This window comes from Pseudomonas sp. GV071 (assembly GCF_003050835.1).
In the GTDB taxonomy this organism is placed as follows: Bacteria; Pseudomonadota; Gammaproteobacteria; order Pseudomonadales; family Pseudomonadaceae; genus Aquipseudomonas.
In genome coordinates this window covers 1-113,209 of record NZ_QAOJ01000008.1, presented here as the reverse complement: position 1 = coordinate 113,209, position 113,209 = coordinate 1, and the positions used below count along the sequence as shown (strand labels likewise).

The window sequence follows — 113,209 nt, the reverse complement described above, 5'->3', positions numbered from 1 at the left end:
TGTCGACCACCAGCCGGCCGACGGTGGCGAGCCGTTGTCGATTTTCGAGTCGGGGGCGATTCTGTTGTACCTCGCCGAGAAGTACCAACAGTTCATCCCCCGCGATCTGCGCGGGCGTCAGGAATGCCTGCAGTGGGTGTTCTGGCAAATGGGTGGGCTGGGACCGATGGCCGGGCAGAATCACCACTTCAATCTGTTCGCGCCGGAAAAAATCCCCTACGCCATGAAGCGTTATGTGGATGAAACCGCGCGGCTGTATGGCGTGCTCGACAAGCAGTTGGAAGGCCGCCGTTTTATTTGCGGCGACGATTACACCATTGCCGACATGATCAGCTACCCGTGGATCGTGCCCCACGAGCGCCAGCAGCAGAACCTCGCCGACTTCCCCAACCTGCAGCGCTGGTTCAACGCCATCAAGGCGCGCCCGGCCACCGAACGGGCTTATGCCCTGGCCGAGCAGATCAATCCGCAGCCGAAAAAATAACCCGCGCCACACGCCCGTCCTCGCTTGCGCGGCGGCGGGCGCCTCACTAACGTAGCGCCTGCCGTTTTTAATCGATTTTTGCAGGAGCTTCAGACCATGGCGTCGCCATTCTTCACGCGTTTCACAGCTGCCGCTGCCCTGGTTGGCGCCGTGAGTCTCAGCGGGTGTCAGAGTTGGCTGGACAGCCACTACGCCGACAGCCTGCCGCCCACCACCGGCATTCAGCCGATCAAGGGCCTGGCACAAAGCGTGTCGATCCGCCGCAACGCCCTGGGCATGCCGCTGATTGAAACCACCACCTTCCATGACGCGCTGTTCGCCCTCGGTTATGTGCACGCCGGCGACCGCCTCAGCCAGATGGTCGGCATGCGCCTGATGGCCGAGGGTCGCTTGTCCGAGATGGTCGGCCCCGGCGCCTTGGAAATCGACCGTTTCATGCGCGCGGTGAACCTCAAACAAAGCGCCGAGGTGCTGTACAAGAGCAGCTCGCCGCGGATGAAGAAGTTCTTCGAAGTCTATGCCCGTGGCGTCAACGCCTACCTGTACCGCTACCAGGACAAGCTGCCAATGGACCTGGCCGAGTCTGGCTACAAGCCGGCCTACTGGAAGCCGGAAGATTCGGTGCTGATTTTCTGCCTGATGAACTTCGGCCTGTCGGTGAACCTGCAGGAAGAGATCGCTTCCTTGGCGCTCGCACAGAAAGTCGGTAGCGACAAGCTGGCCTGGCTGACTCCGACCTACCCCGACGAGCCCCTACCGTTCGATGAAGCAGACAAACTCAAAGGCCTGGTGCTGAGCGGGCAGATCCAGGGCCTCAGCGCCCTGGGCAAAGTCACCGAACAAATCGCCGGCCTCGACATGCTCGGCGTCGCCGCTTCCAACAACTGGGCCATTGCCCCGCAGCGCAGCCGCAGTGGCAAGAGCCTGCTGGCCAACGACACCCACCTGCCGCTGTCGATGCCCTCGGCGTGGAACTATGTGCAGATCCGCTCGCCAAAATTCCAGGCCGCGGGCGTGTCGATTGCCGGTGTGCCGGCAGTGGTGGCCGGTTTCAACGGCAAGCTGGCCTGGGGCATGACCATGGTCATGGGCGACAACCAGGACCTGTTCCTGGAGAAGATCAAACGCCAGGGCAGCCAGGTGCTGTATGAGGCCGACGGCAAGTGGGTGGCCGCCCGCGTGCGCCAGGAAACCTTCTTTATCAAAGGCCAGCGCCCGGTGCGCGAGGCGATTTACGAAACTCGCCATGGCCCGCTGCTGAACAGCGTGTTGGGCGAGCGCAAACACATGCTGCAACCGCTGCAGATCAGCAGCGGTTATGGCATCGCCCTGCAAAGCGCTGCGCTGGATGGCGACAAGACCCTGGACGCGTTCTTCAACCTGTCCCGCGCGCAATCGGTGGACCAGGCCTTCGAAGCCGCCCGTGATATCCGCGCCATTCCGCTGAACCTGGTGTTTGCTGATGCCGAACACATTGCCTGGCAAGTGACCGGCCGTTACCCCAACCGCAAAGCGGGTGTCGGCCTGCTGCCCTCCCCCGGCTGGAATGGCCAGTACGACTGGGACGGTTACGCCGACCCGATGCTGCACCCCTATGACCAGGATCCGGCGCAAGGCTGGCTGGGCACCGCCAACCAGCGCACCATTCCGCGCGGCTACGGCATGCAGCTGTCCAACTCCTGGTACTACCCGGAACGTGGCGAGCGCATCGCGCAGCTGGCTGGCGCCGGCAAGCACGACGCGAAAAGCATGATCGCCATGCAGTACGACCAGACTTCGCCGTTCGTGGCCAAGCTCAAAGGCATGTTCGAAGCGCCGGGCATGGCCCAGCCGCTGAAAAAAGCCATTGATGCCCTGCCCGCCGCCGACCGCGCCAAAGCACGCGAAGCCTACAGCCGCCTGATGGCGTTTGACGGCAACCTGCGCGCGACCTCGGCCGATGCCGCGTTGTACGAAGCCTTCCTGCAGGAAAGCATGCGCCAGACCTTCCTCGACGAACTGGGCCCGGACACCAGCGCCGCCTGGAAAGCCTTGGTGGACAGCACTGACCTGTCCTACTCCGCACCCGCCGACCACCTGCTCGGCCGCGAGGACAGCCCATTCTGGGACGACGTGAAAACCCCGCAGAAAGAAGACAAACCGGCGATCCTCGCCCGCAGCCTGGTGGCCGCAGTCAACCTTTGCGAGAGCAAACTGGGTGCCGACCGCGCTACCTGGCAATGGGGCAAGCTGCACAGCTACACCTTCGCCACCGACACCACCCAGATGGCCAAGTACCTGAGCAGCGGAGATGCCACCAGCATCAATGCGATCAAGGGTTACCTGGACCGTGGCCCGTATGCGGCCGGCGGCGACCACACCACCCTCAACGTGTCCGCCTACCATTGGGGCGAAGGCTTCGACACCTGGCTGGTGCCGGCGATGCGCATCGTCGTCGACTTCGGCCAACCGGAACCGATGTTGGGCCTGAACAGCACCGGCCAGTCCGGCAACCCGGCCAGCCCGCACTACGCCGACGGCATCGACGCCTGGTTGAAGGGCCAGTACATGACCTTCCCGTTCCAGTCGCAGAACCTCGACAAGGTCTACGGCACCAAGCGCCTGCTGCTGACCCCGGGCAAGTGACGACCGTTCGTCGAGCCTGGCTGAACTAAAGCCAGGCGTGGCGACTCAGAGACAGTGGACTTACTCCATAGATCTTTTTAGGGCACCTCTTGGTGCCCTTTCTTTTGCCTGGAGAAAAGCCGAGAGGACAGACAACTGCACATCGGGTTGAACTAAAGCCCGTCAGGCCGTTCAGACCCTATGCATCGTTTGATTCTCCGGGCGCCACCTTAGGCGCCTATTTTTTTGCCTGGCGTTTGGTGCTGATCTTCGTCACCCACGCAATTCTGGGTCCCAGCTTTCGCTGGGATGACGGTGCAAGGCTTCAGAGTTTTGTGTTCCCCAAAAGCATCGCGGCTAAAGCCCCTCCCACAAGAAACGAGATTTCCTGTGGGAGGGGCTTTAGCCGCGACGGGACAACACAAACCGGGCAGGTACCCACCCGGTGCATTAGAGGGAATCAGTCTTCGTCTTTATCCGGCATCCCATCCACGACGCCTGCGGTGTTATCCAGCAGGCTCTTGGTGGCAGTTTGCAGGAAGGCTTCCAACTGCTTTTTCAGCTCAGGATCGATGTCGCCCGGTACACGGGTGGCACTGGCCTTGGCGCCCAGTTGGTAGTCGTACAGACGCGGTTCGAACCCTTTAGGCTGGATCAGGATGCGCTCAGGGGTGACGATGGCAACGGTCTGCTCGCCGCCGGACGGCTTGATCACACCAATGCCATGGTCGCCTTCAGGCAGGGTCAGCAGGTCGCGACCCCAGCACTGGTGACGCACCTGGCCACCGAGACGGCCCATGATGGTCGGCACGATGTCGATCTGGGTGCCAACGGTGTGGCGCAGCGGGCCGAATTTTTCCTGGATGCCCGGGCCGATCAACAGCAGCGGCACGTTGAAGCGGAACAGGTCCATCTCGGTCAGTTGCTCGTCGCTGCCAAAACCATGGTCGCCGACGATCACGAACAGGGTGTTCTTGAAGTACGGCGCCTTACGCGCTTTCTCGAAGAACTGCCCCAGCGCCCAATCCGAATAACGCATAGCGGTCAGGTGCTCGTCTGAGCTGGTACCTGTGTTGGCGCGTTCCACTGGCAAGTCCGCCGGCAAGGCGTAAGGGGTGTGGTTCGACAGGGTCTGCAGCAAGGCATAGAACGGTTTCTTGCCGAAGTTGGTTTCCAACTCCTTGGCGCCGCGGTCGAACATGTCCTGGTCGGACACGCCCCAGGTCGGGTCCATGAACACCGGGTTAACGAAGTCTTCGCGGCCGATGAAGTTGGTCATGCCCTGGTTGCTGAAGAACCCGGACTGGTTGTCCCACTGGAAGTTGCCGTTGTAGACGTAGAGGTTGTCGAAGTCACGGGCATCGAGCAGTTGCGGCAGGCCGGAGAACTTGTGGTTGCCCTCGGGCATGCGCATCAGGTACTCGAAGCTTGGCAGGTTGGGGAAGCACGCCATGGTGGCGAACATGCCCTGGTGCGTGTGGGTGCCGTTGGAGAAGAAGCGGTCGAACAGCACGCCCTCTTTGGCCAACTTGTCGAACTCGGGGGTGATGTTCAGCGGGCTGCCGAGGGCGCCAACAAAGTGCCCGGCAAAGCTTTCCATCAGAATCACCACCACGTTCTTCACTTCCGGCAAGGTGCCATCGGCCGGCGGGGTGAAGTCACGACGAATCGCCGCTTTGTCAGCGTCCACCAGCACGTCGTGCGGGGTGAGGATCATCTTGCGCACGATCTCCTGGGCATCGGCATCGGCCATGGTGGATTTCCAGGCGTTCTTGCGATGGGAGGAGAAACTCGCTTGCGCCGCAGACACCAGGGTCAGCGTGCCATTGAGGCCCAGCTGGTTGGCGAACATCGACTCCGTGGTGTACGCATCGCCCCAACGCAGGGGTGGGCCCTGGGTCAGGGTGCCACGGGCGGCCAATACGGCCAGCACCAGGCACAGCACGAAGGCTACGCCGCGCACGGGCCAAGAGGTGCGCGCACGTGGGCTGGCGCTGAACATCGCCGCCTCGCCACGGGAGCGGCTGAGGCCATCGAGGCCCTTGAACAGTTTCCACAGCAGCCAGGTCGCTACTGCCCAGGCCAACAGGTAACGGCCCACCGGGAAGCCGTTCCAGAGCATGCTCAGAACGGTTTTCGGGTCTTCCTGGAAGTACTGGAATACCAGGCTGTTCAGGCGCTGGTGGAACTCGCGGTAGAAGTCCAGCTCGGTGAGGCCAAGGAACAAAGTGACGCTGGCGAAGAACGTCAGCCACACCCGCATCCAGCCACGGCGGGCCATGGCGGCAGGAATCAGGATGGAAATCAGCAACGGCGCACAGGCATACACCACCACCCGCAGATCGAAACGCATGCCGTTGAAAAAGGCTTCGGCGAAGGTCGCGAAGGTGTCTTCACCGATCAGCTCGCGGTTGTACACCAGCAACGCCACGCGCATAAGCGTGTACATCAGCAGGAAGGCACACGCGCTGAGGAAGGTGAAAATCAGATGGCTTTTAAGGGTGGGGGTACCGCGCGGCGATACGGAAGAACTCAGGGCGTCCGATTGGGCCATGTTGTCCAAAACTCACTGATTAGGCGTACGAAAAATGGGTGACGAAGAATACTCCTACATCAACCCAAGAGCGAAGCCGCAAATAGTCAGCGAGTGAATGTGAAAATTTCGTTGAGAAATGGTCGAGGGGCCTGTAGGAGCGGCTTTAGCCGCGATGCTTTCACCCATCTAGAGCATCGCGGCTAAAGCCGCTCCTACGAGGTCATCGAACAGGTAACTCAGTCATTACTGGGCTTGCCGATGGCTTGCAGCACGTACTGCGGCAGGGCGAAGGCGCCCAGGTGCACTTCAGGGTTGTAATAGCGGGTGACAATTCCACTGCCGGCAAAACGCTGGCGCAGGGTCTCCAGCGGGATGTTGCGCAGGCCCGCGTTGGTCGCGCCCCAGGCGAAGGTCATGGCACCGCCGATGTAGGTCGGCACCGCTGCCATATAGAAATGCCAGTCAGCAAACAGGCCGTTCATGCGCCCGGCAGTGTTCTGCACGCCGTCCAATTGCATGAACGGCGTGCCGTTCTGGGTCACCAGAATGCCGCCCTCGTTCAGGCAGCGGCGGCAGGCCTGGTAGAAATTCTCCGAGAACAGCACTTCGCCCGGGCCGATGGGGTCGGTGGAGTCGGAGATGATCACGTCGAATTTCTCTTCGGTGGTGGCGACAAACCGCATGCCGTCATCGATCACCAGGTTCAGGCGCGGGTCGTCGTAAGCGCCCTTGGAGTGCTCGGGGAGGAACTCCTTGCACATGTCGACCACCGTGCCGTCAATCTCGACCATGGTGATCTGCTCGACGCTGCGGTGCTTGCTCACTTCACGCAGCATGCCGCCGTCGCCGCCACCGATGATCAGCACTTTGCGCGCCGCGCCATGGGCCAGGATCGGCACGTGGGTGAGCATCTCGTGGTAGATGAACTCGTCGGCTTCGGTGGTCTGGATCACGCCGTCCAGGGCCATTACCCGGCCCATGCGAGGGTTCTCGAAAATTACCAGGTGCTGGTGCTCGGTGCGCACTTCGTGCAGCAGTTTGTCCATGCGAAAACGTTGGCCATAGCCTTCGTAGAGGGTTTCCTGATAGTCGCTCATGGCGTTGCTCCTCTGCGCCGCGCGGGAAAATGCGCGGAATAATCCGGTGACTGGGGCCCGTAGCCCCAGGCGAGGCGCGCATTCTACGTGGCGACTGGTGACAGGTCGAACCTTGTGGCTATCTGCGAAGCGCAAAAACATCGCGGCTAAAGCCCCTGCCACAAAGACCACGCTACCTGTGGGAGGGTAGGCGGCCATCCGATTTGGCCGCGACGCCTGAAAACGAATTCAACCGCAAGAACCGGCGAGACATGCCCACCATCTGGTCGTTATGGTAAGCGCCATGAGCACACACCCCACTCCCCTGCTTCTGCCCTATGTACCGCCGTGGAACTGGCAGCAGTTTCACGCCTACTTCGCCCTGCGTTGCCTACCGGATATGGAGCGGGTCGACGAGCACGGCTACCGGCGCACTTTTCGGATCAATGCGGTATGCGGCTGGTTCGCCTTGCGTCATGTGCCCGAGCACAGTGCGTTGGAACTGACCGTCAGCCCCTCGGCCGAAGCCTTGCTGCCCCTATTGGCGGCGCGGGTAGAACGCATGTTCGACCTCAACACCGACACCACCCTGATCGCCCAGCACCTCAGCCAGGACCCGCACCTTCGCGCCCTGGTCGCCCGCTACCCGGGCCTGCGCATTCCCACCGCCTTCGACCCATTCGAACAAGCCGTGCGCGCCATCGTTGGCCAGCAGGTGACGGTAAAAGCGGCGGTGACTATCGTGGGCCGCCTGGTCAAACGCCTCGGCGAAGAACTCGCAGATGCGCCCGAAGACGGCCCTAGCCGGCTGTTCCCTACCCCACAGGCGATTGCCGAGGCCAACCTCGATGGCATCGGCATGCCCGGCAAACGGGTGGCGACCTTGCAGGGTTTTGCCCGTGCTCTGGGCGACGGCAGCCTGGCGCTGCATGCCGATGACGGCGTGGAGGATCTGCTCGAACGCCTCTGCGCCCTGCCCGGCATCGGGCCATGGACGGCGCAGTACATTGCCCTGCGCGCCTTTGGCGTGGCCGACGCGTTTCCGGCCAGCGACCTCGGTTTGCTCAAGGCCAGACTCTGGGGCAGCGCCGGCATCAGCGCCCGCGCCCTCACCGCCCAGGCCGAAGCCTGGCGCCCCTGGCGTGCCTATGCCGCCATGTACCTGTGGCAAAGCTACGCCGAACCGGAGGAGTGAGACCATGCACTACCGCTACCACGACAGCCCCATTGGCCCGCTGCTATTGGCCGGCGACGAACAGGGCCTGCGCCTGTTGCACATGGACGGCGGGCAGCCTTGGCAATTGAACGAAAACTGGCAGGCGGCGGATGCCGAGCTGGACGAGGTGTGCCGGCAACTGGACGAGTATTTCGCCGGCCAGCGCCAGCAATTCCAGTTGCGTCTGGCGCCGCTGGGAACACCGTTTCAACAAGAGGTGTGGCAGGCGCTGCAACGGATTCCCTTCGGCCGCACCTGCAGCTATGCCGACTTGGCGCAGCGCATCGCGCGGCCCAGGGCGGTGCGCGCCGTGGGCACGGCCAATGGCGCCAATCCGATTGCGGTGGTGATTCCCTGCCATCGGGTGATCGGCAGCAACGGCACCCTCACCGGCTACGCCGGCGGCCTGGAGCGCAAGCAGCTGTTGCTGCAGTTGGAAGGTGCCTGGTTACTGTAGAAAGGCTCAGATACGCACGTTGCCGCGCGGCCCGGCGATGGCCCAGATGATCAACCCGAGCAGCGGCAGCAACACGATCAACAGTATCCACAGCACCTGCTTGCCGGTTTCCGCGCCGCTTTTCAGTACGTTGATGATCGCCCAGATATCCAGCGCCAGAATAATCAGGCCAATCAGACCGCCGTAACCGTTACCCATAGTCGTACTCCTGAGGATGAGATTGCTCCTCTAGGATAGTCGCCTAAGGCTAAGGTTCAGGGAGTTGTTGCCATCAGCGTGATTGCGCGCGCGGGCCCATCACGTACCAGTTGAAGAACCCCAATAGTGGGAACAGCACCAGCAGGCTCACCCAAAGGGTTTTCAAGCGTCGGGCCACCGGGCTTTGCACCACGTTATAAGCGGCCCACAGGTGCAACGCGAGCAGCACCGCCAGGGCCGCATAGGCCCAATAGCGGTAGCTGTAATAGTCGAAGTCCAGAAACATGGCCTTTCTCGTCGCGGCGGGTACTACTTAAAGAGCCCGGTTGCCGCCGCGAGGTTCCACTTTCCGCATCGGCCGCCGGTCAGTAGGCGTTGAGGTCGATCAGGGCGAAGCTGGCCAGGGTCTGATGGCCCGGCAGTTCGCCGCCCTCGCGGGCCAGGCCACAGGTCTGCAGACCGGCCTGTTGGGCAGCGTCCAGCTCTTCGACGATGTCCGAGAGAAACAGCACTTCATCCGCCGGCACACCGATGCTGGCAACGATGCTGCGATACGACTGCGCATCGCGCTTTGGGCCCGAAGTGGTGTCGAAGTAGCCCGAGAACAGCGGCGACAGATCACCGGCCACCGAGCAGCCGAAGATCAGTTGCTGCGCCTGGATCGAGCCCGAGGAATACACGTACAGCGCGTACCCCTCCTGCTTCCAACGTTGCAGCGCCTCCACCGCATCCGGGTAGACGTGCCCTTTGAGCAACCCCGCCTTGTACCCCTCGGCCCAGACCATGCCTTGCAAAGCCTTGAGCGGTGTGGCCTTGCGGTCTTCGGCGATCCAGGCGAGCAGAATCTCGACCACCCGCAACACATCGGCCTGCGGCTCGCCGCTCAATTCACGCACTGCCTGCAGCTGCTCGGCCACCGGCGGTTGGTGGGCATTGAGCAGGACGAACTCGGGCAAGTGCTCGGCGGCAAACGGAAACAGCACATCAAAGACAAAACTCACCGCGCTGGTGGTGCCTTCGATGTCGGTGAGGATGGCTTTGATGGGCATCGAAAATCCTGAAATCTGTCGGACAAAAGAGCTGTTGGTGGGAGGGGCTTCAGCCGCGAGCTTGTGATCTTAAAAGCTCGCGGCTGAAGCCCCTCCCACAGGGACCGAGTCAATCCTCTAAACGAGGAAACTGGCTGGCGATGCTGTCGCCGGTGAAATTCGCCACCCAACCCTCGGGGTTGTTGAACAGGCGAATGGCGATGAAGTGCGGGTGCTCGCCCATGTCGAACCAGTGGCGGGTGCCGGCGGGCACCGAGATCAGGTCGTTCTTTTCGCACAGCACGGCGTACACGTAGTCATCGATATGCAGGGTGAACAGGCCGCGACCCGCCACGAAGAAACGCACTTCGTCTTCGCCATGGCGATGCTCATCGAGGAATTTGGCGCGCAGTTCGGCTTTTTGCGGGTGGTCGTCATTGAGGCTGACTACGTCCACCGTCACGTAGCCGCGTTCGACCATCAGCTTATCGATCTGCGGCTTGTAGGCGGCAATCACTTCGTCCTGAGTAGCACCCGGTTTGATCGGCGCCACGGCCTGCCAGCGCTCGAACCGCACGCCGACGGCCGCCAGGGTGCTGGTGATGTCTTCCAGGTGGTTGAGCACCTTGTTGGGGATGTCCGGGGTGGAAACGGAAAAAACGCTAAGGCTGCTCATACAGTGGTCTTCCCTAGGGCAAGCATCTTCAGCTCGCACTCAAACAGAAATTCAAAGGCTTCGACCTGGCGTAGCGCATCGTTCATTTGCGCGCCCCAGGTGTACAGGCCGTGGCCGCGAATCAGGTAACCGACGCAGTCGGGGTGCTGTTCCAGCCAGGGCTGGACCTTGGCGGCCAGGCGGGCGATGTCCTGATCATTGTCGAAAATCGGCACGCGCACCTGCGACTCGTGGGTGGCGATGCCGCTGAAGGCTTTCTGCAATTCGTAGTCTTCGAACACCAGCTCGTTGGCGTGGGTCGCCCGCGACAGCACGGTGGCATTTACCGAGTGGGTGTGCAGCACCGCGCCAATGTCGGCGCGCCATTGGTACAGCTGGGTGTGCAGCAGGGTTTCGGCGGAAGGCTTTTTGCCCGGCTCCAGGCTGTTGCCCTGAAGGTCGGTGGCCAGCACATCGTCGCGGCCCAGTTGGCCTTTGTGTTTGCCCGACACCGTCAGCAGCGCTTCAGTGGCTGACAGCCGTGCCGAGTAGTTGCTGCTGGTGGCCGGCGACCAGCCGCGGCCATAAAGAAAACGTCCTGCCGCAATAATGTCGTCGGCCAATTGTTCGCGGCTCATGCCCGCTCCTCATTCAAATCCGAGTGTTGCAAAGGTGGCTGTGCGAGATTGCGGACGTTGTCGCTTGGCAAACGCATACCGATGATAACCGCTGCCGCCGTCGCCGCCACACTGGCGATGGCGAAGGTCCATGCCGGACCCAACGTGTTCCAGCTGTAGCCCGAATACAGGGCGCCGAATGCGCCACCAATGCCCGCCAGCGCGGCGTACAACGCCTGGCCCTGGCCTTGCTGGTTGGCGCCGAAACTGCGCTGAACGAAATGAATCGCCGCCGCATGAAAACTGCCGAAGGTGGCTGCGTGCATCACTTGGGCCAGCACCAGCACGGCCAGGTGCTCGGCAAAATTGCCCAGTAGCAGCCATCGCAGGGCGGCCAACAGGAAGCTGGCCATCAACACTTGGCGTAGGGAAAAGCGCTGAAGAATCCGCACCATCAGCAAGAACATCAGCACCTCGGCCACCACCCCCAACGCCCACAGCTGGCCAATGAAACCACGGGCATACCCCAGGGCTTCCAGGTGCAGGGTCAGAAAGGTGTAGTACGGCCCGTGGCTGAGCTGCATGAGCCCCACGCACAAGTAGAACGCCAGCACGCCGGGCTGGCGTAACTGGGCGAGAAAGCCGCCGGCACCCAGCTGGTTTTCGCGGACATAGGGCTGGGCATTGGGCACCCAGCAACTGCTGATGACGATGCCGGCCATGATCACGATCAGCGCCCAAGGGTAGATATCCAGGCTCAGCCATTCGAACAGCTTGCCCAGCGCCGCCACGCAGACGATAAAACCGATGCTGCCCCACAGACGGATCTGGCTGTAACGCGCCGCCTGCTCGCGCAAGTGGGCCAGGGTGATCACCTCGAACTGCGGCAACACCGCATGCCAGAAGAACGCATGCAGGGCCATGATCAACGCCAGCCAGGCGTAGCTCTTGCTGATGAAGATCAGGGTGAAACACAGCAGGGTCGAGGCCGCGCCAAAACGCACGATGGCCAGGCGCTTGCCACTGCGATCACCCAGCCAGCCCCACAGGTTGGGTGCCACGCAGCGCATCAACATGGGAATCGCCACCAGCTCGCCAATGCGCGCCGAGCTGAATCCCAGGTGATGGAAGTACAGGGCCAGAAACGGCGCGGTCGCGCCGAGCAGGGCGAAGTAGAAAAAGTAGAAGCTGGATAAGCGCCAGTATGGCAGCGGGCTGGCCATGCTCAGTTCAACCGGCCACGCCCATCGCACCCACTACGGGTGCAAGGGCGAGATAGGCGATCACAGCTGGCCCAGTACCGGAGTGCTGACCTGCACGTCGGCATTCTGTGCGCGGTTGCGCAGCAGGTGGTCGAGCAACACGATGGCCATCATGGCCTCGGCAATCGGCGTCGCGCGAATGCCCACACACGGGTCGTGACGACCTTTGGTGATGACGTCCTGCGACTGACCAGCGACATCAATGGAGCGCCCGGGGGTGGTGATGCTGGAAGTCGGCTTCAACGCCAGGTGAGCAATGATCGGCTGGCCAGACGAGATGCCACCCAGAATGCCGCCCGCATTGTTGCTGAGGAAGCCTTGCGGGGTCAGCTCGTCGCGGTGCTCAGTGCCACGCTGCGCCACGCAGGCGAAACCGGCGCCGATTTCCACGCCCTTGACCGCGTTGATGCTCATCAGCGCGTGGGCCAGTTCGGCGTCGAGGCGGTCGAAGATCGGCTCGCCCAGGCCGGGCATCACGCCATCGGCAACCACGGTGATTTTCGCGCCTACCGAATCCTGGTCGCGGCGCAGCTGGTCCATATAGGCTTCCAGCTCCGGCACTTTGCTCGGGTCGGGGCAGAAGAAGGCGTTGTCTTCGACGCTGTCCCAGGTCTTGAACGGGATTTCGATCGGGCCCAGCTGGCTCATGTAGCCGCGCACCTGAATGCCGAAGCCGGCCAGGACTTTCTTGGCAATGGCGCCGGCGGCAACACGCATGGCGGTCTCGCGCGCCGAGCTGCGGCCACCGCCACGGTAGTCGCGGACGCCGTATTTGTGGTGGTAGGTGTAATCGGCGTGGGCCGGGCGGAACAGGTCCTTGATCGCCGAGTAGTCCTTGGACTTCTGGTCGGTGTTGCGAATCAACAGACCAATCGGGGTGCCGGTGGTTTTGCCTTCGAACACGCCAGAGAGAATTTCGACTTCGTCGGCCTCCTGGCGCTGGGTGGTGTGGCGGCTTGTGCCGGGCTTGCGGCGGTCGAGATCGATCTGCAGGTCCGCTTCACTCAGCTCAAGGCCAGGTGGGCAACCGTCGACGATGGCGACCAGGGCCGGGCCATGGCTCTCGCCAGCGGTGGTGACAGTGAACAGCTTGCCGTAGGTATTGCCGGACATGCAGGGCGCTCCGCGAAAATCAGCCACGAACCATCAATGACAAACGACGGTTACAAAACAGGGCGTGGAGTATACCTGCGCCATCCGACCAGTTCATCCTCGAACCTTATTCCATCTCCTGCGTCCAAACGCCTACCTCCTTATAAGTAGCCACCTTGATGCCGCGCGCGCTTGCCCTGCTGCTGTTGCTGTTTTTGCCGGCCCTGGGCCAGGCGCAATCTTTCACCGTGCTGCAACGGCCAATGAGCCTGAACACCGGCAACGGCGAGCTGTTCGGCACCCTGCTGCTGCCGAAAACCGACGGGCAGGTGCCCGTGGTGCTACTGATTGCCGGCTCCGGGCCCACCGACCGCAATGGCAACAACCCCGAAGGCGGCAACAACGACAGCCTGAAACTGCTCGCGCAAAACCTGGCCCGTAACGGCATCGCCAGCCTGCGCTATGACAAACGCGGCATCGCCGCCAGCCGCCCCGCCACCCCGGATGAACGCGACCTGAGCGTGGAAAAGTACGTGGCCGACGCCGTGGCCTGGAGCGAGAAACTCCGGGCCGACGGGCGTTTTTCCAGCCTCACCCTGGTCGGCCACAGTGAAGGCGCGCTGATCGCCACCCTTGCTGCTCCTGCGGCCGGCGCCGATGCGTTGGTGTCGATTGCCGGCACCGGCCGCCCGATCGACCAGGTGTTAAAGGAACAACTGCGCGAGCGTCTGCCCGCTCCGCTGTTGCCGCAAAGCCTGTGGACCATCGACCAGCTCAAGGCCGGCCAGCCGGTGCCGCATGTGCCGGACGACTTGCAGGTGCTGTTTCGCCCCAGCGTGCAGCCCTATCTGATGTCGTTGTTTCGCCAGGACCCCACCGCTGCCTTCGCCCGCCTGCGCATGCCGGCGCTGATTCTCCAGGGCAGCCACGATATGCAGGTGGAAGTCGGTGACGCCGAAGCGCTCAAGGCCGCCAACGCCGCTGCCGAACTGGTGGTTATCCCCGGCATGAACCATGTGCTGCGCATTGTCGCCAATGAGCCCAAGCAGCAGTTGGCTTCGTACAACAACCCGCAGCTGCCGTTGGCGCGCGAGCTCACCAGTCGCTTGGTTACCTTTATTCAGAGCCACGCTAAGTAGTAGCACCACGCCAGCCTCAAGCGCAGCGCGCGGTAGCCGATAGAAGCCATGACTAGTACGCTCGTACGCACACGGCTTGTGGAACACGCCCATGGCAGACACCGATACCGAACAAACCGCGCCACCGCCCGAGGAGACCGCCGTCGCCGAGGTCAACGAGGCGCTGCCCCATCCCTGGAGCGCCCTGCCCGATGAGCAGTGGCGCCTGCTGCGCCTGGCGCCACTGCCGGCTGATCGCTACACCGGCCCACGGCCCCTGCGCTTTGTGCAGATGGGCCGCCTGGCCCGGCACAGCCCGGACCAGAGCTTTCTGCGCCTGACCATCAACCTGCACGGCATCCTCACGCGCAAAAACGATAACGTGCTGGAAGTGTGGATCGACCATCGCCGCAAGGAAGTGCGTTTCGGCCCGGACCGCGGACTGCACCTGGAACCGATCAACCGTGGCCTCGGCCGCTTTCTGCTGGCACAGGGCATCGCCTGGGCCCAGCAACGCTGCGCGCATTACACCGTCGAAGGCGGCGTGCTGGGGATCAAGGATGCGCTCAGCGAAGACGCCCGCCTGCGCCGCGACCACTTTCTCAAGGCCCAGGGTTTCGACCTCGACTACACCGACCCGCAGCAGGCCAAAGCCACCTATTCGGCGCCGCGGGTGAGTTCGCTGCGCGGTGACTGGAACAAGGAAAAAGTGCAAACCCTCGAGCTGCTCGACGCCGCCGCGATGCTCGAACACGCCGACCACAACTTGCGCGAGCAGGATGTACAGATCGTCAAACTGCAGCAACGCATCGATGCCCTGCGCCGCGAAGACGGCACCCAGCGCTTTACCATCGCGTGTCTGGTGGCGTTTTGCGTGTTTCAGGCGGGGTTGTTTATCTGGATGGCGTCGCGCTGATCAGGCTCGGTTTTTTGTGGGAGGGGCTTCAGCCGCGAGCTCTTGATTTTAAAAACATCGCGGCTAAAGCCCCTCCCACAAGGCATTCCGTACGCGGTTAAACCTTCGCGGCAAACAACGCCTGGTGCTGCCGGCACTGCTCAGCAGTTAGCAAGAACACCCCGTGCCCACCATTGACGAACTCCAGCCAGGTGAAGTCCACCTCCGGGTACAGCGCTTCCACGTGCACCTGGCTGTTGCCCACTTCCACCACCAGCACGCCCTGCTCGCTCAAATGGTCGGCGGCTTCGGCCAGCATGCGCCGCACCAGGTCCAGGCCATCGTCGCCGCAGGCCAGGCCCAACTCCGGTTCGTGGTGGTATTCGGCCGGCATGTCGGCGAAATCTTCCGCGTCGACGTAGGGCGGGTTGGAGACGATCAGGTCAAAACGCTGCCCCGGCAGCCCGGCAAAGCCGTCGCCCTGCACGGTGTACACGCGATCATCAAGGCTGTGCCGCTCGATGTTCTGGTTGGCCACTTCCAGCGCTTCAAAAGACAGGTCGGCAAGCACCACTTCCGCGCCTTCGAACTCGTAGGCGCAGGCGATACCAATGCAACCTGAGCCGGTGCAGAGGTCGAGGATGCGTGTCGGGGTACCCGGCAGCCAAGGACCGAAGCGTTGCTGGATCAGCTCGGCAATCGGTGAACGGGGAATCAGCACGCGCTCATCGACCATAAACGGCAGGCCGCAGAACCAGGCTTCGCCGAGCAGATAAGCAGTGGGAACGCGCTCTTCGATGCGCTGTTTGAGCAGGGTGTGCAGGTAGTCGCGCTCGTCGTCTTCGAGGCGGCAATCGAGGTAGGCGTCGGCAACTTCCCAAGGCAAGTGGACCGCGCCCAGCACCAGCTGCCGCGCTTCGTCCCAAGCGTTGTCGGTGCCATGACCGAAGAACAATTCCTCGGCATGAAAACGGCTGACAGCCCAGCGAATGTGGTCACGCAGGGTACGCAAACGGGAAGTCGAAACGGTCACAGCGGCATCTCCAAAGTCGAGGCCGGCAGTTTAGCCGAAGGCGCCTGAGCCTCGGTTGGTTTATTGCAGCAGGCGTGCAGCCAGCGCAATCCGTGGGGTAGCACACGCGTACAAGCAAAAAGATTCACAGCCACCGCTTGTGGGGTGACAATGGCGCCAATTCGCGTCTGTCAGGAGCCAAGACATGTCCCAACCGCAAACCTTACTCCAGCTCACCGGCCGCAGTTACGCGCCGGCCAGTTTGAGTAATGCCTGCCTGCTGATCATCGATGCGCAAGAGGAATACCGCAGTGGCGCCATGCCCCTGCCCGGCCTGGACGCCGCCATCGCCGAAATAGCCGCCCTGTTGGAAACCGCCCGCGCCAACGGCACGCCAATCGTTCACGTCAAACACCTCGGTGTACCCGGCGGTTTCCTCGACCCGCAGGGGCCACGTGGCCGTTTCATGCCCGAGCTGGCGCCGCTGCAGGGCGAAACCATCGTCGAAAAACGCCTGCCCAATGCCTTCTCCGGCACCGACCTGCATGCCCGTCTGGAAGCCATCGGCCGCCTTGACCTGATCATCTGCGGGTTCATGACCCACTCCAGCATCAGCACCACCGTGCGCGCCTGCAAAGACTATGGTTACCGGTGCACCCTGGTGGATGGTGCCTGCGCCACCCGCGATCTGCCCTATGGCGACGGCGTGATCAGCGCCGCTGAAGTGCATCGGACCGAAATGGCGATTCTGGCGGACAATTTCGCCGCCCTGGTCAGCCATTCCAAAGCCTTGATCTGAGGCAACCCCGGCGCGGCTCAGGGTGCGATCCTTGGGCCCCATTTGCGGGTCCAGGCGCTGTTTCTAACGCCGCCAGACTGAGCGCAGCAGTTTTCACAGGGTCTGGAGGGGCCCTGAGTGAACGTTGCTGACGTGTATCGGTCATACCGCCGACACCCTGAAAGGAAAGCGCAATGAAATTGTCTGATGGTTTCGACGCCCGTCGCCTGCGCCCACGCGGTCCTGGGAGCTGGCGCTGGCGCTTCGCCGCCGCGCTTTCGGCGCTGTTCGCCATGCTTGGCATTCTGCTGGCAATGGCCGGCGCTGCCACCTTGTTCGGCCACCCGCCGGCCCTTGGCGGGCTGAATGACACACCCGGCAACGCCACGGTGATTCTTGTCTTCGGTTTGTTTCTGCTGTGGTTGGGCGTGGTCGCCTGGCGCCGCTGCCGTCGCCGTCTGCGCCGCCCGAGTGATCTGGCCCTGGCGCCACACCTGATGAAGAAGCACGACTAATCCACCCGTGAACGGCCACCGCTGAATGGGTAAACTAGGCCCTATTCGCGGAGACCTCCCATGCAAGACGACGATTTTTCCCTATTCAAAGCCGAAACTCGCGGCATCAAGCCCATCCAGCACGACCGCGCTGAGACCGGCAAACCCAAGGCCGACCGCGCCCGTGTGCAGGTCCTGCGCCAGGCGGCGACCATCTCTGAAGGCGTCACCCGGGTCGACGGTCTGTCTGATCAGTTCGTTATCGACGTCGGCGCCGAAGACCCGCTGTACTGGGCTCGCGATGGCGTGCAAGAAGGCCAGATGCGCAAGCTCAAGCTGGGTCAGGTGAGCTTCGAAGGCAGCCTCGACCTGCACGGCATGAACGTGGAAAAAGCCCGCGACACCCTCTGGGAGTTTCTTGCCGAAGCCAACAAGCTGGAAATTCGCTGCGTGCGTGTCACCCACGGCAAAGCGGTGCGCATGGACGGCAAGCGGCCGATGATCAAAAGCCATGTGAACACCTGGCTGCGTCAGCACCAGGGCGTGCTCGGGTTCACCTCGTGTTTGGCCAAACACGGCGGTACCGGCGCTATTTATGTGCTGCTCAAACGCACCATGATGGATGGCCGCGACGAGTAAAAACCCACCGTTCCTTCGGAAAATGGCTGCATAACAGACTGCTGCTGGCGTGCTGTGCGCTTGCAAGGTTAAGCCCAGCGCCCTACCCTGCGTCTCTGCTTAATTACCAATGCCTTACAGGTAGATCCATGTCTCTGGAACAGAACTACACCGCGATCCTCAGCCAACTGGGTGAGGACGTTTCCCGCGAAGGCCTGCTCGACACGCCCAAACGTGCCGCCAAAGCCATGCAGTACCTTTGCCGCGGTTATGCACAGACCCTGGAAGAAGTCACCAACGGCGCGCTGTTCAGCTCCGACAGCAGCGAAATGGTGCTGGTCAAGAACATCGAGCTGTACTCGCTGTGCGAACACCACCTGCTGCCGTTCATTGGTAAAGCCCACGTGGCTTACATTCCGAGTGGCAAAGTGCTGGGCCTGTCGAAGGTCGCGCGTATCGTCGACATGTTTGCCCGCCGCCTGCAAATTCAGGAGAACCTCAGCCGCCAGATCGCCGAAGCCGTACAACAGGTGACCGGTGCCCTCGGCGTAGCCGTGGTGATCGAAGCGCAGCACATGTGCATGATGATGCGCGGTGTGGAGAAGCAGAACTCCTCGATGGTGACCTCGGTGATGCTCGGCGAATTCCGCGAGAACGCCGCCACCCGTAGTGAGTTCCTCAGCTTGATCAATTGATCGCTGCGAAATTGAAAAAACCGGCCGTGTGCCGGTTTTTTTGTGTTTGTCGGGGCACCTCCTGGTGCGCATAGAGCCCCCCTACAAAAGCACATACCTTCAATCACCAAATGGCGTGCGCCGGGATACTCCTGCCTTTCCCAGCGGAGCCTTCCCATGCGGCCTACCTTGCTATTTTGCGCGCCCTTGCTGGCGTCCACTTGGGTGACCGCGGTGCACGCCGACACCCCGGCGCTGTTCAGCGATGCCACGCTGAATGTGCTCAGCCGCAACTTCTTCCTCAACAACGACACCCGCACCGGCCATAACGGCGACAGCTACAACCGCGAATGGGCACAGGGTTTTATCGGGCGTTTCCAGTCGGGGTACACACCTGGCCTGCTCGGCGTGGGCGTCGATGCTCACGGCTTTGTCGGCCTGCGCCTGGACAGCGGCGGAGGCCGCGCCGGCACCGGGTTGCTGCCGGTAGGCGATTCCGGCAAGGCAGCGGGTGAGTATTCCAGCGCTGGTGGCGCGCTCAAACTGCGCCTAGGCGATACCCAGCTGAAGCTCGGCGAAATGGAAGTGGAAACCCCGGTGTTCGACACCGCCGACAAACGCCTGCAACCCGAATACGCCACCGGCGCCCTGCTGCAGGGCCTGGCCGGCAGCGACCTGAGCTGGACCGCCGGACACTTCAGCGCCTTCAAAAACCAGGACGAAAGCTCGTCGCGCAGCGACTTCGACGGCTATGGCGCCTCCACCCGCAACCAAAGCATCAGCCTGCTCGGCATCCAAAGCGCAGCCAACCACACCTGGGGCGGCGCCCTGTACGTGGGCGAGCTCAGCGACACCTGGCGCCAGTACTACGGCAACCTGCACCTGCAACAAACCCTGAGCGACAGCAGCCGGCTGAACTGGGACGCCAACCTGTACCGCACCCTCGGCTCAGGCGCCGAACGCGCCGGCGCCATCAACACCACCGCTGTCAGCCTGCTGGGCAAACTCAGCATCGGCAGTCAGGCCTTCAGCCTCGGTTACCAGAAAATCAGCGGCGACACGCCGTTCGACTTTGTCGGCGGCGACTCTGTTTACCTGGCCAACTCGATCAAGTACGCCGACTTCAACGGCGCCAATGAACAGTCCTGGCAACTGCGCTACGACCTCGACCTGAGCCAGGCCTTGCTCCCCGGCCTGACCTTTATGACCCGCTACGTGCGCGGCAGCGATATCGACGGCAGCCACGCGCCCAAAGGTGGCGCCTACAACCCCTACGATGCCGAACTGGGCAGCTACGTGCCCAACCAGGGCGATGGCGGCAAACACTGGGAGCGTGATATCGAAGGCAAATACCGGGTGCAATCGGGCGCTGCCAAAGACCTGGCGTTGAGCCTGTCGTACGTCACCCACCGCAGCAACGACGCCCAGGCCGGACGCGATATCGACCGTCTGTATGTGGTGGCCGAATATCCCCTGGATGTACTCGGCGGCCACTGAATGGGGGCTGGCAAAACACCCGGCTAATTTCGCAAAATAGCCGGGTGTTTTGCTCTTGAAACCTGCCCACAAGGACGTCCGTTTTGCGCCAGATCCTGCGCCCCCTGCTACTTCCTGTTCTGAGCCTGCTGTTCGGCAACGCCCACGCGGCCAGCGTCAGCAACGCCACGGAGCTGCGCGACGCCTTGCGTGGCAACGCGCAAGCCGTAGACCTGCAAGACATCCCCCTCGACCGTGGCTGCGGGCCGATGGGCTGCGTAATCGATATCGCCGAGCTGCGCATCCAGCTCGACCAAGGTCAACTGCAACGTGTCGATGGCAAGCCCCTGCACTGGCAGGAGCAGGGCAAGGATCTGCCCGAGCTCGATTGGTCACCCCTGAGCGCCTACCGCGTCAGCAGCGCCGGAAAAAACTGGGGCATCTGCCTGGAGTTCACCCACAGCGGGCTCGGCAAAAGCGGCGCCTTTCAACGCTGGGGCAGCCTGGTGCTGGTACCCTTCGACGGCGCCCAGCCTGGGCCGAACGCCTACCGCTTGCTGGGCTACTGGAGCGGCTGCGACAGCCTGCAGGTGGGCAGCGAACCCGGCCAGGTGCGCCTGCCCATCGTCAGCCAGAAGCCGGCCAGCGCGGAGCCGGCACTGCAACTGCGGCACTACCGCTGCGACGCCAACGGCTGCCAGGCCGACGCCACCGGCACGCCGATCCGCGAGCAAAATGGCGCGCTGCAACTGCCGCCCCTGTAGGCTGTGCTGATCCATCGTTTGGCCGGCACTCCCCCGCCGGCAGAGCGTTTTGCCTGAGCGTTTCCCCACGCCTGAGTGTCTGCTTCTAAACCGCCTCACCACTGTCAGGGCCAGCCATGTCCACCCGCTCCTTCCTCTACCGTCACCCCTCCGCCGGCCTGCTGCTCGTGCAACTGCTCGGCGTGTTGCTCTACCCCTGGATGGAAGACACCGCCCTGGGCCGCGCCGGGTTCGGCGCCTTTGGTTTGGTGGTATTGGGCATGGCCCTGCACGTGGTCAATCGCAGCTCGACCCACACCTGGATTGCCGTGCTCTTGGCCGCGCTGCTGCTGGGCCTTTCCGTGCTCGACCAACTGATGCCGACGCTCAGCCTGGAGGTAGTGATTTCCCTGCTCGAAGGGCTGTTCTACTTCTACGCCGCCGGCAGCCTGATCGCCTACATGAACGCCGACCAGCGCGCCACCGCCGATGAGATCTACGCCGTCGGCGCCACCTTCACCCTGCTGGCCTGGGCCTTCGCCCACCTCTACACCTTCTGCCAACTGCTGCTGCCCGGCAGCTTCGGCGCTCTGCTCAACCCCGACGCCGCACGCACCTGGATGGAACTGCTGTTCCTCAGCTTCACCACCCTGTCCGGTGTGGGCCTGGGCGACATCATTCCGCTGACGCCAATGGCGCGCTCGCTGGTGATGATCGAAGAGTTCGTCGGGGTCATGTACCTGGCGTTGGTGGTGTCGCGGTTGATTGCGTTGACGGTGATCAAGCGCTGACCCCGTCAGCAGCAACAGCCGCTACTGCTCCTGGCGAAAAACCACCTCACCGCTATCCAGATTCTCAATCAGCGAATTGATCCGCACAAACGTCACCTGCCCCTCGAACGCCTTGGCATTGCTCCAACTCACCCGGTAGCGCTGCCCAGCCTTGAACTCGACGTTCTCAGCCTTGAACCCACAGCGCTCGCCGCCTGGGCCCATGGCGTTCTTCGACAGCCAGCACCATTGCAGCGAATGCGTGCCCGCTGGCACTTCCAACGCCTGAAACCCGCGTACTGGAGTGGCCGTAGCAGCTCCGGCCAGCAGGCGACCATCCAGATGGGTGGCGAGCAACAGGCGGTGGGTGGAAAGGCCGGCTTCCCGCGTGGACGACGTGCTGAAGTAGATAACCGACGTGGCAGGGGCGTTTTGGGCCAGGTCGATAGGTTGCACGGCGGCGATATCGGTTTGGTAGTTGTTGTAGGTGAAGGTGGAGCAGGCAGTTAGCACAAGACTCAGGGAGAGAACGCCGAGGGCGGTACAAAAACGGGGCATGGGTGGCGGCCTTGGGAGGTGCATGAATGGCGGCATTATCGCTGTAGGTAGGGTCGCGTGCACCAGAGCGTTCTTGCCGCAGAGAGCCAATTGTTAGAACTGCAGTTAATAAAGAAAAAAGGGGACAGACTTATTATTCAACTCCAAATTAGAGCAACTTAATAAATCTGTCCTCTTTTCGCTGTAAATTCATCTAACTGCTTACAAAAATTTTGAACCGACAAAAAATCAACTACGCTTTCAAAACCAAAATAAGCACTTGACGAACTCTCGTCTTTTTTCCCGCAATTAAACATAATCACGATGGATAAATAGCCCTCCAATTGACTCTCTGCCTCGCCATCTAGACAGGTTATCTGAATATCGCCCTCTAGCGGCAGATACGGAGAAGTTTCACCCCCCATCCCAGATAACAGCTGTGCGATATGAGCCCTAAGATAAACGGCGAGCCTTCTAAAGTCCTCTCTGTGAAATCTGCACTTAAACTCCTCATCTAGAAACCTGGAAAACATCTCGTCAAATTCGCACCGAATTAAAAAATCGAAAACCCCTTCTTTTGGAAGCATTTTCGCAGGGTTAAATGCTAATCCTCCCGCCTCAGTTATAAGATGCACACTCTATTACCTCTCATTAAAATAGAAAAAGGAGAAAAAGGGGACAGATTTATTATCCAACTCTAAATTAGAGCAATTTAATAAACCTGCCCCCTTTTTACTTCTAAACTAGAGCAACTTAATAAATCTGCCCAATCCGCTCCAGATATCTTTAAAAAAATTCACGCCTAAGCAATTCAAAGTTAGAATTTTTCCTCATTGCCTTTTCTATATCAGAAGAGCACTCTGTAGCATTTATATAGAGCAAAATCTTATGCTCCGGGTATTTTTGCTCTGCTGGATCGCCGTCAAACGGATCAACATTTAACTTTAAAATAAAATTCTCGGAATCGCTTACGCCCCACATGTAGTAAACACCGCCTTGATAAGAACTATCTCTTTCTTCGAAAACTTTCCCTAGCGCTTTTTCCACATCATCTTTCGCCGACAGGAGACTTAATCTTTTCGCACCATATAGATCATACGACATAGTCATTTTGGCAACATCACACTTGGGGCACGACTTGCGGCTGTTGCCGCAGAGTCATAAATCATGAAATTAACTTCACGTCCTGCTTGACCGCTTAGCTTACTCGACAAATCTTTTAAGCCAAGGACTTGTAAGTCTCTCGCACTCAACGGCCCCGTACGCGAAACAGGGGACAGACCACGTTTTCTAACACATTTTCTACTTGTCTATTTTCGGCCTAACAGGGTTACCTCGGCTCGCCCTACGCCCCAAAGCCTCCTCTACTTCTTGAGAGAATCGAGTGCTTCCCAACGCGTAATTCCCGTTAGTTGAGCATCTAATTTGCTCCACCAGTTTTGGATCTAATTTAAGCGCAAATAGTTCTCTATAGTTTTTTTTGCACTAGATACTCCTTCCGTGGCTAACGCCGTGTAGATCGAATGGGGATTAACCAACACTGAAGGCTCCGACTGTGCATTGATCCGGTAACTCGACCATTGGTATTCCGCTGGGTGCTCGACAATCCGGGCTCTTACCGGGTTTAGCTCTATATATCGATAACAGGCCAGCACATAATTTTCTTCCTGCAACAGACAGGACCTAAATCGCCCTTCCCATAGCGTGCCCGTGCGGCGATAGGTTCTTTTTACATACTGAACGTAGCGCTGACCTAAACCCTTCATCATTCGACTTACACTGTGCTCTGTAGAGGGTGTCAGAAGCAGGTGGACATGATTGGTCATCAAGCAATATGAATGTACAGCGCAACCGTGCTGACGGGCTTGTTCGAAAAGTTGTTTTAGATAAAACACATAGTCGTCGTCAGAGAAAAAGCATGCCCCGCGATTATTCCCGCGCTGGATCACATGAAGCGGTACACCCGGAATAAGCAACCTGGCACGACGTGGCATAGGGAAATCCTTTTCCTATCTTTATATTCATAATCGATAAACGTGGCCTGTCCCCTATTCGGTTCTGATCACAACTCTACATCTACAGATGTTTTTAAATCGCAATCCATTTTTATGAATTTTTGCCATCCGGTAACTGCTGCCCACCAGTCGGCCAGGGAGAAAAAACCCTCTTTCTGAGCTATCCAATCCTCGTTAGCTTCTATATCTACTTGAACGCCCGTTTTTGTAATGGTCAACGTGACGTCGTTGCCACCTGTTTCGTACTCCCCTTCCCCTCTCTCGGCCATTTCCAAATAGCTTAATAGCTGTGCACACTCTCTATCTGTCTGAGCAACAGCGGGTAACGTATTGCAAATATACCGCTCATAACGCTCTTTCTGGCCCTTATCACCTTCGAAAGAACCTTGCCAAAACAGCACTCGTTCTCCCCTATCATTTAACCCAGGGCTCACATAATAAAATTTTAAATACATCGCTTTAGTCTCTAAGGCTCTTGAAATATGGGGTACACGGTAGCTCGGGGTACTAAAAATCCTGTGACTTTTACACCGGAGGGAGTTACAGACGTCCATCTATCTCCAGAAATTATTTTGTTCGGGCTATTCCACGCAGCGTCCACCTCTAGCGAAAAGGGGACAGAAAAGGGGACAGATTTATTATTCAACTCTAAATTAGAGCAACTTAATAAATCTGTCCCCTTTTCCTGTTCACGCCTAGCGACTCAAATAAAAGCTCTTTATTTCGTCCGACGCCCTACTCAAAGAAAGGGCTTTCTTGAACTGACTGGAAAAATAATTCAGCTCAGAGGACGCCTCCATTAAAACCGTATCGTTCACATTATCCGCCAGCCAACCATTGAAGTAGTCTGAATTGAAGAAATGATTCAGATCAATATATTCAAATGCGCCGATTAAAAACGGGATCAGACCAACTGCTGGATACCAGCGACAATCAACCTCTTGCTTCCACCAATTGCATAACTCTTCAACAAGTTGATCGGCAACACGAGCGGCTTCCTGCTTGGGGTCAAAGCCTCTTAATGTTGCTGCCTCTGCATAATCACGCCCGTAGTAAGCCTCTATAACAATACTGCCAATCGCAGGATCCAGCGCCTCACGCTCAAAAAAAGTGTAATAGCTCTTAGGATACAAATAGTAAACAAAAAACGAGCCGCGAAGGTCGTGATCAACCTCCTCCGTCAGCGTAATAATTTCCCTTGCGGCATCAACACTAAGACTCGGATGCAGAGCGAACAGATGCGGCGCTCGCAGGTGCAGGAGCTGACGTTGCTTCGCCTGAGGCAACTCACCTCTGAGGTAAAAATCAGAGGCGGCGGATAAGTACGCGTCCGGATCGGGATGATCTACCAGGCGCGTTTTTAAGTAGTTTGCGAATAGCGACCAATTGCGCTGCCGCCTCTCCTGATCGCTGCTACCAACGGAACTCCAAGCTGACGTGTCCATTATTTTATCTCGCACAAACCAGACAGACCGTACTCAGGACTTTTAAGTATCCAGTCCCGAGAGTTTTCACTGGTTATTATGTCAGACTTTTTAGCCTTGAATGTAGCCCAGTAAACAGGAGCCTCAGAAGCAGATCGGAGCCCAATTGTTCTATGCAATATATCTTCTCACACCACCCACCAGTTTATCTCTAGAAATCTCCATAGGAAAAAGGGGACAGATTTATTAAACTACTCTAACTTTGGTCGCCCCCGACCTCGTTGTTCAATTCGCAACCCTGCTATCCGCTCTACCTCATCAACGAATCTGTTATTTCCCGTGAGCTGCCCTCGTTGTACAGCTTCTTTTATCAGCTTTATCTCGCCGCTAGTAATGGACTGACGAACAAACTCAACGTAGCGCTGACTTCGCTCGGCCGGCGTGCTTCCCAATGAACAAAAGCAAGGATCAAAATCTATCCAACTTTCATTTTGCAGGGCATGAACCGCATAACTAGACCATGGGTAATCTGCAACGTCTTCTACCATTCCCGCACGCACGGGATTTAGCTCTATGTAGCGACAACAGGCGAGGAGGTAACTATCGCTCTGCACAATGCTCGATTTGTACCGGCTCTCCCACAACGTACCGGTCCGCCCTTCCAGCTTATTACGGTAGCGGGTTGCACGAGCCGCGAGCGTTTTCATGAACTGACCCAAACCTGCAATCGAATCGCCGGGGGCGAGTAAAAGGTGTACATGATTACTCATCAAACAATAAGCGTAGACCTTTATGCCAAACGCTTCTTTAAGCTCACGTAAATCCACAATGTACCGTTGGTAATCCGCCGCCTCAGCAAAAACCAACTGACGATTGTGGCCTCGCTGAACGATGTGATGCGGGTAGTTCGCGAGAACCACCCTTGCCATTCTAGGCATTTTCGAGCTCCTCCTTGAGCGTTGCCGCCTGCAAAAAATTAGAGTCGTTTAATAAATCTGTCCCCTTTTTACTTCGAATCTGTCCCCTTTTCGCTGAAGTTCAAGGCCATGAATAAACTGTCCGGGGAATCTGGAGTGGTTCAATCCGTCCCCTTTTCGCTTCGCCGGCGCCTTTTGCACCCCAAAAACAATCAGACTTTTCGTACTAAACCTGCATCCACCGTAGCTAGAGCAAAATTCTTTTGCTCGGGAACGAAAAACTCAACCTCATAAGCCAAAGGCTGATCAGCATTGCCATGCACAATAACAATCGTGCCTTCCGTTCCTTCAGGTATAAATACTTCATCTCCAGTAATTATTTTGGCCTCAACCCCTTCCCGGAGAAGAACGACATCATTTTCGCGAAATATATTCATTTTTTTGCCGGAATTCCTGTTACAAGGCGAACGGTACCTGAGCCGTCTTTCAAGAAAAAGGGGACAGATTTATTATTCAACTCTAAACTAGAGCAACTTAATAAATCTGTCCCCCTTTCGCTCTTTTGCACTAATCACCCAAAGCGTTTAATCAAATACTCCCTGTATTTATCGGGTGAAACATTAATCAACCTCGAAACATTTAGCCCATTGACAGCGTATACATCGACTACAGCCTCAATAAAATAATACTGTTCCGCTGGCAACTCGCTCAACACTTCACTATTCGACTCAACAAAGCAGATCATTTCTTCAAGCGATCGAAGATGGGCAAGGTATCGAGCAATTTCCTCGTATGCCGATATATACAAATTGCTTTTTACAACCCCTTGAACACCATCAAACTCTTCAAGTATTTCAAGTAGCTTCCCCTCAGACAAAAGCCGCAGAGAGAGCAACCAACCCACAAAACCAGCAAATACCTTAGCGCTTGAGTGCATTATCCAATGCCCCTCAATAGTTCACGCACATACTCAACATCGCTCCAGGTGTTTGGATATGACCCCGGAGGTCGATTGTCTGCCTTTCTAATAAAATTGCTAAGTCTAGTTTGCATTTCAACTGCCTTCTGGGGACGGAGAAAAAGGGGGCATATTTATTATTCAACTCTAAATTAGAGAAACTTAATAAATCTGCCCCCCCCTATTCTGTCATTCTCCTTTTCGTTCTCTTAACACACTTTTTCTTACCAACAATTTCATATCAGTTTCAAAACTTTCAAATCGTGTCGAAACAACTCTGCCTCGCTCGGAGGCACCCCGACCAGAACATTATCAATTCCATCTTTAACAATTTTATTTTGGATCATTTGGCGCGCACGAAAATACCAATCTTTGTCCCACCCACCAGATAAAACCAAAAGGATGACACGCCACATTAAATCCTCCACGGGGCGTTCAAATACACTTTCAAATTGATAATCAACATAAGCCAAGGTTTGCTCGTGAGGCCATCCCTTCATCACCGCATGATCTCGGCACCCCTCGTAATAGCACTCCAAAGCCCATAACTTAAGGGTTTCATATGTTACGCGCTCTTCATGCAACATTTCAGAGTTCCTTTTTAGTCGGACGAATTACACCGCCACTATAGGAAAGGAGATAGATTTGTTATTCAACTCTAAATTACAGCAACTTAATAAAACTGTCCCCTTTTCCGCTATTTTTTCGCTCCCCCCCTTTTAATCATCGCGAAAAATCAAGCCCCCCCCTTAAGCTCAGCAATAACCTCTGGATCACCAATCGCTATAAAGCCACCTTCTGGATCGTCAAAATCTCCAAACCTCTTTAAAACCAGACCTTTCCTGCTCGAAACGAATTTTACTAGTTCTATATCGGATTGCAGTTTCCCACTCCAACCATTTATGAGGAGATCATCTAAATCCAACCCTTTAGGCACAGCAACAATGTAGGAAGCGCGTTCAGCGAACAGTACTTTAACTGCAATATCATATAGGTCACAGGTCAATCTTGCACCGCCATAAAACTTCAAACCTTTGGCATCCTCCAAGCAAACTTCTGGAAATCTTACTTCCTCAGGAATATCTATACCATTAAACTTTATAGCGCCCCACAACTTTCTGCACTTGACCACTCTCGAATTTGGCTGCCAGGTTTCATTCCCCACGAGCAGAATAAATTCGTAGCCGGGGCGCCCATCCATTAAGCGACACCCCAAAAACTTAAAGACCTTAACTATTGACTCGAATGAGCGCTCAGGAACAAAAAAACTTGCAGCCGATATATTTTTCCACTCACGCCTATCTAACGAAGGTATATGTAGTACTTCGTTCGTATCTGAAACGTCACTGGAAACCAGTAATTTAATATCAGTAAACATAGTGACTCCCCGATTCGTCATTAAAGTGCGACCCTCGATTTTGAGAGTTCCCGTCTCCAAAGTCGTGGCCTCCCGCGTCGTCTCGTATAACTACAGAAAAAACGAAAAAAGGGGACAGATCGAGAAATCGGGGGTGGTTCAATCTGTCCCCTTTTCGCTTTTATAGCTTACATCCGCCTCGCCAGCTTTTTCGAGTCGTGCCGTATACGTTGAGTTACACCACTCTCACTCAACCTAATCAATTCTTCCTTTAAAACATAAGACGATGGAATGCATTCTATCCACTTCATTGCCATGTTCACCCAGTACTCACTTTCACTTTTTAAGCCAGCAACTACCAAGCGCTCACATGGGAAGGCTTTGAAAAAATCATCAGACATTCCGTGGCCCCTAAGGCCTTCTAGAACGCGTAGTTGAAACTGCTCGAAACTTGCTTCCAACACCGGCAAAAAAAACACACAAGAGTCGCCATCATCTAGTTCCAGTATTCCGGTTGCCGTACTGCGCATCCAAAATGCATTAGTTGAAACCCCCAACGCTATTCTTTCACCAAACAATACCGTAATTGGCAACCATTGCGTTTTCTGCGAGGTGCCATATATGAATGCATCATTCCATTTCAGATTAAGAGTAGAAAGCTCGCTTCGAAGAGCGGCAAGCAGCGTATCTTTCATTTATTTATTCCCGGCGTGTGAACAACATTTACACCACGCTATTTCATAAACACACTAAATTGCTCACGCAGCGCAGGGGTCCAATTCATACCGTAATGCCCGCTCCACTCGTACGTTCTAAGTACACCACCTTCATTCCAAATACCGCCGCCTACGATATTTTCAGAAGACGGGACTTTTCCTGCCATTAGTATTCCGTCATGCCCTAAGTTATTTCCCCCCATGATAAATCTCTGAGTAACCGGATCAAAAATTAAGTCAATCGGCTTAATAGAAAAATGGAACAGATTTATTAATCAACTCTAAATTAGAGCAACTTAATAAATCTGAACCCTTTTCTGCCGCAGCTATCTGGAAACTTAACCATCCAAAAGTTTTTTTACTTTCGCGAGATCTTCAGGATGGCGTCGAAGGTATTTTTCACAGGCCAGTCGAATGCACTCAGATAGAACTGCGTCGCTAATAATGATTGTATTCTCGGTACTGAGTGAAAACCCGTAGGAAAACTCGACCCCATCAAAATGCTCTTCATCAAACGGGCTATTCATATCTGGAAAATTACAGCATGCGCCATCTGTACTGAACCCCCACTTTTTCACGATATATCCAATCGCTTCTAAAAAACACCCATCATTATACATTCTGTCAAAATAGCCCTTAACAATCCTGTATGGATCCGACTCACTATATGGCTGCCCAAATAACTCTTCCATACAAACACCACCTTATTTCGGATGAAAATTGGTCACAACCTCCGTCTTGCTATCTAAATAAACTCTAAAAATGACTCCTCCCACAACTAGAAAAAGGCGTAGAAAAGGGGAAAGATTTATTATTCAACTCTAAATTAGAGCAACTTAATAAATCTGTCCCCTTTTCTGCCAGAGCAGCCTAATAAAGCTGCCCCTTTTTTAAATCAGGCCAAACTCTCGCAACTGCCTTTCACTCGCAAACTCTAATCCACCGCTCTCGACCCTAGATCCATTTGAATAGTGGGAGAACCCACAGACATTGCACTGATAAGCCAACAAACCATTATACTTACCTATAAAGGCACGCATTCCATCAGTTTCACAGCTGGGGCATTTTTCATCAACTTCGACAGTCGCCAACTCCTCGACTGTATCGCGTAAAAACCTCGCAATCGACTCTGTATCTCTAGCCTGACGCTTCAAAACAACACTCTTGAAATTAATTAAATCACTTACCTTAAAGGAAGAGTACTCAACTGGGATCTCCCTCTCATCTAACTTTGCAAAACCATCTACCCCATAGTCCAAAAACGGCTCCCCTGTAAGATACTTATGATTGCTCCTCACCCAAAACAAAATAACTTCAAGAACTTTCCTCAAAGGCGTTTCATCACTAAAAGCTGCCACTACCGACTGGAATTCATGCCATATCTTTATAGGTAGAGTACGCATCAGCTGCCCACTTAACTGGGAAAGAAAAAAAAGAGGACATTATTATTCAACTCTAAATTTGAGCAATTTAATAAATCTGTCCCCTTTTCGCTCATAGCGTGCCCGTCCGGCGATAGGTTCTATTTACATACTGAACGTAGCGCTGACCCAAACCCTTCATCATTCGACTTACACTGTGCTCTGTAGAGGGTGTCAGAAGCAGGTGGACATGATTGGTCATCAAGCAATATGAATGTATAGCGCAACCGTGCTGACGGGCTTGTTCGAAAAGTTGTTTTAGATAAAACACATAGTCGTCGTCCGAGAAAAAGCATGCCCCGCGATTATTCCCGCGCTGGATCACATGAAGCGGTACACCCGGAATAAGCAACCTGGCACGACGTGGCATAGGGAAATCCTTTTCCTATCTTTATATTCATAATCGAAAAACGTGGTCTGTCCCCTATTCGGTTCCAATATTCGGTTCCAATATTAGGGGCCTGCTGCTGCTCCACCTTATTTCCTATATTTAAAATTACAGAATATGGACTACTCGTATTAGGAGAAGCGAAAAACGTGGTCTGTCCCTATTCCGTCCTATCTGAATCGCAGTCATCAGGCGTCAGATCTAATGCAATCAACCAATTCAAGAATTAACTTATAGTAAAATCCTTTTTCAAGCAGCAGGCATACACTACCACCCACATCATCATAAAAATGCAACTTTTCCTGAACTGAACCTTGGACTAAAGCAACACCGCAGGCATCGAATATATATATAGGAGAATAAAAGAAAATATTATCTATTACCTCATCGGACACCTCGTGTTTTTTATATTTTTCGCACACCACTTCCTCGTAATCTGTCAGCACACACTCTCGAAGCTCTAAAATCTCTTCAGAAGAAAAATCTAACAGCGCAGGATATTCTCTCTGCCCTTGCAACTCAAACTCAAAACCTCTACACAGCTCAAGCAAGTCATAATTAAATTTATTATTTCCGTACTTTCGACCAAGTATATAAATGAAAACCTTACCCTCACCAACTGAAAATCTCTCAACTTCAAAAGCAACTAACTCAATATCTCCGACTACCATGGCTGATTACTCCCTTTAGCTTTAAAACCTAGCTCTCTTAAAACTTTCGCCGGAACAACTTTTTTCTCCAAGGAAAAAAGGGGACAGATTTATTAAGTTGCTCTAATTTAGAGTTGAATAATAAATCTGTCCCCTTTTCGCTCCGAAGTTAGGAAGAATCAGCATCCGAAGGCGGTTAAGTAAGTGCCATTCAAAACCGCCCCCTTAACGCTTTAACAAGATTATGCATCGCCACAAGCGGAGATTCATTACCTTTAGAATATATACTGCACGAAGTCATATCTTCTGGATAGTCGAAACCCGCATAGATCTCCTGAAGTCGACTCACCTTATCTTCGTCGGAGCCGCCTGACATTTCAACATTTAATAAAAAAGCTAGCCTCCACTTATCCAACCCAGAAATATCATCTGATGTTCCTGCCTGCTTTAACATCAACCCGAGGAGTTCTTCATTACTTAGATATTCCCCACCAGCAATAACAGCAACATCCATGTTTTCAGTATTATCGTCGCTCGCAAGCTGACTGATAGCGTAATCAAAAATTTCATTTCTTTCTACCCACCCTCTTCTAAACCCCAAAACAGCCGTCGACCAGCTCATCAACCCCAATTCAATCAATGTCTTGAACGGAGACATTATTTTCCTCCTATTTTTTGGGAACCTGGTTAGGCAGCCCCGTAACTTTCCCGCCCGGAATAAAGCGTCGATGAGTTACATTCCCTTCATCAACAATCCATTCAAGAAAAAAAGGGGACAAAGAAAAAAAGGGGACAGATCTGTCCCCTTTTCGCTTTGCCGACTGCAAAAAATTAGAGTCGTTTAATAAACCTGTCCCCTTTTTACGGTAGTTCGCCAGAACCACCCTTGCCACTCTAGGCATTTTCGAGCTCCTCCTCGAGCGTTGCCGACTGCAAAAAATTAGAGTCGTTTAATAAATCCGCCCCCTTTTTACGCTGTTTAATAAATCCGTCCCCTTTTTACGCTCAGCCCCTTCAACTTCTCAGATATGGAAAACCCGCCAGGATTCATACCTTTAACATGTTGCTCCCAATCTTCCTTTTCGTTCTTTATGGACAGTATTCGACGATGTAACCACTTTCAAGTTCTTGCTGCATCATTATGGCTAACTGTTGCCCCTCGGCGACATGCTGAAGTTCAGCCTCTGCCGTAGAAAAACCAGACTCGGGAGGATAGTCACTATTAAAAGTTGCTTGATATACGCTATCCCATTTACCGACTCGCACCCTAAGCTTCTGAGAGATGGGTAAATCGTCTATATCCACGTGCCCCATTCTATCTATATCCGGGCAAAATATCGGCCCTGCTAAGTATTCTCTGACTAGATTTAGTTTAATCATGGTAAAGGCTTCCAAGAACTAACCGGGTTAGCTCGAACCACAAATCCGTTAGAGCTAACACCAATTGCAATATTTTGTTCAACACCGTTGTATGTGAGGCGATACACGTTCGCCGAACCATTGGTGCCGACCACTGTTCCATGCTCAAGAGCGTTCATAACCACATTTGGAATGTCATCTCGTGAGATGCCTTTATTGACAAAATCGATTTCATGCCGCTTATAGATATGTTGCAACCCAGCAGCATCCGTACCCTCCTCCAACCACACGGTTCGACCATCCGGTAACTTTCGGATATCAACCACATTTCCTGGCGTGATTTTAGTGCCTGCAGGCAAACTCGAGATCAGCTCCTCCTTCATCAAAGCCGAACCTGACGCTCCTCTTACTCCCCCCGCTATCCCTCCCATCCCCGCCAGCGCCAAGCCTAGGATAACTTCCTGTTGATAACCTGGATCATTAAGCATGAAAACATAATTCTCGAGGGCTTTTTCGGTGTCTCCGTGGTGTGCGTAAAGAAGTACAGATGAATAATTAAGCTGCCATTGGGGAGCGGTTTTATAACCCTCCTGAATGGCCGGAGCAGCAGCGACATACATCTTGTACTCCGTAGGCTCCATTATCATCCAGGGCTTGCCTGCATCATCCAGCAACGTGTAGCTGACTATGACACCATTGGCATCTTTGTTAAGGGCCACGTTGCCCAATGATTGGCTGGAGACTCCGGCGACTTTGAGAACGGTAGCGCATCCTGCCCCCGAAGCGTCTTTCTTACAGGCGTCATATTGCTCCTCGAATTCATTCCAATGGGCCGTTAAGTTGTATTCCGTCGCATTCTTTGCAACCCACGCGGCAGTCTGCACCTCGTTGACATCGCCCCCCTGTGCCGTTGCTGTAAGAACCCCAATTATTTGAGAGTTCATTACCAGCAAGCTTTTCTTTTGCTCAGGATCCATCTGGACATACTGCTTCGCCAGGGCATCCACCACTGCCTCGTTAACACCAGCAGCCAACGCGCCAGTTTTGAAGTCCCCGCCCGCAGCCTCTGCTGCTAAACCGCCCATTACGGCATGCAGAGCGATCTTCGCCGGGCTTCCGTTTTTTAGGTCCCATTTATCCGCCGCAGTCATGTCGCCGATCAGGTTAAAACCTGCGGCGGCAAAGGTACTGGCTAAGGACGTTTGCAGCGCATCCCCCAAGCTTCCGTCACGGCCCAGAGCTTTGTTAAGTACTGCTGACGTGGTGTTCTGCAGAGCCTGGTTCGCGGCGAACTGGCCCACGCCCTGCAAACTGCTCAAACCACCAGCAGTGTTAGAAACGGTGACCGCCCCCGAATTAGCCATAGCCCCATTGGTGGCGTTAGTCGCTGCCGGAGCCGGCCCCGTCTGAGTACTTGTCCACTCGTTGTAAACCCCTGCGGTAAGGCCTGCAGTTGCGCCAGCGACCATGTAGTTTTTCAGGTTGTCGCTGCTGAACGTCTCTTTCAGCGCGCTACCCACGTTGCCTTTGTTGTTGATGGTGCTTACGGTGGCGGTGCCGGCGGCAGACGTCAGCATTGCGGTTGCGGCGACGTTGGCCCAACCTGCGGCCACTGTGGAGCCCACAGCCGCGCCACCGGCTACGGCAGATGCGCTTGCTGTACCGGCCGCGGCCATGGCAGTACCTGAACCTGCAGTTGCGCCGGCGGCAGAGCCGACCAAGCCAGACGCTGCGCCTGCGGTGAAGTAGGTCACGATGATTATGATGATGATCATCGCCGGCCCGCCCAGGCCGGAGTGGCTGTCGCTCCACCTGTCGTGGAGCTCTTTGACCTGACGCCAATCGACGTCGCCGCGTGCCTCTGCTTCTTTTAGCCAGGCCATGCTCGGGTCGGCTTTGACCATCGCGTCGATGGATTGGCTGACCGTTTCTTTGTTGATCTGCCTAACGTCGATATGTAGCCCTTCGACGGCTTTGATCAGTACTTCGCCCTTGGCGGAAAGCTGGCTCTGGCGCAGGGTTTCATCAACCTTGCCCTTGTTTTCCATGCTGGTCCAAACCCAGCTACTGCTGCTTTCCTCGTGGCTTTCCTGATGTTTGTCTTTGACAGCCTCGAAAGAAATGGCGCCGCCACTGTCGAGAACTAAGTCACCACCGCTGTCCAGCTTGGCTTTGCGATAAAGCTGGTCGCTGCCACTTTCCAGGGTGAGGTCACCACCGGTGGTGATACTGGAACCGATATTTTTGATATCGGTGACTTCATCTCGCTTGGCTTCCTTGGTTCCCCAGGAGCCCTTGGCCTTCTTGTCATAGAGGCTGTAATCCGAGTTTTCCGCGCTGAGCACCGCTAGCTGGTTGCTCGCATATAAGTAAGCTTCATTAACGGCTTTCAGGTCGCTAGCGCTGACGACTAGGTTGTTACCTGCAGCGATCTTCAGATCACCACCCGCTTCAATAACGCTAGAAACCTGCTGTACATGGTCCTCTTTGCGAGTGACCTTTTTGCCGCCGCTCTTGCGGTAGGCATCCAGGTGGTTTTCGTTTGCCGCAGAAGCGATGGTCACATCGCCCACTGCCTGCAACGCCACATCACCTCCAGCTTTAACGGTGCTGCCAACGATGGCCAAATCACGGCCGGCTTTAGCGCTCAGGTCGCCACCGACCTCAATGCCAGCGCTGTATTGGGTAGCTTGATCTCTGTTGCTATACCCCTTGCGATTGCTGTTATTGGCAACATCCCTCTCACTCTGGCTAACAACCAACAGATCCCGCCCAGCGCTAAGTTCGGCATTGCCACCAGCCTTCAGATTCCCGCCCTGGTTGACGATGTCGCGCCCAGCCGACAGCGTCAGCCCATTGCTGGCTTCAATCCCCGCCGCGCTATCAACAAAGTCTTCCCGTCGCTCGAAGCCCCTCTTGGCGGACTCATGGGTGGTCACGCTGCGTTCGTTGACGATGTCGCCGGTCAGGGCGATGGCGCTGACGTCTTTGCCGGCGATGATCCCGCCTTTGGCGTTACGGATGCTGTCGGTGGCCAGTAGCGACAGGCGTTCGTTGCTTTGCATCAGGCCGCTGTTGTTGATGCTGTTGGCGCTGACGCTGAGGGTGTTGCTGGCGCGTAGGGTGCCGCTGTTGTTGAGGGTGCTGCCGGAAATCAGGGCGACGTCGCGGCCTTGAATGAGCGCGCCGGTCGGGGCCAGGCGGTCGTTGGCTTGGGCGAGGTACAGCACCGGCACCAGTACTTTCTGACCGTTCACGTCCTGTTCCTGCATCCATACGATGTCGTGGGTCAGTGCGGCCACTTGTTCGGCGCTTAGGGCAATGCCGGGCACCAGGTTGAGGGCCGTTTTGCTGGCGATGGCGTTGTCCATCAGGTATTTGAACTGGGCTTCGTCCGAGGCCAGGCCATCGAGGAAACGTTTGCCGGTGCGCGCGACTATGGCTTCTTGCACCAGGCGCTGTTCGTACAGGCCGTCGCCGAGACGGCGCTGGGTGAGGTCCTGGTTGTAGCCGATGATGTTGAGCAGGTAGTCGGAGCTCAAGAAGCCACGCAGGGTGGCGAACGCCGGGTTGGTTTCCACCAGGTACGGGTGGCTGCTGTCGGTGTTGACGTGGAACAGACCGTTCTGCCCTTGCGGCAGGTTGAAGGTTGGCAGGGTTACCGCTTGGTGGCTGCTGTCGGGTGGCAGTTGCGGGTTGATGCTGATGTTGGTGGCGATGTTGCTGCCGGTGGCGCTGGTGTCGGCGGTGTTGCCGCCGGCGACGTAGGCGAAGGTCGGGCGTACCACGCTGCTGTCGAAGCCGGCCTGGGCGGTGATGTTGACGGCGCCGGCAGTCTGGATGATGCCGGAGTAGCTGAGGTCGCCGCTGGGGGTGGCTGTGATGCTGCGGAAACTTTCGGTCTCTTTCTCGGTGCGGCCGATGAAGTGGTTGAGGGCGGCGGTCAGGCTGTTGGAGTCGACGCTGCTTTTGTTCCAGTAGGCGGCGGTGAATTGTTCGGCTTCGCGCTGCCAGCTGCCGATGTTTTCGGTGCGTTCGGAGCGGAACACGCGGTAGGTACGCACCTCGCCAGGATCGATGCCGGTGTTCTGCAGGTTGGCCACGCGCACGGTGAGATCGCTGCCGGCGCTGATCGAACTGCTCTGGTTGGTCAGGGTGGTGCCGCGCACGTCCAGCTTGCCGCCGGCGGTGAGGAAGGAGGCCCCGGTGCTGTCGGCGCTGACGGCCAGGCGGTCGAACTCTTCGATTTCCCACACGCCGTTGCGTTTGCCGTCGCAGTCACCGGCGCCGTAGTAGCGGCTGCACGGCAGCTCGGCGATGCGCGCGCTGTATTTGCTTTGGGTGGTGGTAAGGACGTCGCGGATGTTGTTGACGGCGGTGGCGTGAATGCTCAGGTCGCCGCTGCTTTCGAGGGTGCCGGAGCGGTTTTCCACCAGGGTGGCGGCTTCGTCCTGGTCGTTTTTGGCGATGCTCAAGGCGCCCAGGCTGTACACGGTGGCCAGGCGGTTGGTGAAGCTGTCGGTGCGCAGCGCCATGTCGCTGCCGCTGAAAATCAGGCCGCCGTCGTTGCGCAGGCTGGCGGCTTCGATGCGCAGGGTGGTGGCCGCGCCGAAGGTGCCGTAGTTGTTGAGGCTGGCGGCGCGGGCGAGCAGGCTTTGCGCGGCGCTGATTTTGCCGCGGTTGACCAGGTTGCCGCCGACGCTGAAGTCGGCTGCACCGCCGGCCTTCCACTGCGCGTCCACACCGGTGTCGACGCTGGCGGCGACCACGCTCAGGTCGCCCTGGCTGAGCAAGGCACCGTTGCCGCTGTAGGCGCCGGTGAGGGTCAGCTTGAGATCGCCATCGGTTTCGATGCTGCCGTCGTTCTGCCAGGTGTCGCCGGTGGCGGTGATGCTTTCTTTGGAGAGCAATTTGCCGCTGGCGGTTTGGGTGAAGGTGCCGACGGTAAGGCTGATTTTTTGCGCTTGCAGTTGGCTGGTGTTGGTCCAGTTGGCGACGTCCAGGCTCAGTTCGCCTTGGGTGACAAAGCTACCGCCAGCGTTGCCGACGTCGGCCAGGGCCAGGGCAAATTGATTGCCGAGGTGGCGCACGCTGCCGCGCTGGTTGCTGAGGCTGGCGCTGGTCAGGCTGAGTTTGCTGTTGCCGACTTCGACCAGGCCGCCATCGTTGTTGAACAGGCCGCCGAGCACGAACTGGCTTTCACCGCTGCTGCCGAGGGCGCGCAGTTTGCCGCCGTTGTTGCTCAGGCTGTCGGCATTGAGCAGCAGGTTGGTGGTGGCTTCGAGCAGACCGTTGTCGTTGTTGAGGTGGCCGCTCAGGTCGAGGTCGATCTGGTTGGCGCCCAGCGAGCCGCCCTGGTTGTTGAGGCTGGCGGCGTCGACCTTGAGGGTGGTGCTGGCCAGCAGGTTGCCGGCCTGGTTGCTGATGGCGCCGGCGGTGACGGTTTGCCCGGCCTGGGTGGCGGCAATGCGGCCGCCATCGTTGTTGAGGCTGCCGCTGGTGGTAACGGTCACTGCGCCGCCGTCGGCCTGTACGGTGCCGCCTTGGTTATTGAGGGTGGCAGCGCTCAGGGTCAGGGCAGCGGCTTTGCTCAGCAGCAGGCCATCGGCGCTGTTGTTGAGGGTATCGGCCAGGGTCAGGCTCAGGGCTTTGTTGCTGGCGATGGTGCCGGCGCGGTTGTTCAGGTTGTCGGCGGTGACGGTCAGGGTTTGCTGGGCGACCAGTTGGCCGCCACGGTTGTCGATGCTGGCGGCGTTTACCGTGGCATCGCCCACGGCGAGCACCTTTTTGCCCTGGTTGTTGAGCTGTTGCAGGTCGGTGTTCAGGCTGCCTTGGGAGCTGATGCTGCCGTTGTTGTTCAGCGTGCCGCCCTGCAGGTCGAGCAGTGCAGCCGCGTTGCCGCTGCCGTCGGTTTTTACCCCTGTCTCGATGCTGCCGTTGTTGTTGATGACGGCGCCGTTGAGGGTCAGGTTGGCGCCGCTGGCCAGGCTGCTGGCAATGTCGATTTGCTCGGCGGTGAAACCGGCGGTGTTGCTGGCGTAGAGGGTGTCGGTCAGTTCGACCTGCTTGGCGTTGGCGGTCACGCTGCCGGCGCTGGCCACGCGGGCGACGGTGAGTTTGCCGTTGGCGTCGATGTTGATATCGCCACCGCTGGCGGCCATGTCGGCGGCCAGTTTCACCCCTACCCCGGCTTCGGTGCCGACCAGGCGAATGGCGCCGGCGTACATGCCGCCGAGGGCCGAGCTGTCGATGGCGAGCAAGGGTTTGCTGCTGCCGTCGTCGGCTTTGGCGGTGGCCGTCAGGGTGGTGGCGTCGACCTGGTTGCGGCCGGCGATGATGTTCAGGCGCTGGGCCTGAAGTTCGGCGTTGAGGGTGGCGCTGCGGGTGATCAGGTCGAATTGGCTGATGTTCGTCGCATTGAGGCCGGCGCCTTCGATGTTGATGGCGCCGCCGTTGACGTCGAAATGGTCGAGGCGCCCGCCATCGATGACCGGGGTGCCTGTGGTGAGGGTGGCGCGCGGCGTATTGATAAAGCCGCAGCCGTCGCAGCTGATGCCGTGGGGGTTGGCCACCACCACGTGGGCGCCCTGCCCGGCAACTTCGGTGTAGCCCTTGAGCTGGCTCTGGTTGCCGCCGGTGACCTCGTTGAGGATCAGCGTGGCGGCGCGGCCGTTGAGGTTGCTGTTGCCGAGGATCACCCCGCCCAACTGGGTCTGGTTGAACGCGGCCGTGCCGTTGTTGAGGATCAGCCCCTGCTGGCCGACGTTGTAGTCGGTGAACTTGTTGTGGGACAAACCACTGCCGTTGGGGGTGGCGATGTTCACCACCGGCACGCCGTTCTGCGCGCTGCCCAATTGCGTGTTGCCGCCCGCTGCGGCGTCCACGGTGAGCTCCGCGGCGGTGCTGACGATGGGGTTGAGGAACATCACACCGGCAAGAATGCAGGCGATGTTTTGGAAAAACGGGCTACGAACGTCCATGCATAAAACTCCAGCCGGGCAGCGACACTAAATCGTTGAAAAGGCGCTTAGAAAAACAGATCGAATCGGAAGTACAGCGGGTGCTCCTGACGCTCGATGGCGTCCGGGCGTTCCAGGGAGCGGGCGAAGGTCACGCTGGCGGCGACGTTGCGGCCACGGGTGCTGAACTCGATGGCATTGCCGGACAGACGCCCGTGCTGGTCACCGTTGTGGCCGTTGCCGTGAATCACCCCGAGGTCGTAGGCCAGGGCCACGCCGTATTCCTGCAGAAACGGGCTGAGGGCTTGCCAGGCCACCGGCCGGCGCCAGCGCACTTGGTTACGCCAGTAGGCGCCGCTGTCGCCAGACAACGATTGCTCCTTGAACCCGCGCACGGAACTGAGGCCGCCAAGGCTGATGCGCTGCGGGCTGAACAGCACGTCTTCGCTGCGCTGGCCGTTGACCAAGCTGTCGACGCTGAAGTTTTCGTTCCACAGGGTGAAGGGCTGCAGGTAGCTGGCGGTGAGGCTGTACTTGTTGTAACGGGCCACCGGCTGGCTGTGGTGCGGGTCGCCATCGCCCTGGGCGTCGAAGGCGCCGGTGCCTTGTTGCCAGCCGAGGTCGAAGTTGACGAAGGCATTGCCGATGCGCCGTCCATGGTTGAAGCCCAGTTGGCTTTCGGTAAGGCGCTGGCTGGAGACATCGATGATGTTGTTGTTCAGGTAGTTGCGGGTTTGCAGGTGGCTGATGCCGAGGTTGGCGGCGGTCTTGCTGACGTCGTCGCGGTGCAGCACCCGCTCGGCGCGCAGGCTGTGGGTTTTGCTGTCGCCATCGGAGCCGAAGGTGAAACCGGCACCCTGGCTTTGGGTACGGTAGTAGCTCTGGCTGTAGCTGTAGTTCAGGGTCCACCAGCCGTAGGGCAGGCTGTAGCCGAGGCTCTGGTTGGCCGAGTGTTTCCAGTGGTCACTGACGGTGTCGCCACCGCCGCGCAGGCTCAGTTGGTCGGCAAGGCCCAGCGGGCTGTCCCAGACCAGACCTGCGCCCCACTGCTGCTCGCCCGTGGAACTCTGGCCATCGTTGTGGCGGTTGAGGTTGGCTTGCCAGGGCTTGCCGCGCTCGCCTTGCAGCTGCACGCGGCTGCCGCCGACGGCTTGGCCAGGCACCAGTTCCAACTGCGCGGGGCGCGATTGCAGGCGGTTGAGCTGGTCGACCATCTGCTCCAGCTCACGCAAATCGAGCACCTCGCCGGTATGGCCGGGAAAGGCCATGGCCAGTTCGCGCGGGCTGGCGATGGCGGAGTCGTTGAGGCCTTCCAGTTGCCCTTCCACCAACAACACCTCGAGCTCGCCGTCGGCCAAGTCCTGCTGCGGCAGGTAGGCGCGGGAGGTCACGTAGCCGTGGTCGAGGTAGTACTGGGTGATGCTTTTCAGCAGCTCGTTGAGCTGGCTGCTGCCCAGGCATTGGCCCTCGTAGGGGCGCAGCAGCTCGGCCTGACGGGCCGGGCTGATCAGGGTGACGCCTTGCAGTTTGATGCTGCGGATGGCGAAACACGGGCCCTGCGGATTGGCAGCCGGCGCCGTCGAGTCGACGCTCTTGCCGGGCAACTGCTGGAGTTCTTCCAGGCGTTTCTGCTGCTCTTGCAACACCCGCTCCTGGCGGTCGCGAATCAGGTCGCGGTCGGCGGGCAGTTCGGCAAATACGCTGGGGGTTACAGCTAACAAGGCGCAAAACAGCGCCCTACGACGTAGCGCAGGCATAGGCCTTCAATCCCTTGAAGAGAGGTAGGACGAAAAAATTAGGCGCGGATTAAAACGGATTAACAAAAAGCTGGCGACGGATTTCTGACCGAGTGGCCATTATTGCGACATCACTCACAAGGGGAGGGTAAAAGTCTTACAGATATGGGGGAAGTGGGACGGGAGTACGCAGAGTTTTGCAGTTTCAGGACCGGCCAATCGCGGCTAAAGCCCCTCCCACAGAAGAACTCGATCTCTGTAGGAGCGGCTTCAGCCGCGAGCTTTTGCTGTAAGGCTCAGGCCGTTAGGCGCTCGCGCAACCGCCCGAGCATGCCAAACAGGCTGCCGACCTTGTCGCGCTCCTGGTCATCGCGGGGTTGCTCGGCAACCCGGTTGATCTGCTGCGCTGGTGCAGCGCGCCATAGCTGCGCTTGCTCGGCGGCGGCTTTCAGGCCTTTTTCGAACAGGCCGCGGCGGATCGGTTTGGGCAGGTAGCGGAAAATCTGCGCTTCGTTGATCAGCTTAAGCAGCGCCTGGGTGTCGCAGAACGGCGTGATCACCAGGCTGAGCAAACCGGGGTGGGCCTGGGCCAGGCTTTTCAGCAAGGGCGCGGTGTCTTCGCCGGCCAATTTGAGGTCGCTAACCAACAGATGCACCGGCTCGCTGTTGAGCACCGCCACCGCTTCGACCACGTTGCGCGCGCGCAGCAGGCGGTGGCCAGCAGCGGCGCAGAAGTCGCCGACGCAGGCCAGGGTGTCGGCGTCTTCGTCGAGCAGCAGCACGTTGAGCGGCTCGTCGTTGGCGGGCGGTAGTTCCAATACCGGCGTTTGCCGCGCGGCGATCTCGGCGGCCTGGCGCAGGGTGAAGGCCATTTCCTGCTGGTCCCAGGGTTTGCTCAGGTAACGGAAGATGCCGCCGCTGTTGAGGGCATCCATGGCGGCGTCCATGTCCGAATAGCCGGTGAGCAGAATGCGCAGGGTATTGGGGGCAATTTCCCGCGCTTGCTCCAGCAATTGCGCGCCGGTCATTTGTGGCATGCGCTGGTCGCAGACGATGATCTGCACCGACTCGGTTTTCAGGCGTTCGAGGGCGCGCAACGGGTCACTTTCGGTAAGCACCTCGTACTGGCGGCGGAACTGCAGGGCCAGGCTGCGCAGAATGCGCTCCTCGTCATCGATAAACAGAATTCGTGTGCTCATCTCAAGCGCTCCGCTGCAGGGGGGTGGGGGTCGCCGCGTCGGGCGCGCCGCTGGTGCGCGGCAGGCGCAGGAGAAAGCGCGTACCGCGCCCTGGCTCCGAGGCCACACGAATCAGCCCGCCGTGGTCCTGAATAATTTTGAAGCTGATGGACAGACCCAGGCCGGTGCCCTGGCCGACCGGTTTGGTGGTGAAAAACGGGTCGAAAATACGCGCCAGTACAGCGGCTGGCATGCCTTTGCCGTTGTCTTGCACCGAGATAAATACGGCGCCTTCATCGGCCCAGCTTTTCACCTGGATCTGGCCGTAGCCGTCGATGGCCTGGGCAGCGTTTGTCAGCAGGTTGAGCAGCACCTGGTTGATCTGCGACGGCGCGCAGGCAATGCGTGGCAGCTCGGCCAGTTCCATCAGCACTTCGGCTTTGTCTTTGGTGGCATTGCGGGCGATCACCAGGGCGCTGCGGATGCATTCATTGAGGTCGACCTCCTCGCTCATGGCGCGGTCCAGGCGAGCGAAGTTCTTCAGCCCGACCACCAGCTCGGCGATCTGCCCGAGGCCATACAGGGTGTCGTTGAACAGCTGGTTGAGGTCTTCCATCAGCAGCTCCGGCGCTGCTTCTTCGCGGGCCTGGGCGGCGGCTTCGAAGGCTTGCGCCAGTTGCGTTTCGCTGCAGCTCGGGTCGGCCAGGCAATCGCCCAGGGTTGCCTGCGCCTGCGCCAGGGTGAACAACGGCGCGCTGAGGTCACGCAGCAGTTCGACATTGTTTTTCACATAGCCCAGCGGCGTGTTCAGCTCGTGGGCAACACCGGCAACCATCTGCCCGAGGGACGCCATTTTTTCCGACTGCACCAGCTGCGTCTGCGATTCCTTGAGATCCACCAGGGCTTTGCGCAGCACCGTGTTGCGCTGGGCAATGCGCGCCTCCATGGCCTTGAGCAGGTCGAGCACGGTGCCGATGCCCTGGTAGCGGCCCTCTTCGTCCACCAGAATGAAGTCTTCTGTGATCGGGTATTGCAGCTGGCCGGTGATCTGTTTGGCGGCATCGTCCAGGCTGGCGTCCAGGCGCACCACCAAGGGCGCCGGGTTCATCACTTCAACCACCGGATGGCGGCCGCGCAGGTCGCGGCCGAAGCGCTGCATAAAGATGTCCTGCAACACGGTGCGACTCACCAGGCCACTGGGGCGGCGCTCGCCATCCACCACCGGCAGCGACAAAAAGGCTTTGTGTTCGGGGGTCAGCAGGCGGTCGGCGACTTCGCTGATGGTCATGTTCGGCAACAGCGGCTCGACCGGCTTGAGCAAACGACTGAGGGCGGTGGCGGTGGTCATTGCGAAAGCATCCTTGGGGAAACGCGTTCGCCATTCAACCAGCGCCAAGTTGCCGACATGTGACAGCCATCACAATGGACCGCCGGTACATTTGCTGAACGCACTGGCGCGCCGGTTGATCCAAACTGGTGAGTAGATGGATTACCCTGTTTTCTGGTTTAAGGAGAAATGTATGCCTTGGTATGCCTGGCTGATTCTGGTGTTGGCGCTTGGTTCGATTGTCGGTGGCTTGATGATGTTGCGCGATACGGCGAAGAAGTTGCCGTTGACGGATGAGCAGTTGCGCAAGGTGCATGAGCGCAATGCGGAGATGGATGCCAAAGAGGCGCGGGATCGGTAGGCCGAGTGCTGGCGTGAATTGCGGGCACTGAGCGGTCTTTTTCGCGCATTTAAGGCAAATCAAGAACATCGCGGCTGACCGGAGCGCCGGACCGACCGCTCCTACAGGGGAGCGCCGATAGGCTTTTGATCTTGATCTTGCTGTTGATCCACCCGCCCCGTTAGCGCAGGCCGAGCGCAGTCGTTGTGGAAAGGGGTTGAGCGGCCGGGAGCCGCGAAAGGCAAAGACGGGCCAAGGATGGCCCGTTTTGCCGGCCCCTGGAGCAACGACGGAGCGAGGGAATCTGGAGCGCAGCGCAAGGCCAAGGTTGGGGCAAGCCTTTTTGGTTTCTTTTTTGGCGACTGAAAAAAGAAACTCGCGCGTAAGGCGCGAAACAAAACGCCCAGCGCACGCGGTAATGAAGAACACCAAAAGTAGCCGGTACGCATCGCGTTAGCCTCAAGCCAAGCGCAACACCACGGCACCAGCCACTATCACGCAGGCGCCCAGAATGCGCGCCGGGCTCAGGTGCTCTTTGAGGAACAGCCCGGCGATCAGCATGCCGAACAGAATGGCGGTCTCACGCAGTGCCGCGACCACCGCCACCGGCGCCTGGGTCATGGCCCATAACACCAGGCAATACGACGCCACTGTGCCCAACGCGCTTAGCGCCCCCATGCGCCAGTAGATGCGCGCATAGGCCACGAACACCACCCGCCGGGCCAGTAGTGCCCATGCCAGCAGCAACACGCCTGTCAGCAGAAACAGCCACAAGGTATAGGCCGCAGCGGCTCCCGCATGCCGCACGCCCACTCCGTCCACCAGGGTATAGGCGGCAATCACCACGGCATTGAGCAGCGCCAGCAACAGCCCCTGGCGTTGGTTGGCGGAGCGTTTGCCGGGTTGCCGCGCCAGGGCCATGGCGAGAATGCCCAGGCAGATCAGCACGATGCCCGCCAATGCACCCAGGCCCAATGGATCGTCCAACCAACACAGGCTGGCCAGCGCCACCAGCAGCGGTGCGGTGCCGCGCATGATCGGGTAGGTCTGGCTCATGTCAGCCAGGTGATAGGCGCGTGCCACCAAGGCGAAATACACCACGTGCAAGAGCACCGAGGCAGCCAGGAATGGCCAGCTTTCGACCGCTGGCTGCGGCAACCAGGGCAGCAGCACGGTGGCCAGCAACCCGGCGCAACTGGTCAGCAGCACGGTGCTCAACAGTTTGTCGGGGCCGCCTTTGACGATGGCGTTCCAGCTGGCGTGCAGCAGCGCGGCCAGGAGTACTACCAGATAGACAGACACACGCGCTCCTTAGACGGCGTAGGGCAAGGGCGGAGTGTATAAGGCGGCGATCAACCAACGGAATACGCAGCACTGCTTTGATTGAGCAGCTGCGGTTGCAGCAGGCGGATGTCCGATTCGATCTCGTCGATGATTCGCGCAATGTCGTCGCGGTGCAGGCTGGCGCTGCAGGCAATACCGGCAATCGACAGCAAGGTGGCGTTGCTGCCTGGTTGGAAGATGCGTACCTGCATCGAGTTCGGGCTGTCCATGCTCGCCTCCAACCCCAGGGGGGCGAAGTGTTCCTGCATCTGCACACAGGCGGCGGGAAAGGAGCGTTTCACGGCTGAACCTCGTGGGTGGTTGGCCAGAAGGTAGGAACAAGCCTAGGTCACACCTTTGCCCTTTGCCCCGCATTTGGTCAGCTCAGCGCCGTGGCCGTGAATGACCGTTGGACCGAATGCCTGAACCTTCGCCTGCAACCCCGTCTCGATAACGTAGGGCCCACCGTGGAGGCTCAAGGTCGACGAGCCAGAATTAACTGAAAAAACCGCTCGTTCGCCTGCTCACCTGCCCTCTTGCCCTTTGTGAGACAGCAGCAACCTGACCAGGAGATTGATACTGATGGCTACGCCGAAAAAACCTGCCCCTGCCAAACACAAAGACTCATCCGGCACCCCACCACCGGCCTCAGCCGGCCTTCCCGCCAGCGCCACCGCCGAGCAAGTCGGCCAAGCGCAAGCCGTGGAGAAAACCGTTAGCGGTTGCCCGTTCAATGCCAACAAGGCCAAGGAATACGGCCCGGCATCTACGCGCCCCAGCCCTGGCGAAACCGTCGACGCTCCACCGATTGCCGGCGCCAGCACCCTGAGCGAAAACAACGCCAGCGGCAAAACCGGCGCTGCGCAACCCGGCGTCAATGCCAATAGCGGCGAGCTGCCGCGGGTGCAGGCCGACAGTGCCGGCCAGGGGCTGACAACCAACCAGGGGGTGCCGGTCGCCGACAACCAGAATTCGCTGAAAGCGGGCCTGCGCGGCCCGGCGCTGCTGAAAGACTTTATCCTGCGCGAGAAAATCACCCACTTCGACCATGAGCGCATTCCCGAGCGCATCGTGCATGCCCGCGGCTCGGCCGCCCACGGTTTCTTCGAGGCCTATGAAGACCTCAGCGAGCTGACCCGCGCCACCCCATTTGCCGCCAAGGGCAAACAAACCCCGGTGTTCGTGCGGTTCTCCACCGTGGCCGGCGAGCGCGGTTCGAAAGATACCGCCCGCGATGCCCGTGGTTTTGCGGTGAAGTTCTACACCGACCAAGGCAACTGGGACCTGGTGGGCAACAACATCCCGGTGTTTTTCATTCAGGACGCGATGAAATTTCCCGACCTGATCCACGCCGTCAAACCCGAGCCCCACAACGGCATGCCGCAAGCGGCGTCGGCCCATGACACCTTCTGGGACTTCATTTCGCTGTCCCCTGAGTCGGCCCACATGATCATGTGGGCAATGTCCGACCGTGGCATTCCACGCAGCTACCGGATGATGCAAGGCTTCGGCGTGCACAGCTTCCGTTTCGTCAACGCGCGCGGCGAGTCGAGCTTTGTGAAATTCCATTGGAATCCCAAACTCGGCACTCACTCCCAGGTGTGGGACGAGGCGGTGAAGGTCTCCGGCGCCGACCCGGACTACCACCGCCGCGACCTCTGGGAAGCCATTGAAGCCGGCGCCTACCCGGAGTGGGAACTGGGCGTGCAGGTAGTCAGTGAAGAACAGGCGGAGAAATTCAGCTTCGACATTCTCGACCCGACCAAGCTGATCCCCGAGGAGCTGGTGCCGGTGCGCCCGATTGGCCGCATGGTGCTGAACCGCAACCCGGAAAACTTCTTCGCCGAAACCGAGCAAGTGGCGTTCTGCGCTGCCCATGTAATTCCGGGCATCGACTTCAGCAACGACCCGCTGCTCGCCGGGCGCATTCACTCCTACGTCGACACCCAGATCAGTCGGCTGGGCGGCGCCAATTTCCATGAAATCCCGATCAATGCGCCCTTGGCCCCGGTGCACAACAACCAGCGCGACGGCATGCATCGGCAAACCATCAACCGCGGGCGGGTGTCTTATGAGCCCAATTCGCTGGCCGGCGGCTGCCCGTTCCAGACCGGCGAGATTGGCTTTGTGCCGTTTCCGGAACCGCTGGAAGTGGGCGATGAAGTACGCGGCAAACCCGAACGTTTTGCCGAGCACTACAACCAGGCCACGCTGTTCTTCAACAGCCAGGCGCCGTTCGAGCAGCAGCACATCATCGATGCGCTGCGCTTTGAACTGAGCAAGGTGCAGGTGCCGGCAGTGCGTACCCGCGTGCTGGCCATGCTGCGCAATATTTCCGAAGAGCTGGCGCAAGAAGTAGCCAATGGCTTGGGCGCCCCCTTGCCACAGCCGTTGCCCAAGGCACTGGCCGAGCCGGTGGCTGCCGAGGTTGAACTGTCGCCCGCGTTGTCGCTGCTGGCGCGACCTGGGGATGGCAGCATCACCACACGGATGGTGGCCATTATCGTCGGACCCGACATCGATGGTGCCAGCGTGAAAGCCAGCGCTGATGCGTTGATCGCCGGCGGCGCAGTGGTGCGCCTGGTGGGCCATCGCGTAGGGCCGTTCAAGACCGCAGGTGGTCCGGAAGTGGTGGCGGATGCCTCGCTGAACAACCAACCCTCGCCGACCTTCGACGCGGTGGTGGTGCCCGACGGGCAGGCCGCCATCGATGCCTTGAAAGTGGATGGCCGCGCCCTGGAGTTTCTGCGAGATGCCTTCCGCCACGGCAAGGCGATTCTGGCAGTGGGCGCCGGTAAGGAGTTGCTCGACGCTGCGGATATTCCGCTGGCCGATAATCCACCGGGGGTGTTTATCGACACCAAGGCGGATAAGGGCGTGCTAAACGACTTTATCAAGGGCATCGCCAGCCACCGCTTCCCGGAACGGGAAACCCATCCACCGGTGGTGTAAACCCCGCACAGCAAAACGCCCGGCATCGCCCGGGCGTTTTGCTTGAGGTAAAAAGCGTCGCGGCTGAAGCCCCTCCCACAGTGTTTTGTGGGAGGGGCTTCAGCCGCGATGCCTTTGTTTTGAAGCTACGTTAGCTCGATCAGCGCCTGCACCAGCTCGTTCTGGTTGAACGGTTTGCCAATGTGCGGCAGGGCCAGGTCGGTGTCGTCGAGCTTGTCGGCATAACCGCTGGCGAGCAGCACCGGAAGCGTCGGCCAGCGCTGTTTGATCTGTTGCGCCAGCTCAGCGCCAGTCATCTCCGGCATGGCCAGGTCGGTAACCACCACATCGATATTCGGGTTGCCGGCCAAGCGCTCCAGCGCCTCGGGCCCGGAGCTGGCTTGGAGGGCGGTGTAACCGAGGTCGTCCAGCATGGCGGCCGTGCTCAGCAGCACCAGCGGGTCGTCGTCCACCACCAGCACGGTGAGCGCTTGCACGGTGGCGGACAAGCCAATCACCGGTGCTGCGTTGGCGACCTCGGCCTGCGCCGAGACATTAGCTACCGGCAGCCACATTTCGGCGGTGGTGCCCTGCCCCACTTCGCTGCTGAGCATCAGTCGGCCACCGGATTGCTGGGCAAAACCATGCACCATCGACAGGCCCAGGCCAGTGCCCTTGCCCACGCCCTTGGTGGTGAAAAACGGTTCGCGGGCGCGCTCCAGGGTTTGCGCGTCCATGCCGGCGCCGCTGTCGGTGACCGACAGACACACATAACCGCCAGCTTTCAGCTCACCGTCATCGGCGGCGAGGGTTTCCTCACGAGCAGCGATCACGATCTGACCGCCAGTGGCCATGGCATCGCGGGCGTTCACGGCGAGATTGAGCAAGGCCATTTCCAGCTGATTGCTGTCGGCCAGCAAAGGACTCAGGCGCAGTGGAAAGCGCACTTCGATACGGGTTTGCGGGCCGAGAGCGCGCTGCAACATGTCCGACATGCCGCGCACCAGCACCTGGGCATCCAGCGCTTCGACCACCAGCTTCTGGCTACGGGCAAAAGCCAGCATGCGTTGCGTCAGACTGGCCCCGCGCTGCGCACCCTGGATGGCGTTGTCGAGCAAATTGAGAATGCGCGCCTCGTCCGGCACGCGGCGGCGCACCACTTCCAGGCTGCCGAGAATCACCATCAGGAGGTTATTGAAGTCATGGGCGATGCCACCGGTGAGGCGCCCGAGCGACTCCATTTTTTGCGCCTGAAACAATGACTCTCGGGCCTTTTCCAGGGCGCGCTGGGCTTCCATGCTGTCGGTGATGTCGCGGGTAATTTTGGCAAAGCCGATCAGCGCGCCGAGGTCGTTGCGGATCGGGTCGACCACCACGCTGGCCCAGAACCGCGTGCCGTCTTTGCGAATCCGCCAGCCCTGACTTTCAAAGCGGCCCTCGGCCAGGGCCCGGTTCAACCCGCGCTGCGGCTCGCCTTTGGCGACGTCTTCCGGGCTGAAAAACACCGAGTAATGGCGGCCGATGATTTCTTTCGGGGTATAGCCTTTGATGCGCTGGGCGCCGGTGTTCCAGTTGGTGATCATGCCCTCGGGGTTGAGCATGTAGAGGGCGTAGTCAGTGACGCCATCGACCAGAATGCGAAATTGCTGCTCGCTCTGCTTAAGCGATTCTTCGGCCATTTTGCGCTCGGTAAGATCGCGAGTGACCTTGGCATAACCAATCAACGCACCGCTGGCGGTGCGAATCGGGTCGATCACCACGTGGCACCAGAAGCGTTCGCCATTCTTGCGCTGGCGCCAGCCTTCACCTTCGAAGCGGCCTTCGGTTTCAGCCGTCAGCAAGGCCAATTGCGGCATGCCATTGGCGCGGTCTTCTTCGGTATAGAAACGGGAAAAGTGCTGACCGAGGATTTCTTCCTCTTCGTAGCCTTTGAAGCGCTTGGCGCCGGCGTTCCAGCTGCTGACCAGGCCCTGGGTGTCGAGCATATAAATGGCATAGTCCGTCACCGCGTCGAGCAACAGCCGGTAGCGGTCGTCGCTCATCAAGGGGTCGGGCTTGCGTTTAACCTGGGGCATGCAGGCTCCGGGGAGCAGGAATAAATGAAAGTGCAGATGGGCAGATCATAGCGGCCCTCGCGACAAGCGGTCTATTGGCCGCAAACGGCACGGCTAGCAGCGGCTCCAGGGGCTGAGGCCTGATGTGCTGTAGAGCACGAGGCTTGGCATTCGTTCTGAGTATTTAAATGGGCGAAACGGCGTCGCTACGCTTGCGAGTGCTCCGGCACAACACTCGGATGCACCACCCTGTTACTTAACGCCCCGTCCACGAGCACCAGCGTGGTGCATTTGCAATTTATCGTTACCTGCCAGTGTTTTACCGCCCTGGAGAATAGCCAGAAGCGGCGGGATTCTGATCCAATATGTCGTCATATTTACAATGGTTCGAAAATTGCTGGCATACACTCGTTCGGGACTGTTTCCCGTCGAACTTCCGCGTTATCTCACGTGATCAAAACACTAAGGACACAATCGATGAAGAAAGCATGGCTGACTCTTTCTGCCCTGGCCCTGTGCATTGGCGCCGGTTCGCTGCAAGCCAAAGAATTCAAAGAAATCCGCTTCGGGGTTGATCCTTCCTACGCTCCCTTCGAGTCCAAAGCCGCTGACGGCAGCCTGGTTGGCTTCGACATCGACCTGGGCAACGCCATCTGCGCCGAGCTCAAGGTCAAGTGCAAATGGGTTGAAAGCGACTTCGACGGCATGATCCCCGGCCTGAAAGCACGCAAATTCGACGGCGTGATCTCCTCGATGACCGTTACCCCGGCCCGCGAAAAAGTCATCGATTTCTCTGACGAGCTGTTCTCTGGCCCTACCTCCCTGGTGTTCAAGAAAGGCGCTGGCCTGACTGCTGACGTGGCAAGCCTGAAAGGCAAGACCGTTGGCTACGAGCAAGGCACCATTCAAGAAGCCTACGCCAAGGCCGTGCTGGACAAAGCCGGGGTGAAAACCCAGGCCTACCAGAACCAGGACCAGGTATACGCCGACCTCACCAGCGGCCGTCTGGATGCTTCCATCCAGGACATGCTGCAAGCCGAGCTGGGCTTCCTGAAGTCGCCACAAGGCGCTGACTACGAAGTGAGCGAAGCCATCGACAGCGAACTGCTGCCAGCCAAAACTGCCATTGGTATCTCCAAAGGCAACGACGAGCTGAAAGCCCTGCTGAACAAAGGCATCAAAGCGCTGCACGATGACGGCAAATACGCCGAAATCCAGAAGAAGCACTTCGGTGAGCTGAATCTGTACCTCGGCAATAAGTAATAAAGAGCCGTACATGCTGTTTGAAAGCGTAGCGAGCGCAGTAGCTTTCAGACGGCATGGGGTTAATCGCCCACCCCTGCAAAGGGGTGGGCGTTTTGTTAGAAGTGAAAGGTCAGATTCATGTTTGAAAATCTGCTGCAATTTCTCGGGCTGTCCGCCTTCAGCTTGAAGGGCTTTGGCCCTCTTCTGCTGCTCGGCACCTGGATGACCATCAAATTATCGGTACTGTCGCTGCTTGTAGCCGTGGTTCTCGGCTTGCTCGGCGCCAGCGCCAAACTGTCCAGCGTGCGCGCCTTGCGCATTCCGGCGCAGCTCTACACCACCCTGATCCGCGGCGTGCCCGATCTGGTGTTGATGCTGCTGATTTTCTATAGCCTGCAAACCTGGCTGTCGTCGTTCACCGACGCCATGGAATGGGATTACATCGAGATCGACCCATTCGCCGCCGGGGTCATTACCCTCGGCTTCATTTATGGCGCGTACTTCACCGAGACCTTCCGCGGCGCGATTCTCGCGGTACCGCGTGGGCAGGTGGAAGCGGCCACGGCCTATGGCCTGAAACGCGGTCAGCGGTTTCGTTATGTGGTGTTCCCGCAGATGATGCGCTTCGCCCTGCCGGGCATCGGCAATAACTGGATGGTGATGCTCAAGGCCACCGCGCTGGTGTCGATCATCGGCCTGGCCGACGTGGTGAAAGCCGCGCAGGACGCCGGCAAGAGCACCTATCAATTGTTCTACTTCCTGGTGCTGGCGGCGCTGATCTATCTGGCCATCACCAGTGCTTCGAACTTTGTCCTGCGACGCCTCGAACGGCGCTATGCGGCTGGCGCGCGGGAGGCAGTGCGATGATCGAGTTGCTGCAGGAATACTGGAAACCCTTCCTCTACAGTGACGGCGTCAATGTCACTGGCCTGGCCATGACCATGTGGCTGCTGAGCGCCTCGATCTTCTTCGGCTTTCTGGTGTCGATTCCACTGTCCATCGCCCGCGTATCCCCCTCGCGCTGGGTGCGCTGGCCGGTGCAGTTCTACACCTACCTGTTCCGTGGCACACCGCTGTATATCCAGCTGCTGATTTGCTACACCGGCATCTACAGCATTGCCGCAGTGCGCGAAGTGCCGCTGCTCGACTCGTTCTTCCGCGACGCAATGAACTGCACCATCCTGGCGTTCTCGCTGAACACCTGTGCCTACACCACCGAGATTTTTGCCGGTGCCATTCGCAGCATGAACCACGGGGAAGTGGAGGCGGCCAAGGCCTATGGCCTGAACGGTTGGAAGCTGTACGCCTACGTGATCATGCCCTCGGCCCTGCGCCGCTCGTTGCCCTACTACAGCAACGAAGTGATCCTGATGCTGCACTCCACCACCGTGGCCTTCACCGCGACCGTGCCGGACATTCTCAAAGTCGCGCGGGACGCCAACTCGGCGACCTTCCTGACCTTCCAATCGTTCGGCATTGCGGCGGTGATCTACCTGGCGATCACCTTCGCCCTGGTGGGCCTGTTCCGCCTGGCGGAAAAACGCTGGCTGGCCTTCCTCGGTCCCGCGCATTAAGGATTGCCCATGCGTCATCTACAGCACGACCTGCTCGCCCCGGTGCCCGGCACCGCCCGGCAGATTCACAGCTTTCATTTCGGCCCCGAGCAAAGCGCCAAGAAGGCCTATATCCAGGCCTCGCTGCACGCCGACGAACTGCCCGGCATGCTCGTCGCCTGGCACCTGAAACAGCGCCTGGCCGAGCTGGAAGCCGCCGGCCAACTGCTCGGTGAAATCACCCTGGTGCCGGTGGCCAACCCGATTGGCCAGGCCCAAGTGGTGATGGACATGCCGCTGGGGCGCTACGAGCTGGAAACCCGTGAGAACTTCAACCGCGCCTTTCTCAATGTCAGCCAGCAGGTGGGCGATGAAGTCGCGGCGCTATTGAATGACGACGCCGAGCACAACCTGCGGCTGATTCGCGCCAGCCTCAAACAGGTGCTGAACAGCCGCACCGCGGCCACCCAGCTGCAATCGCAACGCCTGACCTTGCAACGCCTGGCCTGCCAGGCCGATGTGGTGCTCGACCTGCACTGCGACTTCGAAGCCGTGGCGCACCTGTACACCACGCCGGAAGCCTGGGCACGGGTCGAACCGCTGTCGCGCTATATCGGCACCGACGCCAACCTGCTGGCCAGCGACTCGGGCGGGCAATCGTTCGATGAGTCGTTCAGCCTGTTCTGGCTGCAATTGCAGCAGCGGTTTGGCCAGCAGTTCCCGATAGCCCAGGGCGCCATTGCGGTGACCGTCGAGCACCGTGGTGTGCTGGATGTCAGCCATGAGCAGGCCGCGGCCGATTGCCAGGCGATCCTCAACTACCTGACCCATTGCGGCGTGATTGCCGGTGAAGCCCCTGCCCTGCCCGAACTGCGCCAACCAGCGACGCCGCTGGCCGGGGTTGAGCCGGTAACCACTCCGGTCGGTGGCCTGCTGGTGTTCAGCGCCACACCGGGGCAGATCATGGCGGCCGGCGACCTGATCGCCGAAGTCATCGACCCGATCAGCGACAGCGTCACGCCCATTCATTGCAGCACCGCGGGCCTGCTCTACGCCCGCTCGATGCGCCGTATGGCCACCGCCGGCATGGCCATCGCCCACGTGGCAGGCGCCGAGGCCTACCGCAGCGGCTACCTACTTTCGCCTTGAGGACTTCCCGCCCATGTACAAACTGACCATTGATGGCCTGCACAAAAGCTACGGCGACAATGAAGTGCTCAAAGGCGTGTCGCTGAAGGCCGAGAGCGGCGACGTGATCTGCCTGATCGGCGCCAGCGGCTCGGGCAAGAGCACGTTCTTGCGCTGCATCAACTTCCTCGAACAGCCCAACGATGGCGCCATGAGCCTGGATGGCCAGCAGGTGCGCATGGTCGCCGACCGTGGCGGCATGCGGGTTGCCGACGAAGACGAACTGCAGCGCATCCGCTGCCGGCTGGCCATGGTGTTCCAGCACTTCAACCTGTGGAGCCACATGACGGTGTTGGAAAACATCACCATGGCCCCGCGCCGGGTGCTGGGCGTGAGCAAGGAAGAAGCCGAAACCCGTGCCCGCCGTTACCTGGAAAAGGTCGGCTTGCCCGAGCGCGTGGCCAATCAGTACCCGGCCTTCCTCTCCGGCGGCCAGCAGCAGCGCGTGGCGATTGCCCGGGCGCTGGCGATGGAACCGGAAATCATGCTGTTCGACGAACCCACCTCGGCGCTCGACCCGGAACTGGTCGGCGAAGTGCTGAAAGTGATCCAGGCCCTGGCCGAAGAAGGCCGCACCATGATTCTGGTTACCCACGAAATGGGCTTTGCCCGCCAGGTGGCCAGCCAGGTGGTATTTCTGCACCAGGGCAAGATCGAAGAACAAGGCGCGCCGAAGGATGTGCTGGATAACCCGCAGAGCGAGCGGTTGCGGCAGTTCCTCAGCGGAAACCTGAAATAATCCCCCGTCGTCCCAGCGCAGGCTGAGACCCAGAATGTTTCGGCGGACGTATTCCCCCAGACGATTCTGGATCCCAGCCTGCGCTGGGATGACGGTGTGAGGTTGGAGGCATGCGGCAAACCCATAAAAAAACCGGGCACAAGGCCCGGTTTTTTATTGGCTGAAATTACTTAGGCCTTGGGCAAGGTAACGCCCAGTTGGCCCTGGTATTTACCGCCACGGTCTTTGTACGACACTTCACAGGCTTCGTCCGACTGCAGGAACAGCATCTGCGCCACGCCTTCGTTGGCGTAGATTTTCGCCGGCAAGGTGGTGGTGTTGGAGAACTCCAGCGTCACGTGACCTTCCCATTCCGGTTCCAGCGGGGTGACGTTGACGATGATGCCGCAGCGCGCGTAGGTGCTTTTGCCCAGGCAGATGGTCAGTACGTCGCGCGGAATGCGGAAGAACTCCACGGTGCGCGCCAGGGCGAAGGAGTTCGGCGGAATGATGCAAACGTCGCTTTTGACGTCGACGAAGCTCTTCTCATCGAAGTTCTTCGGGTCGACGGTGGCCGAGTTGATGTTGGTGAACACCTTGAATTCGTCAGCGCAACGTACGTCGTAGCCGTAGCTGGACACCCCATAGGAGATCAGCGCGTTGGCGCCTTCGGCCCGCACCTGACGCTCCACGAAGGGCTCGATCATGCCGTGCTCTTGGGCCATGCGGCGAATCCACTTATCCGATTTGATGCTCATGGCGAGGTGTCCTGAATAGCGAGGTGAAAAAGTGTGGGCATCTTACCGGGAGCCACGGCTGGGTTCAAAGGTTGGCGTTCCAGCGGAGCGCACGGACCTGTGGGAGGGGCTTTAGCCGCGATGCTTTTCAAGATCAAGAGCATCGCGGCTAAAGCCCCTCCCACAGGACCTCATGCGGGTTAGCGGGATTTATCAGGCGTTAAAACTGCGGGGTGTATTTGACGGTAAACATCACGTTGCGAGGGTCGCCGTAGTAGTTGCCGCCGTTAATGTCGTTGTACGAGGGGATGTAGTACTTCTTGTCGAACACGTTGTTAAGGTTCATCGCCACGCCGATCTCATCGGTGGCCTGGTAAGCCAGACGGCTGCTCCAGATCGCCACACCGGGCAATTCGAATTCGCCGTACATGCTTGGGGTGTGCGAGTTGGCGTTTACCCCGGCACCAACACTGACGCGGTTGAAGTCGCCCGGCAGCTTGTAATTGGCCCACAGACGGAGCATGTGTTTGGGCGTCCAGGTGCTGAAGATACTGCCTTGCTTTTCTGGGTCTTTGAGGTATTTGGTGGTGTTGTAGGTGTAGCCGGCAGACAGTTGCAGGTCAGTCAGCACTTCACCCGTAACCTCCGCCTCGAACCCCTGGCTGCGCACCTTACCGGACGCCCGCGAGCACAACGAACCGTTGGCGCACACGTAACCCAGTTCAGGCAATTGCGTGGCGCGGTTTTCCTGGTCATAGCGGAACAGCGCGAAGGACACGTTGACCCGGCCATCGGCCAGCTCACCCTTGAGCCCGGTTTCGTAGTTGGTGCCTTCGATAGGCTTGAGCGGCTGCTTGTCGAAGGTCGGCTCCGGCTGCGGAATAAACACGTCGGAAACGCTGCCGTACACCGACCACTCCGGCGTCAGCTCATACACCAGCCCCGCGTAAGGCGTGACCCGACCGCTGTTTTTGATCTTCGAATCGCTGCCCCACTCCGGGTACTCGATACCTTGCTCAATGTACTGGCTGGTGTACTGGTACTCGTACCAACTGGTGCGCGCACCAAGGATCATCGTCAGCGGGTCGAGGAGCTTGACCCGCCAGGTGCCGTAGATGCCCTTTTGGCGAACATCGTACTGGCTGGGATCGAGCTCGCCAGCGGCAGCGATGCTGTCCATGTCCCAGTTCGGCCGATGGTGGTCGATATCAAAGATGTTCGCCCCCGGCGTGCGGTACGCGGCATAGGCACCGTGGCTGGTGTACTTGGAGTAGTTGGCGCCCAGCACCGCGGACTGCTCGAAGCCCAGGCCTTCGAATTTGCCGTCTACATACATGTCCAGCCCACGGTTCTTGCTCTGATAGTCAGTGCTGTAGTTGAAGTGGCGCGGGCCGCTGCCGTCGGGTTGGGCAGCCACCACCATGTACTGATAGGTCGCTTCGTTGCTTTCGAACATGCCGAACATCGACGTCTTGAATTTCCAGTCGTCGTTGAAGCGGTGTTCAAGGTCCAGGTACACGGATGTCTGATCGTTAGTGCCACGGTTCCAGGTCGAGCCGGTGTAAGTGGAGCGTGACAGGTCGAGATCGCCGCCATCGGCATAGCGCATCAGGCCGAGGAAGAACGGCCGGTAGTGGCCTTGGTGATGGTTGAAACCGACACCCAGGGTGGTGCTATCGCTCAGGTCGAAATCCAGCGCGCCGTATACCGTCTGGTCCCAATTCCACTTGTAGTCGACGAAGGAATCACCCTGCTGGTAATCGACCACGGTACGCCCGCGAATGGTGCCCTCGTCGTTCAGCGGACCACCCGCGTCCAGCTGCAGCCCATAACGGTCCCAGGAGCCGGCTTTACCGGTGATGGTTACGGTGGGTTTCGCTTGCCCGCGTTTGCGCACCAGGTTGACCGCCCCGCCCGGGCTGTTGGCGCCTTGCAGCAAGCCAGCCGCGCCGCGCAGAAATTCCACACGGTCGTAGATCACCATCGATTCGGTCAGGTAGCTGCCCAGCGAATAGACGTTACGCGGCGTCGGCACGCCGTCGTATTGCAGCGCCTCGATATCGAAACCGCGGGAGAAGATGAACATGCCCGGCCCCGGCGACTTGGTCGAGGTCATACCGGTAGTGTTGATCAGCGCCTCGGTGAGGCTGGTGATGTTCTGGTCGTCCATGCGCTGACGGGTGAGCACGCTGACCGACTGCGGAATGTCTTTGAGCTTCTGCTCGCCCTTGCCGATGGTTACCGCGCCGGTGGTGTAGGAGCCGGAACCTTCGGTAGTGCTGCCCAGGGTCTGGCCATTGATATCGGTGGCACCCAGTTCCAGCGCACCGCCGGTTTGCAAGGTCACCAGGCTGTAGCGTGTGGCGCCCTCCTGGCGCAGTTGCAGGTTGCTGCCGGCCAGCAGCTTGGCAAAACCTTCCTGCAACGAGTACTCGCCCTGCAGACCTGGCGAGCTGAGGCCGGCGGTCTGCGATGAGGCAAACGACAGCATCACACCGCTGGCAGCGGCGAACTGGCTGAGCACGGTACCCAGCGGGCCGGGGGCAATCTGGTAGCGGATCTGGCTGGCGTCGGTTTGCGCCCAGGCGGGTTGGACCGCGCCGAGTAACAGCGGGCCGCCGAGGGCAAAGCCGAACAGCGCCAGGCGGATGCCTCTTGCCAGGGGGTTGTGGTGCTGGGTCATCAATCTCGATCCTTGTGCCGTGGGCAGATTTAGTGGCGGTTAAACCGCTCTACTGCTTGAGCCGGATGAGAATTGAAATCAGCAACCCAGATAAGAAATATTTTCATCAAGACGAAATAATCACGCCTCGACCCGCACCCAGTAGCGGGAAAAACTGCGCACCCGCACCGGCAACGACGCCGTCAGGTTGGCCAGCACGGCGTCGCTGTCGTCCACCGTGAAGGCGCCGGAAACCCTTAACTCGGCGACCTCCGGCGCGCAGCTCAGATGGCCGGGACGGTAGCGCGCCAGCTCGGTGATGAAATCGCCCAGGCGCCAGTCGATGGCCACCAGCATGCCCATGGTCCAGGCGCTGCGGTTGGGGTCGGCCGGTTGCGGCGCGCCCAACTGGCGGGCATCGAATTGCAGTTGCTGGCCCGCCTCCACGCGCTGGGCGATGGCGGGCGACACGTCGCTGCGCACCTCCACCGCATGCTCCACCACGCTGACGGCGGTGAACTGCTCCCCCAGGCGTACGTTGAAGTCGGTGCCCAACGCACGGATGCGGCCGTGACGGGTTTGCACCAGCAACGGCCGTGGCGTTGCCACTAGCGAGTCCGGCGCGGTTTGCAGACGGATTTCGCCATGGCGCAGGGTGATCAGGCGCTCGCTGCTGCCGTAGTGCACGTCCACTTGAGTATCGGTATTGAGGTCCAGGCGGCTGCCGTCAGCCAGCATCACCTGCCGGCGCTGACCGGTACGTGAGGCGTAGTCAGCACTCAGCGGCGAGAACTGGTAACTCGCCCCTGCCAAGCCAAGGGCCGCAAACACCAGTAGCGACTTCATCGCCAGACGCCGCTCCACGCCGGCCTGGGTCAGCACAGGCAAAGCCAGGTCCAGCGGCACGCCGCGCAGCTGGCGTTGCAATTTTTCCACCCGTGCCCAGGCCCGTGCATGGTCGGGCGAGGCGGCCAGCCAGGTCTGCCAGGCGTGGCGCTGGCGTTCGTCGGCGGCGCCGTCGTTGAGCTGCACATACCAGTGCACGGCCATTTCCAGGCAGCTGTTGGGCATCTTGGGCAAGGCGGCCATCAGTCTTCCACCAGCAACAGGCATTGCAACAGGGCTTTGCTCAGGTGGTTTTTCACCGTGGTCACCGACACGCCCAGGCGTTGGCCTATTTCCACATAGCTGAGCTCTTCCAGCTGGGCCATGAGAAAAATCTGCCGGGTGCGCGGGCCCAGGCCATCGAGCATGGCGTCGATGGCCAGCAGCGATTCCAGAATCAGGTGACGGGTTTCCAGGCTTTCTTCATAGGCCTCGGGCCGGGCGGCCAAAGCTTCGAGGTAGGCGTTTTCCACGGCACGGCGGCGGAACAGGTCAATCAACAGACCACGGGCGATGGTGGTCAGGTAATGCCGTGGTTCCCGAACGCTCGGCGCGGTGCGGGCGTTGAGCAGGCGCACGAAGGTGTCCTGCGCCAGGTCGGCGGCATCGGCCGAGTTGCCAATGCGGCTACGCAGCCATTTCTGCAGCCAGCCGTGGTGTTCGCCATACAGGCTTTCCACGCTGTGCAGGGGGAAAAAGTTGTCGGTAGACATGCCGCCAGAAACGCCACAGATGATAATTCATCTCATCTTCTACGATTTCTCATTGGCGTTGCAACGGCTGATTACAGATTGCCTGCCCGGAGCGGGCGCCTAATCAGCCGCCACTCCGGGAAAGCGCGCCGGTTTAATCGTCGGAAATCACGATGTTCGGCATAGCCGGTGCGTTCTGTCCACTCTGAGCAATACGCGCGCCGACGGCACGGGCGACTTCCTGGTAGAGCATGGCGATCTGGCTTTCCGGGTCGGCAATCGCGGTCGGTTTGCCGCCGTCGGATTGCATGCGGATGGCCATCGACAGCGGCATCGAGGCCAGCAGGTCGACGTCATACTGCGCTGCCAGCTTCTCGCCGCCGCCTTCGCCGAACAGGTGCTCGGCGTGGCCGCAGTTGGAGCAGATGTGCACGGCCATATTTTCCACCACGCCAAGCACCGGAATGTTCACTTTGCGGAACATTTCCACGCCTTTGCGCGCATCCAGCAGGGCCAGGTCTTGCGGAGTGGTGACGATCACCGCGCCAGCCACCGGCACTTTCTGCGCCAGGGTCAGCTGGATATCACCGGTGCCCGGCGGCATGTCGACGACGAGGTAATCGAGGTCGCCCCAGGCGGTTTGCGTGACCAGCTGCAGCAAGGCGCCGGAGACCATCGGACCGCGCCAGACCATCGGCGTGTTGTCGTCGGTGAGGAAGGCCATCGACATCACTTCCACGCCATGGGCCTTGATCGGCACAAACCACTTCTGCTCTTTCACCTGTGGGCGGGTGCCTTCAGGAATGCCGAACATGATGCCTTGGCTGGGGCCATAGATATCGGCATCCAGAATGCCGACCTTGGCACCTTCACGGGCCAGGGCCAGGGCCAGGTTGGCGGCGGTGGTGGACTTGCCCACGCCGCCTTTGCCCGAAGCCACGGCGATCACGTTCTTGACGTTGGCCAGGCCCGGCACCTGGGCCTGAGCCTTGTGCGCGGCAATTACGGTGTCGATCTGCACAGTGGCGCTGTCGATGCCGTCGACATTTTCCAGGGCCATTTGCAGCATCTGCGCCCAGCCGTTCTTGAACAGGTCGGCGGCGTAGCCCAGCTCCAGGCGCACCCGCACCTTGCTGCCGTCGATGCTGACATCGCGCAGGCAACCGGCGGTTACCGGGTCTTGATTGAGGTTGGGGTCAGTGAACTGGCGCAGGGTCGCTTCGACCACCTGGCGGGTAACAGCGCTCATGGGGCAACTCCGAAAGGCTGAGCAAAACAGGCGGGCATATTACTCCAGCGCAGATCGATTTGTGGCGTTGGGCTTCGCGTTGCTCAACCCAACCTACGCCAGATCCGTAGGTTGGGTTGAGCCACAGGCGAAGCCCAACGGCCCGTCACGGGTGAAAAAATTCGCCCGGGCCTTTATAGTTGCCGACTTCCCTCGTAATGCCAGTGCAGCCGATTACCATGTCCGAGCCCCGCAAAATCCTCGTCACCAGCGCCCTGCCCTATGCCAACGGTTCGATTCACCTTGGCCATATGCTCGAGTACATCCAGACCGATATCTGGGTGCGCTTTCAGAAGCACCGCGGCAACCAATGCATTTATGTCTGCGCAGACGACGCCCACGGCTCGGCCATCATGTTGCGCGCAGAGAAAGAAGGCATCACGCCGCAACAGCTGATCGACAACGTCAAAGCCGAGCACAGTGCCGACTTCGCCAGTTTTCTGGTCGACTTCGACAACTTCCACTCCACCCATTCGGAAGAAAACCGCGAGCTGTCGACGTCGATCTACCTGGCCCTGCGCGACAAAGGCCATATCGCCACGCGTTCGGTGACCCAGTATTTCGACCCGGAAAAAGGCATGTTCCTGGCCGACCGCTTCATCAAGGGCACCTGCCCGAAATGCGGCACCGACGACCAGTACGGCGACAACTGCGAAAAATGCGGCGCCACCTACGCGCCCACCGAGCTTAAAAACCCGCGCTCGGCCATTTCCGGCGCCGTGCCGGTGTTGAAAGACTCCAAGCACTTCTTCTTCAAGCTGCCCGACTTCCAGGCCATGCTGCAAACCTGGACCCGCAGCGGCACCCTGCAAGACGCGGTTGCCAACAAGATCGCCGAGTGGCTGGATTCCGGCTTGCAGGAGTGGGACATCTCCCGCGATGCGCCGTACTTCGGCTTCGAAATTCCCGATGAGCCCGGCAAGTACTTCTACGTCTGGCTGGACGCGCCGATCGGCTACATGGCCAGTTTCAAGAACCTCTGCAACCGCACGCCGGAGCTTGATTTCGACGCGTTCTGGAACAAGGATTCGACTGCCGAGCTGTACCACTTCATCGGCAAGGACATCGTCAACTTCCACGCCCTGTTCTGGCCGGCAATGCTCGAAGGCGCGGGCTACCGCAAGCCGACCCAGATTGCCGTGCACGGGTACCTGACCGTCAACGGGCAAAAAATGTCGAAGTCGCGCGGCACCTTTATCAAGGCGCGCACCTACCTCGATCACCTGTCGCCGGAATACCTGCGTTACTACTACGCGGCCAAGCTCAGCCGTGGCGTTGATGATCTGGACCTGAACCTCGAAGACTTCGTGCAGAAGGTCAACTCCGACCTGGTCGGCAAGGTGGTCAACATCGCCAGCCGTTGCGCCGGGTTTATCCACAAAGGCAATGCCGGCGTGCTGGTCGACAGCAATATCGCGCCAGAACTGACCGACGCCTTCCTCGCCGCCACCCCGAGCATCGCCGAGGCCTACGAGGCCCGTGACTTTGCCCGTGCCATGCGCGAAACCATGGCCCTGGCCGACCGTGCCAACGCCTGGATCGCCGACAAGGCGCCGTGGGCGCTGGCCAAGCAGGAAGGCAAGCAGGACGAAGTGCAGGCCGTGTGCGCCCTGGGCATCAACCTGTTCCGCCAGTTGGTGATTCTGCTCAAGCCGGTATTGCCGACCCTGGCCGCCGACGCCGAGGCCTTCCTCAATGTGCCGCCGTTGAGCTGGGACGACCACAAGACCCTGCTGGCCAACCATCAGTTGAATGCCTTCCAGCCGCTGATGACCCGTATCGACCCGAAAGCCGTGGACGCCATGACCGACGCCTCGAAAGAAGACCTGGCCAGCAGCGAAGCCGCTGCCGCCCCTGCCGGCAACGGCGAACTGACAAAAGACCCGCTGGCCGCCGAAATCGGCTTTGACGCTTTCGCTGCCGTCGACCTGCGCATTGCGCTGATCGAGAAATGCGAGTTCGTTGAAGGCGCCGACAAGCTGCTGCGTCTGACCCTGGATATCGGCGATGCCAAGCGCAATGTGTTCTCCGGTATCAAGAGCGCCTACCCGGACCCGAGCAAACTCGAAGGTCGCCTGACCCTGTACGTGGCCAACCTGGCCGCGCGCAAGATGAAGTTCGGCGTATCCGAGGGCATGGTGCTGGCGGCCGGTCCTGGCGGCGAAGAGATCTACCTGCTGAGCCCGGACAGCGGCGCGAAGCCGGGCCAACGGGTCAAGTAATACGCTGTGAGACGGGGCTGAATGGTTCAGCCCCGCTGTATTTTTTGGCAAGGACGCGACGATGAAACTCAACTGGATGTTGCCTATTCTGTTGCTGGCCCTGGTGGGCTGCAGCAAACAAGACGGCTATGAAAATGCGCGGGCTGTTTCCGGCAGTGCCGAGGTTCAAGGCGAAAAAGCCAAAGCCGGCGCGTTCCTCGCTTACGAACACTACGTCACCCTCGAACTGGAAAAAGCCGCCGTCAGCAAACGCCTCGCCGACACCCGCGAGGCCTGCACCAGCGGGCGCTTTGGCCAGTGCGACCTGCTCGGTATCGAGCAAGGCGAAAGCACGTACAACGCCGGCACCCTGAGGGTACGCATTGTCCCTGACGGGGTAGAAAAGCTGGTTTCGCTGGCCGGTGAAGGCGGCACATTGGTCAGCCGCACCACGCAAGCCGAAGACCTGGCCCAGGCCGTCTCCGACAACAACCAGGTGCGCGAGCGCCTGCAGCGCCAGTACAAAACCCTTGAGCAGTTCCAGGATCGCAAGGACCTCAGCGTCAGCGACATGCTCGCCCTCGCCCGCGAGATGGCCGAGGTACAGGTGCAACTGGACGCCACCTCCCAGGAAGCCGCGCAGCAGCAACGGCGGATCAACACCAACCTGCTGACCCTGACCTTCCGCACCGAAACACAGCGCCCCGGCCGCTTCAGCCGCATCGGCGATGCCTTCGGCGACCTGCTCGACAACGCCACCGACGGCACCACCAAAGCCTTGGAAGTGCTCGGCTACAGCATCCCCTTCCTGATCGTGCTGTTCCCGCTGGCGCTGCTGGTGCGCTGGCTGTGGCGCAAAGTCACGCGGCGCGGGCTGCAGGGCCGGAACAAGGGCTGAAATCGCATTGGGCCCGCATGGGCTCGCACGGAAGCACAGCATGAAAAAATCTGAAGCCGTGATCCTCACCCTGGTGACGGGCGGCGTGTTGTTCAGCCTGTTTCACCACAACAACGTGTACCGCGACCGCTATGCCAGCCGCGCCGATTGCGAGCGCGACTGGCAGAACAGCAGTTACTGCGAACCCGTGCCCTCTGGCGGCTATGGCGGTAGCGTCGGCACCGGTGGCTGGGGCAGCCGTAATCGCACCGACTACTACGGCCCCAGCTACGAAAGCGGCTCGCGCCCCAATACCGCCCAGCGTCAGCTGATTGCCGGCAATGAAGTGGTCAAGCGCAGTGGTTTTGGCCACTCGGGTGCACGTTTTTCCGGGGGTGGTTAGTGCAGCGTATCGCCTTCACGCCGCGCCCCAACTGGCAGCAGCGCTGCGAAGAACTGGGCTTCACCTTCCACAGTATCGATGGCGTGTACTGGGATGAGTCGGTGGCCTATGAGCTAACCCTGGCCCAGGTGGAAACCCTCGAGCAGGCCAGCGAAGAACTGCACCAGCGCTACCTGGCCGCCGTCGCCTGGGTGATTGAGCACCAGCATTTCGAACCCTTCGACCTGCCCACCCACGCCATCGCCCTGATCGTCGAGTCCTGGCAACGCCAAGAGCCGGCGTTATATGGCCGTTTCGATTTTTCCTGGAATGGCCAGGGCGCACCCAAGCTGCTGGAGTATAACGCCGACACCCCCACCAGCCTGCTGGAGGCCAGCGTGGTGCAGTGGTATTGGCTGCGCGACGTGCTGCCAGAGGCCGATCAGTTCAACTCGATCCATGAAAAGCTGATCGCCCGCTGGCAGGACATTGCCCAGGGCCAGCGCGTGCATTTCGCCGCCATCGACGGCCATGAAGAAGACACCGGTAACGCCCGCTATATGCAGGACGTGGCGCAACAGGCCGGCGTCGACACGCGCTACCTGCCGGTGGAAGCCATCGGTTTCGACGGCCAGGGCTTTGTTGACCTGGACGATCAGCCGATCACCCGCTGCTTCAAGCTCTACCCCTGGGAATGGCTGCTGGAGGACGAGTTCAGCGAGCACCTGGCCAGCAGCACCCTGCGTTTTCAGGAGCCGGCCTGGAAGATGCTGATGTCGAGCAAAGCGATGCTGCCGATTCTCTGGCAACTCAACCCCGACCACCCGAACCTGCTGGCCGCCAGTTTCAACGAAGACCTGCCCGGGCGTTATGTGCGCAAGCCGCTGTATTCCCGTGAAGGGCAGAACATTCGCATCGTGGCCGGCGAGCAATCGCAGGAAAGCGACGGCCCACATGCCGACGGCCGTTTTATCTACCAGGCCTTCGCGCCGCTGGCGAAATTTGCCGACAGTTACACGGTGCTCGGCAGCTGGATGGTCGGCGATCAGGCCGCCGGCCTGGGTATTCGTGAAGACGCCAGCCCGATCACGCGCGACAGCAGCCGCTTCGTCCCCCACTACTTTGTCGACTGAGGCGCGCGCGCCCTTTCGCTGTTCAGGAGCATTTCCGTCATGGCCCTACTGACCAACCTGCCCACCTTCTTTGTGTATTTCGCCGCTGCCCTCGGCTTGTTTGGCGCGTTCATTTTTATCTACCTGCACCTGACCCCCTACCCGGAACTCAAGCTGATTCGCGAGGGCAACCTGTCCGCCGCTCTGGCATTGCTGGGCAGCATGCTCGGCTTTGCCCTGCCGCTGGCCAGCGCCATTGCCCACAGCGTCAGCCTGCTGGACATGCTGGTGTGGGGCCTGGTGGCACTGGTGGCGCAGGCGTTGGTGTACCTGCTGGTGTCGCGCTTGCTGCCGGAGCTGCGCAACGGCATTGGCGAAGACCAGACCGCCCACGGCCTGTTTCTTGGCGGCAGCGCCTTGTGTGTCGGGCTGATCAACGCCGCCTGCATGGTGTACTGAGGCGGCGCCATCCCGGATAATGGCCGCCCCTTCTGGCCATGCAGCGAATGCACCCGCGTGATGACCGCTTTTTTCCTCGCCCTGATCGGCGCCGCGCTGGTCAATAACCTGCTGGTACTGCTGCCCGCCGGGGCCGACACCGTGCAGGTGCGACGGGCGCAGTTGGCCTTGCTCGGGCCGGCGAGCGCACTGCTGATTGCCCTGGCGACACCGCTGGGCTGGCTGCTGTTTCACGGCGGGCTGGCGCCGCTGCACCTCGATTACTTGCGTCTGTTCGTTTACCTGCCGCTGCTGGCAGCATTGGCCTGGGCGAGCCTGACGCTGGTGCGCCGCGTTCGTGGGCAACAGTTCGAAGGCTTGGGCTGGCCCTTGCTGGTCAGCAACGGCGCCGCCTTGGGCAGCGTGCTGCTGGCGGAGCCGCAGTCGTTTGTACAGGCCTTGGCGCAGGGCATTGGCGGCGGGCTGGGCTTCTGGCTGGCATTGCGGGTACTGGCTGATCTGCTTGAGCGCATCGACCACCGCGCCGTACCGACCGCCTTGCGTGGCATGCCATTGGTGTTGATCGGCGCCGGCCTGATCGGCTTGGCGCTGCTGGGCCTGCAAGGGCTGGCACCGCGATGAGCAGCCTGATTTCAGTGATCGCCATCGACGCCCTGCTGCCGCAAACACAATGCGGCAAGTGCGGGCACCCAGGCTGCAAGCCCTACGCCGAAGGCATCGCCCAGGGCGAGGCGATCAACAAGTGCCCGCCCGGTGGCGAAGCGACCATCGAGGCGCTGGCGCAGTTGCTCCACGTGCCGGCACTGCCGCCGGAGTTGCCGCCCATTCCGCCGCAGTTGGCGTTCATTCGCGAAGCCGAGTGCATCGGCTGCACCAAGTGCATTCAGGCCTGCCCGGTGGATGCCATCGTCGGCGCCGCCAAGCTGATGCACACGGTGATCGCCGACGAGTGCACAGGCTGCGAACTGTGTGTGGCGCCCTGCCCGGTCGACTGCATTGACCTGGTACCGCTGGCTGAAGCACAAGCCCAGGAACAACGCCTGCGCGCCGACCAGTTCCGCCAGCGCCATGAAAGCCACTTGGCCCGCCTGCAGCGTGATGAAGCGCGGCGTCAGGCCGAGCGCGCCGCCCGCGCCGAACGCCAGGCGCAGCCTGCCGCTGCCGCCACGCTGGATCCGGTGCAAGCAGCAATTGAACGGGTAAAAGCGCAGAAGGCGACCACCTCCGACGAGCAGGTCAAACGCCTGAAAATCGAAGCGGCCATGGCCCAGGTTGCGTACAGCAAGGCGCAGAAACAGTTGGCCACCTATGGCACGGCGGAACTGGCGCAACAGGTCGAAGAACTGCGCCTGGCTGCTGCCGCCGCCCAAGCTGCCCTGCAAGCGGCCATGCCGGCGCCGAGCGAGGACAGCCAGGTGGCCTTGAAAAAAGCCAAGATCAGCCTGGCCGTCGCCCGTGCCGCGTTGAAAAGTGCCGAGGCCAGTGGCGCCGAGTTGGCGCCGCTGCAGGCCAATCTGGCCGCAGCCGAACAGGCCCTGCACCAGGCCGAAGAGGCCTGCAACAAGCCGGCGCCGGATTTGCTGCGCATCGACAAACGCCCAATCGACAGCCAGTTGCGCGAGCTGAAAACCGAGCTGGCCTATGCCCGCGCCGAGGTCAGCAAACTGCAGCGCCGCGAGCCGGTCGACGAAGCTGCACTCGCCAAAGCCCAAACCCGTTTGCACGACGCCGAGGCGCGGCTCGATGCCTATCAACCCCACTAATCTGGCCTTCGACCCGCGCCCGAGCATGCAATGGGTACTGCTCGCCTGCGTGCCTGGCGCGCTGGTGTTGAGCTGGCAATACGGCTGGGGCACGCTGCTGCAGTTGCTACTCGGCCTGCTGACGGCGCTGGCATGCGAGGCGCTGGTGCGACGTCTGCGTCGGCAAGCGGCTGATCCGCAACAGGCGTTGGCCGGCATCGCCGTGCTCGGTGACGGCAGCGCACTGGTCAGCGCCACCTTGCTGGCCCTGGCGTTGCCGCCCTATGCGCCGTGGTGGCTGAGCGTCAGCGCCGCAGCCTTCGCCCATCTGTTCGGCAAAGCGCTGTTTGGCGGCTTCGGCAAAAACCCATTCAACCCGGCGATGCTCGGTTATGCCTTTGCCCTGCTGGCCTTCCCCGCGCAGATGAACCACTGGCCAGTGCCGGGTAGTGGCCAAGGCCTGCTGGCCGGACTGCAACAGATCGCCAGCGGCCAGTTGCCGGTCGACGGCTGGAGCCAGGCCACGGTGCTCGACAGCCTCAAGCACAACGACCGACTTACGGTGGACGAGCTGTTCCAACGTAACCCGGCGTTTAGCTCGTGGAGCGCCGGCTGGGTCAACCTGGCCTTCCTGCTGGGCGGCCTGCTCCTGCTGCAACAAAAGATCATTCGCTGGCACACCCCGGTGGGCCTGCTCGGCGCGCTGTTTGTCGCCAGCCTGCTGTGCTGGAACGGCTCGGGCTCGGACTCCAATGGCTCGCCATTTTTCCACCTGCTCTCCGGGGCGACCATGCTGGCAGCGTTTTTTATCGCCACCGAGCCGGTGTCCGGGCCCAACAGCGACCGCGCGCGCCTGCTGTTCGGGGTCGGCGTCGGGCTGCTGGTCTATGTGATCCGCACGTGGAGCGGGTATGCCGACGGCGTGGCCTTTGCCGTATTGGCCATGAACCTGTTGGTGCCGCTGCTGGAGCGGCAGGCGGCACGGCGCGAGGAGAGGCTGGCTGATGAATAAACGTGCGTGTGCGCTGCTGGTTGCCGTGTTGCTGGTGCTGATCGCCGCGGTGGTCGGTGTCGAGCGTTTGCTCAGCGCGCAGATAACCGGCGAACGGCAGGCTGCCAATGAACGCGCGCTGCTTGATCTGCTGGCGCCTGGCAGTTACGACAACCATCCGCTGGCCAGCCCCATCGTCCTACCCGACAGCGAAAAGCTGGGGTTACCCGCCCCCGCTTCCGCTTACCTCGCCACCCGCAACGGCGTTGCCAGCGCCGTACTGTTGCCCGCCCGCGGCAACGGTTACGAAGGCAGCATCGAGCTGCTGCTGGCAATTTCCCCGGCCGGCCAATTGCTCGCGGTGAAGGTGCTCAGCGAACACGAAACACCCGGGCTGGGCGATCTCAGCAGCGCGGCGAAAAGCCCCTGGCTGCGCGGCTTTTTCGGCCATAGCCTGAGCGACACCGATTGGCGCATGAAGGCCGACGGCGGCCAGTTCGACCAGATGGCCGGCGCCACCGTCACCTCGCGCGCGGTCAGCCAAGCGGTGCAACAGGGCTTGCGCTATTTCGACGAGCATCGCGCCGTGTTGCTGCCGCCGGTGGGGCCATGAGACCGCTGGTGCTGGTGGGTTTGGCGCCATTACTGGGGGCCACGGACCTGCTGATCAAAGCCCTGGGTCTGAGCCTGGTGGCGTTGCCGTTGCTGCCCCTGCTGGGCGCGCTGGCGATGCTGCTGCAGCGGGTTGAAGCCAGGTTGCGCACACTCATTTTGCTGGCCTCTGCCTGCGCTCTGCTTAGCCTGGCGGACCTGCTGCTGCAGGCCTGGGCGCTGGAGCTACGTACTGCGCTGGGAATTTTTCTGCCGCTGCTGTTGCTGACTGCGGCCCAGCCGCCGGCGAATGCCGCCGAAGGCCTGCGCTATGGCGCCCTGTTCAGCGCCGTCGCCGTGCTGCTCGCGGCGCTGCGTGAAGGGCTCGGCAGTGGCACCGTGCTCAACCACGCCGAGTGGCTGTTCGGCCCCGCAGCAGGCAGCTGGCAATTGCACCTGCCAGGTTTCAGCGGCCTGCACCTGTTCGCCTTGGCGCCCGGCGCGTTTATCCTGCTGGGCGTGCTGTGGGCTGCTGCCCGTCGCCTCTTCCCCTCCTCTTCCACCACCGACTCCGACGCCTGATGAACGCCGCCAAACGTTACGAGATCTTTCGCCGTCTGCATGAAGACAACCCCGAGCCCAAGACCGAACTGGCGTACAGCACGCCATTTGAACTGCTGATTGCAGTGATTCTGTCGGCGCAGGCCACCGACGTCGGCGTCAACAAGGCCACGGCCAAACTCTACCCCGTGGCCAACACCCCAGAGGCGATTTACGCCCTGGGCGTGGCGGGGCTGAGCGAGTACATCAAGACCATCGGCCTGTACAACAGCAAGGCCAAAAACGTGATCGAAACCTGCCGCCTGCTGATTGAGCTGCATGGCAGCCAGGTGCCAGAAAGCCGCGAGGCGCTGGAGGCGCTGCCCGGCGTCGGTCGCAAGACCGCTAACGTGGTGCTCAACACCGCCTTCCGGCAACTGGCCATGGCGGTCGACACCCATATTTTCCGCGTCGCCAACCGCACCAACATCGCCCCCGGCAAGAATGTGGTCGAGGTGGAAAAACAGTTACTCAAGTTTGTGCCCAAGGAATTTCTCCTCGACGCCCACCATTGGCTGATCCTGCATGGCCGTTATGTATGCCAGGCACGCAAGCCGCGCTGCGGCAGTTGCCGGATCGAAGACCTGTGCGAGTACAAAGCAAAAACGTCCGACGATTGACTCATTTGTGATTTACCTGACAGTCGATTGAAAAAATCTTTTTTACCCGTCCCGTGTTTGCCGATATAAGGTGCGCCAATGGCCCTGTAGCCGGGAGTGGACGTCAATGAGCACTAGCAAAGAAGAACTGGAACTCGACGAAGACGTGGTAAGCGACGATAGCGACGAGGTGGTGGAAGCCCCGGTCGAGGTGGCGAAAACCAACCTGACCAAGCGCCGCATCATCGACAATCTCTTGGAAGAGCGACGGTTGCACAAACAACTGGCCGAATACGATTTCGATCTGTGATCACCCAATAAAAAGCCCGACATCAAGTCGGGCTTTTTATTGGTCGCTACATCACCACGAAGGGTGCGTCTCTTCAATCGCCGCGCGACGGCGACAGCAGTTCAATTTTGTAGCCATCCGGGTCTTCAACAAACGCCAGGATGCTGGTGCCGTGTTTCATCGGCCCCGGTTCGCGGGTGATCTTGCCGCCACGGGTGCGGATGTCTTCGCAGGCTTTGTACACATCCGCCACTTCCAGAGCGATGTGGCCGTAGCCGGTACCCCGCTCATAGCTGTCGACGCCCCAGTTGTGGGTCAGCTCGATCACACTATTGTCCGCTTCATTGCCGTAACCAACGAACGCCAGGGTGAACTGCCCGTCCGGGTAATCCTTGCGGCGCAGCAGGGTCATGCCCAGCACTTCGGTATAGAACGCGATGGATTTATCCATATCGCCGACACGCAGCATGGTATGCAGCAGTCTCATCAGTCGTTTCCTCATCGGTGCCCGTAGTCTCGGGCTTAGAAAAGCAAACCCCGGCTCATGGCCGGGGTCTGGTCGAGCTTGGCTAGCTTAGAACAGCTTGCGGCCCTTGTTGGCGGCGATGCGCATGCGCAAAGCGTTCAACTTGATAAAGCCAGCCGCGTCAGCCTGGTTGTACGCGCCGCCGTCTTCTTCGAAGGTGGCGATGTTGGCGTCGAACAGCGAGCCTTCGGACTTGCGGCCGGTAACGATAACGTTGCCTTTATACAGCTTCAGGCGCACCACACCGTTCACGTGGGCCTGGGAGGCGTCGATCATCTGTTGCAGCATCAGACGCTCAGGGCTCCACCAGTAGCCGGTGTAGATCAGGCTGGCGTACTTGGGCATCAGCTCGTCTTTGAGGTGAGCGACTTCGCGGTCGAGGGTGATCGATTCGATCGCCCGGTGAGCGCGCAGCATGATGGTGCCGCCTGGGGTCTCGTAGCAGCCACGGGACTTCATGCCGACGTAGCGGTTCTCGACGATGTCGAGACGACCGATACCGTTCTCGCCGCCGATTTTGTTCAGCGTTGCCAGCACGGTGGCCGGGCTCATTTCCACGCCGTCGAGGGCAACGATATCGCCGTTACGGTAGGTGAGTTCCAGGTACGTCGGTTTGTCTGGAGCGTTCTCGGGGGAGACGGTCCATTTCCACATGTCTTCTTCGTGCTCGGTCCAGGTGTCTTCCAGAACGCCGCCTTCATAGGAGATGTGCAGCAGGTTGGCATCCATGGAGTACGGCGATTTTTTCTTGCCGTGGCGCTCGATCGGGATGGCGTGCTTCTCGGCGTAGTCCATCAGCTTCTCGCGGGACAGCAGGTCCCACTCACGCCACGGAGCAATCACTTTCACGCCGGGCTTGAGCGCATAAGCGCCGAGTTCGAAGCGAACCTGGTCGTTGCCTTTGCCAGTGGCGCCGTGGGAAATGGCGTCAGCGCCGGTTTCGTTGGCGATTTCGATCAGGCGTTTGGCGATCAGCGGACGAGCGATGGAAGTACCCAGCAGGTACTCGCCTTCGTACACGGTGTTGGCGCGGAACATGGGGAAAACGAAGTCGCGCACGAATTCTTCGCGCAGGTCGTCGATGAAGATTTCCTTGACGCCCATGGCCTGTGCCTTGGCACGAGCCGGCTCAACTTCTTCGCCTTGACCGAGATCGGCGGTGAAGGTCACCACCTCACATTGATAGGTGTCTTGCAGCCACTTGAGAATTACCGAAGTGTCGAGGCCACCGGAATACGCCAGGACAACCTTCTTTACGTCCGCCATGCCATCACTCCACGGGGTTCTACGGAAAACCCGCGATTCTACTGGCAGCCACGACCGATTTACAGAGGCGCGACAGCTTATGACGATGAAGCGACGGATTCTTTCGTCTAAACGACGACTGGCTCAGGAGGTGGCAGCCGGCTTTATGGGCGCGGCGGTAGCTGGGGTAGTCGGTGCCGGCGCCAGCGGCTGCCGCGACAGGTGCACCGTCACGCGGCGGTTTTTCGCCCGATTGGCGGGGTTGGTGTTGGGTACCAAGGGGTATTGCTCGCCATGGAAACGCACCAGGATCTGTTCTTCCGGTACGCCATTGGCCTTGAAGTACTCCATTACCGACAGCGCACGGCGGCGCGACATGTCGCGGTTGGTCAGGCGATTGCCGCCATTGTCGGAATGGCCATCCAGTTCGATATGGTTAACGCTCGGATCGGCCTTCATGTATTGCAGGATGATTTCGAGTTTTGCGCGGGAAACATCGTCGAGATCAGAACCTCCGCCCGGAAAATTAACCTGGGCTTGTTTGATCTGATCGAAGTTCACTGGCAGCAGTTTGGTCGTGCAATCCAGATAATCGTGGTAGGCCTTGTTGAATTTCACCGGTAGGAGCCGGACTTCAATGCCTTCACCGCCTTCCGGAGTGCGGTGGCGCACCAACGGGCTGCGGCCTTCGAGCAAACCGGTTAGCAAGCGCGTGCCCTGCTGCTGGGTGCTGTTGAATGGCATGACGCCGTTATCGACGTTCACCACGCCCAGGTTGATATCTCCACGGCCCGGCTGCCAAGGCGCAGCGGCGGCCACCAGGGTGGCCGAACCGGCGCCCAGCCAACGCTCCCGCGCCTGCAGGCGAAAGGTCACCTGTTCACCGGCACGGCGGACAAATTGCCCTTGGCCAAAATCAGTAATGTCTTGCGACAGACGGCACTCGAATTGATCGCCATCGACCTTCCACTCAACCTTTTCCAGGCGCGTCTGAAAGGTGATCGCCATGGCCGGCAGGCTGGCGAAAAGACTGAACAAGGCGAGATAGCGCTGGCGCACGGTAGGCTCCACAAGGATTTACTGCATTCTCAGGGGGTATCGGTTAGCGCTGGCAAAACTTGATAGCGGGTGCCGCTGTCAGGCTTTTCCGGTAGCATTCGCAGCAGTTTTTACCGCACAAATTTCGCTGATCTGGTATTGCCCCCCATGACTGACCGCCTAACCCTGCTGCGCCCAGACGACTGGCACATTCACCTGCGCGACGGCGCGGTGCTGCCACACACGGTCGCCGACGTCGCGCGCACCTTTGGCCGCGCCATCATCATGCCGAACCTGGTGCCGCCAGTGCGCAACGCCGTCGAAGCCGATGGCTATCGCCAGCGCATTCTTGCTGCACGCCCGGCCGGCAGCCAATTCGAGCCGCTGATGGTGCTCTACCTCACCGACGTGACCAGCCCTGACGATGTGCGCACTGCCATGGCCTCGGGTTTCGTTCATGCCGCCAAGCTCTACCCGGCGGGTGCCACCACCAACTCCGACTCCGGCGTCACCAGCGTCGACAAGATTTTCCACGTGCTGGAAGTGATGGCTGAAGTCGGCATGCCGCTGTTGGTACACGGCGAAGTGACCCGCGGCGAGATCGATGTATTCGATCGCGAAAAGGTATTTATCGACGAGCACCTGACCCGTGTGGTTGAGCGCTTCCCGACGCTGAAAGTGGTGTTTGAACACATCACCACCGGCGACGCAGTGCAGTTCGTCAACAGCGCTCCGGCCAACGTCGGCGCCACCATTACCGCCCACCACCTGCTGTACAACCGCAATCACATGCTGGTTGGCGGCATCCGCCCGCACTTCTATTGCCTGCCGATTCTCAAGCGCAATGTGCACCAGGAAGCCTTGCTGGACGCCGCCACCAGTGGCAGCGCCAAATTCTTCCTCGGCACCGACTCGGCGCCCCACGCCCAGCACGCGAAAGAAGCCGCCTGTGGCTGCGCCGGTTGCTACACCGCCTACGCCGCCATCGAGCTGTACGCCGAGGCCTTCGAGCAGCGCAATGCGCTGGACAAACTGGAAGGTTTTGCCAGCAAGAACGGCCCGGACTTCTACGGCCTGCCGCGCAATACCGATACCATTACCCTGGTCCGTGAAGAATGGACTGCCCCGACCAGCTTGCCGCTTGGCCAGCACAGTGTCGTCCCGCTGCGCGCCGGTGAAAAACTGCGCTGGCGCCTGCTGGAGCAAACTGCGTGAGTGAAGACAACTACGACGACGAATCGGAAGGCGGCGGCAGCAGCGGTTCGCGCCACCCCATGGCCGAGCGTTTTCGCGGCTACTTGCCCGTGGTGGTCGACGTCGAGACTGGCGGTTTCAACTGCGCCACCGACGCCCTGCTGGAAATCGCGGCAACCACCGTCGGCATGGATGAAAAGGGCTTCCTGTTCCCGGAACACACCTATTTCTTCCGCATCGAGCCGTTCGAGGGCGCCAATATCGAGGCGGCTGCGCTGGAGTTCACCGGCATCAAGCTGGACCACCCGCTGCGTATGGCGGTGAGCGAGGAGTCGGCGCTCACTGATATCTTCCGCGGCATCCGCAAGGCGTTGAAAGCCAATGGCTGCAAACGGGCGATTCTGGTCGGCCATAACAGCAGCTTCGATTTGGGTTTTCTCAATGCAGCGGTGGCGCGCAACGATCTGAAACGCAACCCGTTCCACCCCTTCTCCAGCTTCGACACCGCCACCCTCGCCGGCCTTGCCTACGGGCAGACGGTACTGGCGCGCGCCTGTCAGGCGGCCGGTATGGACTTCGATGGCCGTGAAGCGCATTCGGCGCGTTACGACACCGAGAAGACCGCCGAGCTGTTCTGCGGCATCGTCAACCGTTGGAAAGAGCTGGGCGGTTGGCAGGACTTCGACGACTGAGTACGTCCGTAGCCCGATAAAAAAACCCGGCCCCAGCGCCGGGTTTTTTATTGACCATTTGCTGGCCTTTTACCGTTTATCGGTGCGCGGGTTTGTCGACGCCAATATCCCTTCTACGTTTTGACAAGCGTTCTCATTAACATTAGTATCCTTCGCATCAAGCCATTTTGAGTGTTGGGCCTTTTATGTACGTATGCCTTTGCATGGGTGTCACTGACGGTCAAATCCGCGATGCAATCAACGAAGGTTGCTGCAGCTACCGTGACGTTCGTAATGCGCTGGAAGTTGCCAGCCAATGCGGAAAATGCGCGACCCTGGCCAAGCAAGTGGTGCGCGAAACCCTCACGGAAGTGCAAAGCAGCCAGGCCGCCCTCGCCTACCCTGCAAATTTTGTTATGGCATAAAAGTAGTCGTTTTCTGAAAACCGGACCGAGTGTCCGGTTTTTTTATGCCCAAAATTCAAGCAGTTAGCGCCGAGACGCGGAAATAAAACATTCGTATTCGGTTTTAATTTTCGTTTAAATTCAAACACTTACATTTGACAGTCGAAAAACACAGGGTCAGACTCTCACGCTATCACTCCCTTGCACGGCAGGACCCCGACATGAAAGGCGACAAGAAAGTCATCCAGCACCTCAACAAAATCCTCGGCAACGAGCTGGTCGCCATCAATCAATACTTCCTGCATGCGCGCATGTACGAAGACTGGGGCCTGAAAAAGCTGGGCGAGCACGAGTACCACGAGTCCATCGATGAGATGAAACACGCGGACAAACTGATCAAACGCATCCTGTTCCTCGAAGGCCTGCCGAACCTGCAAGACCTCGGCAAGATCCTGATCGGTGAGAACACCAAGGAAATGCTGGAGTGCGACCTGAAGATCGAGCACAAAGCGCACATCGATCTGAAAGAAGCCATCGCCTACTGCGAAAGCATCGCCGACTACGCCAGCCGCGAGCTGCTCGAAGAGATCCTCTGCTCCGAGGAAGATCACATCGACTGGCTGGAAACCCAGCTCAGCCTGATCGACAAAGTCGGCCTGCAGAACTACCTGCAATCGCAGATGGACGAGTAACTCGTCAGGCATAAAAAAGCCCCGCATCAGCGGGGCTTTTTATTTACTGCGTTTTGATCAGGCGTCCGCTTTAGCGGAGGCTGCCTTGACCAGGGTTTGCAGTTCACCCTTTTCGAACATCTCAACCATGATGTCGCTACCGCCAACCAACTCACCGCCAACCCACAGTTGCGGGAAGGTTGGCCAGTTGGCGTATTTTGGCAGGTTGGCGCGAATTTCCGGGTTTTGCAGGATGTCGACATAGGCGAATTTCTCGCCGCATGCCATGACAACCTGAGCCGCCTTCGACGAGAAGCCGCATTGCGGGGCGTTCGGCGAGCCTTTCATGTACAGCAGGATGGCGTTGTTAGCGATCTGCTCTTTGATAGTTTCGATGATATCCATGGGTACCTCAGCACTAAGGCCTATCTGACTGTCCAACTCGCCGACTCACGGGCCGACACGGTGGCGGGCATTGTAACGGAAAGCCGCGCGCTTGGCGCGACCCTCCTATCGTCGTATTCCGCAGGCGTTGCAGGCCTAAGCCGTGGTGCGGCTCAGGCAGCCGCTACTACAACCGGTACGCCATTCAACGCGGCATTGCCCGACAGCACATCGAGCTGGCGCTCATCAGTCAGGTCATTGGCGCTGGCACCGGGCTGCGCGCTGGCAATCGCCATCTGCACGCCCGGGCGGCCATGGCCCCAGCCATGCGGCAGGCTGACCACGCCTTGCATCATGTCTTCACTGCCGGCCACTTCCACTTCGATCATGCCCACCCGCGAGCGCACGCTGACCAGTTGCCCGTCAATAAGCGCGCGGCTGGCCATGTCCTGCGGGTTCATCAGCAACTGATGGCGCGGCTTGCCCTTCACCAAGCGATGGTAGTTGTGCATCCAGGAGTTATTGCTGCGTACATGGCGACGGCCGATCAGCACCAGCTCATCGACCTTGGGCACCGGTTGCGCGGCAAAACGCGCCAGGTCATTGAGCACTATCTCGGGCGCCGCCTGCACGGTTTTGCTCGGAGTTTTCAGGCGTTCCAGCAGATTGGGTTTCAGTGCGCCCAAATCGATGCCATGGGGGTGTTCGCGCAACTTGGCCACTGACAGCTGGTGCTCGGATTTGTCGCCGTACAGGCCAAAACGCAGGCCCATGTCGATCATCTGCGCCGGTTCCATGGTCGGTTTCAGCACCGTTTCTGTCTTCGCAGCAAAGGCTTTGGCCAGACCGACGAAGATCTCCCAGTCATGCAGTGCGCCTTCGGGCTTGGCCAGCACCGGCTCGTTGAAGCGGGTGACGTTGCGCACAGCGAATACATTGAAGGTGGTGTCGTAGTGATCGTGCTCCAGCGGCGCAGTAGGGGGCAGGATCAGGTCGGCGTAGCGGGTGGTTTCGTTGATGTAGAAGTCGATGCACAGCATGAACTCCAGGCCATCCAGCGCCTGCTCCAGTTGCCGGCCATTGGGGGTCGACAGCACCGGGTTGCCGGCCACCGTGACCAACGCACGTATCTGCCCTTCGCCCGGGGTCAGCATCTCTTCGGCCAAGGCCGAAACCGGTAGCTCACCGGCGTATTCCGGCAGCCCGGAAACCCGGCTTTGCCAGCGGTTGAAATGACCGCCCGAAGTGGTCGCGACCAAATCCACCGCCGGCTCAGTGCACAGCACCCCGCCCACGCGATCGAGGTTGCCGGTAACCAGGTTGATCAGTTGCACCACCCATTGGCAGAGCGTGCCGAATACCTGGGTCGACACGCCCATACGGCCGTAACACACGGCCTTGTCGGCGGCGGCGAAGTCTCGGGCCAACTGGCGAATGGTCTCGGCCGGCACACCGCAACGGGCGCTCATGGCCTCGGCAGTGAACTCAGCGACGGCACTGCGCACCTCGTCTATCCCGTCGATGGGTAGATGGCTGGTGCGGGTCAGGCCCTCTTCGAACAGGGTGTTGAGCACGCCAAAGAGCAGTGCCGCGTCTTGTCCCGGACGTACAAAAATATGCTGATCGGCAATCGCCGCCGTTTCGCTACGGCGCGGGTCGACCACTACCACTTTGCCGCCACGGGCCTTGATCGCCTTCAGGCGCTTCTCCACATTCGGCACGGTCATGATGCTGCCGTTAGAGGCCAGCGGGTTGCCGCCGAGAATCAGCATGAAGTCGGTGTGGTCGATGTCAGGGATCGGAATCAGCAAGCCATGGCCGTACATCAAGTGGCTGGTCAGGTGGTGGGGCAACTGGTCCACCGAGGTCGCCGAGTAGCGATTGCGGGTTTTCAGTTGGCCGAGAAAATAGTTGCTGTGGGTCATCAGCCCATAGTTGTGCACGCTCGGGTTGCCTTGATAGATGGCCACCGCGTTCTGCCCGTGACGAGCCTGAATGTCCGCTAGGCGATTGGCCACCAGGTCGAACGCCTCGTCCCACTCGATGGCCTGCCATTCACTGCCGACACGGCGCATCGGTTGGCGGATGCGATCAGGGTCGTGCTGGATGTCTTGCAGGGCCACCGCCTTGGGGCAGATATGGCCGCTGCTGAAGGTATCCAGAGCATCACCCTTGATTGAAAGGATCTGCTGACTGCCGTCAGGTTGGGTCTCGGTTTCGATGCTAAGCCCGCAAATGGCTTCACACAGGTGACATGCACGGTGATGGAGGGTCTTGGTCATGGCCTAGCCTCATTTTTATTTGGGACGACTCATCCGGTCGGTAAGCGTCCACTATAGGAGTGCCTGCCGAGGCTTCGCCATAGCCGTAAGCCCCATGAATCGGGGCCTATCAGGCCAATCCATAGACCTGATCAGACCGCGACTACAGCATTTCAAACCTGCCAACCACGGCGCGTTTCGGCGGATATATGCCATTTATATCGATAACAACGGCTTCGCTAGTCGCATTACTCAAACAAAGTGCGTATCTTTAGGCCACTGTGCTGCATGTGTACCGCGAATCGCAACCTGGTGTTTAGATCTCGATCCAACCATCTACACGTATTCCGATAACTCTTTGCACTCAGTACTGGCTGGGCCTGTAGCCCGCCGCAATCCACTCTGTTCAAGGATCTACACCATGGCTAATCGCGAAACTGGTACCGTTAAATGGTTCAACGATGAAAAAGGCTTCGGCTTCATCACTCCAAGCAACGGCGGCGCTGACCTGTTCGTGCACTTCAAAGCTATCCAATCCGATGGCTTCAAAAGCTTGAAAGAAGGTCAGACCGTATCTTTCGTGGCCGCTAAAGGCCAGAAAGGCATGCAAGCTGAAGAAGTACAGGTAGTCTAAGACTCCCCGCGCTTCATAAAAAACCCCGCTTCGGCGGGGTTTTTTTATGCCCAACGAATGACGTTTTCCGCCCAGCGCATGCCGCCCAGAGGTTTGCCAATCCACTTGGCGGCAGTGTACAAAGGCTGCCCCCGGGCGTGGCCTGGCGTACCAGAACAGCTGGCGTGAGACATCTTGTACAAGCATCGCTGCGGTCAAAGATGACACGACGCGACATTTCCTTATAAGATCCGGCCTCCCCATTTCGTCGCACCGTGCGGCCCCCAGCCGCTGGTAGAGCCCTTTTTTCCTGTGAAAACCAAAGGCTTGCTCGCCAGCGTTATCGTTGTACAAAAGGTAGTTAATGATGAGCGCAAGACACTTTCTCTCGCTAATGGACTGCACGCCCGATGAGTTGCTGGGTCTGCTCCGTCGTGGCATCGAGCTGAAGAGCCTGCGCAATCGAGGCATCCTTTTCGAACCGCTGAAAAATCGCGTGCTGGGCATGATCTTCGAGAAGGCCTCGACACGTACCCGCCTGTCGTTCGAAGCAGGCATGATCCAGCTTGGCGGCCAGGCCATTTTCCTGTCGCCGCGTGACACCCAACTGGGCCGTGGCGAGCCGATCAGCGATGCCGCCATTGTCATGTCGCGCATGCTCGATGCGGTGATGATCCGCACCTTTGCCCACAGCACCCTCACCGAATTCGCTGCTCACTCGCGCGTGCCGGTGATCAATGGCCTATCGGACGACCTGCACCCCTGCCAGTTGCTCGCCGACATGCAGACCTACCAGGAACTACGTGGCTCGATCAAAGGCAAAACCGTGGCCTGGATCGGCGACGGCAACAATATGTGCAACAGCTACATCGAAGCCGCCCAGCAATACGACTTCCACCTGCGCGTGGCCTGCCCACACGGCTACGAGCCGAACCCGAGTTTTATCGCCCAGGCCGGCGAGCGCGTCAGCATCGTCCGCGACCCAGTGGAAGCGGTCTCCGGCGCCCACCTGGTGAGCACCGACGTGTGGACCTCGATGGGCCAGGAAGAAGAAGCCGCCGAACGCCTGGCGCTGTTCAAGCCCTACCAGGTGACCCGTGCCCTCCTCGACCAGGCCGCCAGCGACGTGCTGTTCCTGCACTGCCTGCCCGCCCACCGTGGCGAGGAAATCAGCGAAGACCTGCTCGACGACCCGCGCTCTGGCGCTTGGGACCAGGCCGAAAACCGCCTGCACGCGCAGAAGGCGCTGCTGGAAATGCTGGTTGAGCCAGGCTACCGCCCGGCATGAGTGCCGCCGCACTGCTGAGCCTGCGCGACCTCAGTTGCGGCTACCGCGATCATCCCGTGGTGCAGCAACTGAACCTGCAGCTGAACGTCGGCGACATCGGTTGCCTGCTCGGCCCCTCGGGCTGCGGCAAGACCACCACATTACGCGCCATCGCCGGCTTCGAGCCGGTGTTGACTGGCGAGATCCAGTTAGGCAGCAGCGTGATTTCCCGCGCCGGTTTCACCCAGGCCCCGGAGAAACGACGCATCGGCATGGTCTTTCAGGACTACGCGCTGTTCCCGCACCTGACCGTGGCCGACAACGTCGCCTTCGGCATCCGCGAGCAGGCTAACTGCGAACAGGTGACGGCCGAGCTACTGGAGCTGGTCAAGCTCTCGACCCTGAGCAAGCGCTTTCCCCACGAACTGTCCGGCGGCCAGCAGCAACGTGTGGCCCTGGCCCGAGCCTTGGCGCCAGCACCGCAATTGCTGCTGCTTGATGAGCCCTTCTCCAACCTCGACAACGAACTGCGTCGGCGCCTCAGCCAAGAGGTGCGCGAGATCCTCAAGGCACGCGGTACCAGCGCCATCCTGGTCACACACGACCAGGAAGAGGCCTTCGCAGTCAGCGATCAGGTCGGGGTATTCAAGGAAGGTCATCTCGAGCAGTGGGACACGCCCTACAACCTCTACCACCGCCCGCAAACGCCCTTTGTCGCCAGCTTTATCGGCCAGGGCTATTTCGTCCGCGGTGCACTGCTGAGCCGCGAAGCGGTGCAGACGGAACTAGGCGTGGTGCGTTGCCAGCCCCGCGACTGGCCGAGCGGCAGCCCGGTGGATGTGCTGCTGCGTCCGGACGACATCGCCTACGCCGAACAGGGCGAGCAACAGGCGTTGGTGCTGGGCACCAGCTTCCAAGGCTCAAACACCCTGTATCGCCTGCGCCTGACCACCGGCGGGCATGTTGAAGCGCTGCTCCCCAGCCATGTGCAGCGCCAGGTCGGCGATTCAATCGGCGTGCGCCTGGCCGCCGAACAGGTGGTGACCTTCGCCGCCCCCGGCAGCCAGCTCTAAAGCACCACCACCTGATCGCGGCCGCTGTCCTTGGCCTGGTACAGGGCGCGATCGCCGCGCTGCATGGTGGTTTGCCAGGGCTCCGGACTGACATAGCGGCTGATGCCCACCGACAAGGTCATGCGCAGTTGCGCAAAGCCTTCCCACTGGGTCACGCTCAGTGTCTGGCGCAAGCGCTCCATGGCGTGCATGGCGCCAACCTCGTTGGTATTGGAAAGCACCAGCAGAAACTCTTCGCCGCCCATGCGCGCGACAAAATCCACATCGCGCACCACCCGTTGCAGAATCTTCGCCAACTGGCACAACACCGCATCGCCGCCGGCATGGCCGTAGGCGTCGTTAACGTGTTTAAAGAAATCCAGATCGATCAGGCACAGGACAAAATCGTAAGTGCCGCGGTCCGCCAAGGCCTTCTGCTGGTCCAGCACTTCATTGGCGAAGCGGCGGTTGTACAGGCCAGTCAGCTCATCGGTGATCGCCAGTTGCTGGATACGCTCCAGCGCCACCTGCAGGTCGCGGTTGCGCTCCTGGAGGATGTTGCGCAGCCGGCTCATCTCCAGGCCAAGCATCGACACCCCGGCAATCAGCACAAAAAACGCCGGGGCGCGGATTGCCTCGATATGCCAATCGAACACTACGCCTTTGTGGATCAACGCCACCATCAGCAGGCCATAGCACAACGCGGTGAACAGCCCGATGCGCACAAAGCCGCGCAAACTCAGGCGGAAAGCGCCGAACATCAGCACCACCAACACCATCATCAGAAACAGCGAACGCAGGCTTTCAGCAAAATACACGCTGACGAAGATCACCCCGATCGCCCAGCTCATCTGCGGGAAGGTCAGGCTGGGGTCGTGAAAGCGCAGGTTGAGGTTGAACCAGGTCAATGCCAGAAAGCCAGCCATACTGGCCAGCACGGCAATGGTCAGCAACAGCATGCCGGCCACCGTCAATTGCATGAAGCCGCCAGCAAACGCCAGCCAGCACAGCAACAGGTAGCCCAGGGAGGCACTGCTGGCTAACAGAATCCGGCGTACACGCAACAGTTGTTGGCGAGACGGCATCGGCGGGTCCTTCTCCGTAAGGATCGTTAGCGGAGTATAACCACCCGAGTGCGCCTCGCCCGTCTTGTCAGCGGTACCCCGTCACAGATGGAGACGGCCACTGGCCACCAGTACGGCGTGCCCGGCGATTTTCACCCGCTCGCCCTCCAGCCGGCAGAACAGCTCGCCGCCGCGCGCTGAACACTGGAACGCATTCAGCTCGACTTTATCCAGACGCTGCGCCCAGTAAGGAATCAGGCTGCAATGGATCGAGCCGGTCACCGGGTCTTCATCAATGCCGATAGCCGGGGCGAAGTAGCGGGAGACAAAGTCATGCTGCTGGCCTGGCGCAGTGACGATCATGCCCAACCATGGCAGCGTGGCCACGGCTGCGAGGTTGGGCTGGCAATCACGTACCTGCTGCTCGTTTTCCAGCACCACCAGCAACTCTTTGCCGGTATCCAGCACCTCAACGATAGGCGCATTCGCCGCCGCCTTGATCGCGTCACTGGCAGCGATCACCTGGCCCGGCAGCGTGGGGAAATCCAGCACCAGGCGCTCGCCGTCACGGCTGACGCTGAGGGCGCCGGACTGGCAGATGAAGTCCAACTGCGGCGCGGTTTCGCCATGCAAGGTGAACAAGGCAAAGGCGCTGGCCAAGGTGGCGTGGCCGCACAGCGGCACTTCACAGGTGGGGGTAAACCAGCGGATATGCCAGACCGCGCCTTCTTTCACCACAAACGCGGTTTCCGCCAGGTTGTGCTCGGCGGCAATGGTCTGCATGCGCGCCGCGCCCAACCAGTTGTCCAGGCGATAGACAATCGCCGGGTTGCCGGCAAATGGCTGCTGGGTAAAGGCATCGATCTGGTGGAAGTCGAGGGACATGGGCGCGCTCCTTGGCAATGAAAGGCGCCCACGATACCCATTTGCCAGAACACCGGCCTGATACAGCCGGCGCTTATTGCAGCGTTACAGCGGGCTGGAGTCGTCGCTACGCACCCGCTTCACCGCGTCCAGCCAGCCGGCATAGAGCTTTTCCCGGTGGGCGCTGGCCATCCGTGGCTCAAACAGATGCTGGCGATGCCAATGCTGGGCAATGGCGTCGAGGTCGGGGTAGATGCCCGCCTGCAAGCCCGCCAGGTAGGCCACGCCCAAGGCCGTGGTTTCGGTGACTTCCGGGCGCTCCACCGGCACGCCGAGAATATCGGCGAGGAACTGCATCACCCAGTTGTTTTCGACCATGCCGCCGTCCACGCGCAACGCACTGGGAGCGGCAGCGCCGTCCTGACCCATGGCAACCAGCAGGTCGCGGGTCTGGTAGCACACCGACTGCAGGCCCGCAGTGACGATTTCCTTGATGCCGGTATCGCGGGTCAAGCCGAAGATCGCGCCACGGGCTTTCGGGTCCCAGTACGGCGCGCCGAGGCCGGTGAACGCGGGCACCAGGAACACGCCGCTGGCATCGCCGGTCTGCTCGGCCAGGGCTTCGGTGTCACGGGCATGGCTGATCAATTTGATGCCGTCACGCAGCCACTGCACCGCCGCGCCGGCGACAAAAATACTGCCCTCCACCGCGTAAGTCACTTCGCCTTTGAGGCGATAGCCGACGGTGGTCAGCAGGCGGTTTTGCGACACCACCGGCTGCTTGCCGGTGTTCTGGATCATGAAGCAGCCGGTGCCGTAGGTGCTTTTCACCATGCCAGGCTGGAAGCACGCCTGCCCCACCAGCGCGGCCTGCTGGTCGCCAGCCATACCCAGCACCGGAATGCTCGAACCGAACCAGTCGGCGTCGGTGGTGCCGAAATCGGCCGCGCAATCGAGCACCTCGGGCAGCACGCTGGCGGGAATCTCGAACAGCGCCAGCAGGTCGGCGTCCCATTGCTGGGTATGGATATTGAACAGCATGGTCCGTGAGGCATTGCTGGCGTCAGTCTTGTGCGACTTGCCGCCCGTCAGGCGCCAGAGCAGAAAGCTGTCGACGGTGCCAAATCGCAGCTCGCCGCGCTCGGCCCGCTCTTGCGCGCCGGGCACGTGCTGGAGAATCCAGCGCAGTTTGGTCGCGGAGAAATACGGGTCAATCAACAGGCCGGTCTTGGCCGCGACGGTGGCCTCGTGACCGGCGTCTTTCAAGCCGGCACAGTAGTCGGCGGTGCGGCGGTCCTGCCAGACGATAGCCGGGTGGATCGGTGTGCCGGTGGCGGCGTCCCAGACCAGGGTGGTTTCGCGCTGGTTGGTGATGCCGATTGCCGCCACTTCCGAGGCGTGCAGGCCGCTTTGGCGCAGGGCTTCGCGGCAGACTTTTAGGGTGCTGAGCCAGAGGTCTTCACCGTCGTGCTCAACCCAGCCATCTTTGGGGAAATACTGTTTGAATTCCTGTTGCGCGCGAGCCACCGGCGAGCCCTGGGCGCTGAACACAATGGCGCGGCTGCTGGTGGTGCCTTGGTCGATGGCAAGAAGGTACTGGGACATCTGCGCTTCCTTGTTATTTTTCGTTAGGACATCGCCAGCGGCGAACCTGCTTGTTTATTCGCGGCCAATCGACGCGAAGGAACCCTGGCAATGGGTGGCCAGCACCTCGGCCGCCAGCTCCACTTCCAGGCCGCGACGGCCAGCGCTCACGTGAATGGTGGGAAACTGTTTGGCGCTTTCATCGATAAAGGTGCGCAAGCGCTTTTTCTGGCCCAGCGGGCTGATACCGCCAAGCAGGTAACCGGTGGAACGTTGCGCCGCTGCCGGGTCGGCCATATCGGCTTTCTTCACCCCGGCGGCGTGGGCCAGGGCTTTGAGATCCAGAGTTCCTGCCACCGGCACCACCGCCACCAACAGCTCGCCTTTTTCACTGGCCGCCAGCAGGGTTTTGAAAACGCGTGCCGGGTCCAACCCGAGCTTTTCCGCTGCCTCCAAGCCGTAGGACGCGGCCTTTGGGTCGTGGCTGTAACTCAGCACCCGGTGCTCGGCTCGGGCTTTTTTCAACAGGTCGATGGCTGGGGTCATGTTCGAATGTGAAAATAATCAGACAAAGTTCGCGTACCTTAGAGGCAGGCCTGGCAAAAGTCGAGCGCGACCCGCGTGCCCTGATCGTCACGCAAGTTGCTTATAATGCCGCGCAAAACAAGGAAGCCCCCATGACCCTGGCGCCCCGGCAGCAAGACATTCTCGACCTCGCCCGCGAACGCGGTTACGTCAGCATCGACGAGCTGGCGCAGGCCTTTGCCGTGACCCCGCAAACCATTCGCCGCGACATCAACCAACTGGCCGAACAAGGCCTGTTGCGTCGTACCCACGGCGGCGCCGCCAGCGAAGCCTCGAGCACCCAGAACACTGCCTACACCATGCGCGCCGGGCTGATGCGTGATGAAAAACAACGCATCGCCGAGGCCATCGCCGCTCAGGTACCGGATCACGCCTCGGTGTTCATCAACATCGGCACCACCACCGAAGCCATCGCCCGCGCCCTGCTCAACCACCGTGGCTTGAAGGTGATCACCAACAACCTGCACGTGGCCGCACAGCTCAGCGATAAGGCCGATTTCGAAGTGCTGGTGGCCGGCGGCACGGTGCGCAGCGACGGTGGCATCGTCGGCCAGACGGCGGTGGATTTCATCCAGCAATTCAAAGTCGATTTCGCCCTGATGGGCATCAGCGGCATCGACGACGACGGCAGCCTGCTCGACTTCGATTACCAGGAAGTGCGGGTGTCCCAAGCCATCATTGAAAACGCCCGCCAAGTGCTGCTGGCCGCCGACTCAAGCAAGTTCGGCCGCAACGCCGTGGTGCGCCTGGGCTCGGTCGGCCTGGTCAACCAGCTGTTCACCGACCGCGCGCCGTCGCCCGCCCTCGCCCGCCTGCTGGCCCAGCATAAAGTTCAGCTAAAACTGGTCTGACGCCGCCCGCTCCGAGAGCAGCGGATACCGCCGCTCTCGGTATTTGCCCTACCCATCAAAAGAATCGACCGCTCGGCGACTGAATGACTCGCATGGCTGGCCAGTAGCAAAACATTCGGCTACCATTTTCGAAATCGAACATTAGAACGTTCACTTTCGACTTCAGAGGCCGGCCATGCACGCAAAGCAGAACCCCACCAGCACGGTTGCGGAAATCTATGACGTGGCTGTGGTCGGCGGCGGTATCAATGGTGTGGGGATTGCTGCCGATGCGGCCGGGCGTGGCCTGTCGGTGTTCCTTTGCGAAAAAGACGACCTCGCGCAACACACCTCGTCCGCCAGCAGCAAGCTGATCCATGGCGGCCTGCGCTACCTCGAACACTACGAATTCCGCCTGGTCCGCGAAGCACTCGCCGAGCGTGAGGTGCTGCTGGCCAAGGCGCCGCATATCGTCAAACCCATGCGTTTTATTCTTCCCCACCGCCCGCACCTGCGCCCGGCGTGGATGATTCGTGCCGGCCTGTTTCTCTACGACCACCTCGGCAAACGGGAAAAACTGCCCGGCTCGCACGGCGTGCGTTTTGGTGCCGGCAGCCCGCTGAAAGCGGAAATCAGCCGCGGTTTCGAATACTCCGATTGCTGGGTCGATGACGCCCGCCTGGTGGTGCTTAACGCCATGGCCGCCCGCGAAAAAGGCGCGCACATCCACACCCGTACCCGCTGCGTCAGCGCCCGGCGCAGCAAAGGCCTGTGGCATATCCACCTGGAACGCGCCGACGGCAGCCTCTATTCGATTCGCGCGCATGCCTTGGTAAACGCCGCCGGGCCGTGGGTGGCGCGCTTCATCAAAGACGATCTGCAACAGAAATCGCCCTATGGCATTCGCCTGATCCAGGGCAGCCATATCGTCGTGCCGCGTTTGTTCGACGGTGAGCAGGCGTACATCCTGCAGAACGAAGACCGCCGCATCGTGTTTGCCATTCCTTACCTGGAACGCTTCACCCTGATCGGCACCACCGACCGCGAATATCAGGGCGACCCCGCTCAGGTAGCGATCAGTGCCGAAGAAACCCAGTACCTGCTGGACGTGGTCAACGCCCACTTCAAGCAGTCGATCAGCCAGGCGGACATCCTGCACACGTACTCCGGCGTGCGGCCGCTATGTGACGACGAGTCGGATGATCCCTCCGCCGTCACCCGCGACTACACACTGGCGCTGTCCGCCCACCCTGGCGAGGCGCCGCTGCTGTCGGTGTTCGGCGGCAAGCTGACCACCTACCGCAAGCTCGCCGAATCGGCCATGGGCCAACTGGCACCGTTCTTCAGCAAGATGCAGGCAAGCTGGACCGCCACTGCGCCGCTGCCCGGTGGCGAGCAGATGAGCAGCCGCAGTGCCTTGGTGGAAGCCCTGTGCAACCAGTACGGCTGGCTGCCGACCCAGGTCGCCCGCCGCTGGGCCAGCACCTATGGCAGCCGCAGCTTCAATATTGTGCAAGGCGCCAACTCGCTGGAAGACCTGGGCGAACATATGGGTGCCGGCCTGTATGCCCGCGAAGTGGATTACCTGTGCCGCGAGGAATGGGCCCGCGATGCCGCCGATATTCTCTGGCGCCGCAGCAAGCTGGGCCTGTTCATGACCCCGGGTCAGCAGGCGCGCTTGAGTACGTATCTGCAAAGCCCGCAGGGAGTCAACGCGGCGTGAACTGAATCTGTGTGTGCTAGCAAGACCTCTGCCCCGCTCTGCGGGGCTTTTTTATGGGTGTTACCCATCGATCGGCTGTGCGTCGGCGGGGCGGCTTTCGCCTTGCCCCGCTCTCTCTAGCTCGCTCGATCTTGAGCGAGGTGAAGGGCGCGATTTTTGATCCGGCTTAGTAGACGGCGATATGCGAGTCGGCACGCGGTTCGGTGCCGCCACACAGCACACCGGTTTGCGCGTTGCGCAGGATGATCTGCCCGCGCCCATAGTCGGTTCGGTCACACGCCACTTCGATCTGATGCCCGCGCCGTGCCAGGGCAAATGCCAGGTCGCGGGACGCTTCCTGCTCGATTCCTACCTGCATGTCCCCCAGCCACTGCCAGCGCGGGGCATCCAGGGCGGCCTGCGGGTTGAGGCCGAAGTCCACCAGATTCATCACCATCTGCACATGCCCTTGCGGTTGCATGTAGCCGCCCATCACGCCGAACGGCCCCAGCGCCTCGCCGTCTTTGCTGAGGAAACCGGGAATGATGGTGTGGAAGGTCTGCTTGCCCGGCGCCAGGCTGTTGGCGTGGCCGGGGTCGAGGCTGAATTCCGAGCCGCGGTTCTGCAGCGCAATGCCGCTGTCCGGTAACACCACGCCAGAGCCGAAGCCGTGGTAGCAGCTCTGGATAAACGACACCATATTGCCCTCGGCGTCCGCAGTGGCCAGGTACACAGTGCCACTGGCATGCGGGTCGCCAGGCTGCGGCGGCTGGGCGCGCTCACCAATCTGCGCGCGGCGGCTGTCCAGGTAACCGGAGCTGAGCAACTGCTCCACCGCTACGCGCATCTGCTCGGGGTCGGTGATGTGGTGCAGGCCGTCGCTGTAGGCCAGTTTCATGGCTTCCAGCTGGCGGTGCCAGGTGAGCTGGCTGTCGCGCTGATCGAACTGGAAACCTTCGAGAATCTTCAGCGCCATCAGAGCAATCAGGCCCTGACCGCTCGGGGGGATTTCCCAGACATCAACGCCACGGTAGTTAACGCTGATGGGCTCCACCCATTTTGGCCGGTAGTCATTCAGATCACCGGCGCGCAAGTAACCGCCGGTGGCTTCGGCATGCGCCGCCAGGCGCTGGGCGATGCTGCCACGGTAGAAACTTTCACACTGGGTGGCAGCCAGTTCGGCCAGGGTTTCAGCCTGCGCCGGGTTGCGAAACAGCTCGCCGGCCTGCGGTGCACGGCCATCGATGAGAAAGGTGGAGAACCACTCTTCGAGCAGCGGTTGGCGCTCGGGCGTGTATTCCTCCAATGCCGTCTGCCATTGGTGAGCGACCACCGGCGACACCGGAAACCCGTCAGTTGCCAGGCCGATGGCCGGCTGCAGCAACGCCGCAAATGGCAGGCGACCAAAACGCCGGGAAAGCTCTGCCCAGGCCGCCGGACAGCCCGGCACCGTCACCGGTGCCCAGCCATAAACCGGCATCTTGCTGTGCCCCGCCGCCTGCATGGCCTCGATGCTCAGCGCCTGTGGCGCATGGCCGCTGGCATCCAGACCGTGCAGTTGGTTCTTCACCCACACCAGGGCAAAGGCGTCGCCACCGATACCGCAACCTGTCGGCTCGACCACCGTCAACGCCGCCGCTGTGGCGATGGCGGCGTCGATGGCGTTGCCGCCCTGCCGGAGCATTTCGATGCCCGCCTCCGCCGCCAGCGGCTGTGAGGCGGCGACCATGCCGCGGCGGGCGAACACGCTCTGGCGCTGGGAGCCGTAGGGGTACTCATGGGCAGAAAATTTCAACATGGGCAGAACTCGCAAAAGTAAAAACTGACGTGCGCTTATTGGCCAGACTTGATCCGCGACCACTCGCGGGTGATCACCCGCTGGATCGCCGGCGGCAGGTCGGCAGAAACGAACAGTTTGGCGATCACCGCATCGCTGGGGTAAATGCCGGGGTTGTCGCGCACTTCGGGGCTAAGCAAGGCGGTGGCGTCCTTGTTGGGGTTGGCGTAGCCGACGTAATCACTGACAGGAGCAATCACTTCCGGGCGCAACAAGTAGTTGATCAGGGCATGGGCGCCAGCCGGATTGGTGGAGTCCTTGGGAATGGCGATCATGTCGAACCACAGGTTGGCGCCTTCCTTGGGAATCACGTAACGGATGTCGATGTTCTTGCCGGCTTCCTTGGCGCGGGTTTGCGCCTGCATCACATCGCCGGAGTAACCGATGGCCACGCAGATATCGCCGTTGGCGAGGTCGGCGGTGTATTTCGAGGAGCTGAAATAGGTCACCGACGGGCGCAACTTCTGCAGCAACGCGGAGGCCTTTTTGTAGTCTTCCGGGTTGCTGCTGTTGGGGTCCATGCCCATGTAGTGCATGGCCTGGGGAATGATTTTCACCGGCGCATCGAGGAAGGCCACGCCGCAGCCTTTGAGCTTGGCCAGGTTGGCCGGGTCGAACACCAGCGCCCAGGAATCCACTGGCGCGTCGGCGCCCAGGGCCGCGCGAATTTTCTCCACGTTGTAGCCAATGCCCAAGGTGCCCCACATATACGGCACGGCGTATTTGTTGCCGGGGTCTGCGGCTTCCAGGCGGGCCATCAGACGCGGGTCGAGGTGCTTCCAGTTGGGCAGTAATTCACGCTGCAACGGCTGGTAGGCGCCGGCGCGAATCTGCTTGGGCAGAAACTGGCTGGACGGCACCACCAGGTCGTAACCGGAGTGGCCGGAGAGCAGTTTCGCTTCGAGCATTTCATTGGTGTCGAAGACGTCGTATTGCACCGGCGCGCCGCCGTCTTTTTCGAAGTTCTTCAGGGTGTCCGGGCCGATGTAATCGGACCAGTTGTAGAAACGGATCGGCTGCTCGGCGGCCTGAGTAGCCGGCAGAATGGCCAGGGCGCAGAACGCGCCCAGCAGTGTGCGTGAAACGGAAATGCGCAAGCCCATGCTGAAGATCCTTGTGGTCAGAGAACGCGGCCGATAGCGGCGCGCGGACGAGGATGGTGCGGTCGACTGGCAGTACTCAAACAACGCGGTGACGGGTCAGACGCCCGTTTCAAGAAAGCGCACCAGCTCAGGCACAGTGCCTTCAATGTGTTCGCGCAACACGCTTTCGGCCCTGTGCGCATCGCCGGTGCGAATGGCATCGAGGATCACGCTGTGTTCCTCGCGGGCGCTCATAGGTTTTTCCACGTGCTGCAGCCACAGGCGCATGTGCGGCTCGATCACCGAATACAGCGCGCTGATCTGGCGCATCAGCCGCGGCCGCTCGCTGAGACTGCACAGGTATTGGTGAAACACGCGATGGCGGCTGACCCACTCGGCGCTGTCGTCGCGGCACTCATCCATTTCATCGAGCAGGCGCTCGAGCTTGTTCAACTGGCGCTCGCTGATCTTCGGCACTGCCACCCGCAGGGCCAGGCCCTCGAGGGCGCTGCGCATCTCGAACACTTCATGCATCTCGTCGATGTTCAAGCCGCTGACCACCGCCCCGCGGTTGGGCCGCAAGGTCACCAACCCTTCCGCCGCCAGCCGGCGAAACGCCTCACGCACCGGCATGCGGCTCATGCCGATCTCGGTGGCGATTTCCTCGGCGATCAGACGGTCGCCGGTACGGTACTGGCCTTTGCAGATGGCGCCGAGCAGAAAGCTGTAGGCCTCCTCTTCGGCAGTCATCGGCTGGCGCTCGGCGTAGGTAGGGACCAGATGCATCAACGCTCTCCTTCTGGATTTTTGGATCCAATTATCCATAGATGCAAATTAGCAAGATATGGGCCAGGGGCAGCTGGAATTACTTATCATTTTGTTTTTAAAAGAGTTAGTCAGAGATCAGGTTAGCGGCGAGGGGGATCAAACCGGCACGGATCGCCACATCTCGGTGCGGCTTTGTTACCTCTGCGCACACTTTGCGGAGCAAAACCCTCTCCCCAGCCCTCTCCCGCAGGCGGGCAGAGGGGGCGGACCGAGTTAGCCGAAAGAGCTACGGTTTAGTTCTTTTAACGCAGCCATGCCGACGCGCAGCCGATCGATTAATTGCACGCAAAAAAATGCCCGACAGATGGGGAATCTGTCGGGCCGATACACCCAGGAGCGGGGGTGTGAAGGGAGGAGCATCAATGAATCATCTACAACCTCAAGCCACTTGCGCCAACTGCGCCTTCGCCTGATTCAAGCCTTTTTCCATAAATTCGCCACCCAGGTTCAAACCCTCGGCGTGGATAAAGCTGACGTCGTGAATCCCGATAAAACCCAGAGCCTGACGCAGGTAGGGTTCCTGGTGATCGGAACTGCTGCCGGCGTAGATGCCGCCACGCGAGGTCAGCACATAGGCGCGCTTGCCAGTGAGCAGGCCTTGTGGGCCGGTGTCGGTGTATTTGAAGGTGACGCCAGCACGCAGCACGTGGTCGAGCCAGGACTTCAGGGTGCTGGGGATGGTGAAGTTGTACATCGGTGCCGCCAGCACCAGCACATCGGCGGCCAGCAGTTCGTTGGTCAGGGTGTTGGAGCGAGCCAGCGCGGCTTTTTCCCCGTCGCTTTGCTGCTCGGCTGGGGTCATCCAGCCACCGAGCAGGTCCATGTCCAGGTGTGGCACCTGGTCCACGGCGAGGTCACGCACAGTGATCGTGTCGCCAGGGTGAGCGGCTTGCCACTGAGCGATGAATTGCGCGGTGAGTTCGCGCGATACCGAGCCCTGTTTGCGGGCGCTGCTTTCGATAACCAAGACCTGGGACATGAGACTGACTCCATCTGCGTTGTGCGTTGTGCGTTGTGCGTTGATGGAGTAAGACTACGGGCACAGATATTGATTAAAAAGCGGAAAAAACCGCTGCAAACCATCTATTAATTTGATTTATCCCCGAGCAAACTCTAGGCTTTCGCCTCACACCGGTTTGCAGGTCACTTTGATCCGCATCTTGATCACCTGGGCCGTGAAACGGCCGGTCAGCAGCGCGTCTTTACCCGGCTGCAGGGTGACCTTGCGGGTACGCGGCGCTTCCGGCCCGTTGCGAAATACCGCCGAACATTCGGCAGCGGCCTGCCCATAGTTGTACAGCTGGACGGCGCCCATATTGAAGTCGACTTCCTGGGTCGATGCCGACACCTCGGCGCCATTCATGGTTTTTTCCAGTTCGATGGGGAATGCCAGGGCACTCAGGGAGAAGGCACTCAAGGGCAGCGCAAGCAGGACGGCAGAGACGATTTTTTTCATTATTGGACTCCAATCGGGAGCCCAGCTTAGGACAAGAGGATGCGAGGATGAAAGCGCCCCGGGTAACCCTGGATCAATGGCGAACCCTGCAAGCGGTGGTCGACCATGGTGGTTTCGCCCAGGCGGCCGAAGCGTTGCACCGCTCGCAATCGTCGGTGAGCTACACCGTGGCGCGCATGCAGGAGCAACTCGGCGTGCCGTTGCTGCGCATCGACGGACGCAAGGCGGTGCTCACCGAAGCCGGTGACGTACTGCTGCGCCGCTCGCGACAACTGGTGAAAAACGCCAGCCAACTGGAAGACCTCGCCCACCATATGGAACAAGGCTGGGAAGCCGAAGTACGTCTGGTGGTAGACGCCGCCTACCCCACCGCGCGCCTGGTGCGCGCCCTCACCGCCTTTATGCCGCAAAGCCGCGGCTGCCGGGTGCGCTTGCGCGAAGAGGTGTTGTCCGGGGTGGAAGAGGTGCTTAAAGACGGCATTGCCGACCTGGCAATTTGCGGGTTCAACGTGCCTGGTTATCTCGGCTCGGAAATGAACCCGGTGGAGTTCGTCGCCGTCGCCCATCCCGAACACGCCCTGCACCGTCTGCAACGGGAAATCAGTTTCCACGACCTGGAATCGCACATGCAGGTGGTGATCCGCGACTCCGGCCGCCAGCAACCGCGCGACGTTGGCTGGCTCGGCGCCGAGCAGCGCTGGACCCTCGGCAGCCTGGCCACCGCCGCCACCTTCGTCGCCAGCGGCCTGGGTTTCGCCTGGTTGCCACGCCACTTGATCGAGCGCGAGCTGCGCGAAGGCGTGCTTAAAGAACTGCCGCTGGACCGTGGTGGCAGCCGTCACCCGACCTTCTTCCTCTATACCAACAAGGACAAACCCCTGGGCCCGGCCACGCAGATTCTCATCGAACTGCTGCGCAACTTCGACGCCGCGCCTCTGGATGCACCGTTTGCCGCACCCGCCATGCACAGCTGATCCAACCCTTGCCAGGAGGCGCCCATGCCGTATTTCGACCACGATGAATGCCAGCTGCACTACGAAGAGTACGGCACCGGCAAGCCCCTGATTCTGGTGCACGGCCTGGGCTCCAGCACGCTGGACTGGGAGTACCAGGTGCCGGAGCTGAGTAAGCACTACCGAGTGATCAGCCTGGACGTGCGCGGCCATGGCCGCTCCGACAAACCGCGGGAGAAATACAGCATCGCCGGCTTTGCCGAAGACGTCGCGGCGCTGATCGAACACCTGAATCTGCCGCCGGTACACCTGGTGGGCATTTCCATGGGCGGCATGATTGGCTTTCAGGTGGCGGTGGATTACCCGCACCTGCTGAAGAGCCTGACCATCGTCAACAGCGGCCCGGAAGTGAAGATCAAACGCCCCAAGGACGCCCTGATGGTGGCGCAGCGCTGGACCCTGTCACGCCTGCTCAGCCTGGAGGTGATCGGCAAGAAACTCGGTCGGCTGCTGTTCCCCAAAGCCGAACAGGTGGAGCTGCGCCTGAAGGTGGAACGGCGCTGGCCAATGAACGACAAACGCGCCTACCTCGCCAGCCTCGACGCCATCATCGGCTGGGGCGTGCGGGAACGACTGGCGCGCATTACCTGTCCTACGCTGGTGGTTACGGCTGACCACGACTATACCCCGGTGGCGGTCAAACAGGCGTATGTCGAGGAGCTGCCCAACGCCCGCCTGCTGGTGGTCGAAGACTCTCGCCACGCCACGCCCATGGATCAACCCGAGTTCTTCAATGCCCAGTTGTTGGCATTCCTGGCCGAGGTAGACGGTTAAACTCCCCGGCCTTAAACGATGCGCTGCACCTCCATCAGTAACCGCAATCCATACCAATAAAACCCCATAACCAGGTCCATCTCCATGTTGAAAAAAGCCACCCTCTTCGCCTGCTCCGTATTGTTTGCCGGCCATCTGTTTGCTGCCGAAAACACCCATGTACTGATCACCACCAGCCTCGGTGACATCGAAGTCGAACTGGAAGACGCCAAGGCGCCAATCAGCACCGCCAACTTCCTCGCTTACGTCGACAAGGGTTTCTACAGCAAGACCGTGTTTCACCGGGTGATTCCGGGCTTCATGATTCAGGGCGGCGGTTTCGACACCGACATGCGCCAGAAGAACACCGCATCGCCGATCAAGAACGAAGCTGACAACGGCCTGCATAACGTGCGTGGCACCCTGGCCATGGCCCGTACCGGCGTAGTCGACTCGGCCACCAGCCAGTTCTTCATCAACCAGAAAGACAACGCCTTCCTCGACCACGGCGGCCGCGACTTCGGCTACGCGGTATTCGGCAAGGTGGTGAAAGGCATGGACATCGTCGACAAGATTTCCCAAGTGCCAACCGGCCGCTATGCCGGCATGAGCGACGTGCCGAATACGCCCGTGCTGATTCTGGCCGCCAAGCGTCTGTAATCGGTAGTTGCAGGACGTGAAAGCGTAGCGAGCGACGGTTAGGCAAGGCAAAAACAGGTGAACTAGCGGAGTTGGCTGTAGCCAATGAGCATAGTGAGCCTGTTTTTAACGCCGCCTAACCGAGCGCAGCAGCTTTCCAGAGAGGTTTGCGATGTATCGCCGTTTTGAGCAACTGATCGATATCTTCCGCCCCGCTCCGAGCGAAGCACCGCCCACCGATGTGTGGCGCTTCTATATCTACTTCCTGCGTCAGGCCTGGCCAAGTTTCGTCGCCTTGATGGTGGTGGGTCTGATCGTCGCGCTGATCGAAGTGGCGCTGTTCAGTTTTCTCGGCGATATCGTCGACTGGGCGCAAAGCACGCCCCCCGCAGAATTTTTCCGCCAGCACGGCACCGCCCTGCTGTGGATGGCCGCCGTCACCCTGCTGCTGCGGCCGCTGTTCAACGGCCTGCATGGCCTGTTGGTGCACCAGACAATCAGCCCTAGCCTCACCAACCTGATCCGCTGGCAAAACCACAGCTATGTGCTCAAGCAGAGCCTGGGGTTTTTCCAGAACGACTTCGCCGGGCGCATTGCCCAGCGCATCATGCAAACCGGCAACTCCCTGCGCGACTCCGCCGTGCAAGCCGTGGACGCGCTCTGGCATGTACTTATTTATGCCATCAGCAGCCTGGTGCTGTTCGCCGAAGCCGACTGGCGCCTGATGTTGCCGCTGTTGGCGTGGATCGCCTGCTACATCGCCTCGCTGGTGTACTTCGTACCGCGGGTGAAGGAACGTTCGGTAATCGCCTCGGAATCTCGGTCGAAACTGATGGGCCGCATCGTCGACGGCTACACCAATATCGCCACCCTGAAACTGTTCGCCCACACCAACTTCGAGCAGAACTACGCCCGCGAAGCCTTGCAGGAACAGAACGTCACCACGCAGATGGCCGGCCGCGTGGTCACCTTGATGGACATGGTGATCACCAGCATGAACGGTGCGCTGATCGCCGGCACCACCGGGCTGGCGCTGTGGCTGTGGAGCCAGGGCTTGATCTCGGTCGGCGCGATTGCCCTGGCCACCGGCCTGGTGATCCGCCTGATCAATATGTCCGGCTGGATCATGTGGGTGGTCACCGGCATTTTCGAAAACATCGGCACCGTGCAGGACGGCATGCAGACCATCGCCCAGCCGCGCAACGTGCTCGACATCGCCCAGGCGCCGCGCCTGCAGGTACCGCAAGGTGCGGTGAGCATGCGCAATGTCAGCTTCCACTACGGCAAGGGTGGCGGCGTGATTGGCGGGCTGGATCTGGAAATTGCCGCAGGCGAAAAAATTGGTTTGATCGGCCCGTCTGGCGCGGGCAAATCCACCCTGGTCAACCTGTTGCTACGCCTGTATGACATCGAAGGCGGCGAGATTCTGATTGATGGCCAGAACATCGCCGAAGTCGCCCAGGAAACCCTGCGCGAACGCATCGGCATGGTTACCCAGGACACCTCCCTGCTGCACCGCTCGATCCGCGACAACCTCTTGTACGGCAAGCCCGACGCCACTGACGCCGAGCTCTGGGAAGCGGTACGCAAGGCGCGCGCCAGCGAGTTCATTCCGGAGCTCTCCGACGCCCAGGGCCGATTGGGTTTTGATGCCCACGTCGGTGAGCGCGGAGTAAAACTTTCCGGCGGTCAGCGCCAGCGCATCGCCATTGCCCGCGTGCTGCTCAAAGACGCGCCAATCCTGATTCTCGACGAGGCCACCTCGGCGCTGGACTCGGAGGTGGAAGCCGCTATCCAGGAAAGCCTCGACAGCCTGATGCAAGGAAAAACCGTAATCGCCATCGCCCACCGGCTGTCCACCATCGCCCGAATGGACCGCCTGGTGGTGCTGGATAAAGGCCGGATTGCCGAAAGCGGCACGCACTCTCAGCTGCTGGCGCAGAAAGGACTGTATGCGCGGCTGTGGCATCACCAAACGGGTGGGTTTGTTGGTATTGATTAAGGGCATCGCGGCTGAGGCCGCGATGCTTTCTATCTAACCCACTGCACCGCAAAATTAGATAGCCTGCTAACAATATCGATATCAGTGATCTGTATTACAACCAGCATCGATTTCTCCCACAGCGCCGCAACTGGTCAGATAGCCACACCAACCCGCTATCGAGGACCACCATCATGAAAACCGCCGCAATTGCCGCATTTGCTCTGATCGCCAGCGCACCTTTCGCGTTTGCCCAGAGTGCTCAATCCAGCAACGCCAAAGCCGCCGACATCCCTACCGTGCAATACGAATACGGCATGCAGCTGGACGTGAAAAAAGTGCTTTCGCTGACCGACGTATCCAACGTGGCCGGTGTAGTGCCCGTCACCATGGTTTACGAAGACAGCCAGGGCCGTGTGCAAAAAGTGAAATACCTGGAACTGGGCGGCGCCGATGACCACAGCTGATCGCCTCGCCACTGCTGGTTTCAACCGATAAAGAGACCAGCAGCGGCGAGCGACAGCTCAAGAATGGGCATCTGCCACTAAAGATAGCTTGCTTCCTATTGGAATTAACCCTAGTCTCGAACCGCGACAACTTGTCGCACCAGAGAGCTTCAATCCAAGCCTTCATTGCCCTTCAGAAGGTTTCAGTTGCCGCTTTCATTCGACCCCCGACCGTTGAGGAAAGACCATCATGAAAATAGCGTCACTGGTTACCGCCGTTCTCTCCGGGTTTGCCCCGAGCGTATTTGCCGACGACCTGAACCCTACTCCAGGTGCTGGCCTGCCCACTGAGAAATACCACTACGGTATGAAGGTCGACGTGGCCAAGGTGCTGCACCGTACCGACAACTCCGGCAAAACCGGCGTCGTTCCCGTCATCGTGGTTTACGAAGACAGCCTGGGTGAAGTGCACAAACTGAAGTACCAGGAATGGGGCGGCCGCGCGCAGAACAGCTGAGCTCAACCGCTTACAATCTCGGCTGAACCACTCCCCCCAAACCACGGTGATCCTTGTGGGAGGTGCTTCAGCCGCGATGCTTTTGATCCCGCTACAGCCCTCAACTAGTCCTGGCGAAACGGCAACAGCGTCTTTGCCTCTTCGGCATACGCTCGAATCCCTTCCCGCTCATCCTGCAGAAAATCCGCCACCGCATCCCGCAACCCCGGGTGGCAGAGGTAATGCCAGGACTGGGTAATCACCGGCTCAAATCCGCGAATCAACTTGTGCTCGCCCTGGGCACCGGCATCAAAACGCTGCAACCCCTGGCTGATCGCATAGTCCATGCCCTGGTAGAAACAGGTCTCGAAATGCAGGCGATCGAACTCCGCCAGGCAACCCCAGTAACGCCCATACAAACTATCGCCACCCACCAGGCTAAAGGCCATGGCCACCGGCCGTGAACCTTGAATGGCAAACACCACGCGAATCGCCTCGGGCATCCGTTCGGCCAGCAGGCTGAAGAAGGTTCGTGTGAGGTACGGCATCTGCCCCCGCACCGCATAGGTGTTGGCGTAGCAGGCGTAGACAAAATCCCACTCGGCCTCGCTTAACTGAGCACCTTCGCGCCACTCGAAACCGATGCCCTGCCCCGCCACCTGCTCACGCTCCTTGCGCATCTGCTTGCGTTTGCGTGAGGCCAAGACGTCGAGGAAGTCGGCAAAGTCGCGGTAACCGCGGTTACGCCAATGGAACTGACAACCCAGACGCTGCAACCAATTCTCGCGGCCATCGAGCAAGGCACTGGCCAGTTCGTCGGTGAAGTTGATATGCAGGCTGGACAGCCCCTGGCCGGGCAACCCATCGGTCAATTCGTTGAGTAACTGCGAAGCGCTGTCGGGCAGCCCCAGCAAGCGCGGCCCGGTCACTGGCGAGAACGGCACTGCGCCGAGCAGCTTGGGGTAATACCGAATACCGGCACGCTGGCTGGCGTCTGCCCAGCCATGGTCAAACACGTATTCGCCATAGGAATGGCTTTTCAGATAGGCCGGCAACGCCGCCTGCAACTGGCCCTGCTCACTCAGCCAGACCCGGTGCGAGGCCTGCCAACCGCTACGGCCTCCAATGCTGCCGCTGTCTTCCAGAGCCGAGAGAAACGCATGACGAAGAAACGGCTGCGACTCCGGCAGCAAGGCATCCCAGGCAGAGGCGGAAACAGCGGACAACGAGTCGAGAATCTGCACAGGCATTGGCGTATCCATGGCGAGCTAGACGGCCGGGACATCATAACGGCAGGTTCAGGATGCGTCTGCCTACCTGGCCCGACCACCCGCCTCCTAGATCGAGCGAGCTAGAGTGAGGCAAGGCAAAAACCGGTTTTCAAGCGCAGTGGGCTGGTGCCCATGAGCATTGCAAAGCGGTTTTTAACGCAGCATCGCCGACGCGCAGCCGATCGCCGCCAAACACGATAAAAAAGCCCCGCACGAGGCGGGGCTAAGAAAGGAGCAGAACCTTTATTGCGTATAGCTACAACTTAGAACGCGTATTGAGCGCGAACGATGAAACCGTCGCCGTCGTCGTCACCGGTGCGCGAGGCAGCAGTGGTGCCGGTGGCGTTGGTCACGCCATCAACCGACGCCTTGACGTAGGTGGCGCTGATTTTTACCGCTTCGTTGGCGTACCAGTTCACACCCAGGTTGTGGACTTTGGCATCACGGTCGCCGGAATCCAGGGTTACGGTCTGAGCAGGAGTACGGGTGCTGTCGTCATCAACCGAGATGCTGTCGAAGCGGTAGAACACTTCCCACGCACCGATCTGGTTGTTGGCAGGCTTGAGGGCATCGAACTTGCCGAGTTTGTAGCCGCGAGCTTCACCGGTCAGGGTGTAGGCCACTTGCACGTAGCCGCCTTTGGCTTCGACGTCCTGGTACAGCGCGTTGTTGGTGTCAGCCTTCAACTCACGGGTCATGTATTCGCCCTGCAGGGAGAACGGACCCATTGCCCAGGCAGCTTCCAGACCCAACGCGGTGTCATTGTCGTACAAGCCAGTGGTGGTGTTGCTTTGGCCAGCGAACACGACACGGTTGCCGTTCGTACCCGCATCGTTACCACCGGTAGTGGCTACGCCACGCATGCCCAGACGGCTGCGGAATTGCGCGTCAACAGCCGAGTCGGAAACGTCACGGCGAGCGGCGCTGAAACCGAAGTGCAGCACGTTGCCAGCGTCGTGCAGCGGAGCGAACACGCCACGCAGGTTAGCCTGCTTGTTGCTGTCGCCATCGGTGTCGTTGTTGTCTTTGGCAAACGCGCCAGCCGATACATAGAACGAGTCGCCGAAGGTGCTGGAAACCTGAGCACCCATGCCGTTCTGGTGGCCGTTAGCCCAGTCGATGATGTCGTAGAAGGCGTTACGCTCAGGAGCGGTTACCCACTTGGAGCTGGTGGCTTTTTCCAGGCCGAACTCTGGGTCGAAACGACCTACTTTGATCACAGCCGGGTTGAAACCGATGTAGCTGATCGACGCTTCGTCGAAGTAACCGTCATCGGCAGAACCGGAGTTGTGCGAGAAGTCATAGTTGATGTTGTACAACCAGTCGCTGAACGCGATACCGGAGAACTCCAGGAACGCACGACGGAAGTAAGCAGCGTCAGCGCTATCGCCGTTCTTGGTGTAGATGCCATCGAACTGGCTGTAGTCAGCTTGCAGACGGCCGCCGATTTTGAAACCGAACGACTTGTCAGTAGTAGCCACTTCAAGGCCACCTTTAGTTTTTACAACGATGTCAGCGCCGTCAGTAGTAACGGTACCGGCGAAAGCCTGGGCGGAAATGGCCAGGGCCAGGGCGCTGGCGGCAATACCGGCGAAGTGCTTACGGATCATCGAAGAATTCCCCTATTGGTCTTTGAAATACACCCGAGCGGCTGGCTCGTTTGTGCTGGGGGGAATACTGGCGGGGGGTTATTTCAGCTCAGTTGCTTTTATATAAATGTTTTATGACAAAGGAACTTTTTTACTTCGAATAGGAATAACCATCCAGACGCTCTAGGACGGCGCTTACAGGCATTTTTCTGGCACCCTGCCAGCATCTGAAAGGATGACCACGGGCAAAACATTGCTGTCACAAAGCGGGAACATGACAACCGCTGGTCAGCCGGATACGGAGCGGATTCAAGCCAATGGCTTACGTTCGTCATGGCCAATCTGGACGGTTTTGCAGGAGAAAACGCGATAAATGCGCCTCAGCAACAAATCTAATAATTCGATTATGAAAGGGCATTTTTTGCGCTATTAACCGAAATCAAATCGATAGATCATTGCCTCCAACACCAGCGGCATCCCCCGCCTGGCTGGCGCCTTGCGGCGCTGGGCAGGCCCAACGAGCGCCATCTGGCTAACCAACGGAGGACACAAATCATGATCGAACGTCGACCTTTTGAGCAGATGGGTGGGGCCAACCACGGCTGGCTGAATGCTCGCCACCACTTCTCGTTTGCCGAGTACTACGACCCGAAACGGATGAACTGGGGCCAACTGCGCGTGTGGAACGACGACGAAATCGCGCCACAAAGCGGCTTCCCCCGCCATCCGCACCGGGACATGGAAATCATCACCTACGTTCGTGAAGGGGCTATTACCCACCAGGACAACCTGGGCAATCAGGGCCGTACCGAAGCTGGTGACGTGCAGGTAATGAGTGCCGGTACCGGCATCGCCCACAGCGAGTACAACCTCGAGGATGAAACTACCAAGATCTTCCAGATCTGGATTCAGCCCACCGAGTTCAACGCGCCGCCAGCGTGGGGTGCCAAGCCGTTCCCGAAAGGCGAACGGGCCGGTGCCTTCGTAACCCTGGCCAGCGGTGACAAAGCCGACAGCGACGCCCTGCACATCCGTGCCGACGCCCGCTTGAGCGCCGCCACCCTGAAGGCCGGTCAGCAGACCGAGTACCGCCTGGGCAGCGACCGCAAGGCGTATCTGGTTGCAGCCAGTGGCGTGATCAGCGTCAACGGCGTGCAAGCCAACGCCCGCGACGGTATCGCGGTGAGTGGTGAAGATGTGTTGGTGTTCAACGCCGTCGAGGATGCGGAAATCATCCTGGTGGATGTAGCCTGATCGCCCGCGTCACGCAGTAGAAAAGGCAGCCTTCGGGCTGCTTTTTTTTGCCTGAAAAGCATCGCGACTGAAGCCCCTCCTACAGATTGCGCACGTCTGTAGAAGCGGCTTCAGCCGCGTTCCCTGGAAACAACAAAACCCATGTGCAGCCAGCCCATCTCAGGCTAGGCTACGGCTCTTTTTCCGCCGGAGCTGCCGCCATGAGCCAAGACACCCCATCCGTCGACACCGCCGCCGCCATCGAGCCGCTAACCAGCACCGAAGCGCGCGTGCTCGGCTGCCTGGTGGAGAAACAGGCCACCACCCCGGAAAGCTACCCACTGACCCTCAATGCGCTGGTGCTGGCCTGCAACCAGAAGACCAGCCGCGAGCCGGTGATGAACCTCACCCAAGGCCAGGTCGCCCAAGCCCTGCGCGCCCTCGAAGGGCGTGGCATGGCGCGCCTGGTGATGGGCAGCCGCGCCGACCGCTGGGAACACCGCGTCGACAAGGCCCTGGAGTTGGTGCCAGCCCAGGTGATCCTGCTCTGCCTGTTGCTGTTACGCGGCCCGCAAACCCTCAACGAACTGCTGACCCGCAGCAACCGCATGCACGACTTCGACGACACCGCCGCGCTGCAACACCAGCTCGAACGCCTGGCCACGCGCGGCCTGGCCGTGCAGGTGCCACGTCAGGCCGGACAGCGGGAAGACCGCTATATGCACCTGCTGGCCAGCCCGGAAGAGTTGGCGGCGGCGATTGCCAGTAGCGGGCGCAGCAGCGACGGGCCGGCGCCTTCGCAATCGCGGATTGATGAGTTGGAAGAGCGCATCGCCCAACTGGAAGCGCGGTTGGCGAAGCTGGAAGAAGCGAACGGCTAATCACACACCTGGGACGACAGAGTGAGCCCCGACCCTCACCCCTAGCCCCTCTCCCGCAAGCGGGAGAGGGGAATAGATTTAGGTCGCCGCCATTTACTCGTTCGGCCCCCTCGCCCTCTGGGAGAGGGCGGGGGTGAGGGGCCTTTGATCTTCAGAACCAAAAAAACCGGCTCAAGGCCGGTTTTTTTATGGATCAATCCAACATCCCCACATGCTTCGGATGGCTCGCCACCCGCTCAAGCCAGGCCCGTACCGCCGGGTACGGTTCCAGATCAAAACCGCCTTCATGCGCCACATGGGTGTACGCATACAAGGCGATATCAGCGATGGAGTAATGATCGCCCACCAGGTAGTTGGTGAGCTTCAATTGCTGCTCCATCACCTTCAGCGCCTTGTAGCCGCCCTTGCGGGTGGCTTCGTACTCGGCCTGGCGTTCTTCCGGCAAGCCCTGGTACAGCTTGATAAAGCGCGCCACGGCAATGTACGGCTCATGGCTGTACTGCTCGAAAAACTGCCACTGCAGCACCTGGGTACGCAGGCGCGGCTCGGTGGGCAGGAACTCGCTGCCGTCGGCGAGGAAATTCAGAATCGCATTGGACTCCCACAGGCAGGTGCCGTCTTCGAACTGAAGCACCGGGATCTTGCCGTTGGGGTTCATGGCGAGAAATTCCGGGGTCTGGGTTTCGCCCTTGAGAATGTCCACCGGCACCCACTTCGACTCTTTGCCGAGCAGGTGCAGCATCAATTTGACCTTGTAGCAGTTGCCGGAGAGGTAATCGCCGTAAACCTTGTACATAGCAACCTCCTGTAGTGCGCAGTGATCTCTAACTTAAGCAGCCTTTTCGAGCTGAGCCTGACGAATTACGTTGGCCAGACGCGACAGGCCCTCACCCAGTCGATCCGGGGAGATATGGCTGAAGTTCAAGCGCAGGTAGCCGGGGTTGTCTTCCGGCTGGGCGAAGAACGGCTCGCCGGGCATAAACGCCACGTTCTCTTTCAGCGCTGCGTCCAGCAGGGTGCGGGTGTCCAGCGGCTGCTTGAGGGTCAGCCAGAAGAACAAGCCGCCCTGCGGCACATTCCAGTCGGCCAGATCAGCAAAGTGCTCTTCCAGGGCCACTTGCATGGCGTCGCGACGAACGCGGTAGAAGTCACGCAGCTCGGCCAGGTGCGACTTGTACTTCTCAGTGCCCAGCCATTGCAGCGCCTGCCATTGGCCCACGCGGTTGGTGTGCAGGTCGGCCGATTGCTTCAGACGCAGCAGGTGCGGGAACAGGTCGGGAGTCGCGATCAAAAAGCCCACGCGCAGACCCGGCAGCAGGGTTTTCGACACGGTGCCGGTGTAGATCCAGCTGGCCTTTTTCAGGCGGCTGACAATCGGTGTGGCGCTGCCGGCATCGAACACCAGTTCGCGGTAGGGTTCGTCTTCGATCAGGGTCACGCCGAACTCGTCGAGCAAGGCCGCTACGGCGTCGCGCTTGGCTTCGCTGTAACGCACGGCCGACGGGTTCTGGAAGGTCGGGATCAGGTAGGCGAAGGCTGGTTTGTGTTGCTCCAGACGCTGACGCAAAGCGTCCAGCTGTGGGCCGTCGGCCTCTTGCGGCACGCTAAGGCAATCGGCGCCGAACAGCTGGAATGATTGCAACGCGGCCAGGTAGGTCGGTGCTTCCAAAAGGATTTCGGTGCCCGGATCGATAAACAGTTTCGAGGCCAGGTCGAGGGTCTGCTGCGAACCGCTGACGATCAGCACCTGGCTGGCGTCGCAGTCGATACCCAACGAGCGCGCGTCGGCGGCAATAGCTTCGCGCAGCGCCGGCTCGCCTTCGCTCATGCCGTATTGGCCCATGCTCAGCGGCATGTCGGCCCACTCCACTTTCGGCAGCATCGGCTCGGCTGGCAGGCCACCGGCGAACGACATCACTTCCGGACGCTGGGCGGCAGCCAGAATTTCGCGGATCAAAGAGCTTTTAAGACGGCTGATACGTTCGGAGAAGGCCATACAAGTCACCGGTAGCAAAGGCAGGGAAAAATAAGTCAAACTGGTTGACCGAAATCGATTAAACCGAAACTACGACGATACGGACAACTACGTCAATATGCTTGACCTTAAAAACTCAACCACTCAGCAAAATGCCATGGAAGCGTTTTTCTTTGGCTACCAGGCGTTCACCGCCAAAGCCGATGAAATGCTCGCCCGCCGTGGCCTGAGCCGGGTGCACCAGCGCATTCTGTTTTTTATTGCCAGAAGTCCAGGCATGAACATGAAGGAGCTGCTGGCGGTGCTTGGGGTCAGCAAACAGGCGCTGAATATGCCGCTACGCCAGTTGCTGGAAATGGACCTGGTGCACAGCGATGCCGCCACCGACGACAAACGCAAACGCCTGCTCTACCTCACCCCTGAGGGCGGCAAGCTGGAAGGCGCGTTGCGCCGCGAGCAGGTGAAGCTGCTGCGCCGCGCTTTCGATGAAACCGGCGAGCAGGCGGTAAACGGCTGGTTTGCGGTGAACCAGGCGCTGGCCCGTCAGGCCATCCAGACCGACGAGTAAGCACAGTCGGTACAAAACAGACGAACTGGTAAAACTGTACGGCTGTTTGCGCCAATTGCTGTATTGGGACGGCAACCCCCGCCACGCTTAGGCTGAGCGCTCATCTGGAGTGGAACACCATGAGCCTCGAACTGCTGCTTGCCTTTGTCGCCTTCGCCTTTGTCACCTCGGTGACGCCCGGCCCGAACAACACCATGCTGCTCGCCTCCGGGGTGAACTTCGGCATTCGCCGCACCGTGCCGCACATGCTCGGCATCAGCTGCGGGCTGATGTCGTTGGTGCTGGCGGTCGGTCTGGGCCTGGGCCAGGTGTTCGAACAGGTGCCCATGTTGTACGTCATGCTGCGCTACGTCGGCGCCATTTACCTGCTCTACCTGGCGTGGAAAATTGCCCGCTCCGGCGCCCCGGAAGCCAATAGCGACGAGCGCGGCAAGCCGTTCGGTTTCTTCCAGGCGGTGGCATTCCAGTGGATCAACCCCAAGGCCTGGATCATGGCCCTCGGCGCCATCACTACCTTCGCCCCGCAGGAAAACTTCGTCGTCAACGTGCTGCTGATCGCCGCCGTGTTCGCCCTGGTCAACTGCCCGACCATGAGCGTGTGGACCGCCGCCGGCAGCCTGCTGCGCAACTGGTTGCGCAACCCGCGTGCGCTGCGCTGCTTCAATATCAGCATGGCGCTGCTGCTAGTCGCCTCGCTCTACCCCATCTTCAAGGACGTGTGAATGGAAGCCACCACCACCCAACCGCTGCGCCCTTTGGCCGATAGCTCGCCGTCTGCAGTAGTCGCCGGCTTTATCGCGATGATGACCGGCTACACCAGCTCCCTGGTGCTGATGTTCCAGGCCGGCCAAGCCGCCGGGCTGACCACCGCGCAAATCTCCTCGTGGATCTGGGCGCTGTCGATCGGCATGGCGATCTGCAGCATCGGCCTGTCGCTGCGCTACCGCACGCCAATCACCGTAGCCTGGTCGACGCCGGGCGCTGCCCTGCTAATCACCAGCCTCGGCCATGTGAGTTATGGCGAGGCGATTGGCGCCTATATCACCTGCGCCGTGTTGGTGATCATCTGCGGCCTTACCGGCAGCTTCGAGCGTCTGGTCAAACGCCTGCCGGGTTCCCTGGCGGCGGCCTTGCTGGCCGGCATTCTGTTCAAGATCGGCAGCGAGATTTTTGTCGCCGCCCAGCACCGTACCGGCCTGGTGCTGGCGATGCTGTTCACCTACCTGCTGGTGAAACGCGCGCAGCCGCGCTACGCGGTACTCGCCGCATTGCTGGTCGGCACTGCGCTGGCCGGTTTCATGGGTTTGCTGGATTTCAGCGGCTTTCATCTGCAGGTGGCGGTGCCGGTATGGACCACGCCAAGCTTCTCGCTGGCGGCGACTATCAGCATTGGCATTCCGCTGTTCGTGGTGGCGATGACTTCACAGAACATGCCCGGCATCGCCGTGCTGCGTGCCGACGGCTACAGCGTGCCGGCTTCGCCGCTGATCAGCGTCACCGGCATTGCCTCGCTGCTGCTGGCGCCGTTCGGCTCCCACGGCATCAACCTGGCGGCCATCAGCGCCGCGATCTGCACCGGCCCGCATGCCCACGAGGACCACAGCAAGCGCTACACCGCGGCGATGTGGTGTGGGGTGTTTTATGGTTTCGCCGGGATTTTCGGCGCCACCCTGGCGGCGCTGTTTGCCGCACTGCCGAAAGAGCTGGTGCTGTCGATTGCCGCCCTGGCGCTGTTCGGCTCGATCATCAACGGCCTGACCAATGCCATGGCCGAGCCCAAGGAACGTGAAGCGGCGCTGATCACCTTTATGGTCACCGCGTCGGGCTTCAGTCTGTTTTCGATTGGCTCGGCATTCTGGGGGATTGTGGCGGGGGTGCTTACCTTGCTGATCCTCAACTGGCGTAAGGCCTAGTTTTTTGTGGGAGGGGCTTTAGCCGCGATGCTTTTGACCTTGAAGAGCATCGCGGCTGAAGCCGCGCCTACGGGCTATGCGTTGTGCCGCCGTCACGCCAAGCGGAAATGCTCCACCATCCCCTGCAATTCATGGCTCAAGCTCGCCAGTTCAATACTGGACGCCGCCGTGCCTTCCATCGCCACCGATGACTGATCCGCACTGCTGCGAATGTTGGTCACGCTGCGGTTGATCTCTTCGGCCACCGAGCTCTGCTGCTCTGCCGCGGCGGCAATCTGCTGGTTCATCTGGTGAATCACCGACACCGCCGCAGCAATGCTGCCCAAAGCACTTTCGGTTTCCAGGGCATCGCTCACTGTGAGCTCCACCAAGGCGGTGCTGCTCTGAATCTGGCTGACCGAACTCTGCGCGCCTTTTTGCAGGGCGCTGACCAGCCGCTCGATTTCTTCGGTGGACTGTTGCGTGCGCTTGGCCAATGCCCGCACCTCATCGGCGACCACGGCAAAGCCCCTGCCCTGCTCACCGGCACGTGCCGCTTCGATGGCGGCGTTAAGCGCCAGCAGGTTGGTCTGTTCGGCCACGCTCTTGATCACGCTGAGCACCGAAACGATGTTGTGGATTTCACTGCTCAGGCTCTGAATGCTGGCGCTGGCGGAGCTGGAAGAAACCGACAGCTGCTCGATACGCGCCATAGTCTGGCGCACCACGTTCTGGCCATTGGCGACCTTCGAGTCGGCCGTCTCCGCCGCCCCGGCCGCTTCCTCGGCGTTGCGCGCCACGTCGTGCACGGTAGCGGTCATCTGGTTCATGGCGGTGGCGACCTGCTCGGTTTCCTCTTTCTGGCTGGCCACTTCGGCATTGGTCTGTTCGGTGACGGCCGACAACGAGCGCGCCGAGGTGGCGATCTGATTGATCCCGGCCTGCAGGCTGCCGACCATGTTGCTGAGGCTGCCCGACATCTGCTGCATGGCGCTCATCAGTTGGCCGACTTCGTCCTTGCTACGCACCTCAATCTGCGTACTCAGATCGCCCTCGGCAATCCGCGTGGCGATATGAATGACACTCTGCAGGGGTTTGACGATGCCGCGAGTAATCAACAACGACGCGCACAAGCCGACCAGAATCGCCAGAGCCGAGGAGCCGAGAATCAGCACCGAGTTGGCTTTCAGTTCGGCCTGCATGGCCGCGTCCTGGGCGGCATAGGCCTGGTTCACTTCGCTGACTACCTGCTCGGCGCGTTCACGCATCTGCGTGTACACCTCGCGCTCCTTGGCCAGCAGATCGGTGTATTCGGCCAGCTTGCCGCTGAAGGTGGTGATATTGGTGCTGACGTCGTTGAGCACGGTCAGGTAGCCGGAATCTTTCACGCTGCCTTTCAAGGTTTCGGCCAGCTGCAGGGCATCGTCCGCCTGGGCGATCTTGGAGGACTCCAACGCTTCGCCTTCTACCGCCTTGCGGCTTTGCGCCAGGCGCACATGGGCTTCGTTCATGGCTTGCAGCATCAGGCGCGAAACCTGGCTGACCTGGCCGGCCTGCTCGATGAATTCGGCGCCGTTCTGGCCTTGCGAGTCTTTCAGTTCATAGGCGCCGTCATCGGCCAAGCCGGCCTGCAACAGGTCGAGGTTGTTGGCCACGCTGGTCACCGACCAGCTGGCCATTTCCAGCGCCAGGTCCTTGGCCAGGGCCAACTCGACAAACTGGTCGAACGAGGTGCGGTAGCTGCCCAGGGCCTGTTCCACGGCGTCCATCGCCGGGGCGCTGGCGGGCGATTGCTGTTTCAGTGCGGCGGTGGCGGCGAGAATGCCTTCCACGCCTTTGCGCAGGGAGTCGGCTGCCTTGGCATCGCCACTGATGGAGAACGCCTGCTCATCCAAACGCACCCGCAGCACCGCGCTGTTGATCGCCGACATCTGCTTGAGGCCATCGAAACGTTGGCTGATCACCTGCAACGAGGTCACGCCAATCGCCGCCACCACCGCCGTCAATAACAGCACCAGGCCAAATCCGCCGCCCAGCTTCTTGGCCATGCCCAGGTTGGCGAAACTGCGTTGCACCATCGAAATCATCACAGCGGTCCTCTATCGAATACTCAACGACAGAACGGTTATTCAAGATTCGTGCGAAGTTGCGGCGCGCGGGGGCGATGTACAAGCGGCTTTACCCAGAGGCATGGCAAATAGCTATGCCGGGGTCGTTTTCAGAACAAAAAACTGGCGCCAAGGGTTTATTCGCGCCTGAGGCGAGCACCCGCGCAGCGCGGCTCTGCCCCGTGGCGGCGCACCAGGCTGGCCGCTGGCTGACAGGCTGCTGACAACAGTCATCGCACAACGAAAATCTCTATTTGCCACCGAAAAATCCTGCCGCCTCGACAAAAGCCTCTTACCAGCCTCGCTGAAAGCTGCGTCGTTACTGAGCTAACGAAATTTTTCCTCTAGCACTTTCGTCTAACAGCGCATTGACAAAGGCGAATGGCTCTGTCGATAATCCGACACAGTTGTACGACAACATATAACAACAAGAACAATAAAAGCAGGACCACGCCATGACGACTCGCATGCACGCCTGTCCCCTACCGCGCCAGCCCTCGGCCCGGTCGTTCGTTCGCCCGCACGGGCCACCCCACCCTTTCGAATTCGCTGACGGCTAGCCCTAGCCCGCAGCAATAGCTTGGCCGTTTTTCGGCTCAAGTCTCACGCCCTGGCACGGGGCAATTCAGGTTCCACCACAGATGCAGGCCACGGTTTGGCCCGCAGGGGAACGGCTTTTTCAAAAAATGGGAGCACAACAACAATGACCCGCCGCACCACTCGATCTCTCGCCCTGTTGGGCGCCGGCAGCATGGCTTTGGCCATGCCCATGATCAGCCAGGCCGAAGGCTTTCTCGAAGACACCAAGGCCACGCTGAACCTGCGTAACGCCTACTTCAACCGCAACTTCACCAACCCGGCCTACCCGAGTGCGGCCAACCCGCAGAACAAGGCCGAAGAGTGGACACAGAACTTCATTCTTGATGTGAAATCCGGCTACACCCCAGGTGTAGTGGGCTTTGGTGTCGACGTACTGGGCACCTTCTCGCAGAAACTCGATGG

General features: G+C 59.9%; 114 protein-coding genes and 1 pseudogene (1 of these 115 cut by a window edge). 53 read left to right on the top strand and 62 right to left on the bottom strand.

The genetic code is table 11. The features are described from left to right. On the top strand, positions 1-484 hold the 3' portion of the coding sequence (locus tag C8K61_RS16625; RefSeq protein WP_108097446.1) for a glutathione binding-like protein. Its footprint begins 164 nt before the window's first position; 484 of the gene's 648 nt are visible here — the last part of the coding sequence; the start codon falls outside the window, past its left edge; it ends in the stop codon at positions 482-484. 96 nt (positions 485-580) lie between these two features. Continuing rightward, entirely contained in the window at positions 581-3,109 is a 2,529-nt protein-coding gene (locus C8K61_RS16620; protein ID WP_108097447.1) for a penicillin acylase family protein, read from the top strand. Positions 3,110-3,548: 439 nt separating this feature from the next. On the opposite strand, the gene C8K61_RS16615 is transcribed toward C8K61_RS16620, so the two are convergent. After that, the gene (locus C8K61_RS16615) at positions 3,549-5,642 is read right to left on the bottom strand and encodes an LTA synthase family protein (protein ID WP_108097448.1); all 2,094 of its coding nucleotides are present in this window, start codon (positions 5,640-5,642) and stop codon (positions 3,549-3,551) included. A 218-nt stretch (positions 5,643-5,860) separates the two neighbouring features. Then, positions 5,861-6,721, bottom strand: a complete 861-nt coding sequence (speE, locus tag C8K61_RS16610) for a polyamine aminopropyltransferase (RefSeq protein WP_108097449.1) — start codon at positions 6,719-6,721, stop codon at positions 5,861-5,863. A 283-nt stretch (positions 6,722-7,004) separates the two neighbouring features. Here speE and C8K61_RS16605 point away from each other — a divergent pair, with 283 nt between their 5' ends. Together C8K61_RS16605 and C8K61_RS16600 are read left to right on the top strand one after the other, a co-directional pair. After that, on the top strand, positions 7,005-7,895 hold the full coding sequence (locus C8K61_RS16605) for a DNA-3-methyladenine glycosylase (RefSeq protein WP_108097450.1): 891 nt from the start codon (positions 7,005-7,007) through the stop codon (positions 7,893-7,895). A gap of 4 nt (positions 7,896-7,899) precedes the next feature. Then, on the top strand, positions 7,900-8,373 hold the full coding sequence (locus C8K61_RS16600) for a methylated-DNA--[protein]-cysteine S-methyltransferase (protein WP_108097451.1): 474 nt from the start codon (positions 7,900-7,902) through the stop codon (positions 8,371-8,373). A 6-nt stretch (positions 8,374-8,379) separates the two neighbouring features. Here C8K61_RS16600 and C8K61_RS16595 read toward each other — a convergent pair whose 3' ends face one another. The 7 genes from C8K61_RS16595 to aroC all read right to left on the bottom strand — a co-directional run bounded on the left by C8K61_RS16595 (position 8,380) and on the right by aroC (position 13,246). Next, positions 8,380-8,571, bottom strand: coding sequence for a PLDc N-terminal domain-containing protein (locus C8K61_RS16595; protein ID WP_108097452.1), 192 nt, complete (start codon positions 8,569-8,571; stop codon positions 8,380-8,382). A 73-nt stretch (positions 8,572-8,644) separates the two neighbouring features. Then, positions 8,645-8,857, bottom strand: a complete 213-nt coding sequence (locus C8K61_RS16590; protein WP_108097453.1) for a PLDc N-terminal domain-containing protein — start codon at positions 8,855-8,857, stop codon at positions 8,645-8,647. Positions 8,858-8,936: 79 nt separating this feature from the next. Continuing rightward, positions 8,937-9,620, bottom strand: a complete 684-nt coding sequence (gene mtnC, locus C8K61_RS16585) for an acireductone synthase (protein WP_108097454.1) — start codon at positions 9,618-9,620, stop codon at positions 8,937-8,939. Between the two features lie 109 nt (positions 9,621-9,729). Continuing rightward, positions 9,730-10,275: an acireductone dioxygenase gene (locus tag C8K61_RS16580; RefSeq protein WP_108097455.1), complete on the bottom strand. Its 546-nt coding sequence runs from the start codon at positions 10,273-10,275 to the stop codon at positions 9,730-9,732. Continuing rightward, positions 10,272-10,892 (bottom strand): methylthioribulose 1-phosphate dehydratase, encoded by a 621-nt coding sequence (locus C8K61_RS16575; protein ID WP_108097456.1) that lies wholly within the window; start codon positions 10,890-10,892, stop codon positions 10,272-10,274. Before C8K61_RS16575 ends, C8K61_RS16580 begins: the two co-directional genes overlap by 4 nt. Next, entirely contained in the window at positions 10,889-12,094 is a 1,206-nt protein-coding gene (locus tag C8K61_RS16570) for an MFS transporter (protein WP_108097457.1), read from the bottom strand. Before C8K61_RS16570 ends, C8K61_RS16575 begins: the two co-directional genes overlap by 4 nt. Before the next feature lie 60 nt (positions 12,095-12,154). Beyond that, positions 12,155-13,246 carry a chorismate synthase gene (gene aroC, locus C8K61_RS16565; RefSeq protein WP_108097458.1) on the bottom strand — a complete coding sequence of 364 codons (1,092 nt, stop codon included), beginning with the start codon at positions 13,244-13,246 and terminating at the stop codon, positions 12,155-12,157. Positions 13,247-13,404: 158 nt separating this feature from the next. Between aroC and C8K61_RS16560 the strand changes: the two genes are divergently transcribed. Next, the gene (locus C8K61_RS16560; protein WP_108097459.1) at positions 13,405-14,364 is read left to right on the top strand and encodes an alpha/beta hydrolase; all 960 of its coding nucleotides are present in this window, start codon (positions 13,405-13,407) and stop codon (positions 14,362-14,364) included. Positions 14,365-14,455: 91 nt separating this feature from the next. After that, positions 14,456-15,259 (top strand): hypothetical protein, encoded by an 804-nt coding sequence (locus C8K61_RS16555; RefSeq protein ID WP_256589469.1) that lies wholly within the window; start codon positions 14,456-14,458, stop codon positions 15,257-15,259. Between the two features lie 97 nt (positions 15,260-15,356). Here C8K61_RS16555 and prmB read toward each other — a convergent pair whose 3' ends face one another. Next, positions 15,357-16,271: a 50S ribosomal protein L3 N(5)-glutamine methyltransferase gene (prmB, locus tag C8K61_RS16550; protein ID WP_108097460.1), complete on the bottom strand. Its 915-nt coding sequence runs from the start codon at positions 16,269-16,271 to the stop codon at positions 15,357-15,359. 184 nt (positions 16,272-16,455) lie between these two features. Between prmB and C8K61_RS16545 the strand changes: the two genes are divergently transcribed. From C8K61_RS16545 to C8K61_RS16515, 7 genes are all read left to right on the top strand, one after another. After that, positions 16,456-17,049 (top strand): cysteine hydrolase family protein, encoded by a 594-nt coding sequence (locus tag C8K61_RS16545; RefSeq protein WP_108097461.1) that lies wholly within the window; start codon positions 16,456-16,458, stop codon positions 17,047-17,049. Between the two features lie 173 nt (positions 17,050-17,222). Continuing rightward, positions 17,223-17,543 (top strand): hypothetical protein, encoded by a 321-nt coding sequence (locus C8K61_RS16540; protein ID WP_108097462.1) that lies wholly within the window; start codon positions 17,223-17,225, stop codon positions 17,541-17,543. Positions 17,544-17,603: 60 nt separating this feature from the next. Then, a complete protein-coding gene (locus tag C8K61_RS16535) occupies positions 17,604-18,161 on the top strand; it encodes a Smr/MutS family protein (protein WP_108097463.1) in 558 nt (185 codons plus the stop codon). A 128-nt stretch (positions 18,162-18,289) separates the two neighbouring features. Further along, positions 18,290-18,835 carry a GTP cyclohydrolase I FolE gene (folE, locus tag C8K61_RS16530; protein ID WP_108097464.1) on the top strand — a complete coding sequence of 182 codons (546 nt, stop codon included), beginning with the start codon at positions 18,290-18,292 and terminating at the stop codon, positions 18,833-18,835. A 156-nt stretch (positions 18,836-18,991) separates the two neighbouring features. Further along, positions 18,992-20,311, top strand: coding sequence for an OprD family porin (locus C8K61_RS16525; RefSeq protein ID WP_108097465.1), 1,320 nt, complete (start codon positions 18,992-18,994; stop codon positions 20,309-20,311). Between the two features lie 83 nt (positions 20,312-20,394). Continuing rightward, positions 20,395-21,054: a hypothetical protein gene (locus C8K61_RS16520; RefSeq protein WP_108097466.1), complete on the top strand. Its 660-nt coding sequence runs from the start codon at positions 20,395-20,397 to the stop codon at positions 21,052-21,054. A gap of 116 nt (positions 21,055-21,170) precedes the next feature. Beyond that, positions 21,171-21,824 (top strand): potassium channel family protein, encoded by a 654-nt coding sequence (locus C8K61_RS16515; protein ID WP_108097467.1) that lies wholly within the window; start codon positions 21,171-21,173, stop codon positions 21,822-21,824. Between the two features lie 21 nt (positions 21,825-21,845). On the opposite strand, the gene C8K61_RS16510 is transcribed toward C8K61_RS16515, so the two are convergent. The 24 genes from C8K61_RS16510 to C8K61_RS16390 all read right to left on the bottom strand — a co-directional run bounded on the left by C8K61_RS16510 (position 21,846) and on the right by C8K61_RS16390 (position 44,766). Continuing rightward, a complete protein-coding gene (locus tag C8K61_RS16510; RefSeq protein ID WP_108097468.1) occupies positions 21,846-22,361 on the bottom strand; it encodes a hypothetical protein in 516 nt (171 codons plus the stop codon). Between the two features lie 158 nt (positions 22,362-22,519). Then, on the bottom strand, positions 22,520-22,975 hold the full coding sequence (locus tag C8K61_RS16505; RefSeq protein WP_146174299.1) for a hypothetical protein: 456 nt from the start codon (positions 22,973-22,975) through the stop codon (positions 22,520-22,522). 151 nt (positions 22,976-23,126) lie between these two features. Beyond that, on the bottom strand, positions 23,127-23,450 hold the full coding sequence (locus C8K61_RS16500; RefSeq protein ID WP_256589468.1) for a hypothetical protein: 324 nt from the start codon (positions 23,448-23,450) through the stop codon (positions 23,127-23,129). Positions 23,451-23,785: 335 nt separating this feature from the next. Further along, positions 23,786-24,334 (bottom strand): transposase, encoded by a 549-nt coding sequence (locus C8K61_RS16495; protein ID WP_256589466.1) that lies wholly within the window; start codon positions 24,332-24,334, stop codon positions 23,786-23,788. Between the two features lie 68 nt (positions 24,335-24,402). Continuing rightward, complete coding sequence (locus C8K61_RS16490) at positions 24,403-24,756, bottom strand: hypothetical protein (RefSeq protein WP_146174298.1); 354 nt, start codon at positions 24,754-24,756, stop codon at positions 24,403-24,405. Between the two features lie 294 nt (positions 24,757-25,050). Next, a complete protein-coding gene (locus C8K61_RS16485; RefSeq protein ID WP_108097471.1) occupies positions 25,051-25,800 on the bottom strand; it encodes a hypothetical protein in 750 nt (249 codons plus the stop codon). Between the two features lie 230 nt (positions 25,801-26,030). After that, entirely contained in the window at positions 26,031-26,717 is a 687-nt protein-coding gene (locus tag C8K61_RS16480) for a transposase (RefSeq protein WP_108097472.1), read from the bottom strand. Positions 26,718-26,908: 191 nt separating this feature from the next. Then, the gene (locus tag C8K61_RS16475; protein WP_108097473.1) at positions 26,909-27,133 is read right to left on the bottom strand and encodes a hypothetical protein; all 225 of its coding nucleotides are present in this window, start codon (positions 27,131-27,133) and stop codon (positions 26,909-26,911) included. A 134-nt stretch (positions 27,134-27,267) separates the two neighbouring features. Continuing rightward, positions 27,268-27,633, bottom strand: a complete 366-nt coding sequence (locus C8K61_RS16470) for a hypothetical protein (protein ID WP_108097474.1) — start codon at positions 27,631-27,633, stop codon at positions 27,268-27,270. 257 nt (positions 27,634-27,890) lie between these two features. Then, positions 27,891-28,241, bottom strand: coding sequence for a hypothetical protein (locus C8K61_RS16465; protein ID WP_218277819.1), 351 nt, complete (start codon positions 28,239-28,241; stop codon positions 27,891-27,893). A gap of 149 nt (positions 28,242-28,390) precedes the next feature. After that, positions 28,391-29,032 carry a hypothetical protein gene (locus C8K61_RS16460; RefSeq protein WP_108194999.1) on the bottom strand — a complete coding sequence of 214 codons (642 nt, stop codon included), beginning with the start codon at positions 29,030-29,032 and terminating at the stop codon, positions 28,391-28,393. After that, positions 29,022-29,174 (bottom strand): HNH/endonuclease VII fold putative polymorphic toxin, encoded by a 153-nt coding sequence (locus tag C8K61_RS27280; protein ID WP_108097476.1) that lies wholly within the window; start codon positions 29,172-29,174, stop codon positions 29,022-29,024. The genes C8K61_RS16460 and C8K61_RS27280 overlap by 11 nt, the downstream gene beginning before the upstream one ends. A gap of 25 nt (positions 29,175-29,199) precedes the next feature. After that, the gene (locus C8K61_RS16450; protein ID WP_108097477.1) at positions 29,200-29,706 is read right to left on the bottom strand and encodes a hypothetical protein; all 507 of its coding nucleotides are present in this window, start codon (positions 29,704-29,706) and stop codon (positions 29,200-29,202) included. A 38-nt stretch (positions 29,707-29,744) separates the two neighbouring features. Then, a complete protein-coding gene (locus tag C8K61_RS27275; protein ID WP_371920002.1) occupies positions 29,745-29,969 on the bottom strand; it encodes a polymorphic toxin type 43 domain-containing protein in 225 nt (74 codons plus the stop codon). A gap of 96 nt (positions 29,970-30,065) precedes the next feature. Further along, positions 30,066-30,419 carry a ribonuclease toxin immunity protein CdiI gene (gene cdiI, locus C8K61_RS16440; RefSeq protein ID WP_108097479.1) on the bottom strand — a complete coding sequence of 118 codons (354 nt, stop codon included), beginning with the start codon at positions 30,417-30,419 and terminating at the stop codon, positions 30,066-30,068. Positions 30,420-30,617: 198 nt separating this feature from the next. Beyond that, entirely contained in the window at positions 30,618-31,130 is a 513-nt protein-coding gene (locus tag C8K61_RS16435; protein WP_108097480.1) for a hypothetical protein, read from the bottom strand. A 91-nt stretch (positions 31,131-31,221) separates the two neighbouring features. After that, a complete protein-coding gene (locus tag C8K61_RS16430; RefSeq protein ID WP_256589464.1) occupies positions 31,222-31,518 on the bottom strand; it encodes a transposase in 297 nt (98 codons plus the stop codon). 206 nt (positions 31,519-31,724) lie between these two features. Continuing rightward, entirely contained in the window at positions 31,725-32,207 is a 483-nt protein-coding gene (locus tag C8K61_RS16425; protein WP_108097481.1) for a hypothetical protein, read from the bottom strand. A 190-nt stretch (positions 32,208-32,397) separates the two neighbouring features. Further along, positions 32,398-32,844: a DUF2247 family protein gene (locus tag C8K61_RS16420; RefSeq protein WP_108097482.1), complete on the bottom strand. Its 447-nt coding sequence runs from the start codon at positions 32,842-32,844 to the stop codon at positions 32,398-32,400. Between the two features lie 431 nt (positions 32,845-33,275). Further along, positions 33,276-33,566, bottom strand: a complete 291-nt coding sequence (locus tag C8K61_RS16410; protein WP_108097484.1) for a hypothetical protein — start codon at positions 33,564-33,566, stop codon at positions 33,276-33,278. Continuing rightward, positions 33,563-40,525: a DUF637 domain-containing protein gene (locus C8K61_RS16405; protein ID WP_108097485.1), complete on the bottom strand. Its 6,963-nt coding sequence runs from the start codon at positions 40,523-40,525 to the stop codon at positions 33,563-33,565. The genes C8K61_RS16410 and C8K61_RS16405 overlap by 4 nt, the downstream gene beginning before the upstream one ends. A 47-nt stretch (positions 40,526-40,572) precedes the next feature. Further along, positions 40,573-42,261: a ShlB/FhaC/HecB family hemolysin secretion/activation protein gene (locus C8K61_RS16400; protein ID WP_108097486.1), complete on the bottom strand. Its 1,689-nt coding sequence runs from the start codon at positions 42,259-42,261 to the stop codon at positions 40,573-40,575. A gap of 275 nt (positions 42,262-42,536) precedes the next feature. Continuing rightward, entirely contained in the window at positions 42,537-43,439 is a 903-nt protein-coding gene (locus C8K61_RS16395; protein WP_108097487.1) for a response regulator, read from the bottom strand. Between the two features lies 1 nt (position 43,440). Next, positions 43,441-44,766 (bottom strand): ATP-binding protein, encoded by a 1,326-nt coding sequence (locus tag C8K61_RS16390; RefSeq protein ID WP_108097488.1) that lies wholly within the window; start codon positions 44,764-44,766, stop codon positions 43,441-43,443. 172 nt (positions 44,767-44,938) lie between these two features. Between C8K61_RS16390 and C8K61_RS16385 the strand changes: the two genes are divergently transcribed. Further along, on the top strand, positions 44,939-45,106 hold the full coding sequence (locus C8K61_RS16385; RefSeq protein WP_108097489.1) for a DUF2897 family protein: 168 nt from the start codon (positions 44,939-44,941) through the stop codon (positions 45,104-45,106). 438 nt (positions 45,107-45,544) lie between these two features. Here the strand turns inward: C8K61_RS16385 and C8K61_RS16380 are convergent, their stop codons facing one another. Together C8K61_RS16380 and C8K61_RS16375 are read right to left on the bottom strand one after the other, a co-directional pair. Then, positions 45,545-46,387 carry an EamA family transporter gene (locus tag C8K61_RS16380; protein ID WP_108097490.1) on the bottom strand — a complete coding sequence of 281 codons (843 nt, stop codon included), beginning with the start codon at positions 46,385-46,387 and terminating at the stop codon, positions 45,545-45,547. A 50-nt stretch (positions 46,388-46,437) separates the two neighbouring features. Continuing rightward, positions 46,438-46,710, bottom strand: coding sequence for a DUF1652 domain-containing protein (locus C8K61_RS16375; protein WP_256589462.1), 273 nt, complete (start codon positions 46,708-46,710; stop codon positions 46,438-46,440). A gap of 280 nt (positions 46,711-46,990) precedes the next feature. On the opposite strand from C8K61_RS16375, the gene C8K61_RS16370 reads away from it, so the two are divergent. Further along, entirely contained in the window at positions 46,991-49,360 is a 2,370-nt protein-coding gene (locus C8K61_RS16370; RefSeq protein WP_108097491.1) for a catalase, read from the top strand. A 125-nt stretch (positions 49,361-49,485) separates the two neighbouring features. Here the strand turns inward: C8K61_RS16370 and C8K61_RS16365 are convergent, their stop codons facing one another. Further along, positions 49,486-51,414, bottom strand: coding sequence for a PAS domain-containing sensor histidine kinase (locus C8K61_RS16365; protein WP_108097492.1), 1,929 nt, complete (start codon positions 51,412-51,414; stop codon positions 49,486-49,488). 456 nt (positions 51,415-51,870) lie between these two features. Between C8K61_RS16365 and C8K61_RS16360 the strand changes: the two genes are divergently transcribed. The 5 genes from C8K61_RS16360 (at position 51,871) to C8K61_RS16340 (ending at position 56,118) form a co-directional block, all read left to right on the top strand. Beyond that, positions 51,871-52,656 carry a transporter substrate-binding domain-containing protein gene (locus C8K61_RS16360; RefSeq protein ID WP_108097493.1) on the top strand — a complete coding sequence of 262 codons (786 nt, stop codon included), beginning with the start codon at positions 51,871-51,873 and terminating at the stop codon, positions 52,654-52,656. 120 nt (positions 52,657-52,776) lie between these two features. Further along, entirely contained in the window at positions 52,777-53,505 is a 729-nt protein-coding gene (locus C8K61_RS16355) for an ABC transporter permease (RefSeq protein ID WP_108097494.1), read from the top strand. Next, positions 53,502-54,212, top strand: coding sequence for an ABC transporter permease (locus C8K61_RS16350; RefSeq protein ID WP_108097495.1), 711 nt, complete (start codon positions 53,502-53,504; stop codon positions 54,210-54,212). Before C8K61_RS16355 ends, C8K61_RS16350 begins: the two co-directional genes overlap by 4 nt. A 9-nt stretch (positions 54,213-54,221) precedes the next feature. Beyond that, positions 54,222-55,340 (top strand): succinylglutamate desuccinylase/aspartoacylase family protein, encoded by a 1,119-nt coding sequence (locus C8K61_RS16345; protein WP_108097496.1) that lies wholly within the window; start codon positions 54,222-54,224, stop codon positions 55,338-55,340. Between the two features lie 13 nt (positions 55,341-55,353). After that, positions 55,354-56,118, top strand: a complete 765-nt coding sequence (locus C8K61_RS16340) for an ABC transporter ATP-binding protein (protein ID WP_108097497.1) — start codon at positions 55,354-55,356, stop codon at positions 56,116-56,118. A 170-nt stretch (positions 56,119-56,288) separates the two neighbouring features. On the opposite strand, the gene dcd is transcribed toward C8K61_RS16340, so the two are convergent. From dcd to apbC, 5 genes are all read right to left on the bottom strand, one after another. Beyond that, positions 56,289-56,855 (bottom strand): dCTP deaminase, encoded by a 567-nt coding sequence (gene dcd / locus C8K61_RS16335; RefSeq protein ID WP_108097498.1) that lies wholly within the window; start codon positions 56,853-56,855, stop codon positions 56,289-56,291. A gap of 199 nt (positions 56,856-57,054) precedes the next feature. Beyond that, complete coding sequence (locus C8K61_RS16330) at positions 57,055-59,517, bottom strand: TonB-dependent receptor (RefSeq protein ID WP_108097499.1); 2,463 nt, start codon at positions 59,515-59,517, stop codon at positions 57,055-57,057. A gap of 120 nt (positions 59,518-59,637) precedes the next feature. Beyond that, the gene (locus C8K61_RS16325; protein ID WP_256589461.1) at positions 59,638-60,585 is read right to left on the bottom strand and encodes a FecR domain-containing protein; all 948 of its coding nucleotides are present in this window, start codon (positions 60,583-60,585) and stop codon (positions 59,638-59,640) included. Next, complete coding sequence (locus tag C8K61_RS16320) at positions 60,585-61,094, bottom strand: sigma-70 family RNA polymerase sigma factor (RefSeq protein ID WP_108097500.1); 510 nt, start codon at positions 61,092-61,094, stop codon at positions 60,585-60,587. The genes C8K61_RS16325 and C8K61_RS16320 overlap by 1 nt, the downstream gene beginning before the upstream one ends. 133 nt (positions 61,095-61,227) lie before the next feature. After that, positions 61,228-62,322: an iron-sulfur cluster carrier protein ApbC gene (gene apbC / locus C8K61_RS16315; protein WP_108097501.1), complete on the bottom strand. Its 1,095-nt coding sequence runs from the start codon at positions 62,320-62,322 to the stop codon at positions 61,228-61,230. A gap of 218 nt (positions 62,323-62,540) precedes the next feature. Between apbC and metG the strand changes: the two genes are divergently transcribed. The 12 genes from metG to C8K61_RS16255 all read left to right on the top strand — a co-directional run bounded on the left by metG (position 62,541) and on the right by C8K61_RS16255 (position 72,225). After that, a complete protein-coding gene (metG, locus tag C8K61_RS16310; RefSeq protein ID WP_108097502.1) occupies positions 62,541-64,583 on the top strand; it encodes a methionine--tRNA ligase in 2,043 nt (680 codons plus the stop codon). Positions 64,584-64,644: 61 nt separating this feature from the next. After that, the gene (locus tag C8K61_RS16305) at positions 64,645-65,460 is read left to right on the top strand and encodes a DUF4349 domain-containing protein (protein ID WP_108097503.1); all 816 of its coding nucleotides are present in this window, start codon (positions 64,645-64,647) and stop codon (positions 65,458-65,460) included. A gap of 40 nt (positions 65,461-65,500) precedes the next feature. Continuing rightward, a complete protein-coding gene (locus C8K61_RS16300; RefSeq protein ID WP_108097504.1) occupies positions 65,501-65,842 on the top strand; it encodes a hypothetical protein in 342 nt (113 codons plus the stop codon). Continuing rightward, entirely contained in the window at positions 65,842-66,954 is a 1,113-nt protein-coding gene (locus tag C8K61_RS16295) for a glutathionylspermidine synthase family protein (RefSeq protein WP_108097505.1), read from the top strand. Before C8K61_RS16300 ends, C8K61_RS16295 begins: the two co-directional genes overlap by 1 nt. Positions 66,955-66,993: 39 nt before the next feature. Further along, positions 66,994-67,392: a DUF350 domain-containing protein gene (locus tag C8K61_RS16290; protein ID WP_108097506.1), complete on the top strand. Its 399-nt coding sequence runs from the start codon at positions 66,994-66,996 to the stop codon at positions 67,390-67,392. Between the two features lie 60 nt (positions 67,393-67,452). Then, a complete protein-coding gene (locus C8K61_RS16285; protein WP_108097507.1) occupies positions 67,453-68,013 on the top strand; it encodes an Rnf-Nqr domain containing protein in 561 nt (186 codons plus the stop codon). Continuing rightward, complete coding sequence (rsxB, locus tag C8K61_RS16280) at positions 68,010-69,155, top strand: electron transport complex subunit RsxB (protein ID WP_371920000.1); 1,146 nt, start codon at positions 68,010-68,012, stop codon at positions 69,153-69,155. The genes C8K61_RS16285 and rsxB overlap by 4 nt, the downstream gene beginning before the upstream one ends. Next, positions 69,136-70,146, top strand: a complete 1,011-nt coding sequence (locus C8K61_RS16275) for an RnfABCDGE type electron transport complex subunit D (protein ID WP_108097508.1) — start codon at positions 69,136-69,138, stop codon at positions 70,144-70,146. Before rsxB ends, C8K61_RS16275 begins: the two co-directional genes overlap by 20 nt. Continuing rightward, positions 70,139-70,738, top strand: coding sequence for an RnfABCDGE type electron transport complex subunit G (locus C8K61_RS16270; protein WP_108097509.1), 600 nt, complete (start codon positions 70,139-70,141; stop codon positions 70,736-70,738). Before C8K61_RS16275 ends, C8K61_RS16270 begins: the two co-directional genes overlap by 8 nt. Beyond that, complete coding sequence (locus tag C8K61_RS16265; protein ID WP_108097510.1) at positions 70,735-71,298, top strand: Rnf-Nqr domain containing protein; 564 nt, start codon at positions 70,735-70,737, stop codon at positions 71,296-71,298. Before C8K61_RS16270 ends, C8K61_RS16265 begins: the two co-directional genes overlap by 4 nt. Continuing rightward, on the top strand, positions 71,298-71,936 hold the full coding sequence (gene nth / locus C8K61_RS16260) for an endonuclease III (protein ID WP_108097511.1): 639 nt from the start codon (positions 71,298-71,300) through the stop codon (positions 71,934-71,936). Before C8K61_RS16265 ends, nth begins: the two co-directional genes overlap by 1 nt. A 106-nt stretch (positions 71,937-72,042) precedes the next feature. Continuing rightward, the gene (locus C8K61_RS16255; protein ID WP_108097512.1) at positions 72,043-72,225 is read left to right on the top strand and encodes a PA3496 family putative envelope integrity protein; all 183 of its coding nucleotides are present in this window, start codon (positions 72,043-72,045) and stop codon (positions 72,223-72,225) included. A gap of 73 nt (positions 72,226-72,298) precedes the next feature. On the opposite strand, the gene gloA is transcribed toward C8K61_RS16255, so the two are convergent. The 3 genes from gloA to C8K61_RS16240 all read right to left on the bottom strand — a co-directional run bounded on the left by gloA (position 72,299) and on the right by C8K61_RS16240 (position 75,034). Beyond that, positions 72,299-72,691 carry a lactoylglutathione lyase gene (gene gloA, locus C8K61_RS16250; protein ID WP_108097513.1) on the bottom strand — a complete coding sequence of 131 codons (393 nt, stop codon included), beginning with the start codon at positions 72,689-72,691 and terminating at the stop codon, positions 72,299-72,301. 87 nt (positions 72,692-72,778) lie between these two features. After that, complete coding sequence (locus C8K61_RS16245) at positions 72,779-73,996, bottom strand: argininosuccinate synthase (protein WP_108097514.1); 1,218 nt, start codon at positions 73,994-73,996, stop codon at positions 72,779-72,781. A gap of 123 nt (positions 73,997-74,119) precedes the next feature. After that, on the bottom strand, positions 74,120-75,034 hold the full coding sequence (locus C8K61_RS16240; protein ID WP_178086465.1) for an OmpA family protein: 915 nt from the start codon (positions 75,032-75,034) through the stop codon (positions 74,120-74,122). 147 nt (positions 75,035-75,181) lie between these two features. Between C8K61_RS16240 and pyrC the strand changes: the two genes are divergently transcribed. The 4 genes from pyrC to bfr all read left to right on the top strand — a co-directional run bounded on the left by pyrC (position 75,182) and on the right by bfr (position 77,974). Next, positions 75,182-76,228, top strand: a complete 1,047-nt coding sequence (gene pyrC / locus C8K61_RS16235) for a dihydroorotase (RefSeq protein ID WP_108097515.1) — start codon at positions 75,182-75,184, stop codon at positions 76,226-76,228. After that, positions 76,225-76,899 carry a ribonuclease T gene (rnt, locus tag C8K61_RS16230; protein ID WP_108097516.1) on the top strand — a complete coding sequence of 225 codons (675 nt, stop codon included), beginning with the start codon at positions 76,225-76,227 and terminating at the stop codon, positions 76,897-76,899. The genes pyrC and rnt overlap by 4 nt, the downstream gene beginning before the upstream one ends. A gap of 185 nt (positions 76,900-77,084) precedes the next feature. Continuing rightward, a complete protein-coding gene (locus tag C8K61_RS16225) occupies positions 77,085-77,303 on the top strand; it encodes a bacterioferritin-associated ferredoxin (RefSeq protein WP_108097517.1) in 219 nt (72 codons plus the stop codon). Positions 77,304-77,503: 200 nt separating this feature from the next. Then, entirely contained in the window at positions 77,504-77,974 is a 471-nt protein-coding gene (bfr, locus tag C8K61_RS16220; protein ID WP_108097518.1) for a bacterioferritin, read from the top strand. Positions 77,975-78,031: 57 nt separating this feature from the next. On the opposite strand, the gene grxD is transcribed toward bfr, so the two are convergent. Together grxD and C8K61_RS16210 are read right to left on the bottom strand one after the other, a co-directional pair. Next, positions 78,032-78,358, bottom strand: a complete 327-nt coding sequence (grxD, locus tag C8K61_RS16215) for a Grx4 family monothiol glutaredoxin (RefSeq protein ID WP_108097519.1) — start codon at positions 78,356-78,358, stop codon at positions 78,032-78,034. A 152-nt stretch (positions 78,359-78,510) separates the two neighbouring features. Further along, complete coding sequence (locus tag C8K61_RS16210) at positions 78,511-80,619, bottom strand: molybdopterin oxidoreductase family protein (RefSeq protein ID WP_108097520.1); 2,109 nt, start codon at positions 80,617-80,619, stop codon at positions 78,511-78,513. A 400-nt stretch (positions 80,620-81,019) separates the two neighbouring features. Between C8K61_RS16210 and C8K61_RS16205 the strand changes: the two genes are divergently transcribed. The 3 genes from C8K61_RS16205 (at position 81,020) to C8K61_RS16195 (ending at position 83,551) form a co-directional block, all read left to right on the top strand. Next, positions 81,020-81,232: a cold-shock protein gene (locus tag C8K61_RS16205; protein ID WP_108097521.1), complete on the top strand. Its 213-nt coding sequence runs from the start codon at positions 81,020-81,022 to the stop codon at positions 81,230-81,232. A 346-nt stretch (positions 81,233-81,578) separates the two neighbouring features. Next, positions 81,579-82,499: an ornithine carbamoyltransferase gene (argF, locus tag C8K61_RS16200; protein WP_108097522.1), complete on the top strand. Its 921-nt coding sequence runs from the start codon at positions 81,579-81,581 to the stop codon at positions 82,497-82,499. Beyond that, entirely contained in the window at positions 82,496-83,551 is a 1,056-nt protein-coding gene (locus C8K61_RS16195; RefSeq protein WP_108097523.1) for an ABC transporter ATP-binding protein, read from the top strand. The genes argF and C8K61_RS16195 overlap by 4 nt, the downstream gene beginning before the upstream one ends. On the opposite strand, the gene C8K61_RS16190 is transcribed toward C8K61_RS16195, so the two are convergent. The 4 genes from C8K61_RS16190 to ybaK form a co-directional block, all read right to left on the bottom strand. Continuing rightward, positions 83,548-84,615 carry a diguanylate cyclase gene (locus C8K61_RS16190; protein WP_108097524.1) on the bottom strand — a complete coding sequence of 356 codons (1,068 nt, stop codon included), beginning with the start codon at positions 84,613-84,615 and terminating at the stop codon, positions 83,548-83,550. The two genes, C8K61_RS16195 and C8K61_RS16190, sit on opposite strands and share 4 nt — an antisense overlap. Before the next feature lie 81 nt (positions 84,616-84,696). Continuing rightward, positions 84,697-85,479, bottom strand: a complete 783-nt coding sequence (locus C8K61_RS16185) for a PhzF family phenazine biosynthesis protein (protein ID WP_108097525.1) — start codon at positions 85,477-85,479, stop codon at positions 84,697-84,699. An 84-nt stretch (positions 85,480-85,563) separates the two neighbouring features. Then, positions 85,564-87,063 carry a glycerol kinase GlpK gene (glpK, locus tag C8K61_RS16180; protein ID WP_108097526.1) on the bottom strand — a complete coding sequence of 500 codons (1,500 nt, stop codon included), beginning with the start codon at positions 87,061-87,063 and terminating at the stop codon, positions 85,564-85,566. 54 nt (positions 87,064-87,117) lie between these two features. Further along, positions 87,118-87,588: a Cys-tRNA(Pro) deacylase gene (gene ybaK, locus C8K61_RS16175; RefSeq protein ID WP_108097527.1), complete on the bottom strand. Its 471-nt coding sequence runs from the start codon at positions 87,586-87,588 to the stop codon at positions 87,118-87,120. 131 nt (positions 87,589-87,719) lie between these two features. Between ybaK and C8K61_RS16170 the strand changes: the two genes are divergently transcribed. After that, positions 87,720-88,478: a DeoR/GlpR family DNA-binding transcription regulator gene (locus C8K61_RS16170; protein ID WP_108097528.1), complete on the top strand. Its 759-nt coding sequence runs from the start codon at positions 87,720-87,722 to the stop codon at positions 88,476-88,478. A gap of 175 nt (positions 88,479-88,653) precedes the next feature. After that, the gene (gene glpD / locus C8K61_RS16165) at positions 88,654-90,180 is read left to right on the top strand and encodes a glycerol-3-phosphate dehydrogenase (RefSeq protein ID WP_108097529.1); all 1,527 of its coding nucleotides are present in this window, start codon (positions 88,654-88,656) and stop codon (positions 90,178-90,180) included. A gap of 166 nt (positions 90,181-90,346) precedes the next feature. Here the strand turns inward: glpD and C8K61_RS16160 are convergent, their stop codons facing one another. The 5 genes from C8K61_RS16160 to C8K61_RS16140 form a co-directional block, all read right to left on the bottom strand. Next, entirely contained in the window at positions 90,347-91,957 is a 1,611-nt protein-coding gene (locus C8K61_RS16160) for a gamma-glutamyltransferase family protein (protein WP_108097530.1), read from the bottom strand. A 35-nt stretch (positions 91,958-91,992) separates the two neighbouring features. After that, positions 91,993-93,099, bottom strand: coding sequence for a polyamine ABC transporter substrate-binding protein (locus tag C8K61_RS16155; RefSeq protein WP_178086464.1), 1,107 nt, complete (start codon positions 93,097-93,099; stop codon positions 91,993-91,995). A gap of 96 nt (positions 93,100-93,195) precedes the next feature. Beyond that, on the bottom strand, positions 93,196-93,864 hold the full coding sequence (locus C8K61_RS16150; RefSeq protein ID WP_108097531.1) for a GntR family transcriptional regulator: 669 nt from the start codon (positions 93,862-93,864) through the stop codon (positions 93,196-93,198). 421 nt (positions 93,865-94,285) lie between these two features. Continuing rightward, positions 94,286-94,885, bottom strand: coding sequence for an FMN-dependent NADH-azoreductase (locus C8K61_RS16145; RefSeq protein ID WP_108097532.1), 600 nt, complete (start codon positions 94,883-94,885; stop codon positions 94,286-94,288). A 147-nt stretch (positions 94,886-95,032) separates the two neighbouring features. Further along, positions 95,033-95,362: a 3-phosphoglycerate kinase gene (locus C8K61_RS16140; protein WP_108097533.1), complete on the bottom strand. Its 330-nt coding sequence runs from the start codon at positions 95,360-95,362 to the stop codon at positions 95,033-95,035. Between the two features lie 47 nt (positions 95,363-95,409). On the opposite strand from C8K61_RS16140, the gene C8K61_RS16135 reads away from it, so the two are divergent. The 6 genes from C8K61_RS16135 to C8K61_RS16110 all read left to right on the top strand — a co-directional run bounded on the left by C8K61_RS16135 (position 95,410) and on the right by C8K61_RS16110 (position 100,711). After that, positions 95,410-96,336, top strand: coding sequence for a LysR family transcriptional regulator (locus tag C8K61_RS16135; protein WP_108097534.1), 927 nt, complete (start codon positions 95,410-95,412; stop codon positions 96,334-96,336). A gap of 24 nt (positions 96,337-96,360) precedes the next feature. Then, positions 96,361-97,149, top strand: a complete 789-nt coding sequence (locus tag C8K61_RS16130) for an alpha/beta fold hydrolase (RefSeq protein WP_108097535.1) — start codon at positions 96,361-96,363, stop codon at positions 97,147-97,149. Positions 97,150-97,233: 84 nt separating this feature from the next. Next, positions 97,234-97,788 carry a peptidylprolyl isomerase gene (locus tag C8K61_RS16125; protein WP_108097536.1) on the top strand — a complete coding sequence of 185 codons (555 nt, stop codon included), beginning with the start codon at positions 97,234-97,236 and terminating at the stop codon, positions 97,786-97,788. A gap of 151 nt (positions 97,789-97,939) precedes the next feature. Continuing rightward, positions 97,940-99,769 (top strand): ABC transporter ATP-binding protein, encoded by a 1,830-nt coding sequence (locus C8K61_RS16120; protein ID WP_108097537.1) that lies wholly within the window; start codon positions 97,940-97,942, stop codon positions 99,767-99,769. A 173-nt stretch (positions 99,770-99,942) separates the two neighbouring features. Continuing rightward, entirely contained in the window at positions 99,943-100,215 is a 273-nt protein-coding gene (locus C8K61_RS16115; protein WP_108097538.1) for a DUF2790 domain-containing protein, read from the top strand. 229 nt (positions 100,216-100,444) lie between these two features. Further along, on the top strand, positions 100,445-100,711 hold the full coding sequence (locus C8K61_RS16110) for a DUF2790 domain-containing protein (protein ID WP_108097539.1): 267 nt from the start codon (positions 100,445-100,447) through the stop codon (positions 100,709-100,711). Between the two features lie 104 nt (positions 100,712-100,815). Here C8K61_RS16110 and C8K61_RS16105 read toward each other — a convergent pair whose 3' ends face one another. Next, entirely contained in the window at positions 100,816-101,940 is a 1,125-nt protein-coding gene (locus tag C8K61_RS16105) for a GNAT family N-acetyltransferase (RefSeq protein ID WP_108097540.1), read from the bottom strand. Between the two features lie 284 nt (positions 101,941-102,224). Beyond that, positions 102,225-103,571, bottom strand: coding sequence for an OprO/OprP family phosphate-selective porin (locus C8K61_RS16100; RefSeq protein WP_108097541.1), 1,347 nt, complete (start codon positions 103,569-103,571; stop codon positions 102,225-102,227). A gap of 534 nt (positions 103,572-104,105) precedes the next feature. Between C8K61_RS16100 and C8K61_RS16095 the strand changes: the two genes are divergently transcribed. Beyond that, on the top strand, positions 104,106-104,804 hold the full coding sequence (locus C8K61_RS16095) for a pirin family protein (protein WP_108097542.1): 699 nt from the start codon (positions 104,106-104,108) through the stop codon (positions 104,802-104,804). A 200-nt stretch (positions 104,805-105,004) separates the two neighbouring features. Continuing rightward, positions 105,005-105,664 carry a YceH family protein gene (locus C8K61_RS16090; protein WP_108097543.1) on the top strand — a complete coding sequence of 220 codons (660 nt, stop codon included), beginning with the start codon at positions 105,005-105,007 and terminating at the stop codon, positions 105,662-105,664. Positions 105,665-105,857: 193 nt separating this feature from the next. On the opposite strand, the gene C8K61_RS16085 is transcribed toward C8K61_RS16090, so the two are convergent. Both C8K61_RS16085 and C8K61_RS16080 read right to left on the bottom strand, forming a co-directional pair. Next, positions 105,858-106,460, bottom strand: coding sequence for a glutathione S-transferase family protein (locus tag C8K61_RS16085; RefSeq protein ID WP_108097544.1), 603 nt, complete (start codon positions 106,458-106,460; stop codon positions 105,858-105,860). 33 nt (positions 106,461-106,493) lie between these two features. Then, positions 106,494-107,660, bottom strand: a complete 1,167-nt coding sequence (locus C8K61_RS16080; RefSeq protein WP_108097545.1) for a PLP-dependent aminotransferase family protein — start codon at positions 107,658-107,660, stop codon at positions 106,494-106,496. A 97-nt stretch (positions 107,661-107,757) separates the two neighbouring features. On the opposite strand from C8K61_RS16080, the gene C8K61_RS16075 reads away from it, so the two are divergent. From C8K61_RS16075 to C8K61_RS16065, 3 genes are all read left to right on the top strand, one after another. Then, positions 107,758-108,207 (top strand): MarR family winged helix-turn-helix transcriptional regulator, encoded by a 450-nt coding sequence (locus C8K61_RS16075; RefSeq protein WP_108097546.1) that lies wholly within the window; start codon positions 107,758-107,760, stop codon positions 108,205-108,207. Positions 108,208-108,326: 119 nt separating this feature from the next. Further along, the gene (locus C8K61_RS16070; protein ID WP_108097547.1) at positions 108,327-108,929 is read left to right on the top strand and encodes a LysE family translocator; all 603 of its coding nucleotides are present in this window, start codon (positions 108,327-108,329) and stop codon (positions 108,927-108,929) included. Continuing rightward, the gene (locus tag C8K61_RS16065) at positions 108,930-110,120 is read left to right on the top strand and encodes a benzoate/H(+) symporter BenE family transporter (RefSeq protein WP_108097548.1); all 1,191 of its coding nucleotides are present in this window, start codon (positions 108,930-108,932) and stop codon (positions 110,118-110,120) included. A gap of 92 nt (positions 110,121-110,212) precedes the next feature. Here the strand turns inward: C8K61_RS16065 and C8K61_RS27270 are convergent, their stop codons facing one another. Both C8K61_RS27270 and C8K61_RS27265 read right to left on the bottom strand, forming a co-directional pair. Next, positions 110,213-111,058 carry a methyl-accepting chemotaxis protein gene (locus C8K61_RS27270; protein ID WP_371920001.1) on the bottom strand — a complete coding sequence of 282 codons (846 nt, stop codon included), beginning with the start codon at positions 111,056-111,058 and terminating at the stop codon, positions 110,213-110,215. A gap of 15 nt (positions 111,059-111,073) precedes the next feature. Next, positions 111,074-111,301 (bottom strand): annotated as a pseudogene (locus C8K61_RS27265) (HAMP domain-containing protein); the annotation flags it as partial. A 1,609-nt stretch (positions 111,302-112,910) separates the two neighbouring features. Here C8K61_RS27265 and C8K61_RS16055 point away from each other — a divergent pair. Continuing rightward, on the top strand, positions 112,911-113,209 hold a 299-nt coding region (locus C8K61_RS16055), incomplete at its 3' end, for an OprD family outer membrane porin (RefSeq protein WP_146174297.1).

Coding starts and splice junctions, on each gene's coding strand:
- C8K61_RS16620 (WP_108097447.1), top strand. CDS start 581: ATGGCGTCGCCATTCTTCACGCGTTTCACAGCTGCCGCTGCCCTGGTT.
- C8K61_RS16615 (WP_108097448.1), bottom strand. CDS start 5,642: ATGGCCCAATCGGACGCCCTGAGTTCTTCCGTATCGCCGCGCGGTACC.
- speE (WP_108097449.1), bottom strand. CDS start 6,721: ATGAGCGACTATCAGGAAACCCTCTACGAAGGCTATGGCCAACGTTTT.
- C8K61_RS16605 (WP_108097450.1), top strand. CDS start 7,005: ATGAGCACACACCCCACTCCCCTGCTTCTGCCCTATGTACCGCCGTGG.
- C8K61_RS16600 (WP_108097451.1), top strand. CDS start 7,900: ATGCACTACCGCTACCACGACAGCCCCATTGGCCCGCTGCTATTGGCC.
- C8K61_RS16595 (WP_108097452.1), bottom strand. CDS start 8,571: ATGGGTAACGGTTACGGCGGTCTGATTGGCCTGATTATTCTGGCGCTG.
- C8K61_RS16590 (WP_108097453.1), bottom strand. CDS start 8,857: ATGTTTCTGGACTTCGACTATTACAGCTACCGCTATTGGGCCTATGCG.
- mtnC (WP_108097454.1), bottom strand. CDS start 9,620: ATGCCCATCAAAGCCATCCTCACCGACATCGAAGGCACCACCAGCGCG.
- C8K61_RS16580 (WP_108097455.1), bottom strand. CDS start 10,275: ATGAGCAGCCTTAGCGTTTTTTCCGTTTCCACCCCGGACATCCCCAAC.
- C8K61_RS16575 (WP_108097456.1), bottom strand. CDS start 10,892: ATGAGCCGCGAACAATTGGCCGACGACATTATTGCGGCAGGACGTTTT.
- C8K61_RS16570 (WP_108097457.1), bottom strand. CDS start 12,094: ATGGCCAGCCCGCTGCCATACTGGCGCTTATCCAGCTTCTACTTTTTC.
- aroC (WP_108097458.1), bottom strand. CDS start 13,246: ATGTCCGGCAATACCTACGGCAAGCTGTTCACTGTCACCACCGCTGGC.
- C8K61_RS16560 (WP_108097459.1), top strand. CDS start 13,405: ATGCCGCGCGCGCTTGCCCTGCTGCTGTTGCTGTTTTTGCCGGCCCTG.
- C8K61_RS16555 (WP_256589469.1), top strand. CDS start 14,456: ATGGCAGACACCGATACCGAACAAACCGCGCCACCGCCCGAGGAGACC.
- C8K61_RS16545 (WP_108097461.1), top strand. CDS start 16,456: ATGTCCCAACCGCAAACCTTACTCCAGCTCACCGGCCGCAGTTACGCG.
- C8K61_RS16540 (WP_108097462.1), top strand. CDS start 17,223: ATGAAATTGTCTGATGGTTTCGACGCCCGTCGCCTGCGCCCACGCGGT.
- C8K61_RS16535 (WP_108097463.1), top strand. CDS start 17,604: ATGCAAGACGACGATTTTTCCCTATTCAAAGCCGAAACTCGCGGCATC.
- folE (WP_108097464.1), top strand. CDS start 18,290: ATGTCTCTGGAACAGAACTACACCGCGATCCTCAGCCAACTGGGTGAG.
- C8K61_RS16525 (WP_108097465.1), top strand. CDS start 18,992: ATGCGGCCTACCTTGCTATTTTGCGCGCCCTTGCTGGCGTCCACTTGG.
- C8K61_RS16515 (WP_108097467.1), top strand. CDS start 21,171: ATGTCCACCCGCTCCTTCCTCTACCGTCACCCCTCCGCCGGCCTGCTG.
- C8K61_RS16510 (WP_108097468.1), bottom strand. CDS start 22,361: ATGCCCCGTTTTTGTACCGCCCTCGGCGTTCTCTCCCTGAGTCTTGTG.
- C8K61_RS16500 (WP_256589468.1), bottom strand. CDS start 23,450: ATGACTATGTCGTATGATCTATATGGTGCGAAAAGATTAAGTCTCCTG.
- C8K61_RS16495 (WP_256589466.1), bottom strand. CDS start 24,334: ATGCCACGTCGTGCCAGGTTGCTTATTCCGGGTGTACCGCTTCATGTG.
- C8K61_RS16485 (WP_108097471.1), bottom strand. CDS start 25,800: ATGGACACGTCAGCTTGGAGTTCCGTTGGTAGCAGCGATCAGGAGAGG.
- C8K61_RS16480 (WP_108097472.1), bottom strand. CDS start 26,717: ATGCCTAGAATGGCAAGGGTGGTTCTCGCGAACTACCCGCATCACATC.
- C8K61_RS16475 (WP_108097473.1), bottom strand. CDS start 27,133: ATGAATATATTTCGCGAAAATGATGTCGTTCTTCTCCGGGAAGGGGTT.
- C8K61_RS16470 (WP_108097474.1), bottom strand. CDS start 27,633: ATGCACTCAAGCGCTAAGGTATTTGCTGGTTTTGTGGGTTGGTTGCTC.
- C8K61_RS16465 (WP_218277819.1), bottom strand. CDS start 28,241: ATGTTGCATGAAGAGCGCGTAACATATGAAACCCTTAAGTTATGGGCT.
- C8K61_RS16460 (WP_108194999.1), bottom strand. CDS start 29,032: ATGTTTACTGATATTAAATTACTGGTTTCCAGTGACGTTTCAGATACG.
- C8K61_RS16450 (WP_108097477.1), bottom strand. CDS start 29,706: ATGAAAGATACGCTGCTTGCCGCTCTTCGAAGCGAGCTTTCTACTCTT.
- cdiI (WP_108097479.1), bottom strand. CDS start 30,419: ATGGAAGAGTTATTTGGGCAGCCATATAGTGAGTCGGATCCATACAGG.
- C8K61_RS16435 (WP_108097480.1), bottom strand. CDS start 31,130: ATGCGTACTCTACCTATAAAGATATGGCATGAATTCCAGTCGGTAGTG.
- C8K61_RS16430 (WP_256589464.1), bottom strand. CDS start 31,518: ATGCCACGTCGTGCCAGGTTGCTTATTCCGGGTGTACCGCTTCATGTG.
- C8K61_RS16425 (WP_108097481.1), bottom strand. CDS start 32,207: ATGGTAGTCGGAGATATTGAGTTAGTTGCTTTTGAAGTTGAGAGATTT.
- C8K61_RS16420 (WP_108097482.1), bottom strand. CDS start 32,844: ATGTCTCCGTTCAAGACATTGATTGAATTGGGGTTGATGAGCTGGTCG.
- C8K61_RS16410 (WP_108097484.1), bottom strand. CDS start 33,566: ATGATTAAACTAAATCTAGTCAGAGAATACTTAGCAGGGCCGATATTT.
- C8K61_RS16405 (WP_108097485.1), bottom strand. CDS start 40,525: ATGGACGTTCGTAGCCCGTTTTTCCAAAACATCGCCTGCATTCTTGCC.
- C8K61_RS16400 (WP_108097486.1), bottom strand. CDS start 42,261: ATGCCTGCGCTACGTCGTAGGGCGCTGTTTTGCGCCTTGTTAGCTGTA.
- C8K61_RS16395 (WP_108097487.1), bottom strand. CDS start 43,439: ATGAGCACACGAATTCTGTTTATCGATGACGAGGAGCGCATTCTGCGC.
- C8K61_RS16390 (WP_108097488.1), bottom strand. CDS start 44,766: ATGACCACCGCCACCGCCCTCAGTCGTTTGCTCAAGCCGGTCGAGCCG.
- C8K61_RS16385 (WP_108097489.1), top strand. CDS start 44,939: ATGCCTTGGTATGCCTGGCTGATTCTGGTGTTGGCGCTTGGTTCGATT.
- C8K61_RS16370 (WP_108097491.1), top strand. CDS start 46,991: ATGGCTACGCCGAAAAAACCTGCCCCTGCCAAACACAAAGACTCATCC.
- C8K61_RS16365 (WP_108097492.1), bottom strand. CDS start 51,414: ATGCCCCAGGTTAAACGCAAGCCCGACCCCTTGATGAGCGACGACCGC.
- C8K61_RS16360 (WP_108097493.1), top strand. CDS start 51,871: ATGAAGAAAGCATGGCTGACTCTTTCTGCCCTGGCCCTGTGCATTGGC.
- C8K61_RS16355 (WP_108097494.1), top strand. CDS start 52,777: ATGTTTGAAAATCTGCTGCAATTTCTCGGGCTGTCCGCCTTCAGCTTG.
- C8K61_RS16350 (WP_108097495.1), top strand. CDS start 53,502: ATGATCGAGTTGCTGCAGGAATACTGGAAACCCTTCCTCTACAGTGAC.
- C8K61_RS16345 (WP_108097496.1), top strand. CDS start 54,222: ATGCGTCATCTACAGCACGACCTGCTCGCCCCGGTGCCCGGCACCGCC.
- C8K61_RS16340 (WP_108097497.1), top strand. CDS start 55,354: ATGTACAAACTGACCATTGATGGCCTGCACAAAAGCTACGGCGACAAT.
- dcd (WP_108097498.1), bottom strand. CDS start 56,855: ATGAGCATCAAATCGGATAAGTGGATTCGCCGCATGGCCCAAGAGCAC.
- C8K61_RS16330 (WP_108097499.1), bottom strand. CDS start 59,517: ATGACCCAGCACCACAACCCCCTGGCAAGAGGCATCCGCCTGGCGCTG.
- C8K61_RS16325 (WP_256589461.1), bottom strand. CDS start 60,585: ATGGCCGCCTTGCCCAAGATGCCCAACAGCTGCCTGGAAATGGCCGTG.
- C8K61_RS16320 (WP_108097500.1), bottom strand. CDS start 61,094: ATGTCTACCGACAACTTTTTCCCCCTGCACAGCGTGGAAAGCCTGTAT.
- apbC (WP_108097501.1), bottom strand. CDS start 62,322: ATGAGCGCTGTTACCCGCCAGGTGGTCGAAGCGACCCTGCGCCAGTTC.
- metG (WP_108097502.1), top strand. CDS start 62,541: ATGTCCGAGCCCCGCAAAATCCTCGTCACCAGCGCCCTGCCCTATGCC.
- C8K61_RS16305 (WP_108097503.1), top strand. CDS start 64,645: ATGAAACTCAACTGGATGTTGCCTATTCTGTTGCTGGCCCTGGTGGGC.
- C8K61_RS16300 (WP_108097504.1), top strand. CDS start 65,501: ATGAAAAAATCTGAAGCCGTGATCCTCACCCTGGTGACGGGCGGCGTG.
- C8K61_RS16290 (WP_108097506.1), top strand. CDS start 66,994: ATGGCCCTACTGACCAACCTGCCCACCTTCTTTGTGTATTTCGCCGCT.
- C8K61_RS16285 (WP_108097507.1), top strand. CDS start 67,453: ATGACCGCTTTTTTCCTCGCCCTGATCGGCGCCGCGCTGGTCAATAAC.
- rsxB (WP_371920000.1), top strand. CDS start 68,010: ATGAGCAGCCTGATTTCAGTGATCGCCATCGACGCCCTGCTGCCGCAA.
- C8K61_RS16275 (WP_108097508.1), top strand. CDS start 69,136: ATGCCTATCAACCCCACTAATCTGGCCTTCGACCCGCGCCCGAGCATG.
- C8K61_RS16270 (WP_108097509.1), top strand. CDS start 70,139: ATGAATAAACGTGCGTGTGCGCTGCTGGTTGCCGTGTTGCTGGTGCTG.
- C8K61_RS16265 (WP_108097510.1), top strand. CDS start 70,735: ATGAGACCGCTGGTGCTGGTGGGTTTGGCGCCATTACTGGGGGCCACG.
- nth (WP_108097511.1), top strand. CDS start 71,298: ATGAACGCCGCCAAACGTTACGAGATCTTTCGCCGTCTGCATGAAGAC.
- C8K61_RS16255 (WP_108097512.1), top strand. CDS start 72,043: ATGAGCACTAGCAAAGAAGAACTGGAACTCGACGAAGACGTGGTAAGC.
- gloA (WP_108097513.1), bottom strand. CDS start 72,691: ATGAGACTGCTGCATACCATGCTGCGTGTCGGCGATATGGATAAATCC.
- C8K61_RS16245 (WP_108097514.1), bottom strand. CDS start 73,996: ATGGCGGACGTAAAGAAGGTTGTCCTGGCGTATTCCGGTGGCCTCGAC.
- pyrC (WP_108097515.1), top strand. CDS start 75,182: ATGACTGACCGCCTAACCCTGCTGCGCCCAGACGACTGGCACATTCAC.
- C8K61_RS16225 (WP_108097517.1), top strand. CDS start 77,085: ATGTACGTATGCCTTTGCATGGGTGTCACTGACGGTCAAATCCGCGAT.
- bfr (WP_108097518.1), top strand. CDS start 77,504: ATGAAAGGCGACAAGAAAGTCATCCAGCACCTCAACAAAATCCTCGGC.
- grxD (WP_108097519.1), bottom strand. CDS start 78,358: ATGGATATCATCGAAACTATCAAAGAGCAGATCGCTAACAACGCCATC.
- C8K61_RS16210 (WP_108097520.1), bottom strand. CDS start 80,619: ATGACCAAGACCCTCCATCACCGTGCATGTCACCTGTGTGAAGCCATT.
- C8K61_RS16205 (WP_108097521.1), top strand. CDS start 81,020: ATGGCTAATCGCGAAACTGGTACCGTTAAATGGTTCAACGATGAAAAA.
- argF (WP_108097522.1), top strand. CDS start 81,579: ATGAGCGCAAGACACTTTCTCTCGCTAATGGACTGCACGCCCGATGAG.
- C8K61_RS16195 (WP_108097523.1), top strand. CDS start 82,496: ATGAGTGCCGCCGCACTGCTGAGCCTGCGCGACCTCAGTTGCGGCTAC.
- C8K61_RS16190 (WP_108097524.1), bottom strand. CDS start 84,615: ATGCCGTCTCGCCAACAACTGTTGCGTGTACGCCGGATTCTGTTAGCC.
- C8K61_RS16185 (WP_108097525.1), bottom strand. CDS start 85,479: ATGTCCCTCGACTTCCACCAGATCGATGCCTTTACCCAGCAGCCATTT.
- glpK (WP_108097526.1), bottom strand. CDS start 87,063: ATGTCCCAGTACCTTCTTGCCATCGACCAAGGCACCACCAGCAGCCGC.
- ybaK (WP_108097527.1), bottom strand. CDS start 87,588: ATGACCCCAGCCATCGACCTGTTGAAAAAAGCCCGAGCCGAGCACCGG.
- C8K61_RS16170 (WP_108097528.1), top strand. CDS start 87,720: ATGACCCTGGCGCCCCGGCAGCAAGACATTCTCGACCTCGCCCGCGAA.
- glpD (WP_108097529.1), top strand. CDS start 88,654: ATGCACGCAAAGCAGAACCCCACCAGCACGGTTGCGGAAATCTATGAC.
- C8K61_RS16160 (WP_108097530.1), bottom strand. CDS start 91,957: ATGTTGAAATTTTCTGCCCATGAGTACCCCTACGGCTCCCAGCGCCAG.
- C8K61_RS16155 (WP_178086464.1), bottom strand. CDS start 93,099: ATGGGCTTGCGCATTTCCGTTTCACGCACACTGCTGGGCGCGTTCTGC.
- C8K61_RS16150 (WP_108097531.1), bottom strand. CDS start 93,864: ATGCATCTGGTCCCTACCTACGCCGAGCGCCAGCCGATGACTGCCGAA.
- C8K61_RS16145 (WP_108097532.1), bottom strand. CDS start 94,885: ATGTCCCAGGTCTTGGTTATCGAAAGCAGCGCCCGCAAACAGGGCTCG.
- C8K61_RS16140 (WP_108097533.1), bottom strand. CDS start 95,362: ATGAAAAAAATCGTCTCTGCCGTCCTGCTTGCGCTGCCCTTGAGTGCC.
- C8K61_RS16135 (WP_108097534.1), top strand. CDS start 95,410: ATGAAAGCGCCCCGGGTAACCCTGGATCAATGGCGAACCCTGCAAGCG.
- C8K61_RS16130 (WP_108097535.1), top strand. CDS start 96,361: ATGCCGTATTTCGACCACGATGAATGCCAGCTGCACTACGAAGAGTAC.
- C8K61_RS16125 (WP_108097536.1), top strand. CDS start 97,234: ATGTTGAAAAAAGCCACCCTCTTCGCCTGCTCCGTATTGTTTGCCGGC.
- C8K61_RS16120 (WP_108097537.1), top strand. CDS start 97,940: ATGTATCGCCGTTTTGAGCAACTGATCGATATCTTCCGCCCCGCTCCG.
- C8K61_RS16115 (WP_108097538.1), top strand. CDS start 99,943: ATGAAAACCGCCGCAATTGCCGCATTTGCTCTGATCGCCAGCGCACCT.
- C8K61_RS16110 (WP_108097539.1), top strand. CDS start 100,445: ATGAAAATAGCGTCACTGGTTACCGCCGTTCTCTCCGGGTTTGCCCCG.
- C8K61_RS16105 (WP_108097540.1), bottom strand. CDS start 101,940: ATGCCTGTGCAGATTCTCGACTCGTTGTCCGCTGTTTCCGCCTCTGCC.
- C8K61_RS16100 (WP_108097541.1), bottom strand. CDS start 103,571: ATGATCCGTAAGCACTTCGCCGGTATTGCCGCCAGCGCCCTGGCCCTG.
- C8K61_RS16095 (WP_108097542.1), top strand. CDS start 104,106: ATGATCGAACGTCGACCTTTTGAGCAGATGGGTGGGGCCAACCACGGC.
- C8K61_RS16090 (WP_108097543.1), top strand. CDS start 105,005: ATGAGCCAAGACACCCCATCCGTCGACACCGCCGCCGCCATCGAGCCG.
- C8K61_RS16085 (WP_108097544.1), bottom strand. CDS start 106,460: ATGTACAAGGTTTACGGCGATTACCTCTCCGGCAACTGCTACAAGGTC.
- C8K61_RS16080 (WP_108097545.1), bottom strand. CDS start 107,660: ATGGCCTTCTCCGAACGTATCAGCCGTCTTAAAAGCTCTTTGATCCGC.
- C8K61_RS16075 (WP_108097546.1), top strand. CDS start 107,758: ATGCTTGACCTTAAAAACTCAACCACTCAGCAAAATGCCATGGAAGCG.
- C8K61_RS16070 (WP_108097547.1), top strand. CDS start 108,327: ATGAGCCTCGAACTGCTGCTTGCCTTTGTCGCCTTCGCCTTTGTCACC.
- C8K61_RS16065 (WP_108097548.1), top strand. CDS start 108,930: ATGGAAGCCACCACCACCCAACCGCTGCGCCCTTTGGCCGATAGCTCG.
- C8K61_RS27270 (WP_371920001.1), bottom strand. CDS start 111,058: ATGGTCGGCAGCCTGCAGGCCGGGATCAATCAGATCGCCACCTCGGCG.